Origin of the sequence: Pseudomonas sp. FP597, from assembly GCF_030687435.1 — a bacterium.
Taxonomy (GTDB): domain Bacteria; phylum Pseudomonadota; class Gammaproteobacteria; order Pseudomonadales; family Pseudomonadaceae; genus Aquipseudomonas; species Aquipseudomonas lactucae.
This window is the reverse complement of the sequence record NZ_CP117432.1, coordinates 6,018,659-6,130,148: the sequence shown is the minus strand read 5'-3', so window position 1 is coordinate 6,130,148 and position 111,490 is coordinate 6,018,659. Positions and strand designations below refer to the sequence as shown.

Annotated in this window: 110 protein-coding genes, 1 pseudogene and 1 riboswitch (2 of these 112 cut by a window edge); of the genes and pseudogenes, 57 read left to right on the top strand and 54 right to left on the bottom strand. The window is 61.3% G+C overall.

Annotated elements, in window-relative coordinates:
* The 4 genes from ftsY to rpoH all read left to right on the top strand — a co-directional run.
* Nucleotides 1-1,055: the 3' portion of a signal recognition particle-docking protein FtsY gene (ftsY, locus tag PSH66_RS28175; protein WP_305428041.1), read on the top strand. 337 nt of this gene lie to the left of the window's left edge; 1,055 of the gene's 1,392 nt are visible here — the last part of the coding sequence; its start codon lies beyond the left edge, outside the window; the stop codon is at nt 1,053-1,055.
* On the top strand, nt 1,052-1,723 hold the full coding sequence (ftsE, locus tag PSH66_RS28170) for a cell division ATP-binding protein FtsE (protein WP_003176700.1): 672 nt from the start codon (nt 1,052-1,054) through the stop codon (nt 1,721-1,723). Before ftsY ends, ftsE begins: the two co-directional genes overlap by 4 nt.
* The gene (ftsX, locus tag PSH66_RS28165) at nt 1,720-2,742 is read left to right on the top strand and encodes a permease-like cell division protein FtsX (RefSeq protein ID WP_003176699.1); all 1,023 of its coding nucleotides are present in this window, start codon (nt 1,720-1,722) and stop codon (nt 2,740-2,742) included. The genes ftsE and ftsX overlap by 4 nt, the downstream gene beginning before the upstream one ends.
* 130 nt (nt 2,743-2,872) lie before the next feature.
* The gene (rpoH, locus tag PSH66_RS28160) at nt 2,873-3,727 is read left to right on the top strand and encodes an RNA polymerase sigma factor RpoH (RefSeq protein WP_003176698.1); all 855 of its coding nucleotides are present in this window, start codon (nt 2,873-2,875) and stop codon (nt 3,725-3,727) included.
* A gap of 69 nt (nt 3,728-3,796) precedes the next feature.
* Here the strand turns inward: rpoH and mtgA are convergent, their stop codons facing one another.
* Entirely contained in the window at nt 3,797-4,519 is a 723-nt protein-coding gene (gene mtgA / locus PSH66_RS28155) for a monofunctional biosynthetic peptidoglycan transglycosylase (protein ID WP_003176697.1), read from the bottom strand.
* A 74-nt stretch (nt 4,520-4,593) separates the two neighbouring features.
* On the opposite strand from mtgA, the gene PSH66_RS28150 reads away from it, so the two are divergent.
* From PSH66_RS28150 to trmB, 4 genes are all read left to right on the top strand, one after another.
* Complete coding sequence (locus PSH66_RS28150) at nt 4,594-4,968, top strand: DUF423 domain-containing protein (RefSeq protein WP_003176696.1); 375 nt, start codon at nt 4,594-4,596, stop codon at nt 4,966-4,968.
* A 79-nt stretch (nt 4,969-5,047) separates the two neighbouring features.
* A complete protein-coding gene (thiS, locus tag PSH66_RS28145; protein WP_042945398.1) occupies nt 5,048-5,248 on the top strand; it encodes a sulfur carrier protein ThiS in 201 nt (66 codons plus the stop codon).
* A gap of 48 nt (nt 5,249-5,296) precedes the next feature.
* Nucleotides 5,297-6,091: a thiazole synthase gene (locus PSH66_RS28140; protein WP_003176694.1), complete on the top strand. Its 795-nt coding sequence runs from the start codon at nt 5,297-5,299 to the stop codon at nt 6,089-6,091.
* Between the two features lie 9 nt (nt 6,092-6,100).
* Nucleotides 6,101-6,826, top strand: coding sequence for a tRNA (guanosine(46)-N7)-methyltransferase TrmB (gene trmB / locus PSH66_RS28135; RefSeq protein WP_078826457.1), 726 nt, complete (start codon nt 6,101-6,103; stop codon nt 6,824-6,826).
* Between the two features lie 79 nt (nt 6,827-6,905).
* Here trmB and PSH66_RS28130 read toward each other — a convergent pair whose 3' ends face one another.
* From PSH66_RS28130 to PSH66_RS28090, 9 genes are all read right to left on the bottom strand, one after another.
* Nucleotides 6,906-7,229, bottom strand: coding sequence for a DUF3392 domain-containing protein (locus tag PSH66_RS28130; protein WP_003176691.1), 324 nt, complete (start codon nt 7,227-7,229; stop codon nt 6,906-6,908).
* Nucleotides 7,230-7,247: 18 nt separating this feature from the next.
* Nucleotides 7,248-8,450: a radical SAM family heme chaperone HemW gene (gene hemW, locus PSH66_RS28125; RefSeq protein ID WP_305428039.1), complete on the bottom strand. Its 1,203-nt coding sequence runs from the start codon at nt 8,448-8,450 to the stop codon at nt 7,248-7,250.
* On the bottom strand, nt 8,447-9,043 hold the full coding sequence (gene rdgB / locus PSH66_RS28120) for an RdgB/HAM1 family non-canonical purine NTP pyrophosphatase (RefSeq protein ID WP_181408567.1): 597 nt from the start codon (nt 9,041-9,043) through the stop codon (nt 8,447-8,449). The genes hemW and rdgB overlap by 4 nt, the downstream gene beginning before the upstream one ends.
* Nucleotides 9,040-9,474 (bottom strand): DUF4426 domain-containing protein, encoded by a 435-nt coding sequence (locus PSH66_RS28115; RefSeq protein WP_003176688.1) that lies wholly within the window; start codon nt 9,472-9,474, stop codon nt 9,040-9,042. The genes rdgB and PSH66_RS28115 overlap by 4 nt, the downstream gene beginning before the upstream one ends.
* Nucleotides 9,475-9,495: 21 nt before the next feature.
* Nucleotides 9,496-10,116, bottom strand: a complete 621-nt coding sequence (gene metW / locus PSH66_RS28110) for a methionine biosynthesis protein MetW (protein ID WP_003176687.1) — start codon at nt 10,114-10,116, stop codon at nt 9,496-9,498.
* 25 nt (nt 10,117-10,141) lie between these two features.
* Nucleotides 10,142-11,284, bottom strand: a complete 1,143-nt coding sequence (locus PSH66_RS28105) for a homoserine O-acetyltransferase (protein ID WP_003176686.1) — start codon at nt 11,282-11,284, stop codon at nt 10,142-10,144.
* 145 nt (nt 11,285-11,429) lie between these two features.
* The gene (locus tag PSH66_RS28100; protein WP_003176685.1) at nt 11,430-12,020 is read right to left on the bottom strand and encodes a YggT family protein; all 591 of its coding nucleotides are present in this window, start codon (nt 12,018-12,020) and stop codon (nt 11,430-11,432) included.
* Nucleotides 12,021-12,045: 25 nt separating this feature from the next.
* Nucleotides 12,046-12,864, bottom strand: a complete 819-nt coding sequence (proC, locus tag PSH66_RS28095; protein WP_305428038.1) for a pyrroline-5-carboxylate reductase — start codon at nt 12,862-12,864, stop codon at nt 12,046-12,048.
* Between the two features lie 33 nt (nt 12,865-12,897).
* A complete protein-coding gene (locus PSH66_RS28090; RefSeq protein WP_003176683.1) occupies nt 12,898-13,584 on the bottom strand; it encodes a YggS family pyridoxal phosphate-dependent enzyme in 687 nt (228 codons plus the stop codon).
* 57 nt (nt 13,585-13,641) lie between these two features.
* On the opposite strand from PSH66_RS28090, the gene PSH66_RS28085 reads away from it, so the two are divergent.
* Entirely contained in the window at nt 13,642-14,676 is a 1,035-nt protein-coding gene (locus PSH66_RS28085; protein WP_305428037.1) for a type IV pilus twitching motility protein PilT, read from the top strand.
* 79 nt (nt 14,677-14,755) lie between these two features.
* Here PSH66_RS28085 and PSH66_RS28080 read toward each other — a convergent pair whose 3' ends face one another.
* Nucleotides 14,756-15,394 (bottom strand): C40 family peptidase, encoded by a 639-nt coding sequence (locus PSH66_RS28080; protein ID WP_003176681.1) that lies wholly within the window; start codon nt 15,392-15,394, stop codon nt 14,756-14,758.
* A 250-nt stretch (nt 15,395-15,644) separates the two neighbouring features.
* On the opposite strand from PSH66_RS28080, the gene PSH66_RS28075 reads away from it, so the two are divergent.
* Nucleotides 15,645-16,073: a TM2 domain-containing protein gene (locus PSH66_RS28075; RefSeq protein ID WP_003176680.1), complete on the top strand. Its 429-nt coding sequence runs from the start codon at nt 15,645-15,647 to the stop codon at nt 16,071-16,073.
* A 155-nt stretch (nt 16,074-16,228) separates the two neighbouring features.
* On the opposite strand, the gene PSH66_RS28070 is transcribed toward PSH66_RS28075, so the two are convergent.
* The 7 genes from PSH66_RS28070 to gshB form a co-directional block, all read right to left on the bottom strand.
* Nucleotides 16,229-17,500, bottom strand: coding sequence for a dihydroorotase (locus tag PSH66_RS28070; protein WP_305428036.1), 1,272 nt, complete (start codon nt 17,498-17,500; stop codon nt 16,229-16,231).
* Entirely contained in the window at nt 17,497-18,501 is a 1,005-nt protein-coding gene (locus PSH66_RS28065) for an aspartate carbamoyltransferase catalytic subunit (protein ID WP_003176678.1), read from the bottom strand. The genes PSH66_RS28070 and PSH66_RS28065 overlap by 4 nt, the downstream gene beginning before the upstream one ends.
* Before the next feature lie 24 nt (nt 18,502-18,525).
* The gene (gene pyrR, locus PSH66_RS28060; RefSeq protein ID WP_003176677.1) at nt 18,526-19,032 is read right to left on the bottom strand and encodes a bifunctional pyr operon transcriptional regulator/uracil phosphoribosyltransferase PyrR; all 507 of its coding nucleotides are present in this window, start codon (nt 19,030-19,032) and stop codon (nt 18,526-18,528) included.
* Nucleotides 19,033-19,105: 73 nt separating this feature from the next.
* Nucleotides 19,106-19,543, bottom strand: coding sequence for a Holliday junction resolvase RuvX (gene ruvX, locus PSH66_RS28055; RefSeq protein ID WP_003176676.1), 438 nt, complete (start codon nt 19,541-19,543; stop codon nt 19,106-19,108).
* The gene (locus PSH66_RS28050) at nt 19,543-20,112 is read right to left on the bottom strand and encodes a YqgE/AlgH family protein (RefSeq protein WP_003176675.1); all 570 of its coding nucleotides are present in this window, start codon (nt 20,110-20,112) and stop codon (nt 19,543-19,545) included. The genes ruvX and PSH66_RS28050 overlap by 1 nt, the downstream gene beginning before the upstream one ends.
* A gap of 214 nt (nt 20,113-20,326) precedes the next feature.
* The gene (locus tag PSH66_RS28045) at nt 20,327-21,232 is read right to left on the bottom strand and encodes an energy transducer TonB (protein WP_003176674.1); all 906 of its coding nucleotides are present in this window, start codon (nt 21,230-21,232) and stop codon (nt 20,327-20,329) included.
* 77 nt (nt 21,233-21,309) lie between these two features.
* On the bottom strand, nt 21,310-22,263 hold the full coding sequence (gene gshB / locus PSH66_RS28040) for a glutathione synthase (RefSeq protein ID WP_003176673.1): 954 nt from the start codon (nt 22,261-22,263) through the stop codon (nt 21,310-21,312).
* Between the two features lie 238 nt (nt 22,264-22,501).
* Between gshB and pilG the strand changes: the two genes are divergently transcribed.
* The 10 genes from pilG to PSH66_RS27990 all read left to right on the top strand — a co-directional run bounded on the left by pilG (nt 22,502) and on the right by PSH66_RS27990 (nt 35,586).
* Nucleotides 22,502-22,909 carry a twitching motility response regulator PilG gene (gene pilG, locus PSH66_RS28035; RefSeq protein ID WP_003176671.1) on the top strand — a complete coding sequence of 136 codons (408 nt, stop codon included), beginning with the start codon at nt 22,502-22,504 and terminating at the stop codon, nt 22,907-22,909.
* Between the two features lie 46 nt (nt 22,910-22,955).
* Nucleotides 22,956-23,321, top strand: a complete 366-nt coding sequence (gene pilH, locus PSH66_RS28030; RefSeq protein ID WP_003176670.1) for a twitching motility response regulator PilH — start codon at nt 22,956-22,958, stop codon at nt 23,319-23,321.
* A 12-nt stretch (nt 23,322-23,333) separates the two neighbouring features.
* Nucleotides 23,334-23,858, top strand: a complete 525-nt coding sequence (locus PSH66_RS28025; protein WP_003176669.1) for a chemotaxis protein CheW — start codon at nt 23,334-23,336, stop codon at nt 23,856-23,858.
* A complete protein-coding gene (locus PSH66_RS28020; protein ID WP_305428035.1) occupies nt 23,855-25,906 on the top strand; it encodes a methyl-accepting chemotaxis protein in 2,052 nt (683 codons plus the stop codon). Before PSH66_RS28025 ends, PSH66_RS28020 begins: the two co-directional genes overlap by 4 nt.
* Nucleotides 25,907-25,957: 51 nt before the next feature.
* Nucleotides 25,958-31,774 carry an Hpt domain-containing protein gene (locus PSH66_RS28015; protein ID WP_305428034.1) on the top strand — a complete coding sequence of 1,939 codons (5,817 nt, stop codon included), beginning with the start codon at nt 25,958-25,960 and terminating at the stop codon, nt 31,772-31,774.
* Nucleotides 31,767-32,222 carry a chemotaxis protein CheW gene (locus PSH66_RS28010; protein WP_205490989.1) on the top strand — a complete coding sequence of 152 codons (456 nt, stop codon included), beginning with the start codon at nt 31,767-31,769 and terminating at the stop codon, nt 32,220-32,222. The genes PSH66_RS28015 and PSH66_RS28010 overlap by 8 nt, the downstream gene beginning before the upstream one ends.
* A 161-nt stretch (nt 32,223-32,383) precedes the next feature.
* Nucleotides 32,384-33,928, top strand: a complete 1,545-nt coding sequence (locus PSH66_RS28005) for a Fic family protein (RefSeq protein ID WP_305428033.1) — start codon at nt 32,384-32,386, stop codon at nt 33,926-33,928.
* Nucleotides 33,929-34,230: 302 nt separating this feature from the next.
* Complete coding sequence (locus PSH66_RS28000; protein WP_305428032.1) at nt 34,231-34,614, top strand: polymorphic toxin type 44 domain-containing protein; 384 nt, start codon at nt 34,231-34,233, stop codon at nt 34,612-34,614.
* The gene (locus PSH66_RS27995; RefSeq protein ID WP_305429661.1) at nt 34,592-35,011 is read left to right on the top strand and encodes a hypothetical protein; all 420 of its coding nucleotides are present in this window, start codon (nt 34,592-34,594) and stop codon (nt 35,009-35,011) included. Before PSH66_RS28000 ends, PSH66_RS27995 begins: the two co-directional genes overlap by 23 nt.
* Nucleotides 35,012-35,346: 335 nt before the next feature.
* Nucleotides 35,347-35,586 carry a DUF6124 family protein gene (locus tag PSH66_RS27990; RefSeq protein WP_003176664.1) on the top strand — a complete coding sequence of 80 codons (240 nt, stop codon included), beginning with the start codon at nt 35,347-35,349 and terminating at the stop codon, nt 35,584-35,586.
* A 95-nt stretch (nt 35,587-35,681) separates the two neighbouring features.
* Here the strand turns inward: PSH66_RS27990 and PSH66_RS27985 are convergent, their stop codons facing one another.
* Genes PSH66_RS27985 through PSH66_RS27975 form a run of 3 tightly spaced genes read right to left on the bottom strand, consistent with a single transcriptional unit; the run spans nt 35,682 to nt 37,140 of the window.
* Nucleotides 35,682-36,311 carry a LysE/ArgO family amino acid transporter gene (locus PSH66_RS27985; protein WP_305428031.1) on the bottom strand — a complete coding sequence of 210 codons (630 nt, stop codon included), beginning with the start codon at nt 36,309-36,311 and terminating at the stop codon, nt 35,682-35,684.
* A gap of 22 nt (nt 36,312-36,333) precedes the next feature.
* Nucleotides 36,334-36,900, bottom strand: a complete 567-nt coding sequence (locus PSH66_RS27980; protein ID WP_305428030.1) for a hypothetical protein — start codon at nt 36,898-36,900, stop codon at nt 36,334-36,336.
* Between the two features lie 15 nt (nt 36,901-36,915).
* The gene (locus PSH66_RS27975; RefSeq protein WP_305428029.1) at nt 36,916-37,140 is read right to left on the bottom strand and encodes a hypothetical protein; all 225 of its coding nucleotides are present in this window, start codon (nt 37,138-37,140) and stop codon (nt 36,916-36,918) included.
* Between the two features lie 232 nt (nt 37,141-37,372).
* Here PSH66_RS27975 and PSH66_RS27970 point away from each other — a divergent pair, with 232 nt between their 5' ends.
* The 10 genes from PSH66_RS27970 (at nt 37,373) to madM (ending at nt 45,524) form a co-directional block, all read left to right on the top strand.
* The gene (locus tag PSH66_RS27970) at nt 37,373-38,065 is read left to right on the top strand and encodes an NBR1-Ig-like domain-containing protein (RefSeq protein ID WP_305428028.1); all 693 of its coding nucleotides are present in this window, start codon (nt 37,373-37,375) and stop codon (nt 38,063-38,065) included.
* Nucleotides 38,066-38,385: 320 nt separating this feature from the next.
* Nucleotides 38,386-40,056, top strand: a complete 1,671-nt coding sequence (gene mdcA / locus PSH66_RS27965; protein ID WP_003176659.1) for a malonate decarboxylase subunit alpha — start codon at nt 38,386-38,388, stop codon at nt 40,054-40,056.
* Complete coding sequence (locus PSH66_RS27960; protein WP_003176658.1) at nt 40,057-40,890, top strand: triphosphoribosyl-dephospho-CoA synthase; 834 nt, start codon at nt 40,057-40,059, stop codon at nt 40,888-40,890.
* Nucleotides 40,890-41,189, top strand: coding sequence for a malonate decarboxylase subunit delta (locus PSH66_RS27955; RefSeq protein ID WP_003176657.1), 300 nt, complete (start codon nt 40,890-40,892; stop codon nt 41,187-41,189). Before PSH66_RS27960 ends, PSH66_RS27955 begins: the two co-directional genes overlap by 1 nt.
* A complete protein-coding gene (locus PSH66_RS27950) occupies nt 41,182-42,024 on the top strand; it encodes a biotin-independent malonate decarboxylase subunit beta (protein WP_141062903.1) in 843 nt (280 codons plus the stop codon). The genes PSH66_RS27955 and PSH66_RS27950 overlap by 8 nt, the downstream gene beginning before the upstream one ends.
* Entirely contained in the window at nt 42,021-42,791 is a 771-nt protein-coding gene (gene mdcE / locus PSH66_RS27945) for a biotin-independent malonate decarboxylase subunit gamma (RefSeq protein ID WP_305428027.1), read from the top strand. The genes PSH66_RS27950 and mdcE overlap by 4 nt, the downstream gene beginning before the upstream one ends.
* Nucleotides 42,785-43,381: a malonate decarboxylase holo-ACP synthase gene (locus PSH66_RS27940; RefSeq protein ID WP_305428026.1), complete on the top strand. Its 597-nt coding sequence runs from the start codon at nt 42,785-42,787 to the stop codon at nt 43,379-43,381. The genes mdcE and PSH66_RS27940 overlap by 7 nt, the downstream gene beginning before the upstream one ends.
* A complete protein-coding gene (gene mdcH, locus PSH66_RS27935) occupies nt 43,378-44,277 on the top strand; it encodes a malonate decarboxylase subunit epsilon (RefSeq protein ID WP_305428025.1) in 900 nt (299 codons plus the stop codon). Before PSH66_RS27940 ends, mdcH begins: the two co-directional genes overlap by 4 nt.
* 67 nt (nt 44,278-44,344) lie before the next feature.
* Nucleotides 44,345-44,758, top strand: a complete 414-nt coding sequence (gene madL, locus PSH66_RS27930; RefSeq protein ID WP_064454526.1) for a malonate transporter subunit MadL — start codon at nt 44,345-44,347, stop codon at nt 44,756-44,758.
* A 1-nt stretch (nt 44,759) separates the two neighbouring features.
* On the top strand, nt 44,760-45,524 hold the full coding sequence (madM, locus tag PSH66_RS27925) for a malonate transporter subunit MadM (protein WP_003176650.1): 765 nt from the start codon (nt 44,760-44,762) through the stop codon (nt 45,522-45,524).
* 19 nt (nt 45,525-45,543) lie between these two features.
* On the opposite strand, the gene PSH66_RS27920 is transcribed toward madM, so the two are convergent.
* Entirely contained in the window at nt 45,544-46,464 is a 921-nt protein-coding gene (locus PSH66_RS27920; RefSeq protein ID WP_003176649.1) for a LysR substrate-binding domain-containing protein, read from the bottom strand.
* Between the two features lie 144 nt (nt 46,465-46,608).
* Here PSH66_RS27920 and PSH66_RS27915 point away from each other — a divergent pair, with 144 nt between their 5' ends.
* Nucleotides 46,609-47,226 (top strand): hemolysin III family protein, encoded by a 618-nt coding sequence (locus tag PSH66_RS27915; RefSeq protein WP_017530995.1) that lies wholly within the window; start codon nt 46,609-46,611, stop codon nt 47,224-47,226.
* 20 nt (nt 47,227-47,246) lie between these two features.
* On the opposite strand, the gene PSH66_RS27910 is transcribed toward PSH66_RS27915, so the two are convergent.
* Complete coding sequence (locus tag PSH66_RS27910; protein WP_003176647.1) at nt 47,247-48,149, bottom strand: LysR family transcriptional regulator; 903 nt, start codon at nt 48,147-48,149, stop codon at nt 47,247-47,249.
* Between the two features lie 108 nt (nt 48,150-48,257).
* Here PSH66_RS27910 and PSH66_RS27905 point away from each other — a divergent pair, with 108 nt between their 5' ends.
* The 3 genes from PSH66_RS27905 to PSH66_RS27895 are packed head-to-tail and all read left to right on the top strand — an operon-like array spanning nt 48,258 to nt 50,788.
* Entirely contained in the window at nt 48,258-49,499 is a 1,242-nt protein-coding gene (locus PSH66_RS27905; protein ID WP_003176646.1) for a D-amino acid dehydrogenase, read from the top strand.
* A gap of 10 nt (nt 49,500-49,509) precedes the next feature.
* Complete coding sequence (locus PSH66_RS27900) at nt 49,510-49,860, top strand: RidA family protein (RefSeq protein WP_003176645.1); 351 nt, start codon at nt 49,510-49,512, stop codon at nt 49,858-49,860.
* Nucleotides 49,861-49,885: 25 nt separating this feature from the next.
* Nucleotides 49,886-50,788: a transporter substrate-binding domain-containing protein gene (locus tag PSH66_RS27895; protein WP_003176644.1), complete on the top strand. Its 903-nt coding sequence runs from the start codon at nt 49,886-49,888 to the stop codon at nt 50,786-50,788.
* Between the two features lie 38 nt (nt 50,789-50,826).
* Here the strand turns inward: PSH66_RS27895 and PSH66_RS27890 are convergent, their stop codons facing one another.
* Both PSH66_RS27890 and PSH66_RS27885 read right to left on the bottom strand, forming a co-directional pair.
* Entirely contained in the window at nt 50,827-51,546 is a 720-nt protein-coding gene (locus tag PSH66_RS27890) for a 16S rRNA (uracil(1498)-N(3))-methyltransferase (protein WP_305428024.1), read from the bottom strand.
* A 161-nt stretch (nt 51,547-51,707) separates the two neighbouring features.
* Nucleotides 51,708-53,114, bottom strand: coding sequence for an adenosylmethionine--8-amino-7-oxononanoate transaminase (locus PSH66_RS27885; protein WP_003176642.1), 1,407 nt, complete (start codon nt 53,112-53,114; stop codon nt 51,708-51,710).
* A 273-nt stretch (nt 53,115-53,387) separates the two neighbouring features.
* Between PSH66_RS27885 and PSH66_RS27880 the strand changes: the two genes are divergently transcribed.
* Together PSH66_RS27880 and PSH66_RS27875 are read left to right on the top strand one after the other, a co-directional pair.
* Nucleotides 53,388-53,939 (top strand): cytochrome b, encoded by a 552-nt coding sequence (locus tag PSH66_RS27880; protein WP_078735029.1) that lies wholly within the window; start codon nt 53,388-53,390, stop codon nt 53,937-53,939.
* Between the two features lie 32 nt (nt 53,940-53,971).
* Nucleotides 53,972-54,550, top strand: coding sequence for a YceI family protein (locus PSH66_RS27875; protein WP_003176640.1), 579 nt, complete (start codon nt 53,972-53,974; stop codon nt 54,548-54,550).
* A gap of 65 nt (nt 54,551-54,615) precedes the next feature.
* Here the strand turns inward: PSH66_RS27875 and PSH66_RS27870 are convergent, their stop codons facing one another.
* The 5 genes from PSH66_RS27870 to ahcY all read right to left on the bottom strand — a co-directional run bounded on the left by PSH66_RS27870 (nt 54,616) and on the right by ahcY (nt 61,190).
* Nucleotides 54,616-56,502, bottom strand: coding sequence for a DEAD/DEAH box helicase (locus PSH66_RS27870; protein WP_003176639.1), 1,887 nt, complete (start codon nt 56,500-56,502; stop codon nt 54,616-54,618).
* 222 nt (nt 56,503-56,724) lie between these two features.
* Nucleotides 56,725-57,516 carry an ABC transporter substrate-binding protein gene (locus PSH66_RS27865; RefSeq protein WP_003176638.1) on the bottom strand — a complete coding sequence of 264 codons (792 nt, stop codon included), beginning with the start codon at nt 57,514-57,516 and terminating at the stop codon, nt 56,725-56,727.
* 63 nt (nt 57,517-57,579) lie between these two features.
* Nucleotides 57,580-58,662 carry a hypothetical protein gene (locus PSH66_RS27860; RefSeq protein ID WP_003176637.1) on the bottom strand — a complete coding sequence of 361 codons (1,083 nt, stop codon included), beginning with the start codon at nt 58,660-58,662 and terminating at the stop codon, nt 57,580-57,582.
* An 81-nt stretch (nt 58,663-58,743) separates the two neighbouring features.
* On the bottom strand, nt 58,744-59,589 hold the full coding sequence (metF, locus tag PSH66_RS27855; RefSeq protein ID WP_141062908.1) for a methylenetetrahydrofolate reductase [NAD(P)H]: 846 nt from the start codon (nt 59,587-59,589) through the stop codon (nt 58,744-58,746).
* A 191-nt stretch (nt 59,590-59,780) separates the two neighbouring features.
* Entirely contained in the window at nt 59,781-61,190 is a 1,410-nt protein-coding gene (gene ahcY / locus PSH66_RS27850) for an adenosylhomocysteinase (RefSeq protein WP_003176634.1), read from the bottom strand.
* Nucleotides 61,191-61,211: 21 nt separating this feature from the next.
* Nucleotides 61,212-61,317, bottom strand: a riboswitch (S-adenosyl-L-homocysteine riboswitch).
* A gap of 198 nt (nt 61,318-61,515) precedes the next feature.
* Here ahcY and PSH66_RS27845 point away from each other — a divergent pair.
* From PSH66_RS27845 to PSH66_RS27830, 4 genes are all read left to right on the top strand, one after another.
* On the top strand, nt 61,516-61,920 hold the full coding sequence (locus PSH66_RS27845) for an acyl-CoA thioesterase (protein ID WP_003176633.1): 405 nt from the start codon (nt 61,516-61,518) through the stop codon (nt 61,918-61,920).
* 99 nt (nt 61,921-62,019) lie between these two features.
* Nucleotides 62,020-63,930 (top strand): patatin-like phospholipase family protein, encoded by a 1,911-nt coding sequence (locus PSH66_RS27840; RefSeq protein ID WP_305428023.1) that lies wholly within the window; start codon nt 62,020-62,022, stop codon nt 63,928-63,930.
* A gap of 71 nt (nt 63,931-64,001) precedes the next feature.
* Entirely contained in the window at nt 64,002-64,889 is an 888-nt protein-coding gene (locus PSH66_RS27835; RefSeq protein ID WP_078826423.1) for a formate/nitrite transporter family protein, read from the top strand.
* Nucleotides 64,890-65,022: 133 nt separating this feature from the next.
* Complete coding sequence (locus PSH66_RS27830; protein WP_003176630.1) at nt 65,023-65,409, top strand: MAPEG family protein; 387 nt, start codon at nt 65,023-65,025, stop codon at nt 65,407-65,409.
* 32 nt (nt 65,410-65,441) lie between these two features.
* On the opposite strand, the gene PSH66_RS27825 is transcribed toward PSH66_RS27830, so the two are convergent.
* The gene (locus PSH66_RS27825; protein WP_003176629.1) at nt 65,442-66,626 is read right to left on the bottom strand and encodes a murein transglycosylase A; all 1,185 of its coding nucleotides are present in this window, start codon (nt 66,624-66,626) and stop codon (nt 65,442-65,444) included.
* A gap of 128 nt (nt 66,627-66,754) precedes the next feature.
* Here PSH66_RS27825 and PSH66_RS27820 point away from each other — a divergent pair, with 128 nt between their 5' ends.
* Complete coding sequence (locus tag PSH66_RS27820; RefSeq protein WP_305428022.1) at nt 66,755-67,204, top strand: cytochrome c; 450 nt, start codon at nt 66,755-66,757, stop codon at nt 67,202-67,204.
* Nucleotides 67,205-67,209: 5 nt separating this feature from the next.
* On the opposite strand, the gene PSH66_RS27815 is transcribed toward PSH66_RS27820, so the two are convergent.
* The 5 genes from PSH66_RS27815 to PSH66_RS27795 form a co-directional block, all read right to left on the bottom strand.
* Nucleotides 67,210-67,602 (bottom strand): DUF1090 domain-containing protein, encoded by a 393-nt coding sequence (locus PSH66_RS27815; protein WP_003176627.1) that lies wholly within the window; start codon nt 67,600-67,602, stop codon nt 67,210-67,212.
* 39 nt (nt 67,603-67,641) lie between these two features.
* A complete protein-coding gene (gene ligB, locus PSH66_RS27810) occupies nt 67,642-69,306 on the bottom strand; it encodes an NAD-dependent DNA ligase LigB (protein ID WP_305428021.1) in 1,665 nt (554 codons plus the stop codon).
* Between the two features lie 96 nt (nt 69,307-69,402).
* Complete coding sequence (locus PSH66_RS27805; RefSeq protein ID WP_305428020.1) at nt 69,403-69,753, bottom strand: hypothetical protein; 351 nt, start codon at nt 69,751-69,753, stop codon at nt 69,403-69,405.
* 214 nt (nt 69,754-69,967) lie between these two features.
* Nucleotides 69,968-71,158: a methionine adenosyltransferase gene (gene metK, locus PSH66_RS27800; RefSeq protein WP_003176624.1), complete on the bottom strand. Its 1,191-nt coding sequence runs from the start codon at nt 71,156-71,158 to the stop codon at nt 69,968-69,970.
* An 18-nt stretch (nt 71,159-71,176) separates the two neighbouring features.
* Entirely contained in the window at nt 71,177-72,172 is a 996-nt protein-coding gene (locus PSH66_RS27795; protein ID WP_003176623.1) for a metalloregulator ArsR/SmtB family transcription factor, read from the bottom strand.
* 259 nt (nt 72,173-72,431) lie between these two features.
* Here PSH66_RS27795 and tkt point away from each other — a divergent pair, with 259 nt between their 5' ends.
* The 8 genes from tkt (at nt 72,432) to PSH66_RS27755 (ending at nt 80,297) form a co-directional block, all read left to right on the top strand.
* Nucleotides 72,432-74,429, top strand: a complete 1,998-nt coding sequence (gene tkt, locus PSH66_RS27790) for a transketolase (RefSeq protein WP_305428019.1) — start codon at nt 72,432-72,434, stop codon at nt 74,427-74,429.
* Nucleotides 74,430-74,567: 138 nt separating this feature from the next.
* A complete protein-coding gene (gene epd / locus PSH66_RS27785) occupies nt 74,568-75,623 on the top strand; it encodes an erythrose-4-phosphate dehydrogenase (protein WP_003176620.1) in 1,056 nt (351 codons plus the stop codon).
* 17 nt (nt 75,624-75,640) lie between these two features.
* Nucleotides 75,641-76,804, top strand: a complete 1,164-nt coding sequence (locus tag PSH66_RS27780) for a phosphoglycerate kinase (protein ID WP_003176619.1) — start codon at nt 75,641-75,643, stop codon at nt 76,802-76,804.
* Between the two features lie 28 nt (nt 76,805-76,832).
* Nucleotides 76,833-77,060 carry a lipoprotein gene (locus tag PSH66_RS27775; protein WP_042945384.1) on the top strand — a complete coding sequence of 76 codons (228 nt, stop codon included), beginning with the start codon at nt 76,833-76,835 and terminating at the stop codon, nt 77,058-77,060.
* 60 nt (nt 77,061-77,120) lie between these two features.
* Nucleotides 77,121-77,453 (top strand): MliC family protein, encoded by a 333-nt coding sequence (locus PSH66_RS27770; RefSeq protein WP_305428018.1) that lies wholly within the window; start codon nt 77,121-77,123, stop codon nt 77,451-77,453.
* A 124-nt stretch (nt 77,454-77,577) separates the two neighbouring features.
* The gene (gene fba, locus PSH66_RS27765) at nt 77,578-78,642 is read left to right on the top strand and encodes a class II fructose-bisphosphate aldolase (RefSeq protein ID WP_003177554.1); all 1,065 of its coding nucleotides are present in this window, start codon (nt 77,578-77,580) and stop codon (nt 78,640-78,642) included.
* A gap of 127 nt (nt 78,643-78,769) precedes the next feature.
* A complete protein-coding gene (locus PSH66_RS27760; protein WP_232291279.1) occupies nt 78,770-79,033 on the top strand; it encodes a helix-turn-helix transcriptional regulator in 264 nt (87 codons plus the stop codon).
* Nucleotides 79,026-80,297, top strand: a complete 1,272-nt coding sequence (locus PSH66_RS27755; protein WP_305428017.1) for a type II toxin-antitoxin system HipA family toxin — start codon at nt 79,026-79,028, stop codon at nt 80,295-80,297. Before PSH66_RS27760 ends, PSH66_RS27755 begins: the two co-directional genes overlap by 8 nt.
* 46 nt (nt 80,298-80,343) lie before the next feature.
* Here PSH66_RS27755 and PSH66_RS27750 read toward each other — a convergent pair whose 3' ends face one another.
* Together PSH66_RS27750 and PSH66_RS27745 are read right to left on the bottom strand one after the other, a co-directional pair.
* A complete protein-coding gene (locus tag PSH66_RS27750; RefSeq protein WP_141062913.1) occupies nt 80,344-80,637 on the bottom strand; it encodes a fructose-bisphosphate aldolase in 294 nt (97 codons plus the stop codon).
* A 472-nt stretch (nt 80,638-81,109) separates the two neighbouring features.
* Complete coding sequence (locus tag PSH66_RS27745) at nt 81,110-81,775, bottom strand: polysaccharide lyase family 7 protein (protein WP_003176611.1); 666 nt, start codon at nt 81,773-81,775, stop codon at nt 81,110-81,112.
* Nucleotides 81,776-82,087: 312 nt separating this feature from the next.
* On the opposite strand from PSH66_RS27745, the gene PSH66_RS27740 reads away from it, so the two are divergent.
* Genes PSH66_RS27740 through PSH66_RS27730 form a run of 3 tightly spaced genes read left to right on the top strand, consistent with a single transcriptional unit; the run spans nt 82,088 to nt 85,050 of the window.
* On the top strand, nt 82,088-84,193 hold the full coding sequence (locus PSH66_RS27740) for a bifunctional diguanylate cyclase/phosphodiesterase (protein ID WP_003176610.1): 2,106 nt from the start codon (nt 82,088-82,090) through the stop codon (nt 84,191-84,193).
* A 41-nt stretch (nt 84,194-84,234) separates the two neighbouring features.
* Nucleotides 84,235-84,735, top strand: a complete 501-nt coding sequence (locus PSH66_RS27735) for a M48 family metallopeptidase (RefSeq protein ID WP_003176609.1) — start codon at nt 84,235-84,237, stop codon at nt 84,733-84,735.
* 18 nt (nt 84,736-84,753) lie between these two features.
* A complete protein-coding gene (locus tag PSH66_RS27730) occupies nt 84,754-85,050 on the top strand; it encodes a helix-turn-helix domain-containing protein (RefSeq protein WP_078826405.1) in 297 nt (98 codons plus the stop codon).
* A 102-nt stretch (nt 85,051-85,152) separates the two neighbouring features.
* Here PSH66_RS27730 and PSH66_RS27725 read toward each other — a convergent pair whose 3' ends face one another.
* Entirely contained in the window at nt 85,153-85,605 is a 453-nt protein-coding gene (locus tag PSH66_RS27725) for a GNAT family N-acetyltransferase (protein ID WP_003176607.1), read from the bottom strand.
* A 201-nt stretch (nt 85,606-85,806) separates the two neighbouring features.
* Between PSH66_RS27725 and PSH66_RS27720 the strand changes: the two genes are divergently transcribed.
* Nucleotides 85,807-86,544: an ABC transporter substrate-binding protein gene (locus PSH66_RS27720; RefSeq protein ID WP_305428016.1), complete on the top strand. Its 738-nt coding sequence runs from the start codon at nt 85,807-85,809 to the stop codon at nt 86,542-86,544.
* On the opposite strand, the pseudogene yccS reads toward PSH66_RS27720, so the two are convergent.
* The 10 genes and pseudogenes from yccS to betI form a co-directional block, all read right to left on the bottom strand.
* A pseudogene (gene yccS, locus PSH66_RS27715) lies at nt 86,511-88,755 on the bottom strand (YccS family putative transporter). The gene PSH66_RS27720 and the pseudogene yccS sit on opposite strands and share 34 nt — an antisense overlap.
* Before the next feature lie 131 nt (nt 88,756-88,886).
* On the bottom strand, nt 88,887-90,065 hold the full coding sequence (locus tag PSH66_RS27710) for an NAD(P)/FAD-dependent oxidoreductase (protein WP_042945382.1): 1,179 nt from the start codon (nt 90,063-90,065) through the stop codon (nt 88,887-88,889).
* Nucleotides 90,066-90,161: 96 nt separating this feature from the next.
* On the bottom strand, nt 90,162-91,499 hold the full coding sequence (gene dbpA, locus PSH66_RS27705; RefSeq protein WP_305429660.1) for an ATP-dependent RNA helicase DbpA: 1,338 nt from the start codon (nt 91,497-91,499) through the stop codon (nt 90,162-90,164).
* 130 nt (nt 91,500-91,629) lie between these two features.
* Complete coding sequence (gene mdtD, locus PSH66_RS27700; RefSeq protein WP_305428015.1) at nt 91,630-93,057, bottom strand: multidrug transporter subunit MdtD; 1,428 nt, start codon at nt 93,055-93,057, stop codon at nt 91,630-91,632.
* Nucleotides 93,058-93,093: 36 nt separating this feature from the next.
* The gene (locus PSH66_RS27695; protein WP_305428014.1) at nt 93,094-93,984 is read right to left on the bottom strand and encodes an alpha/beta fold hydrolase; all 891 of its coding nucleotides are present in this window, start codon (nt 93,982-93,984) and stop codon (nt 93,094-93,096) included.
* Nucleotides 93,985-94,190: 206 nt separating this feature from the next.
* Nucleotides 94,191-95,507, bottom strand: a complete 1,317-nt coding sequence (locus PSH66_RS27690) for a TldD/PmbA family protein (RefSeq protein WP_305428013.1) — start codon at nt 95,505-95,507, stop codon at nt 94,191-94,193.
* Nucleotides 95,507-96,949 carry a TldD/PmbA family protein gene (locus tag PSH66_RS27685; RefSeq protein WP_305428012.1) on the bottom strand — a complete coding sequence of 481 codons (1,443 nt, stop codon included), beginning with the start codon at nt 96,947-96,949 and terminating at the stop codon, nt 95,507-95,509. Before PSH66_RS27685 ends, PSH66_RS27690 begins: the two co-directional genes overlap by 1 nt.
* 205 nt (nt 96,950-97,154) lie before the next feature.
* On the bottom strand, nt 97,155-98,849 hold the full coding sequence (gene betA / locus PSH66_RS27680) for a choline dehydrogenase (RefSeq protein ID WP_305428011.1): 1,695 nt from the start codon (nt 98,847-98,849) through the stop codon (nt 97,155-97,157).
* Between the two features lie 136 nt (nt 98,850-98,985).
* A complete protein-coding gene (gene betB / locus PSH66_RS27675) occupies nt 98,986-100,458 on the bottom strand; it encodes a betaine-aldehyde dehydrogenase (protein WP_003176594.1) in 1,473 nt (490 codons plus the stop codon).
* A gap of 60 nt (nt 100,459-100,518) precedes the next feature.
* A complete protein-coding gene (betI, locus tag PSH66_RS27670; protein ID WP_003176593.1) occupies nt 100,519-101,112 on the bottom strand; it encodes a transcriptional regulator BetI in 594 nt (197 codons plus the stop codon).
* A 377-nt stretch (nt 101,113-101,489) separates the two neighbouring features.
* Between betI and PSH66_RS27665 the strand changes: the two genes are divergently transcribed.
* Nucleotides 101,490-103,424: a BCCT family transporter gene (locus PSH66_RS27665; RefSeq protein WP_305429659.1), complete on the top strand. Its 1,935-nt coding sequence runs from the start codon at nt 101,490-101,492 to the stop codon at nt 103,422-103,424.
* 150 nt (nt 103,425-103,574) lie between these two features.
* Here the strand turns inward: PSH66_RS27665 and choV are convergent, their stop codons facing one another.
* The 3 genes from choV to PSH66_RS27650 form a co-directional block, all read right to left on the bottom strand.
* Nucleotides 103,575-104,753, bottom strand: a complete 1,179-nt coding sequence (gene choV / locus PSH66_RS27660) for a choline ABC transporter ATP-binding protein (protein WP_017531046.1) — start codon at nt 104,751-104,753, stop codon at nt 103,575-103,577.
* Nucleotides 104,750-105,595, bottom strand: a complete 846-nt coding sequence (gene choW / locus PSH66_RS27655) for a choline ABC transporter permease subunit (protein WP_010207125.1) — start codon at nt 105,593-105,595, stop codon at nt 104,750-104,752. Before choW ends, choV begins: the two co-directional genes overlap by 4 nt.
* Nucleotides 105,596-105,663: 68 nt before the next feature.
* Entirely contained in the window at nt 105,664-106,611 is a 948-nt protein-coding gene (locus PSH66_RS27650) for a choline ABC transporter substrate-binding protein (protein WP_003176589.1), read from the bottom strand.
* Between the two features lie 415 nt (nt 106,612-107,026).
* On the opposite strand from PSH66_RS27650, the gene PSH66_RS27645 reads away from it, so the two are divergent.
* A complete protein-coding gene (locus tag PSH66_RS27645; protein WP_305428010.1) occupies nt 107,027-108,403 on the top strand; it encodes an L-serine ammonia-lyase in 1,377 nt (458 codons plus the stop codon).
* A 536-nt stretch (nt 108,404-108,939) separates the two neighbouring features.
* Nucleotides 108,940-110,043 carry a GlxA family transcriptional regulator gene (locus PSH66_RS27640; RefSeq protein ID WP_003176586.1) on the top strand — a complete coding sequence of 368 codons (1,104 nt, stop codon included), beginning with the start codon at nt 108,940-108,942 and terminating at the stop codon, nt 110,041-110,043.
* Nucleotides 110,044-110,147: 104 nt separating this feature from the next.
* On the opposite strand, the gene PSH66_RS27635 is transcribed toward PSH66_RS27640, so the two are convergent.
* A complete protein-coding gene (locus PSH66_RS27635) occupies nt 110,148-110,411 on the bottom strand; it encodes a hypothetical protein (RefSeq protein WP_042945381.1) in 264 nt (87 codons plus the stop codon).
* Between the two features lie 669 nt (nt 110,412-111,080).
* Between PSH66_RS27635 and PSH66_RS27630 the strand changes: the two genes are divergently transcribed.
* Nucleotides 111,081-111,386: a hypothetical protein gene (locus PSH66_RS27630; protein WP_305428009.1), complete on the top strand. Its 306-nt coding sequence runs from the start codon at nt 111,081-111,083 to the stop codon at nt 111,384-111,386.
* A gap of 26 nt (nt 111,387-111,412) precedes the next feature.
* Here PSH66_RS27630 and PSH66_RS27625 read toward each other — a convergent pair whose 3' ends face one another.
* Nucleotides 111,413-111,490 carry the end of a gamma-butyrobetaine dioxygenase gene (locus tag PSH66_RS27625; RefSeq protein ID WP_305428008.1) on the bottom strand. The gene runs 1,074 nt beyond the window's last position, so 78 of the gene's 1,152 nt are visible here — the last part of the coding sequence; its start codon lies off the right edge, out of view; its stop codon occupies nt 111,413-111,415.

The window sequence follows — 111,490 nt, the reverse complement described above, 5'->3', positions numbered from 1 at the left end:
TTGAATCGGCGCCGGTAGAAGACGTTGTGGTTCAAGCGCCGCCGGTGGTCGACATGCCTGCACCCCTGGTCGCCGCACCCGCGGTTATCGAGCCGGCCCCTGTCACACCAGCCACCGAAACCAGCAAAACCGGCTTCTTCGCCCGCCTCAAGCAAGGCCTGAGCAAGACCAGCGCCAGCATCGGCGAAGGCATGGCCAGCCTGTTCCTCGGCAAAAAAGTCATTGATGACGAACTGCTGGAAGACATCGAAACGCGCCTGCTCACCGCTGACGTGGGCGTGGAAGCTACCGCCGTGATCATCCAGAGCCTGACCCAGAAGGTCGCGCGCAAGCAGTTGACCGATGCCGACGCGCTGTACAAATCCTTGCAGGCCGAGCTGGCGGCGATGCTCAAGCCTGTTGAAGCACCGCTGGTAATCACCCCGAACAAGCCGTTCGTGATCCTGGTGGTGGGCGTCAACGGCGCCGGCAAGACCACCACCATCGGCAAATTGGCCAAGAAGCTGCAGGGTGAGGGCAAGAAAGTCATGCTTGCCGCCGGCGACACCTTCCGCGCGGCTGCCGTGGAGCAACTGCAAGTCTGGGGCGAGCGCAACAAGATTCCGGTGATCGCCCAGCACACGGGTGCCGACTCCGCTTCGGTGATCTTCGATGCCGTGCAAGCCGCCAAGGCGCGCAACATCGACGTGCTGATCGCCGACACCGCCGGTCGCCTGCACACCAAAGACAATTTGATGGAAGAACTGAAGAAAGTGCGCCGCGTGATCGGCAAGCTCGACGCCGACGCCCCCCACGAGGTGCTGCTGGTGCTCGACGCCGGCACCGGCCAGAACGCCATCAGCCAGGCCAAGCAATTCAACCAGACGGTGCAACTGACCGGCCTGGCCTTGACTAAGCTCGACGGCACGGCCAAAGGCGGCGTGATCTTCGCCCTGGCCAAACAGTTCGGGTTGCCGATTCGTTATATCGGTGTCGGTGAAGGCATCGACGACCTGCGCACCTTTGAAGCCGAACCCTTTGTACAGGCACTGTTTGCCGAGCGGGAGCGTTCATGATTCGATTCGAACAGGTCGGTAAACGCTATGCCAACGGGCATGTGGGCTTGCATGAGCTGAGCTTTCGAGTGCGTCGCGGCGAGTTCTTGTTCGTGACCGGTCATTCCGGCGCCGGCAAAAGTACCCTGTTGCGCCTGCTGCTGGCCATGGAACGCCCAACCACTGGCAAACTGCTGCTGGCAGGCCAGGACCTGGCCACCATCAGCAATGCGCAGATTCCGTTCCTGCGCCGTCAGATCGGCGTGGTGTTCCAGAACCACCAGTTGCTGTTCGATCGCACCGTGTTCAATAACGTTGCGTTGCCGTTGCAGATCCTGGGGCTGTCCAAGGCCGAAATCATCAAGCGCGTGGATTCGGCGCTGGAGCGTGTCGCGCTGTCGGACAAGACCGACCTCTACCCTGGCGATCTGTCCACCGGCCAGCAACAGCGCGTCGGCATTGCCCGCGCCATCGTCCACCGCCCGGCCTTGCTGCTGGCGGACGAGCCCACCGGTAACCTCGACCCGCGTCTGGCGGCCGAGATCATGGGGGTGTTCGAAGACATCAACCGCCTGGGCACCAGCGTACTCATCGCCAGTCACGACCTGGCGTTGATCGCCCGCATGCGTCACCGCATGCTGACCCTGCAACGCGGTCGCCTGATCGGTGACGGGGAGGCCGGAGTATGAGTGCTACACGCAGCCCTAAAGTATCCGAACGCGTGGCGCCGAAACCGGCCGACCCGCAACCGAAAAAGAAAAAGCATGACGACGATGACGGTCCGGACTTCGGCACCCTGCTGCGCGCCTGGATCGAAAGCCATCGCGCCAGCCTGCTCGACAGCCTGCGCCGTCTGGGCAAGCAGCCGATCGGCAGCTTTTTCACCTGCCTGGTAATGGCCGTGGCCTTGAGCCTGCCGATGGGCTTGTCGCTGCTGCTCAATAATGTCGAGCGCCTGGGCGGTTCCTGGCAGCGCGCGGCGCAGATTTCGTTGTACCTCAACCTCGACGCCAGCCCCCAGCAAGGCGAGGCGCTGCGCGACGACATCAAGAACATGCCGGGCGTGGCGGATGCCGAGTACGTCAGCCGCGACCAGGCCCTTGAGGAGTTCCAGCAGCAGTCCGGCCTGGGCGAGGCGCTCAAGGAACTGCCGCAGAACCCGCTGCCGGGCGTGGTGCTGGTGACGCCGAACGAGGTCGACAAAACGGCGCTGGAAGCCCTGCGACAAAAACTCGCGGAGATGCCCAAGGTGCAACAGGCGCAACTTGACCTAGTCTGGGTAGAGCGTCTGGCCGCCATCCTCAAGCTGGGTGACCGCTTTGTGTTTGGCCTGACCGTATTGTTGGTGTCTGCATTACTTTTGGTGATAGGTAATACCATTCGTCTTCATATTGAAAACCGCCGCACCGAGATAGAAGTGATTAAACTGGTCGGCGGCACAGACAGCTATGTGCGTCGGCCTTTTCTGTACATGGGCGCGCTTTATGGCTTGGGTGCGGGGGTTTTGTCCTGGGCCGTGCTGGCTTTTGGCCTGAACTGGTTGAACGACGCGGTTGTCGGGCTCGCCGGCTTGTACGGCAGCGATTTTGCCCTGGCCGGTGTGCCGGTAGCCGATGGTCTGAGTCTCTTGCTTGGCGCGGTATTGTTGGGTTATATCGGTGCCTGGATTGCGGTCGCACGGCATTTACGCGAGCTGGCGCCGAAGTAGTTAATGCCAGATTAATGTGGTTTCGTTTGTATTGACCGTATCAGCGGTTTAGGGAACTTGTCCTACGGTTCCCAGGTCAATTTTCGCAGTGCTGAACTGCACGAGTTATGTGAGTCGGAGGTTTTTTCGTATGACCACTTCTTTGCAACCTGCTTATGCCTTGGTCCCGGGTGCGAACCTGGAGGCCTATGTGCACACGGTCAACAGCATTCCATTGCTGACACCCGAGCAGGAGCGTGAACTGGCCGAGAGTCTCTACTATGAGCAGGATTTGGGGGCGGCTCGGCAGATGGTGCTCGCCCACCTGCGTTTTGTCGTACATATCGCCCGTAGCTATAGCGGCTACGGCCTGGCCCAGGCTGACCTGATCCAGGAAGGCAACGTCGGCCTGATGAAGGCGGTCAAGCGCTTCAACCCGGAAATGGGTGTGCGCCTGGTGTCGTTCGCGGTTCACTGGATCAAGGCGGAAATCCACGAGTTCATCCTGCGCAACTGGCGCATTGTGAAAGTGGCGACCACCAAGGCCCAGCGCAAACTGTTCTTCAACCTGCGCAGCCAGAAGAAACGCCTGGCGTGGCTGAACAATGAGGAAGTCCACCGCGTGGCCGAAAGCCTTGGCGTGGAGCCTCGCGAAGTGCGCGAGATGGAAAGTCGCCTGACCGGCCATGACATGGCCTTCGACCCGGCCGCCGAAGCGGACGACGACAGCGCCTTCCAATCGCCGGCCAACTACCTGGAAGACCACCGGTACGACCCGGCGCGTCAACTGGAAGATGCCGACTGGAGCGACAACTCCAACCACAACCTGCACGAAGCCCTGGAAGTGCTGGACGACCGCAGCCGTGACATTCTTTACCAGCGCTGGCTGGCGGAAGAAAAAGCCACGCTGCACGACCTCGCCCAGAAGTACAACGTGTCGGCCGAGCGCATTCGTCAGCTTGAGAAAAGCGCGATGAACAAGTTGAAGCTGTCGATCGCCGCTTAACCCAGCGGGTAACACTGGGTCAGAAATGTGGGAGGGGCTTGCCCCTCCCATATTTGTTTGTGTGTTGTGTCAGTCCGACCAGGGGGCTTTGCGGGAGTTGTTCAGTTCCACGAGATAACCGTCCCCACCCAACTGGCTCATCTGTTGACGAATCCACGCCGCCCGCCGCGCCACATAGGCGGTTGGATGGCTGGCGCTCCAGACGCGCGGGTTCGGCAATACGGCAGCCAAGTAGCTTGCCTGCTGCCGCGAAAGCCCTTTGGCGCTCACCCCAAAATGATGCCGCGCCGCCGCTTCGGCACCAAACACGCCCTCATCCCATTCCACGCTGTTGAGGTACACCTCAAGAATCCGTTGCTTGGGCCACAACACCTCGATCAACCCGGTAAACCACGCCTCCAGGCCCTTGCGCAGATAACTGCGACCGGCCCACAGGAACAGGTTTTTCGACACCTGTTGGCTCAACGTACTGGCGCCGCGAATCGAACCGCCGCGCTCGTTGTGCTGGATCGCCGCCTGGATTGCGCCGAAGTCGAAGCCCCAATGCTGCGGGAAACGCTGGTCTTCACCGGCCATCACCGCGACTTTGAGATCATCGGAAATCTCGTCCCACGGCACCCAGGTGCGTTGCAGGTCGATGGGCTCGCCGTCGAACCAGGATTCGATCTTGCGCTCCACCATCAGCGCAGTGAACGGCGGCGGGACGATACGCAACAGCAGCACCAGCAAGACACTGCCGATGGCAAACCATTTCACGACGTTGAGAAAGCGTTTGAAGAGGAGACGCAGCATAGAGATGGCTTGGCCGAACCCGTTGAGCGGGCCATTATACAGACCCTGCCCGATGAGTCTGACTGGAGTTCCTCATGCTGCGTAGCTTTCTGATGCTGGCTGCCTTTTTCGGCTTCACCGGTGTGGCCCTCGGCGCCTTCGCCGCTCACGGCCTGAAAAACCGCCTGAGCGCCGAATACCTGGCGATCTTCCACACGGGCGTGACTTACCAACTTGTGCACACCCTGGCCCTGTTCGGCGTCGCGTTGTTGGCCGCGCACCTGCCGGGCCGCCTGGTGACTTGGGCCGGCATCTCGTTCGTGGTCGGTATCCTGTTGTTTTCCGGCAGCCTGTACGTGCTGACCCTGACCGGCATCAGCAAACTCGGCATCATCACGCCGCTCGGCGGCCTGGCCTTCTTGCTCGGTTGGTTCTTCCTCGGTCTGTTCGCCTGGCGCCTGCAGCTGTGACCGCTTGACGCTTGGAGCTGACCTTCTGGCCCCAATCGGGCTAGAATGCTGGCCCCTAAAAACGATGGCGGCCCGTGGCATGCGCATTCAGTTGAACGGCGAACCCTTTGAACTGCCCGACGGCGAAACCGTCGCGGCCCTGCTGACCCGCCTGGAGCTGACCGGGCGTCGCGTCGCAGTGGAGCTCAACCTGGATATCGTCCCGCGCAGCCAGCACGAAGGCACCGCGCTCAGCGACGGTGACCGGGTCGAAGTGGTCCACGCCATTGGCGGCGGCTAGTCGCCTGCCCGAATTCTGCAGAACCTCACCCCATTACGAGGATTTCCCATGAGCATCGTTCGTAGCGACAAGCCTTTCGTCCTGGCCGGTCGTACCTACCAGTCCCGTCTGCTGGTCGGTACCGGCAAGTACCGCGACATGGAAGAAACCCGCCTGGCCATCGAAGCCTCGGGTGCCGAAATCGTGACCTTCGCCGTGCGCCGCACCAACCTCGGCCAGATCGAGGGCGAGCCAAACCTGCTCGAAGTGCTGTCGCCGGACCGCTATACCTTCCTGCCGAACACCGCCGGTTGCTACGACGCCATCGAAGCCGTGCGCACCTGCCGCCTGGCCCGTGAGCTGCTCGATGGCCACAACCTGGTAAAGCTGGAAGTGCTGGCCGACCAGAAAACCCTGTTCCCCAACGTGATCGAAACCCTCAAGGCCGCCGAAACCCTGGTCAAGGAAGGCTTCGACGTGATGGTCTACACCAGTGATGACCCGATCATTGCCCGTCAACTGGCAGAAATCGGCTGCATCGCAGTGATGCCGCTGGCCGGTCTGATCGGTTCGGGCCTGGGGATCTGCAACCCCTACAACCTGCAGATCATCCTCGAAGAAGCCACGATCCCGGTGCTGGTGGATGCAGGCGTGGGCACTGCCTCCGACGCAACCATCGCCATGGAACTGGGCTGCGACGCGGTGCTGATGAACTCGGCCATCGCCCATGCCCAGCAACCGATCATGATGGCGCAAGCCATGAACCACGCCATCGTCGCGGGCCGCCTGGCCTACCTCGCCGGGCGCATGCCGAAAAAACTCTACGCCAGCGCCTCTTCGCCGCTGGATGGTCTGATCAAGTAAGAGCCATTGATGACTGAATCAAACGAAACGCCGAACACCCTGGAAGCAGGCGACGAGTCCAAGCATCGCCGCATCAAGAGTTTTGTGATGCGCGCCGGCCGCATGACCGAAGGCCAGCAAAAAGGCCTGGAGCAAGGCACGCCACTGTTCGTGTTGCCGTTGGCCGACGCGCCGGTGGATTACGACCAGGTGTTCGGCCGCTCGGCGCCACGCTCCCTGGAAATCGGCTTCGGCATGGGGCACTCCCTGCTGGAAATGGCCGCTGCCGCGCCGGACCAGGACTTTATCGGCGTGGAAGTGCACCGTCCCGGTGTCGGCGCGCTGCTCAACGGCGTGCTGACCCAGGGCCTTACCAACCTGCGGGTCTACGACTGCGACGCGATCGAAGTGCTCAACCGCTGCATCGCCGACAACAGCCTCGACCGCCTGATGCTGTTCTTCCCCGACCCTTGGCACAAAGCCCGTCACCACAAGCGCCGCATCGTCCAGGCGTCCTTCGCCGAGCTGGTGCGCAGCAAGCTGAAAGTCGGCGGCATCCTGCACATGGCCACCGACTGGGAACCGTATGCCGAATACATGCTGGAAGTGATGAACGTCGCTCCGGGCTACCGCAACCTGGCCGAAGACGGTAAATGTGTGCCGCGCCCGGCAGAGCGTCCGATCACCAAGTTTGAACGCCGTGGTGAGCGGTTGGGGCATGGGGTGTGGGATTTGAAGTTCGAGAAAGTCGACTGACAAACCAGCCACTTGGAATGCGGTAAAAAATGTGGGAGGGGCTTGCCCCTCCCACAGTTGTTTTGTGTTGGATTTGAGATCAGCGGCGGTCAGCTACTACCCCAATCAACACCAGCACCACCACCAACACCGGCGCCAGGCTGTAGTTATTGAACTGGCTCAACCCCCGCACAATCCACGGCGTGGCGTAAATCAACGCCGCGCCGCTGCCAATCATGCACAGCAGCGCCATCAAGGGAACGCGCAAGGCGCCGGCGATGCTGCCCAGGCGCGCTTCGACCCAGCCCTTGATGTCGGCGCCGAACAGCACCAGCAAGCAGCCGACGAGGGCCAGTGAAATTTCCGACAGGTTGCTGCGGCTCCAGCGGGATACGGTGGCGAGCAGGTCGAGTACCAAATCCATTCGATTTCCTTAAGAGCGTCAGCTCAAAAACGTCTGCAACAGGTCATTGAGAAAGAGTTGCCCGCGGTCGGTCGCCGCCAGGCGTGAGGGTTCGACCTGCATTAAGCCACTTTGTTCTGCCTCGCGGCGGCCTTCAGCGAGACTGGCCAGATCGAGGCCGGTGCGCTCGGCGTAGAGTCTGGCTTCGACACCCTCGGTAAGGCGCAGGGCGTTCATCAGGAACTCAAAGGGCAGCTCTTCGTTGGTCAGCTCCTTCGCGCCGGCCTGGAAGGGTTTGGCCGGGTTCAGGTAGTCCTTCGGCGCCCGGGTCTTCCAGGTACGCACGATGCGCCCGTCCGAGTGGCTGAGCTTGCCATGCGCGCCGGCGCCGATGCCGATAAAGTCGCCGAAGCTCCAGTAGTTCAGGTTATGCCGCGCCGGGCGGCCCGGTTGGGCATAGGCCGACACTTCATATTGCCGGTAACCGTGTTCGGCGAGCAGTGCCTGGCCGGCTTCCTGGATATCCCACAGGGTGTCGTCCTCCGGCAGCACGGGCGGCTGGTTCCAGAACACGGTGTTGGGTTCCAGGGTCAACTGGTACCACGACAAATGCGTGGGCTTGAGTGCGATGGCTTGGCGCAGATCGCTCAGGGCGTCGTCCAGGGACTGGTTTGGCAAACCGTGCATCAGGTCGAGGTTGAAGTTATCGAACCCGGCCTGGCGCGCCATGCCGGCGGCGCGCACCGCCTCGTCACCATTGTGGATGCGGCCCAGCGCCTCGAGTTTTTCCTGCTGGAAGCTCTGGACGCCGATGGACAGGCGGTTGATCCCCAGCTTGCGGTACGCCACGAACTTCTCTTGTTCGAAGGTGCCGGGGTTGGCCTCCAGAGTGATCTCGATGTCGCCGGCAAACGGGATCCGGGCTTCCACACCCTTGAGCAGACGGCCCAGTGCCGCTGCGCTGAACAGGCTGGGCGTACCGCCGCCAAAGAAGATCGAGCTCAGCTCCCGCCCGTAAACGGCGTGCAGATCCTGGTCGAGGTCATCCAGCAGGGCGTCTACGTACTCTTCCTCTGGTAGCACTTGGCTTGCGGTATGGGAGTTGAAGTCGCAATAAGGGCATTTGCGCACGCACCACGGGATGTGGATATACAGCGCCAGGGGCGGCAGCACCGGCAGGCTCGCCCGAGGTGTTTGCGCGCCGCCATGGATCAGCGGCAGCGCCGGAGTGTCGTGGGTCATTTCAGGCCCAGGCGTTGGCGCAGCAGATCCATTGCACGGGCGCGGTGGCTGATCTGGTTCTTGTCGGCGGGGCTTAGCTCGGCGCTGGAGACATTGCGCTCCGGCACCCAGAACAGCGGGTCATAGCCAAAACCGTGGTCACCGCTGGCTGCATGCAGGATGCGCCCGTGCCACAGGCCTTCGCAAAGGATCGGTAACGGGTCATCGGCATGCCGCACCAGGGCCAGCACGCAGACGAACTGCGCGCCACGCATCGCGTCCGGCACATCCCTGAGGGCCTCGAGCAGCTTGGCGTTATTGGCCGCATCGCCCTGGCCACCGGCGTAACGCGCGGAGTAGATGCCCGGCGCGCCGCCGAGGAAGTCCACGGCCAGGCCGGAGTCATCCGCCAGCGCCGGCAGGCCTGAAATGCGTGCGGCATTGCGGGCCTTGAGGATGGCGTTCTCGACAAATGACAGGCCGGTTTCTTCCGGCTCGACCTGGCTGAACTCGCCGATTGAGCACAGTTGCACGGACTCACCGAGCATGGCCTGCAGTTCTTTGAGTTTGCCGGCGTTATGGCTGGCCAGTACGAGTTGTGTAAGAGTCATCAGTTGGCCGGAAACAGTTCTTGGTTGAATTGGAAACTGTGGGCCTTGCCGCCCGTTTCAACGTTGATGGTAAACGTCTTGTATTCCCGCAGCGTCACGGAGTAGGGCGCAAGGTAGCTGATCCCGCTTTTCTCTTCGATTTGCTTGAACGTGAGAATCTCGCTCTTGCCGCCCAGGTCCTTGATGGTACCGGTCACCTGGGCCGCGACCGGGGTCACGCCCTTGATCACCGTCACATTGATCAAGCCCTTCTCCTTGCTGCGCACCACGCCGACTTTCTGGGCGGTTTCGGGTGGCAGGAAGCTTGAGGTAAAGGTGTTGTAGTGAACGGTGATGTCACCGAAGTCTTTCTTGCGATTAGCGTCGATAGTGTCCGCAGCCATGGCGTTGGCGCCCAGGCATGCGGTCAGTAGAAAAATAGCCAAACGACTCATGATCGTCCCTCTTGATAATGATTAGACGGCAATCTTGTGTTCGGTCAGGCCAGGGCTGCTGACCCGGTAAATTCCGATTTCACCCAACAAATTGGGCCATAGCTTACTCGCCCAGCCGTGGCGATGCTGTTGATCGACGGCCAGGCGGTTGATCACCTTGGCTTCGCGCTCGCCGCACAGTGCTTCGAAGTCTTCGAAGGTGCAGAAGTGGATGTTCGGCGTGTTGTACCAAGTGTATGGCAGGAAGTCCGACACCGGCATGCGGCCCTTGGTGGCCAGGTACCAGCGGCAGCGCCAGTGCCCGAAATTGGGAAAGGTGATGATGCATTGGCGACCTACGCGCAGCATTTCATCGAGGATCCGGTCCGGGTAGTGCACCGCTTGCAGGGCCTGGGTCATGACGACGATATCGAAGCTGTTGCTGGCAAAGTTGCCCAGGCCCTTGTCCAGGTCCTGCTCGATCACGTTGATGCCCTTGGCCACGCACTGGGCGATGTTATCCGGGTCGTTTTCCAGGCCATAGCCGGTCACTTGCTTGTGGTCGCGCAACCAGCTCAGCAGTTCGCCATCGCCGCAGCCGAGGTCGAGCACGCGGCTGCCGGCGGGGATCCAGTCTTGGATGATTTCCAGGTCGGCTCTCATGGCGTTCTCCCAAAGCGTAAGCAATTCATATAAGCGTGATTCGGTTCATGTAGTTGCGAAACGCCTGCAGGTAGCGCGGGATCGGGATCAGGAAGGCGTCGTGGCCTTGTGGTGCATCGATTTCCAGGTAGCAGACGTCTTTGCGCGCGGCCATCAGGGCATCCACCAGCTCACGGGAGCGCGCGGGCGAGAAGCGCCAGTCGGTAGTGAACGACATCACGCAGAACTTCGCCGTGGCGTGCTCGAAGGTTTTCGCCAGGTCGTCATCAAAGCTGGCCGCCGGGTCGAAATAGTCCAGGGCCTTGGTCATCAACAGGTAGGTATTGGCGTCGAAACGCCCCGAGAACTCCTCGCCCTGATAGCGCAGGTAGCTTTCCACCTGGAACTCGACGCTGTGGAAGTCGTAGTTGAGCTTTTCGCTCTTGAGGCCACGGCCGAATTTCTCGCCCATGGAATCGTCGGACAGGTAAGTGATATGCCCGACCATCCGCGCCAGCATCAAGCCGCGCTTGGGGATCACGCCCGCTTCCTGGAACGAGCCGCCGTGGAACTCGGGGTCGGTGAGGATCGCCTGGCGCGCCACTTCGTTGAAGGCGATGTTCTGCGCCGACAATTTGGGGGCCGAGGCGATTGCCAGGCAATGACGCACGCGATCCGGGTAAGTGATGGTCCACTGCAGCGCCTGCATGCCGCCCAGGCTGCCGCCGATCACCGCCGCCCACTGGTTGATGCCGAGCAGATCGGCCAGGCGCGCCTGGCTGTGCACCCAGTCTTCCACGGTGAGCACCGGGAAGTCGGCGCCGAACGGTTTGCCGGTTTCCGGGTTGAGGCTGCTGGGGCCGGTGGAGCCGTTGCAACCGCCGAGGTTGTTCAGGCTGACCACAAAGAACTGGGTGGTGTCGATGGGCTTGCCGGGGCCGATGCAGCTGTCCCACCAGCCGGGCTTGCGCTCGTCGACAGAATGGAAACCGGCGGCGTGATGATGACCGGACAGGGCATGGCAGATCAGCACCGCGTTGCTCGCCGTGGCGTTCAGTTGGCCGTAGGTTTCGTAGATGAGGTCATAGGCTGGCAGCGAACGCCCGCAGGCCAGGGCCAGCGGTTCGCTGAAGTGCGCCACTTGGGGGGCGACCAGTCCAACAGAATCGGGGGGAAAGACAGCTGGCATCGACCCTGCTCTCGTTTAAATGAGGCGTAAGTCTAAAGAGCGGGGACCCTAGCGGCAAGCGAAGGTCTGCGCCGGTACACAGATACAAAATGTGGGAGGGGCGGTGCGACGATCCGACTTGCCCCCTCCCACATTATGATCCGCGTCAGATCAGCCCAAACAGTTCCTTGGGCATACCCGCGTAATCAGCCACGTACGGGATCACCCAGCCCTGTATGAGTTGGATCGCGATAAACGCGAAGATCGGCGAGATATCCAGGCCGCCCAGGTTCGGGATCCAGCGGCGGAACGGTGCCAGCACCGGCTCGGTGATCTGGTAGACCAGTTCGGCACCAGGGCTGCGGCTGCCGGGAGCGACCCACGACAGAATCACGCTGATGATCATCGACCAGAAAATGATCTTCAAAAACAGCGAGAAGATGCCAATCAGCGCCCATGGCAACAGCAGCGGCGTGAGGGGCACATAGCCCATGAGCAGCAGGAGGACCACCATGAACAACAGAATCTGCAACAGCAGCGCCAGCACCAGCGACGACATGTCCAGGCCGAACATGCTCGGGATCACCCGGCGCAGTGGCTTGAGCAGCGGCTGGGTGGCCTTCACCACGAACTGGCACAGCGGGTTATAGAAGTTCGCCCGCACCAGTTGCAGGATAAAACGCATCAGCACGATCAGCAGGTACAGGCTGCCCAAGGTCTGGATGATGAAGATGAGGGCACTATTGAGTCCAAGCATCATGTATTCCTTCGTAGGGAGACGACTATTTGCCCAGCTGTTCGGCCATTTCGGCCGAACGATGTGCCGCGGCACCCAGTGCTTTTTCCACCAGGGCTTCAAAGCCCCCGGCCTGGAACGATTCGATGGCGGCTTGTGTGGTGCCCCCTGGGGAAGTGACGCGACGGCGCAACTCGGCAGCGTCCACGTCACTGGCGACGACCATCTTCGCGGCGCCCAGTGCGGTTTGCTCGGCCAGTTGCTCAGCCACTTCCTTGGAGAGGCCCAGTTTCACGCCGGCGGCGGTCATGGCTTCGATCAGCAGGAAGAAGTACGCCGGGCCGCTGCCGGACACGGCGGTGACCGCGTCCAGTTGCTGCTCCTGGTCCAGCCACAGGGCGATGCCCACGGCGGACAGCAGCACCTGCGCCTGCTCGCGTTGTGCGGCGCTCACTTGGGCGGTGGCGTACAGGCCACTCACACCCTGGCGCAGCAGCGACGGGGTGTTGGGCATGCAGCGCACGATCGGCTGGGCGCCAAGCCAGTGGTTCATACTGGCGCAGGTAATACCGGCTGCGATGGACACCACCAGTTGGTGCGGCTGCAGGCTCGGGCGCAGGCTTTCGCACACGGCCTTCATGGCTTGCGGCTTGACCGCCAGCACGATCACGTCGACGCCCTGGATGGCCTCGGCGTTGTCGGCAAAGGTATCTATACCGTGTTCGGCACTGATGCGGGCGCGGGTGTCGGCCCCCGGATCGCTGGCGCGGATCTGCGCGGCGTCCAGGCCTTTGGCCCGCAGGCCGCCGATCAGGCTGGCCGCCATGTTACCGGCGCCGATAAAGGCAATACGCGTGTCTGTCATGACAGGTCCTTAGCTAGATGGAAGTCAGCCATTTCAAGGCTGGCCGTAGTCGCGGGCGCCAAACAATGCGGTACCGATCCGCACCCAGGTGGCGCCTTGGGCGATGGCCGACTCAAGGTCGTGGCTCATGCCCATGGAAAGTGTGTCGAGCGGCAGGTTCAAACCGGCTTGCAGCTCGCGCACGGTGGCGAACGCCGCATCTTGCTCGGCCCGATCTTCTGTCGGCTCGGGAATCGCCATCAAACCGCGCAGCTTCAAGCGAGGCAGGGCGCTGATCGCATTGGCCAGGGCCGGCAGGTCGGCGGGCGTGCAGCCGGACTTGCTGGCTTCGCCGCTGACGTTGACCTGGATGCAGATATTCAGCGGCGGCAGGTCGGCCGGGCGTTGTTCGGACAAGCGTTGTGCGATTTTCAGACGGTCCACGGAATGCACCCAGGCGAAGTTCTCGGCGATCGCGCGAGTCTTGTTCGATTGAATGGGGCCGATGAAGTGCCAACTCAAGGGCAGGTCGGTCAATTCGGCCTGTTTGCCCAAGGCTTCCTGCAGATAGTTCTCACCGAAATCGCGCATCCCGGCGGCATAGGCTTCGCGAACGGCTTGCGCGGGTTTGGTCTTGCTCACGGCCAGCAGGTGGATGCTGTTTGCGTCACGTTGCACGGCGTCGGCTGCAGCGCGGATGCGCCGGCTAACCTGGCCGATATTGTCTGCTATCGTCGACATTCAAGATGCGCCCGTGGATATGGAGTCCGCGGCATTCTACTGGAAATGGAAAGCCCTATGGATATCACTGAATTGCTGACGGTTGGCGTGCGCCGGGGCGCCTCCGACCTGCATCTCTCGGCCGGCCTGGCACCCATGCTGAGGATCGATGGCGAGGTTTGGCCCCTGGATTGGCCAAGGCTGGCAGCCCGTCAAGTGGCGGACTTGTTAAGCCCGCTGCTCAACGAGCATCAACAAAAGGATTTCGAAACATCTCTTGAAACGGACTTTGCGTTCGAATTGCCCGGTGTGGCGCGGTTCCGGGTTAACGTGTTCCAGCAGGAGCGCGGCATGGGCGCAGTGTTTCGCACCATCCCGAGCGAGGTCCAAAGCCTGGAGAGTCTGGGCCTGGGGGAAGTATTCCAGCGCATCGCCCAGTTGCCCCGCGGCCTGGTGCTGGTGACCGGGCCCACCGGCTCCGGCAAGTCCACCACCCTGGCTGCGATGATCGACTACCTCAATCAGCATCGGCGCCAGCACATCCTCACGCTGGAAGATCCGATCGAATTTATCCACACGCCGAAAACCGCGCTGATCAACCAGCGTCAGGTGCACCGTGATACGCACAGTTTTTCGGTAGCGCTACGCTCGGCGCTGCGCGAAGACCCGGACGTGATCCTGGTAGGCGAGTTGCGCGACCTGGAAACCATCCGCCTGGCGTTGACGGCTGCTGAGACCGGGCACCTGGTCTTCGGCACGCTGCACACAACCTCGGCGGCGAAAACCGTGGATCGCCTGGTGGACGTGTTTCCGGCAGGCGAAAAGGCCATGGTGCGCTCGATGCTGTCGGAGTCGCTGCAAGCGGTGGTGTCCCAGGTGCTGGTGAAAAAACTCGGCGGCGGGCGCGTGGCGGCCCATGAAATCATGCTGGGCACACCGGCCATTCGGAATCTGATCCGCGAGGACAAGGTGGCGCAGATGGTCTCGGCCATTCAGACCGGTGGGGCGTTGGGGATGAAAACGTTGGATATGAGTTTGAAGGCGTTGGTCGGGGAGGGGGTGATCAGCCGGGAGGCGGCTCGGGAGAAGGCGAGGGTGCCTGCAGATATATAGGATCGGGGAGATATAAGGCGATCCAAATGTGGGAGAGGGCAAGCCCCTCCCACATTGGTTACTGCATTTCAGCTGAAGATCAGCGTTGCACGATCCGCAGGTTGCTGTTCTGCTCTTTGGGCAGAACCCGCTTGGCAATCACGTAGTTCTTGTCCCAGAACGGCTTTTTCAGCGTGTCAATGCTCACCGACTTGCCACGACGCGGTGCGTGGATGAAGCGGTCGTTGCCCAGGTAGATGGCAACGTGGTTCACCTGGCGGCTCTTGAGTTTGAAGAACAGCAGGTCGCCCGGCTTCAAGTCCTTGCGATCCACCTTCTGCCCGTGGCCGGCGGCCATGGCATTGGAGGTGCGCGGCAAATCCACGGCTTTTACGTCGTTAAACGCGTATTTCACCAGGCCGCTGCAGTCGAACCCTTTACTTGGGCTGCTGCCGCCCCAACGATAAGGTGTACCGAGCACGTTGACGGCGCGGCTGAGCACGGTGCTGCTTTGCTTGGTGTTGACAGCCATCAGGCCGGGAGCTGCTTTACCGTGGGCCTTGCTCAGTTGAGTTGGGCGGCTGACGGTCGGCTTTACCGACTTGGCGGTGCTGGGTGTGCTGTGAACTTTAGGGGTGAAACCGTTAACGTTCGGAAGTCGTTGCTCACGATTGGTGGCGTGGGCGGCCAATGGCATTAATAGGCAAATGGTTAGCCATGTCTTGAAAAATGGTCGCATTAGGCGTGGCTCTTATGGGTTTGCGCGCAACTTTATAACAGCTTTTTGTGCCGTTCTCAGGCCGTTTGTCGACTGAACCTTGCGGTCAAAATCAGGAAAAACGCGACGATTCGCCGCAATTGTCCTACACAAGTCAGGTGGCATAAGGCTTTCAGGGCAGGGAAGATACCATTTACCGTACGTCGGGCGCTTGTAAAAAAGTCACAAAGAAAGTGAAAAAATTTATCTATCGACCCAAATGAGGTACTCCATGAACACCTATCAACAGGTTGGCCCGCATCAAGACACTCACAGCAAGGTGATTGGCTACCTGCTATGGATTTTCGGATTTACCGGGGCGCATCGCTTTTATTACGGCAAGCCCGTCACCGGTACGATCTGGTTTTTCACCCTGGGGCTTTTGGGTATCGGCTGGCTGATCGACCTGTTCCTGATCCCGGCCATGGACCGTGAAGCCGACCTGCGCTTTACCGCCGGGCCCATCGAATACAACGTGGCCTGGATCCTATTGGCGTTTCTCGGGGTATTCGGCGTGCACCGCATGTACCAGGGCAAGTGGATCTCCGGCCTGATCTACCTGTTGACCGGCGGTTTGTTCCTGGTCGGGGTGCTGTATGACTTCTGGACTTTGAATACGCAGATTTCGATCCGCAATGCCGAGCGTAATGGCGGACGTTGATCTCTCAGCCATATGCAGAACCAAATGTGGGAGGGGCGGTGCGACGATTCGACTTGCTCCCGATAGCCCAGTGTCAGTCACTGCATCTGTGACTGATCCACCTATATCGGGAGCAAGCCCCCCCCCACTTGTTACTGTGTCCGCTTTAGAGCGGTTCAGGCCTGGTAGCTGATGCGCCCATCCACCAGGGTGTAGCGTACGCTCGCCGGCAGGCTATGCCCGATGAACGGGCAGTTCTCACCCTTGGACAGCCAGTGTTCCCCGGCAATCGTGGAGCTGGCCGGATCAAACAGCACCAGGTCCGCCGCCGCACCCACCGCCAACTTACCCGCCGGCAGGCGCAACGCCTCAGCCGGTCCGGCGCTCAGGCGTGCCAGCAGCGTCGGCAAGTCCAGCAAACCGTCTTCCACCAACGTCATGGCCAATGGCAGCAACAGCTCGACGCTGCTGATGCCCGGTTCTGTCGCGCCAAACGGCGCCAGCTTGGCGTCACGCTCGTGGGGCTGGTGGTGGCTGGAAATCGCCGAGACCACACCGGACTTCACTGCCGCGCGCAAATCCTCGCGGTCGGCCAGGGTGCGCAGCGGCGGCTGCACGTGGTACAGGCTGGAGAAGTCGATCAGCGCCTCGTCCGTCAGAATCAATTGATACAACGCCACATCCGCCGTTACCGGCAGGCCACGGGCCTGGGCCTGGGCGATCAGGGCCACACCACGGGCGCTGGTCAGCTGGCTGAAGTGCGCGCGCACGCCGCTTTGCTCCACCAGCAACAGGTCGCGGGCCAGGGCCACGGTTTCGGCGGTTTCCGGAATGCCCGGCAGGCCGAGGAAGCTGGCCACGGCGCCTTCATGGGCCAGGCCACCTTCGGCCAGGTCGCGGTCCTGGGAATGGAAGATCACCGTCAAATCGAAGGTGGCCGCGTATTCCAGGGCGCGGCACAGCGTGCGTGTACTGCGGAAACCTTGCAGGCCGTTGCCGAACGCCACGCAGCCGGCGTCGCGCAGTGCAATGAGTTCTGCAAGCTGTTCGCCTTCGAGGCCTTTGCTCAGGGCGCCGATGGGGAACACTTTGCAATTGCCGGCTTCACGGGCGCGGTCGAGGATCAGCTCGGTCACGGCCGAGGTGTCCAGCACCGGCTTGGTGTGCGGCGGGCAGCACAGGCTGGTCACGCCGCCGGCCGCAGCGGCACGGGTTTCGCTGGCGATGCTGCCTTTGCGGCTGTAACCCGGTTCGCGCAGGGCGACGTTGAGGTCTACCAGCCCAGGGGCGGCCACCAGGCCAGTGGCATCAAGGGTCTCGACCGCGGTGAAACCGCCGGGGGCGGCGCCGATAGCGATGATCTTGCCGGCTTCCAGATGAAGGTCAGTAACGGCGTCCAGGCCAGTGGCCGGATCGATAACGCGCGCGCCAAGAATGCTGAGCTTCACTGGGCGTTCTCCTGCTCGAATTGACGTTGCGCGGTTTGCCCGCTCATGGCCATGGACAACACCGCCATGCGCACGGCGATGCCGTAGGTGACCTGGTTGAGGATCACCGACTGGTTACCGTCGGCCACCGCCGACTCAATCTCCACCCCTCGGTTGATCGGGCCCGGGTGCATCACGATGGCATCCGGCTTGGCGCCGGCCAGGCGCGCGGTGGTGAGGCCGAACAGGCGGTAGAATTCACCTTCGCTCGGCAGCAGGCCACCGGCCATGCGCTCGCGTTGCAGGCGCAGCATGATCACCACGTCCACATCCTTGAGGCCCGTGGCCATGTCGGTGTAGACCTTCACGCCGTACTGCTCGATACCGATAGGCAGCAGGGTTTTCGGTGCGATCACGCGGATATCCGGGCATCCCAGGGCTTTGAGCGCGAGCATGTTCGAACGCGCCACCCGCGAGTGCAGGATGTCGCCGACGATGGCCACCGAGAGGTTTTCAAAGCTGCCCTTGTGCCGACGGATGGTGAGCATATCGAGCATGCCCTGGGTCGGGTGGGCGTGGCGGCCGTCGCCGCCGTTGATGATTGCCACCTGCGGGCACACGTGCTCGGCGATGAAATGCGCGGCGCCGGAGTCGCCGTGGCGCACCACGAACATGTCGGCGGCCATGGCTTCCAGGTTGCGCAGGGTGTCGAGCAGGGTCTCGCCCTTGCTCGCCGATGAGGTGGACACGTTCAGCGTGATTACGTCGGCCGACAGCCGCTGGGCCGCCAGTTCAAAGGTGGTGCGGGTGCGCGTGGAGTTCTCGAAGAACACGTTGCAGATGGTTTTGCCGCGCAGCAGCGGGACCTTCTTCACCGCCCGGCCACCGACTTCGAGGAACGAGTCGGCGGTGTCGAGGATTTCGGTGAGCAGTTCGCGGGGCAAACCGTCGAGGGACAAGAAATGTTGCAACTGGCCCTGAGCATTGAGCTGCAGCGGGCGCTTGGCATCTAGAGGCGTCATCGCGGGGACTCTTTACAAGGCGGTTTAAAGGGCAAGGTCTTGCAGTTCGAGTTCGAGCGGCGTGGGACCGGACAATTTTACCCGCTGGTGGGGTTGCAGCGACAGCGTGGCACCGACCACATCCGGGCTGATCGGCAGTTCGCCAGCATCCAGGTCGAGCAGACACACCAGCGTGATGCTGGCCGGGCGACCGTAGTCGAACAGTTCGTTCATGGCCGCGCGGATGGTGCGGCCGCTCATCAGCACGTCGTCGATCAGTACCAGGTGCTGGCCTTCGACCTCGAACGGCAGGGCCGAGGGTTGCACCTGCGGGTGCAGGCCGTTCTGACTGAAGTCGTCGCGGTAGAAGGATACGTCCAGGGTGCCCAGGGGCGAATCGCTGCCCAGTGCTTCCAGCAGCGCCTGGGCCACCCACACACCACCGGTGCGAATGCCGATAAAGCGCGGCTCGCTGATGCCACGGTGTTCCAGGTGCGCCTTGAGGCGTATCGCCATCTGGCTGATCAGTTCGGCGGGATTGGGCAGGCTCATGGTGGCTCCTTCAAGGCCTTGCTGTAGGCAAGTTCCGGGCTCAAACGTAAGAAGACGCGGCAAGCCGCGTCAGTCAGGATTCAAATAAAGCGGTGTTTTCATCCAGCCAGCCCTGCAACAGCAAGGCGGCGGCAATGGCATCCACGGGGTTGTCGCGGTAGCTGCCCTTCTGCCCGCCACGGTCACGTCGCTCACCCTTGGCTTCAAAGGTGGTCAGGCGTTCATCGTGGGTATAGAAGGGGATGTTGTAGCGGCCGTTGAGGCGGCGGGCGAACTTTTCGGCGCGCAGGCACATGTCGCTGGGGGTGCCATCCATGTTCAGAGGCAGGCCGACCACCACTGCGTCGGGCTTCCATTCCTTGATCAGGGCTTCGACCTGGTTCCAGTCCGGTATGCCGTTCTGGGCCTTGAGGGTGCACAGTTCGCGGGCCTGGCCGGTGATGACCTGGCCGACCGCAACGCCGATCTGTTTGGTGCCGTAGTCAAAACCCAGGATCAGACGCAAGGCCATCAAGCGTGCCCCGCCTGGCTGGTCAACAGGCTGAGGTTGACCCGCAGCTTGGCGGCGGCCGCTTCCAGGCGCAGTTCGCTGGCAGTGTTGAACAGGATGTCGGCGTCGAACGGACAGGTCAGCCAGGCATTGCTGGCCAGTTCTGCTTCCAGTTGCCCGGCTTCCCAGCCGGCGTAACCCAGGGTGATGACACTTTGCTCGGGGCCTACGCCATCGGCAATCGCAAACAACACGTCCTGGGAGGTGGACAGCGACACGCCGTCCAGGTCCACCGTGGCCTGGAACGTCGGCCCGGTCGGGTGCAGCACAAAACCGCGATCGGTCTGCACCGGCCCGCCGATGTAGATCGGCACATGCTGGCAACGGGCCGGCGGCTCGACCTCTGGGCGCAGTTGCTCGAGGATATCGGCCAGGTTCAGCTCCTGCGGGCGATTCACCACCAACCCCATGGCACCGTTGGCCGTGTGCTCGACGATGTAGGTCAAGGTCTGCGCAAAGTTCGGGTCGGCCATATGGGGCATGGCGATCAGGAATTGGTGCTTGAGGTAGGTCGGGCTGACATTTTTCATGTCCGCTAGTGTGGCGTTGGAGGGGCGAACTGACAAGCCGGGAGTGAGCCTTGTGCTGTCTTGTGGCGAGGGAGCTTGCTCCCGCTGGGTCGCGAAGCGGCCCTAAAACCGGTCATTGCGTTTCAATTGGAAATAATGGGTGCATGTATTGGGTCTGCTGCGCAGACCAACGGGAGCAAGCTCCCTCGCCACAACGAGCCCGACCAACAGAAGGTCAGTTGCTTGAGAGCCGATCGCCCTTGGCGAATTTCCAGGTGCGGATGATTTCCAGGCGGTCCACGTCGTTCAGGTCACCGCTGAACGGCGCGAAAGGCGCGGCCAGGCGCACGATGCGCTGGGCGGCCTGGTCCAGCAGCGGTTGCCCGGAGGACTCGAGCACCTGCACCTCATATAACGTGCCGTCGCGGTTGATCGACACCAGCAGGCGCAAATTGCCATAAATCTGCTGGCGACGGGCCTCTTCGGGGTAGTTGAGGTTGCCGATGCGCTCGACTTTCTTGCGCCACTCGTCCTTATACCAGGCCCCTTTGTCACGCATGGTCGACGCGGCATTCAAGCGGTAGATGCGCGGGCGCTTGGCGTACAGCTGTTGCTCATGGGCCAGCTCGGCTTCCAGGCTGGAAATTTCGTCGGACAGCGTCGAGCTGTCGAAGGTCGGCGCCGGCTTCACCGGTTCAGGCGTCGGCTCGGTCTTGGTCTTCTCGCGCTGGGTCGGGGCTTTTTGCGGCTTGGGCGCGACGGTGGCCACCGCAGGCTTGGGCGTGGCCTGCTTGACCTCGGGCTTGGGCGCCGGAGGCGGCGTGACTTTATTCACCTTGTTGTCCTGGAACGGCGCCACTTCAGTGGTCTTGGGCACGGCTTTCTTGTCCAGGGTGCCGCTGCCTTGCTGGTTGTCCTGAGCGAGAAAGTCCGCTTTTTCAGGCTTCTTTTCGCTCTTGAACGTGGCGAGGGTGATTTCCAGGGTCTTGGTGATCTGCTTGGGCTCGACCAGGGTGAACCCCACCCCGAGGAGCACGGCCAGGTGAAGCAATGCGGCCAGGAACAGGGTAAATCCGAGCCGATCAGCCGGGCGCACGCCGCGGTGGGAGAGTTCGGGGGGCAGATCGGACGGGAGTGTCATGACAAAAAAACCAACATCGCGCGTTTCACAGGTGGCGCATGATAACGCAATGTTGGTGCGTGTCCGGCTGTTCTATGTCACTTGGCTTGTAGCTTGCGCTCAATGGCGCCCATCAGCATTTCGCCGATGTTCGTGCCATATGCATTGTCGATCTCACGGATACAGGTGGGGCTGGTGACGTTGATTTCGGTGAGGTGTTCACCAATTACGTCCAGGCCTACAAACAACAGGCCTTTTTCGCGCAGGGTCGGGCCGACCTGGCTGGCGATCCAGCGGTCCTTGTCCGACAACGGCCGTGCCTCGCCACGACCACCGGCCGCCAGGTTGCCACGGGTCTCGCCCGCCGCCGGGATCCGCGCCAGGCAGTAATCCACCGGCTCGCCGTCGATCATCAGAATGCGTTTGTCGCCGTCCTTGATCGCCGGCAGGTAGGCCTGGCCCATGATCTGCTGGGTGCCCAGGGCGGTCAGGGTCTCCAGGATCACCGACAGGTTCGGGTCGCCGGCGCGGTGACGGAAGATCGAGGTGCCACCCATGCCGTCCAGCGGCTTGAGGATCACATCGCCGTGCTGGGCGGCAAATTCACGCAGCACATCGGCGCGGCGGCTGACCACGGTCGGCGGCGTGCACTGCGGGAAGAGCGTGGCGAACAGCTTTTCGTTGCAGTCGCGCAGGCTCTGCGGCTTGTTGACGATCAGCACACCGGCGCGCTCGGCCTGCTCCAGCAGGTAGGTGGAGTAGACAAACTCCATGTCGAACGGCGGGTCCTTGCGCATCAGGATCACATCCAGGTCGCTCAACGGGCTGTCGATTTCGTCCTGCAACTCGAACCATTTCTCAGGGTTGGCAAACACCTGCAGCGGGCGCATGCGTGCGCGGGCCTCGCCGTCGCCCTGGTAAAGGTCGCGCTGTTCCATATAGAACAGGGTCCAGCCGCGGGCCTGGGCGGCCAGGAGCATGGCCAGCGAGCTGTCCTTTTTATAGGAAATGCTGGCAATAGGGTCCATGACAATGCCGACGCGAACGCTCATGGGGGATTTCCTCTGGCAAATTGGGCGCATAAAAGTGGCGTCAGAGTGGCGCTGCGGCTGTTGTGGGTCAAGGAAAAACCACCGGGCGGGTGCCTCGATAGATTGCTCCCCGAGACTGTGCTAAAAAGACTCCCACGGCGCAGCAGCCCTTGAATTGCATGGCTTGCGGCGCTCATCCTGTGAAGCATCAGGCAGTACACACCGAAAACCGATTCGCTGTGGCGATGGTAGAGCAACTATGGAACAGCATTCCAACGCCTTGAGAGTGATGGTGATCGACGATTCGAAAACCATCCGCCGCACCGCCGAGACGCTGTTGAAGAACGTGGGCTGCGATGTCATCACGGCCATCGACGGTTTCGATGCCCTGGCCCGGATTGTTGATCATCACCCGCACATTATCTTTGTCGACATCATGATGCCGCGCCTGGATGGTTATCAGACCTGCGCCCTGGTGAAGAACAACCCGGCGTTCAAGTCGATCCCGGTGATCATGCTGTCCTCCAAGGACGGCCTGTTCGACAAGGCCAAGGGGCGCATCGTGGGTGTCGATCAGTTTTTGACCAAGCCTTTCAGCAAGGAAGAACTGCTGAGCGCGATCAAGGCCTATGTGCCGGGGTTCGCAGCAGTAGAACAAGCACACTGACGCCGCCTCACAAGGGCTGGCGCCGACCAATGTAGCGGGGAAAACCATGGCACGCGTTCTGATCGTCGACGATTCGCCGACTGAAATGTACAAACTCACCGGCATGCTGGAAAAGCATGGTCACCAGGTGCTCAAGGCCGAAAACGGCGCGGACGGCGTGGCCCTGGCCCGTCAGGAAAAGCCCGATGCGGTCCTGATGGACATCGTGATGCCGGGTCTCAATGGCTTCCAAGCCACCCGGCAGTTGTCCAAGGAGCCGGAAACCAACGCCATCCCGATCATCATCATCACGACCAAAGACCAGGAAACCGACAAAATCTGGGGAGCACGCCAAGGCGCCAAGGACTACCTGACCAAGCCTGTGGATGAAGAAACCCTGATCGCCACCCTGAACAAGGTGCTGGCCGGTTAAAGGTTCGCGATCATGACCGAGTCGCAAACCGCCTTCGAGCTGTTGCTGGACATCGACCGCCGCTGCCGCTTGCTGGCGGCCGACCTGCCGTCCCAGGAAACCCGCCTGCAGCGCTGGAGCGGTATCGGTTTTCGCCTGGGTGAACAGTGGTATGTGGCGCCGATGGGGGAAATCGCCGAAGTGCTGCATGAGCCTCGCTGTACGCTGATGCCCGGGGTCAAGGCCTGGGTCAGGGGCGTGGCCAACCTGCGCGGGCGCTTGCTGCCGGTGATGGACCTGGGTGGTTTCCTCGGGCTTGCGCTGTCCAAGGCGCGCAGGCAACGGCGCGTGCTGGTGGTGGAATACAACGATCTGTTTGTCGGGCTGCTGGTGGACGAGGTGGTGGGGATGCAGCATTTCGCACAAGACGCCTTGCTGGCCAACGCCGGCCCCGGCGCGCCGTTTATCCAGGGCCGGTTCGACGGCGACCCACCGTGGCAGGTCTTCAGCCCCTTCGCTCTGGCCAAGGCCCCAGGCTTCATGGATGTCGCCGCATGACCACCGTTACCACGCCCAAACCCCAGGCCGGCTCGCGCAGCCGCTCACAGATCATCGTGCTGTTTATCGCCCTGATCGTGTTCATCATGCTGTTGTTCGCCAACTTCGCGTACCTCAACACCCAGTCCACCTACGACAAGCAATACATCGGCCACGCCGGTGAACTGCGTGTGCTGTCGCAACGTATAGCCAAGAACGCCACCGAAGCCGCCGCCGGCAAGGCGGCGGCGTTCAAGCTGCTGGGGGAGGCGCGCAACGACTTCGCCCAGCGCTGGGGTTACCTGAAAAAAGGCGATCCGGCTACCGGCCTGCCGGCGGCGCCCGGTGCGGTACGCGCCGAAATGCGCGCGGTGCAGACCGACTGGGAAGCACTGCTGAAAAACACTGACGCGATCCTCGCCAGCGAACAGACCGTGCTGTCCCTGCACCAAGTGGCGGCGACCCTGGCCGAAACCGTGCCGCAATTGCAGATGGAATCGGAAAAGGTCGTCGACATCCTGCTGCAGCGCGGCGCACCGGCCAGCCAGGTGGCCCTGGCCCAGCGCCAGTCGCTGCTGGCCGAGCGTATTCTGGGGGCGGTCAACACGGTACTGGCGGGCGATGAAACCGCCGTGCAGGCCGCCGATGCCTTTGGCCGCGATGCGGCGCGTTTCGGTCAGGTGCTCAATGGCATGCTCAACGGCAACCCGGGCCTGCGCATCACCCAGGTCGAAGACCGCGACGCCCGCGCACGGCTGACGGAAATCGCCGAGCTGTTCGAGTTCGTCTCAGGCTCGGTGGATGAAATCCTCGAAACCTCGCCGCAGCTGTTCCAGGTACGCGCTTCGGCGAGCAATATTTTCAACCTGTCGCAAACCCTGCTCGATGAAGCCTCGCACCTGGCCACCGGTTTCGAAAACCTGGCCAGCGGGCGCAGTTTCGACACCATCGGCGGTTATGTGCTGGGCCTGCTGGCGTTGACCTCGATTATCCTGATCGGCCTGGTGATGGTGCGCGAGACCAACCGCCAACTGCACGAGACCGCCGAGAAGAACGAGCGCAACCAGAACGCGATCATGCGCCTGCTCGACGAAATCGAAGACCTAGCCGACGGCGACCTCACCGTGACCGCCTCGGTCACCGAAGACTTCACCGGCACCATCGCCGACTCGATCAACTATTCCGTGGACCAGCTGCGTGACCTGGTCGCGACGATCAACCTCACCGCCGGCCAGGTTGCCGGCGCGGTGCAGGATACCCAGGCCACCGCCATGCACCTGGCCCAGGCCTCGGAGCATCAGGCCCAGCAGATCGCCGAAGCGTCCACCGCGATCAACCAGATGGCCCAGTCCATCGATCAAGTGTCGGCCAACGCCGCCGAATCCTCAGCGGTGGCGGAGCGCTCGGTAGAGATCGCCAACAAGGGCAACGAGGTGGTGCACAACACCATCCACGGCATGGACAACATTCGCGAACAGATCCAGGACACCGCCAAGCGCATCAAGCGCCTGGGCGAATCGTCCCAGGAGATCGGCGACATCGTCAGCCTGATCGACGACATTGCCGAGCAGACCAACATCCTGGCCCTCAACGCGGCGATCCAGGCGAGCATGGCCGGCGATGCCGGGCGTGGTTTTGCGGTGGTGGCCGATGAGGTGCAGCGCCTGGCCGAACGCTCATCGGCGGCCACCCGGCAGATCGAGACCCTGGTGCGGGCGATCCAGGCCGACACCAACGAAGCGGTGATCTCCATGGAGCAGACCACCACTGAAGTGGTGCGCGGAGCCCGGCTGGCCCAGGATGCGGGCGTGGCGCTGGAAGAAATCGAAGGCGTGTCGAAAACCCTGGCGGCGCTGATCCAGAGCATCTCCAACGCGGCGCAGCAACAGACTTCGTCGGCGGGTCAAATCTCGCTGACCATGAACGTGATCCAGCAGATCACCACGCAGACGTCGTCGGGGTCGACCGCCACGGCGGAAAGCATCGGCAATCTGGCGAAGATGGCCAGCCAGTTACGCAGGTCGGTGTCGGGCTTCACCCTTCCACCGCCCAAACAGGCTGATGATTGAAATGCGATCCAACTGTTTCAAGAACACCCACGAATTCCAAGCGGAGCAGTTATGGTTGACCGGCACGACTACGTGGCCCTCGAATGGGTCAAGGGCGACATTGCCGAAACCCTGAAACAGGCCCGTTCAGCGCTGGATGCGTTTGTCGAAACCCATGACGATGACGTGATCGGCCTGTGCCTGGCCGGTATCCACCAGGTGCATGGCGCGCTGCAAATGGTCGAGTTCTACGGCGCGGCGCTGCTGGCCGAAGAGATCGAGGAACTGGCCTTGGCGCTCCAGGCCGGGCAGGTGAGTCAGCGCGACGAAAGCATCCGCCTGCTGCAACAAGCCCTCGGCCAATTGCCGCTGTACCTCGACCGCGTGCACAGCGCTCGCCGCGACTTGCCGCTGGTCGTCCTGCCGCTGCTCAACGACCTGCGCAGCGCCCGCGGTGAAAGCCTATTGTCGGAAACCAGCCTGTTCAGCCCACAACTGCTGTCGATTGCGCCGCTGCCCGACGAGGCCCTGGCCCGGCGTGCGGCGCCGGACCTTCACGAGCAACTGCGCCAATGGCATCAACTGCTGCAACAGGCCCTCGCCGGGCTGTTGCGTGAAGACCACGGCCCAAGCAACCTGGAAGACATGGCGCGGGTGTTCGCCCGCCTCGAAGCGCTGTGCCAGGGCGCGCCGTTGTTGCCTTTGTGGCAGGTCACCTCGGCGCTGGTCGAGGGCATGCTCACCGGCGTGGTCGCCAACAGCCCGGCACTGCGCAGCCTGCTCAAGGCCAGCGGCAAGCAACTCAAGCGCCTGCTGGCCCAGAGTATTGACGGCATCAACCAGCCGGCGCCGGATGAATTGCTCAAAAGCCTGTTGTTCTACGTGGCCAAAGTCACCCGGCCGACGCCGCGCATGCAAAGCCTCAAGGAACGCTACGGCCTGGACGAGGCGTTGCCCGACAGTGCCGTGGTCGACGCTGAGCGCGCACGCCTGGCCGGGCCGGACCGCAATGCCATGGGCTCGGTGCTCGGTGCTTTGTGCGAGGAACTGGTGCGGGTCAAGGAGCGTCTCGACCTGTTCGTGCGCAGTGACCGCCAACACATCGACGACCTCGATGCGCTGCTGGCGCCGTTGCGGCAGATCGCCGATACCCTGGCGGTGCTGGGATTCGGCCAGCCGCGCAAAGTGATCATCGACCAGTTGGCGGTCGTGCTCAGCCTGGCTCAAGGCCAACGCGAACCCAACGACGCGGTGCTGATGGATGTGGCCGGCGCGCTGCTCTATGTGGAAGCCACTCTGGCCGGAATGGCCGGCACCGTCGAGCCGGACAGTCGCGAAGAAAGCCGCCTGCCCACCACCGACCTGACCCAGATTCACCAATTGGTGATCCGCGAGTCCTGCCAATGCCTGCGCCAGGCCAAGGAACTGGTGATCGATTGCCTCGAAGCCGACTGGGACCTCCAGCGTCTGGAGTCCGTGCCGGAGCTGCTGAGCCAGGTGCGCGGTGCGCTGGCAATGATCCCCTTGCCCCGTGCGGCGAGCCTGATGCGCGGCTGCACCGATTATGTCGATGAGCAGTTGATGGTCAACGACGCCCCGCCGTCCGAGACGCAGTTGGGGCATTTTGCTGACGTGATCAGCGGCCTGGAGTACTACCTGGAACGCATGCTCCAGGACCCCGATGCTTCCGGCGAGCAGGTGCTGGAGCTGGCCACCCAAAGCCTGGCGGCGCTGGGCTACTTGCCGGCGGAGAAACCCTGGCGCCAGGCGCTGGTGGCGCCCGATGGCGCGTTGTCGGGCGAGACCGCGCCCAGCCAGTCCCAGTACGATGCGCTGGCCAACCCCACATCGCGCCTCAACCCGCCGGCCTTGCAGCGCCCCGGTAGTCTGCTGCCACCGCCGGCCGATGAAGCGCCTGTCGACGATGAGCTGCGTGAAGTCTTCCTCGAAGAAACCGACGAAGTTCTGGAAGTGCTGCACCGCCACCTGCCCAACAGCGCCGACAAAGCCGCCCAGGGCGAAATGCGCCGCGCCTTCCACACGTTGAAAGGCAGTGGCCGCATGGTGCGCGCCCTGGTGCTGGCGGAGCTGGCCTGGGCCGTGGAAAACCTGCTTAACCGCGTGCTGGAACGCAGCGTGGCCCTAGGCCCGCAGATACAACAGGTGTTGGACGAAGCGGTGGCCCTGCTGCCGGAACTGATCGCCGACTTTGCGACTGACGACCAACGCCAGCGCAGTGAAGTCGATGCCCTGGCCGCCCGCGCCCACGCGTTGGCCAACGGTGTCGCCGTGTCGGCTGCCGAGCCCCACGACCCGATGCTGCTGGAGATCTTCCGCAATGAAGCCCAGAGCCACCTGGACAGCCTCAACCGCTTCTTGCGCCAGGCTGCCGAGCATGTGCCGCTGCAAGTCAGCGATGAGTTGCAACGCGCCCTGCACACCCTCAAGGGCAGCGCCTACATGGCCGGCGTGTTGCCGATCGCCGAACTGGTACGCCCGCTGGACCACCTGACCCGCGAATACAAGGCCCATCGCTTGCCGTTGGATCTGGATGAAGTGGAGTTGCTGCTCGACGCCGAGGGCCTGTTTCAGCAAGGGTTGCGCCAGCTGGACCGCGACCCGCGGGTGCCGATCAAGGGCGCGCAAGACTTGATCGACCGTACTCAAGCCTTGCTCGACCATCAGTTGGCGGCGCTGCTCGACGCCCCCAACACCGGCCTGCGCATCAAGCGCGACCCCCAACTGATCGCCAACTTCCTGGCCCAGGGCATGGACATCCTGCTCGATGCCGAGAGTCTGCTGCGCCGCTGGCAACAACACCCTGGCGAGCGCCAGGAACTCACGGCATTGCTGGATGAACTGACCACGCTGGGAGAGGGCGCGCACGACGCCGACCTGCACGCCATCGATGCGTTGTGTGAAGCCTTGCTCGATCTTTACGGCGCGGTGGAAGAAAGCAGCCTGGCGGTCAGCGCGCGGTTTTTCCAGGAGGTCGAACAAGCCCATGAAGCGCTGATCAACATGCTCGATCAACTGGCCGCCGGCCAGGAAATCGGCCCGGCGCCGGCACGTGTGCAGGCCCTGCGCGAACTGCTGGATGGCGCTCTGGACCCGTCCGCCACCGGGCTGATCAAGGGCGACGGCCAGCGCGCCCCGGACATCGCCGAGTTGGGCGCCGTCACGGCGCGGTTGAATCACGAAACAGCGATGGATGAGGAGATCGTCGAGATCTTCCTCGAAGAAGCCGTAGACATCCTCGACAGCGCCGGGCAGGCCCTCAAACGTTGGTTACTGGCGCCGGAAAACGCGGCACCGTTGTCCTCGCTGCAGCGCGACCTGCACACCCTCAAGGGCGGGGCGCGCATGGCCGAAATCGTCCCGGTGGGCGAGTTGGCCCACGAGTTGGAATGCCTCTATGAAGGCTTGGTGGACCGTCGCTACAGCTACTCCACCGAGCTCTCACAGGTGCTGATGGCCAGCCATGAGCGCCTGGCCTTGCAACTGGACGAGCTGCAACGGCAGCAGCCCTTGAGCGACAGCGCCGCGCTGGTCGGCAAGTTGCGCGAACTGCGCCAGGCCGGCACGCCGGCACCGGCGGCCGCGGTGCCGGAAACGTCCAGCACCGATCCGGAGCTGCTGGAGATTTTCCTCGAAGAGGCCGCCGATATTCTCGACAGCTCAGGCGCCGCCTTGCTGCGCTGGCAGGCCGAGCCGAACAGTCGCCAGGAGGTCGAAACCCTGCTGCGCGACCTGCACACTCTCAAGGGTGGCGCACGGATGGTCGAGATCGGCCCGATTGGCGACCTGGCCCATGAACTGGAGTTTCTCTACGAAGGGCTGTCCGCCGGCTCGCTTGCGCTGTCCCCCGAGCTGTTTGCGCTATTGCAGGGCTGCCATGACCGCCTGGCGCAGATGATCGATGCCGTGGCGGATGGCTTGCCGGTGGGCTCGGTGGACAAGCTCATCGAACGTATCAAAAGCCTGGTGCACCCCAGCGACGAGCCTGTGCTGCCGGTGGCATTGCCGGCGGGCAAGGTCGAAGCGGCGGTTGATCCGGCTGCCGACATGGTGAAAATCTCCGCCGAGCTGCTGGACGACCTGGTCAACCTGGCCGGTGAGACCTCGATCTTCCGGGGGCGCATCGAACAGCAAGTCAATGACGCACGCATCGCCCTGCATGAGGTCGAGACCACCATCGAACGCATGCGCGACCAACTGCGCCGCCTCGACAGCGAAACCCAGGGCCGCATCCTCAGCCGTCAGCAGGCCGAGGCCGAGCGCCTGTACGAGGAATTCGACCCGCTGGAAATGGACCGCCATTCGCAGTTGCAACAGCTGTCCCGTGCGCTGTCCGAGTCGGCCTCCGACCTGCTCGACCTCAAGGACACCCTCGACCGGCGTAACGAAGACGCGCACGACCTGTTGCAGCAACAGGCGCGTATCAACACTGAGCTGCAGGAAGGCTTGATGCGTACGCGCATGGTGCCGTTCGAACGCATGCTGCCGCGCCTCAAGCGCATCGTGCGCCAGGTGGCGGGCGAGCTGGGCAAGGACGTGGAGTTCATCGTCGGCAACGCCGAGGGCGAGATGGACCGCAACGTGCTGGAGCGCATGGCGGCGCCGCTGGAGCATATGCTGCGCAACGCCGTCGACCACGGCCTGGAGTCCCGCGAGGTGCGCCTGGCGGCCGGTAAACCGGAGAAGGGCCGCATCACCTTGGACCTGACCCACGAAGGTGGCGACATTGTCTTCGATATGCGCGACGACGGTGCCGGCGTGCCTCTGGACGCGGTACGGCGCAAGGCGATCAAGCGCGGCTTGCTGGCCCCCCATCAAGAAATGAGCGACCGCGACGTGTTGCAGTTCATTTTGCAGCCGGGCTTTTCCACCGCAGAAAAAATCACCCAGATTTCCGGGCGTGGCGTGGGCATGGACGTGGTGCACGAAGAAGTGCGCCAGCTCGGTGGTTCGATGGTGATCGACTCGACACCGGGCGCCGGCGTGCACTTTCGCATTCGCCTGCCTTTTACCGTGTCGGTCAACCGCGCGCTGATGGTGCAATGCGCGGACGAGCAATACGCGATCCCGCTCAACACCATTGAAGGCCTGGTGCGGGTGCTGCCCCATGAATTGGCGGGGCACTACCAGCAGGACCCGCCGTGCTACGAATATGCCGGCCAGCGCTACGAACTGTTCTATCTGGGCGATCTGCTGCACACCGTCGGCCGCCCGAAATTACTGGGTCAATACCAGCCCGTGCCGGTACTGCTGGTGCAGTGCAATGAGCGCCACGTGGCGGTGCATGTGGATGCCATGGCCGGTACCCGCGAGATCGTCGTCAAGGGCCTGGGCCCACAGTTTTCCGGGGTGCAGGGCTTGTCCGGGGCGACCATCCTGGGCGACGGCCGCGTGGTGTTGATCATCGATTTGCTGGCGCATATCCGCGCGCGGCCACCGGCCTTGCCGGCGCAGGCGGTGGATGCGCCGCTGATCCTCAACGACCCGCTGAAAAAGCGCCCGCTGCTGGTGCTGGTGGTGGACGATTCGGTCACCGTGCGCAAAGTCACCAGCCGCCTGCTGGAGCGCAACGGCATGAACGTGCTCACCGCCAAGGACGGCATCGACGCCCTCGCCGTGCTTGAAGAACATACCCCGGACCTGATGCTGCTCGACATCGAAATGCCGCGCATGGACGGCTTCGAAGTGGCGATCCAGGTGCGCAATGACCCGCGCCTGATGCGCCTGCCGATCATCATGATCACCTCGCGCACCGGCCAGAAACACCGCGACCGTGCCATGGCCATCGGCGTCAACGACTACCTCGGCAAGCCGTACCAAGAGTCGGTGCTGCTGGAAAGCATCGCCTACTGGAGCAAGTCCCATGCTTGATCACCGCGCCAGCCAACTCACCGGGTTGCTGCTGCCCCTGGCGGACCGGCACCTGATACTGCCCAACGTTGCCATTGCCGAACTGATCGACTTCCAGCGCGGAGAACCCGCCAGCGATGCACCGCCGTGGTATTTGCGGCAAGTGGCGTGGCGGGACCGGCAGATTCCGTTGATCAGCTTTGAAGCGGCGTGCGGTGAGGTCTGCGTCACCGGCGAACGCTCGCGGATTGTGGTGTTGAATGCGCTGGGCGGGCGGCCGACATTGAAGTTTATTGCGCTGGTGATCCAGGGTATTCCGCGGTCGTACAAGCTCGATAGCGAGTTGAGCTATGTGGACGTGCCGCTGTGCCCATTGGAACTGGCGGCGGTGCAAGTGGGGGAACAGGTGGCGAAGGTGCCGGATTTGATGGGGATCGAAGCCTTACTGGTTGAGTCTGGCTTGGCCTGAACACAAAACACTGCAAATGGTTTTTATCGTTTTCGACGCTAATATTGGATTTATTATCAAATTGAAGTGGCTATTAGCCTTTTCGTGGATGCGAGATTATTATTTTCGCCTACTATCCCCTGATAGTTATCATTTTTTAGCTCTCGTTAGGGAACTCGACAATGCAAGTAGGCTTCAAGGCGCTTGCCGACCGCTACCGAATCGCGCTGGTACAACCTCTGCGCGTCGAATCGGTAATCGGTACGACACGGATGAGCCGCGAAAGAGATGGGCATGTCGAGCGCAAGTATCCTGCCAGCTACCAGCCGGCGGACGACTTCGCAGGGCATTTCGAATTTGGGCTCAAGTACGAAGACCTCCACCTCGAATTTTTCGCCCGACTGTTTTCGGTTATTGGCCCTAAGCCTGTTGAAGCCTGGTGCCGGCAGGCGCCTTTTGGTCAATATGCTCGCCGCACGGGATTCCTGTATGAGTGGCTGACCGGAAAGCACCTTGATGTGCCGGATGTCACTAATGGCGGTTATGTCGATGCTGTATCTGCACAGCATTACTTGACTCGTGTTGAACCGCTGCGGGTTCGGCGCTGGCGCATCAACGATAATCTTCCCGGTGTGCCAGCATTCTGCCCGTTGGTTCGTCGTACCGAATCTGTTCAAGAAGCACTGCAATTTGACTTGGGTTTGGCCCTGCGCGAGCTGAACCAAACCTTTGGCACCGACATCCTGATGCGCACGGCCAGTTGGCTGACCCTCAAGGAGTCGCGCTCGAGCTTTCTGATCGAGAGGGAGGCAGATAAGGCCGACAGGATCCAGCGATTTGCCCATGTGATCGCCCAGCACTGTGGCCTTATCGAGGATCCGTTGAGTAACGACAGCCTGCACACGTTGCAAGCCGGTATTCTGGGGCATGAGGCGCTCGGGCTGGGCCTGCGACGCTCGCCGGTCTTCGTGGGGCAGGCGACGATGCGCGAGGATATCGTGCACTACATCGCGCCGGCCTTTGAGGCGCTGCCGCACTTGCTCGGTGGCCTAAAAGCATTCGAGCTGGCCACACGCGGCGCCGAACCGTTGGCCCGGGCGGCGGCAATCGCTTTTGCCTTTGTGTATATCCATCCGATGCGCGATGGCAATGGTCGGATTCATCGTTTCTTGATCAACGATATCTTGATCCGTGATAAGGCGGTGCCGGAGGGCGTGATCCTGCCTGTATCGGCCACTATCATCAGTTCGATTGATTTTCGGGCGCGTTATGACCGCACGTTGGAAGTGTTTTCGCGGCCATTTATGCAACGCTATGCAGCGTCCTATCGTTTTGGAAAAGTCGCCGTCTACAAAGACGGCACCTCAAGCAACCTGGTCTTCGATGACTACGACGACGCGCACTTTGCATGGCGCTATCCTGATCTGACCGAGCACGTGTTGTACACGGCGCAGGTCGTGGCGCATACCGTCCGCACCGAGATGGCTGATGAAGCGCGTGTACTCATCACTTTCCAGCTTGCCCAGGAGCGGCTCAAGGACGTGCTTGAAATGCCTGATCAAGACGCGAACCGCATCATTCGCTCGCTCAAGGAAAATGGCTGGCAGGTATCCGGCAAACTGAAGAAAGCCTATCCGCAGTTGGACGATGCAGGCCGCACAGAGCGTGTTGTGGAAGCCGTGCGATCGGCATTTGAAGAGCGAGAAGTGGGGAGTGGCGAAGAGTGATTGGGGCGGTATTGGGCCGTGCATGAACTTCTCGTGGACTACTATCCAACAGGCGCTACTGAGCAAATGTGGGAAAGCCCCCTCCCACTCCTCAACCAATCCGTGCAAACCGCTCACCGGTTGCTTCCGATACCCGGCCAGCTATAAGTCGTAGGCACTTTGCTTCGACGACCATCACCGGGCGGTATGTCGGAATAGGATGGAGTTGCTGTAGGCGAGTTCTGTATTTGGATTAGGCGGGTTTTCAGGCCGGAGGGGAATGGCTAGTTTCTGCGCTTCTCACTGCCAGCAAGGATCCGCAAATGACCGTACCGTTAATGCCGCCTGGTGTTTCGATGCTTGAAAACATGGCGATATCCAACTGCAAGCGCATTCATCTCAAGCGCGGCTCGGCATTCGCCTATTCGTGCTTCTATTCCCAGGTTCGTGCAGCCGGCCCATGGAACTACAAGAAGCGAGGGCGTCAGTACGAAGCTTTTGGTAATTTCAATTATGGTGCTACAGGTACGGTACTGGGCATTCCCGAGCATGTTTTGTTGCGGGCAGCAGGCGTCGCTCAAACATTCGCAAAAACCACCACGCCTGAGTTTGGATCATGGTGGGGCGATGACCCTTTTGGCGATGATCCTCGCGATCAATATTGGATAAGGAGGGGGATTGAATATGCAATTTCTCAGGGCTACTAAGAGCCTCTTACCTGTCCTGCGCAACAGCCTTCTGGTGGCCTGTCTGATTTACATCGCAGGCAGTTGGATCATGTCATCCGGTACACCGGATCTGGACAAAGTGGTTTTGAAACACTCCCTAGGCAACGGTAGCTCAATTTATGGCGTGCGTGACGGGCAGGGCGGCGCGACAGTGGGGTTTTCCTACAGGTACTACGTCCATAAGGATCTGGGTAATGATCACGAAATACTCACTTCATTGGTTTCGGCACATCCATTTCTAAAAACCAAGGAGCCTGATGTCCAAGTGACCCAGGCGGATGGAACCATCCACCTCATTGTTCATGGGGAGGTTTATGAGTACCGCAGCTATCCGCTTGAAGGTTTGGGGGCTGTTAGCATCGACATGAGGCTGTAGGCCTGCGCCTGCTGGCTTCGGATTTTTCCTGCAAGACTTTGGGAAGTGCGTGAACTTGTCGTGATCGCTCAGTGCGCCTAGTCTTCGTCCCGTCATCGCAAAAAACGGTGACACGGACGTGCAAGTCCGGTTACATGTCGGCGCACCAACGCCCATAGCCATTCAGCGGGCGTTTTTTATGCTTGCTGTACTTGTTATGGCGGCTGTGCGCGGGAGATCCCTCGGGGTCTGCCGGGGTCCGATATGCCCGGTCTTGCACACCTGCGCACAGCTGCCACCTTATTCGCGTGCAAGCGGAAGAGGGCAGTCTTCATCACATATCGGAGCTGTAAATCATGGTCAAACCTACCCCCAATCCGCCCCTCTTCACCGTAACCCCCTACCAAGACACCGAAACCCTGCTGGTCAATGCCAGCGAAACGCTGTCCTCGCTCAACGCACTCACCTGCAACCTGGCCTTTGAGCTGGACGTTTCCCAGCGCGCAATCATGCTGGGAATTCAGCAGATGGCCGAGTTGGGGCAGTTGCTAGTGGATCAGGCACTGGAAAATATTTCTCCCTCATCTGCGGCTTAGAACTTGATCGTTCCCAAAAAGGGACGGTCCTCGCACCGCCCCTCCCACATGAAATTGCGTTCGTTTGTTGACCTCAATCAATCCGCGAAAACCGATCAATACAGCGCCAGAAAATCAGCAATCAGCATTCCTGCCAGGTACACCATCAAAATTGCCACACCCGCATCCAATAGACGCCAGACCTTTGCCGAACGAAACAGCCCCGTCAACCGTTGACATCCCAACGCCAAAACCACAAACCACACCAAAGACGCGGTCATCGCTCCGCTGGCAAACGACGCTTGTTGGCTGACGGGCTTTGCGGCACCAATAGAGCCAATCAGCACCACGGTATCAAGCCAGGCATACGGATTGGCAAACCCAAGTATTACTGCCGTGCGCAGCAATCCCCGTTGTGAGTTGAGGGCGCCCTGACTCTCTGGCGTCGATCGATTACGAGCACAAGCCAAAAACCTCTGCCAGCCAAACCACAACAGATAGGCCGCTCCCGATAACAGCAGAAGCGCCACCAGACCGGGCTGACTGTCGAGCAACGATCCCAACCCCAATACCCCAAGACCGATAAGAATGATATCGGCGAACACGCATACGGCCACCACCCCCCAGACAGGACCGCGACTGACACCCTGGCGAATGACCAGCGTGTCCTTTGGTCCAGGCGCGGCGAACAGTCCGATGCCCAATAGCAGACCTTCGAGATAAAGGGCGTTGAGATCAGGAATCATGAAATGCTCGGTCGCGTGGGTATCAGGTCGATTGAAGGGGTTGATTGCCGAAACCGGTATGGCGTGCATTAGCGGTGGCTTTCAAGTCGATTGGCTGATGGCGGAAAAAACCTGTCAGTTCCTGCTCCGCATCAGGGTTGACGAAGTAAATAAGAGAGCTGCGTGGCGTTGGTGTTCGAGGCGTCAGAACCGCGTGGTATGCGGCGGGAATCGCGTAGTCTGAGAGCTCGGTCAGTAACGATCCGGCCAGGATTGCAATCTCGTTCTCCAAGAGGCGTACTGGCTCCAGTGAGCTGCCTCGAACCAGAACGAGGCCGTCACGCGTAGGTTTGATAAACGACTGCAAATGGCCATCCTCGTGAGGGTCCTGAGCAAACTGGCGCTTATCAGACCCGGAGTTGGCTCCATAGACACACAGTTGCAGATAGGACGCCGCACGCAAAGAGGTCAAGGAAGTGGCCCCAAACTCCGCGCAAACTCCGTCCATCAGTTCCTGTGCAAGCTCGCTGATCTGTCGTTCAAAAGCATCAACGGCAGCAAAAAACTCACTTCGTATGAACTCAAAAGCCTTTCGTTTTGATGAGTGCACAGGCCAGTAACAAAATCACTCACACAGGTCTGGCTGATCCTCAAGGCTCGAGTACTCAGCACCAAAGGGGAAAAATCCATCGGTGTCTTTCGCGAAGGAAAACGAGGCCTTGGTGGCTGGCGATATTGCGGAGTATTCATCAACGATTTTTTTGCAATCCTGCAGCATGGCTTCTGATATTTGCAGGCTGCCGAAGCCTGTTCGAACAATGGATTCACAGCACGCTTTGATGTGGGTCATGGCTATATCCAAAGGTAGATGTAAAGGAATGCAACAAACACTGGGTTCGCAAGCATGCGAGAAACTACGACACTGGATATGACCGACTAAAAGGGACCCATCCATGTCCTTCACAACATCGCCAGCAGATGGCGATTGTGCTGGATTAAAGTCACGTGGCGGCGGACAGGGTGTCTTTTTTGGTGGACAAAGACATGACGTTCACCCAAAGAGTGGGAACTGAAAACTGCGCATGAACATAAAAACGCGAGATACCCTCAAGTCACTGATTGCGCGGCGCGGCCGAGAGTTGGGCAAGCCCCTGACGAGGTTGGCCAAGGAGGCGGGGATCTCCAGGACTTACCTGTACGGTCTGGCGGATGGGGCGTCCAAAGACCCGTCGGTACGCACGCTGATCAAGCTGGCCAAGGCGTTGCAGGTTTCGCCTCTGTTGTTGTTTCGCTACTTTGCCGACCTGACAGGCGCGCCCGCCAATGCTTGCTCAATGGCTATGACCAATCGAGCCATTGGTGTTCATGATCCGCAGGACGTCGCAGTGTTCAACGCCGATGTCACGATGCCTGATCAAACTGTCGTAATGCCAGGGGAGGTGTTTCAGAAAACCTGGGAGATTCAGAACCTGGGCACACGCCCCTGGCGCGGGCGACGACTGGTGCGTGTGGACGGGGAATATGTAATTGCCCGCCGGGCTGACGCACAAGGTCAGTTGGAGGTCGTGCTGGACACTCACCTGCGTAGCTTGCACAGCGAGCTCCCCATTGCCGATACGCTGCCGGGGCAGCCCGTGCATATCAGTGTGGAGTTTGCGGCCCCCAGGGAAACCTGCACGTTGGCTTCAATCTGGAGAATTGAGGATGCGCAGGGAAAACCTTGCTATGGGCCTGCGTTCATTTTGCATGTGTTGGTCAATGTTATGGCGCGTTGAACGCTGCGGGCAGTATTGGTGGATAGCGCGCTGGAGCAGGTCAGCCCTTCGCCGCAAAAGGTCCCAAACAGGGACTGATCATTCCCTTTTTGGGACCGCTATCCCACCAACACCACTGAGCAAACTTGGGAGGGGCTTGCTCCCGATAGCAGTGGATCAGCCCCAGATAGGGTGACTGACTGACTGCATCGGGAGCAAGCCCCCTCCCAAAATTCGATCTTCGTTACTCCAGGCGTAACGGTCTGCTACTGAGCTTGATTGATGGCTCCCTGAATCACTCCTAAGGTAAGCCCCACGACAGCAAATCCCGTGGAGCGACCATGACAACAACAATAACCCCCGACTCGCGCTGGACGCGGCGGCGCGACGAGAAGCAGCGGCGGCTCGGGCTGGTCCAACAGTACGCAGACGGGGCGGTGTTGCCCAGCGACAGGATCGTCGAAGCGCTTGAGGCGCTGATCCTCCCCGGCGACCGTGTGGTGCTGGAGGGCAACAACCAGAAGCAAGCTGATTTCCTCTCGCGCTCCCTGGCCAAGGCCGACCCGGCCAAGCTCCACGATTTGCACATGATCATGCCCAGCGTTGGCCGCTCCGAGCACTTGGACCTGTTCGAAAAAGGCATCGCCCGCAAGCTGGACTTTTCCTTCGCCGGCACCCAATCCCTGCGCATCAGCCAGTTGCTGGAAGACGGTCTGCTGGAAGTCGGCGCGATCCACACCTACATCGAACTCTATGCCCGCCTGGTCGTGGACTTGATCCCCAACGTCGTACTCTCGGCCGGTTTCATGGCCGACCGCGCCGGCAATATCTACACCGGCGCCAGCACCGAAGACACGCCGGCGTTGATCGAACCCGCCGCCTTCAGCGATGGCATCGTCATCGTGCAGGTCAACCAGTTGGTGGACGACGTCAGCGACTTGCCCCGCGTGGACATCCCGGCCAGTTGGGTAGATTTTGTGGTGGTGGCCGACAAGCCGTTCTACATCGAGCCGCTGTTCACCCGCGACCCACGCCATATCAAGCCGGTGCATGTGCTGATGGCGATGATGGCGATCCGTGGCATCTACGAAAAACACAACGTGCAGTCGCTCAACCACGGCATCGGTTTCAACACCGCCGCCATCGAGTTGATCCTGCCCACCTACGGCGAATCCCTGGGCTTGAAGGGCAAAATCTGCCGCAACTGGACCCTCAACCCGCACCCTACGCTGATCCCCGCGATTGAAAGCGGTTGGGTGCAAAGCGTGCATTGCTTCGGCACCGAGTTGGGCATGGAGAATTACATCGCCGCGCGCCCGGATGTGTTCTTTACCGGCCGCGACGGCTCGATGCGCTCCAACCGCATGTTCTGCCAACTGGCCGGTCAGTACGCGGTGGACTTGTTTATCGGCGCCACCCTGCAAGTCGACGGTGACGGCCATTCCAGCACCGTGACCCGTGGCCGCCTTGCCGGCTTTGGCGGGGCGCCGAACATGGGGCACGACCCGCGCGGCCGTCGTCACGGCACGCCGGCCTGGCTGGACATGCGCCACGACGATGCGCCCGATGCCTTGCTCGAACGTGGCAAAAAGCTCGTGGTGCAGATGGTCGAGACCTTCCAGGAAGGCGGCAAGCCCACCTTCGTCGATACCCTGGATGCGGTCGAAGTGGCACGCAAAAGCGGCATGCCGCTGGCGCCGATCATGATTTACGGCGACGACGTGACCCACCTGCTTACCGAAGAAGGTATCGCTTACCTGTACAAAGCGCGCTCCTTGGAAGAGCGCCAGGCGATGATCGCCGCCGTCGCCGGGGTCACCGCCATTGGCCTGCGCCACAACCCCAAGGACACCGCGCGAATGCGCCGCGAAGGCTTGATCGCCTTGCCCGAAGACCTCGGGATTCGCCGCACCGACGCCACCCGCGAGTTGCTGGCCGCCAAAAGCGTGGCCGACCTGGTGGAATGGTCCGGTGGCTTGTACAACCCGCCCGCCAAATTCAGGAGCTGGTAAATGCGCGCCCTCAAACTGCATGAACTGAGCCTCGCCGAACGCCTGGCGGATATGGCCGTCGACGCGCTGATCGATGAAGCCGACCTGTCACCCAAACCAGCCCTGGTGGACCGGCGCGGCAATGGCGCCCACCACGATTTGCACCTGGGGCTGATGCACGCCTCGGCGCTGTCGCTGTGGCCGATGTTCAAGGAGATGGCCGAGGCGGCTATAGATATCGGCGAGGTCGGCTTGCCGCTACGCGAAGCCCTCGGCCGCATCGGTCGTGAAGGCGAACAGGCGATGCTCGCCACCACACAAGGCGTGAACACCCATCGCGGCGCGATCTGGGCGCTTGGCTTGCTGACCGCATCGGCCGCCCTGGAACCGCGCGCCATAACGCTGAATGCGGCCAGATTAGCCCTGCTCAACGACCGTTATGCGCCTCAACCGATGAGCCACGGCGCTCAGGTCGCGCAACGCTACGGCGTGCGCGGTGCCCGTGAAGAAGCGCAACTGGGCTTCCCTTCCGTGACGCAGCGCGGCCTGCCGCAACTGCGCAGGAGCCGCCGCCAAAACGCCGGTGAACAGAACGCTCGCCTCGACGCCTTGCTGGCGATCATGACCGAACTGGCCGACACCTGCGTGCTCTACCGCGCCGGCACCGAAGGCTTGCACGCGATGCAGCATGGCGCTCAAGCGGTGCTCGACGCGGGTGGCAGCGCGACCCTGGCCGGCCGCCGCCAATTGCACGAACTCGACAATCAACTCTTGGCCCTGAATGCCTCCCCCGGTGGCGCCGCCGACCTGTTGGCCGCCTGCCTGTTTATCGACCGCCTCGACGGAGTGTTGTGATGGAAACCTTATCCTTTGAATTCCCCGCCGGGCAGCCGCCAACAGGTCGTGCGCTGGTGGGTTGCGTCGGCTCGGGCGACCTGGAAGTGCTGCTGGAACCGGGCACGCCCGGCACGCTGAGTATCCAGGTGCAGACCTCGGTCAATGGTGCGCAGCAACGCTGGCAGCACCTGTTCGAGCGGATCTTTCTGGAACACACGCCACCGGCCCTGAATATTGATATCCACGATTTCGGCGCCACCCCCGGCGTGGTGCGTCTGCGTCTGGAGCAGGGTTTCGAGGAGATCGGCCATGACTGACCTGCTCACCCAACACAGCTTTGTCGAGCTCGGTGCGCGCCAGCGAGCCAAGGCGCTGCTGGACGCCGGTTCCTACCGTGAACTGATCGACCCGTTCCAGCGCGTCATGTCGCCCTGGCTCAGCCGCCAAGGCGTTGTGCCCCAGGCCGATGATGGTGTCATCATCGCCAAGGGCCGCATCGATGGCTTGCCCGCGGTAGTGGCGGCCATCGAAGGCAACTTCCAGGGCGGCAGCCTCGGTGAAGTCGGCGGCGCAAAAATCGCCGGTGCGCTGGAACTGGCCGCCGAAGACAACCGCAAGGGCATCCCGACTCGCGCCGTGCTGCTGCTGGAAACCGGCGGTGTGCGCTTACAGGAAGCCAACCTGGGCCTGGCCGCGATTGCCGATATCCACGCGGCGATTGTCGATCTGCGCCAGTACCAGCCGGTGATTGGTGTGGTGGCGGGCAGTGTCGGGTGCTTTGGCGGTATGTCCATCGCCGCCGGATTGTGCAGCTATCTGGTGGTGACCCGCGAAGCCCGCCTGGGCCTCAATGGTCCGCAAGTGATCGAACAGGAGGCCGGGTTGGACGAATACGATTCGCGCGATCGGCCGTTCATCTGGAGTCTCACCGGCGGTGAACAGCGTTTTAACAGCGGCTTGGCCGATCGCTATGTGGCGGACGATGTGGCGCAGGTCCAACAGACCGTCACCGCGTTGCTGCACGCAGGCTTGCCCGCTCAACAGCGCAGTCGGCAAGCCGATTTTTACCTGGCGCGTTTGGCCGAGCTGGACACCACGGCGCAAATCGACCCGGCGACGGTTCGCGATCTGTATCAGGGAGAACGCTCATGAGAGGGTTGCAGTGGTTCAACGCGTTGAGTGCTGGCGCAACGCCTGTGGGTGGTTTGCCGGATTCGTTGAAAGCGGCCGACGGTGTGTTGGGTGAGCAGGCGGTGCGCTTCATTGCCGTGGTCACTGACGCGCAGAATCGTTTTCCCCGTGCGCGCAGCGGCGAAGTCGGTTTGCTCGAAGGTTGGGGCTTGGCCAAAGCGGTGGATGAAGCCATCGTTCGCGGCGACAAACGCCCCATTATCGCTATCGTCGATGTGCCGAGCCAAGCCTATGGCCGTCGCGAAGAAGCCCTCGGTATCCATCAAGCCCTGGCCGCCGCCGCCGATGCCTACGCCCGCGCCCGTTTGGCCGGGCACCCGGTGATTGCGTTGTTGGTGGGCAAGGCCATGTCCGGTGCGTTCCTCGCCCACGGCTACCAGGCCAACCGCCTGATCGCCCTGCGCGACCCTGGCGTGATGGTGCACGCCATGGGCAAGGCCTCGGCGGCGCGGGTGACCCTGCGCAGTGTTGAAGAGCTCGAAGCCCTGGCCGCCAGCGTGCCGCCGATGGCCTATGACATCGACAGCTTTGCCAGCCTCGGCTTGTTGTGGGAGACCTTGTCGGTCAGCCAGATCGAACAGCCCACGGCGGACGATCTGGCGCGGGTGCGTGCGTGTCTGGTCAGTGCCATCAAGGACGTAGATAGCGCAGACCTGAGCGGCCGCCTCGGCGCCAGTAACCGCGCCGCTTCCAGCCACGTACGCCAGCTGTTGCGGGAACAATGGTGAACGCCCATGACTTGCTCTGGGGCATGACCCCGGCGCACCTGCCCGCCGATGCACCGGCCTGGGCGGTGGATGCGATCAGCGCCGGCCATCCGGTAGTGGTGCGTCGCGCCCTCGTCGAGCCGGGCCAGGTGGCGGTCGGCGTGCGCGGGTGTTTGCGTGAGCAACGTCTTGCCGCGCAGATGCCGATTACAGCCGTGCGTCGGCGGGTGGTGCCCGAAGCGTTGCGCGGTGTGATCTCTCCCCGGGATTTACCCGCGTTGCAGGCACTGCAGCAACTGCGGCCGATGCTGGCGCAGGCCAACTGGGGCGTCAGTGGCAGTGCCGGCTTCGAGTTGGCCACCGGCATCGAAGCACTGCATGCCCTGAGCGACCTGGATTTGATTCTGCGCACGCCCGAGCCGCTGGCGCGCGACAGCGCACGGGAGCTGCTGGCGACGCTGGACAAGGCGGTATGCGCCGTCGACCTGCAACTGCAAACCCCGTTTGGCGCGGTGGCCTTGCGCGAATGGGCCGGCCCCTCACGGCGGGTGCTGCTCAAGGCCGCCGGCGCTGCGCATCTTGTCCTGGATCCCTGGCAGGCCGTGGCATGAGCAGCCTGCTGGTGTTCCCAGGGCAGGGCGCGCAACGGCCGGGCATGCTCCAGTCATTGCCGGCCCAGGTGTTGGATGAAGCCAGCCAGGCCTTGGGCGAGGACGTTCGCGCACTCGATGGCGCGATGGCGCTTGAGTCGACACGCGCCGTTCAACTGTGCCTGTTGATCGCTGGCGTGGCCCATGCGCGCCTGCTGCAATACACGCCGGACTACGTGGCGGGCTTGTCCATCGGCGCCTACCCGGCAGCGGTGATCGCGGGCGCTTTGGATTTTGCCGACGCGGTCCGGCTGGTCAGCCTGCGCGGTGAACTGATGCAACAGGCTTATCCACAGGGCTACGGCATGACGGCGATCATCGGCCCGCAGTTATCCACCGTCGAAGCCTTGCTGGCCGATATCCACAGCCCCGACACCCCGGTGTACCTGGCCAATATCAATGCCGACAACCAGACCGTGATCGCCGGCAGCGACGCCGCCATGACGCTTGTCGCCCGACGTATCCAAGGCAATGGCGTTGCCAGGCGTCTGGCCGTGAGCGTGCCGTCCCATTGCGCGCTGCTGGAGCAACCGGCGCGGACCTTGGCGCAAGCCTTCGTTCCGCTCACGGCGCCGCGCATCACCTACCTGAGCAGCACCCGTGCGCGGCCGATCCAAAACCCCGAGCAACTGCGCGACGACCTGACCTTCAACATGTGCCGCGTCGTCGATTGGCGCGGCACCGTGCAGAGCGCCTACGAGCGCGGGGTGCGCCTGCAAATCGAACTGCCCCCGGGCGCCGTGCTCACCGGTTTGTCACGGCGTGTCTTTGAACAAGGCACGGTGATCGCCTGCGAAGGCGCGCGCCTGGACACCTTGCAGGCCCTGCTGCAAGAGGAGGAACGCCGCCACCGATAAAGCACTACCCAAGGCTTTCGAAGTACAAAAACAACAATGTCGATCGAGCACTTTGAGGACAACAACAATGATTATTTACGGTGTGGCACTGCTGGCGATCTGCACGCTCGCGGGCGTGATCATGGGCGACATGCTCGGCGTATTGCTGGGCGTAAAATCCAACGTGGGCGGGGTGGGCATCGCGATGATCCTGCTGATCTGCGCCCGCCTGTGGATGCAAAAGCGCGGCGGCATGACCAAGGATTGCGAAATGGGCGTCGGCTTCTGGGGCGCCATGTATATCCCGGTGGTGGTGGCGATGGCGGCACAACAAAACGTGGTCACCGCCCTGCACGGTGGCCCGGTCGCGGTGCTCGCGGCCATCGGTTCGGTGGTGGTGTGTGGTTGCACCATTGCCTTGATCAGCCGTACGCATAAAGGCGAACCGTTGCCCGATGAAGAGCCGCTGATCACACCCACACCTGTCGTGGGAGGCCGCTGATATGTGGGATCTTATCGAAAAAGGCTTGGAACATAATGGCCTGATCACCGCCTTTGCTTTCGTGGGTGTGGTGATGTGGGTGTCCGTGGTGTTGTCCAAGCGCCTGACCTTCGGACGCATTCACGGCTCGGCGATTGCCATCGTGATTGGGCTGGTCCTGGCCTGGGTCGGCGGCACGATTACCGGTGGGCAAAAAGGCTTGGCCGACCTGGCGCTGTTCTCCGGCATCGGCCTGATGGGCGGCGCGATGCTGCGCGACTTCGCCATCGTTGCCACCGCGTTCGAAGTGCAAGCTACCGAAGCGCGCAAAGCCGGGATGATCGGTGTGATCGCCTTGCTGCTGGGCACGATTCTGCCGTTTATCGTCGGCGCGAGCATGGCCTGGGCCTTTGGTTATCGCGATGCGATCAGCATGACCACCATCGGTGCCGGCGCCGTGACCTATATCGTCGGCCCGGTCACCGGCGCGGCGATTGGCGCGACCTCGGATGTAATGGCGCTGTCGATTGCCACCGGCTTGATCAAGGCGATTCTGGTGATGGTCGGCACACCTGTGGCCGCGCGCTGGATGGGGCTGGATAACCCGCGTTCGGCGATGGTGTTCGGCGGGTTGGCCGGCACGGTGAGTGGAGTGACCGCGGGCCTGGCGGCGACGGATCGGCGCCTGGTGCCGTATGGTGCGTTGACCGCGACGTTTCATACCGGGCTTGGGTGTTTGCTGGGGCCTTCGTTGCTGTACTTCATTGTGCGCGGGTTGGTGGGCTGACCTCTGGGTTTGCGGAGTGTCAGGCTGGCACCTGCCGATTGGCGTACATCCGACACTCCGCCAACAACGCCAGCAGGTTAGGGTCACGCTCCTTGGCCTTCAAGAACACCACGCCAATATGCTGCTGCAAGCGATACCTGGCTTGCAGCGGTATCAGCTTCACGCGGTTCTCATACACCGCCGCAATCCGCCCCGGCAGCAGCGCATAACCCACTCCCGAACTGACCATGCTCAACAGCGTGAAGATGTCGTTGACCTGCATCGCCACCTTCGGCTCGAACCCCGCCTGCTTGAACACCCGGTTGCCGTCCTGGTGGGTGGCAAAGCCTTGGGTGAGGGTGATGAAGGTGGCGTCGCGTACGTCCGCCAGATCGATTTCCCGAGTGCGGTCAAAGGGTGAGTCGGCCGGGGTGGCGAGGAAGATGTCATCGGAGAACAGCGCGATCTGCTCGCAATCGGGGTCGTTGGCGTGTTCGTCGAGGGAGATCAGGATCGCGTCGACTTCCATGTTCTTGAGCTTGTAGAGCAGGTCGAAGTTGGAGCCCAGGATCAGGTCGATGTTGAGTTCGCTGCGGCGGATCTTCAGGCCCATGATCAGTTGCGGCACGGTCTTGACCGTCAGCGAATACAGCGAGCCGAGCTTGAAGCGCTCGGCGGAGAAGCCGGCGGCTTCGCGGGTGAGGCGCACGCTGTCGACCACATCGGCCACCAGTTTCTGTGCGCGTTCTTCAAGTACGTAGGCGCTTTCCAGCGGGGTGAGGTTGCGCCCTTCATGCTTGAACAGCGGGCAGCGCAGGGCATTTTCCAGCGAATGAATGGCGCGATGCACGCTGACATTGCTGGTCTGCAGCTCTGCGGCGGCGCGGGCCAGGTTGCCGGTGCGCATGAACGCCAGGAAGATTTCGAGCTTTTTGAGGGTGAATTCTTCGTCGATCAGCATGGCCGTGGGCTCTTGTTCGAATGCCTTCGATTGTGCCCGTAAAACCGTGCGGCGTCGCCGGAACGTCACACGGCGCTTGCACTCTGATGCGCAAGGCTGGAGGCTTGCCGCCAGCCGTCAACGGTTACAGGAGGTCAGTGACACATGTATCACGGGGAACGCTTCAACGCCTGGAGCCATTTGCTCGGTGCAGTCGCGGCGTGTATCGGCGCCGTGTGGATGCTGGTGGTGGCGAGCCTGGATGGCAGCCCCTGGAAGATCGTCAGCGTGGCGATCTATGGTTTTACGTTGATGGTGCTGTACAGCGCGTCGACCGTGTATCACAGCGTGCGCGGGCGGCGAAAAGAGATCATGCAGAAGGTCGATCACTTTTCGATCTACCTGTTGATCGCCGGCAGCTACACGCCGTTTTGCCTGGTGACGCTGCGCGGTCCGTGGGGCTGGACGCTGTTCGGCATCGTGTGGGGGCTGGCGGTGATCGGTATCCTGCAGGAGATCAAGCCGCGCTCCGAGGCGCGGATTCTGTCCATCGTGATCTACGCGGTGATGGGCTGGATCGTGCTGGTGGCGGTCAAGCCGCTGATCGCCGGGCTGGGTATGGCAGGGTTCACGTGGCTGGCGGCGGGGGGGGTGTTGTACACCGTCGGCATCATTTTTTTTGCCCTGGAGGATCGCCTGCGGCATTCCCATGGGATCTGGCATTTGTTCGTGATCGGCGGCAGCCTGCTGCATTTTGTGGCGATCATGCATTACGTGCTTTGAGTGTGGGAGGGGCGGTGTCCTTAGAGGCGCTCCAATAACTCACACGCTCGCTTGCCGAAGATTTCCAGCAACTTGGCCAGCATATGCGGCGGCGGCTCGTTGGCGCGGGTCAGGGCATACAGCGTAATCGGCAACGGCGGGGTGAGCGGGCGGATGCAGGTGGTGGCCATCGAGGCACCCGACGCGGTGAACGGATCGATCACCGTCAAGCCCGCACCGGACTCCACCATCGCACGGGCCAGTGAGTAGGTTTGCACGGAGATCGTCACGCGCGGCGGCGGATCGACGCTCTCCAGGTAGCTGTCGAGTTTTGCCGCCAGCGGATCGGCGCTGGACAGGCCAATCAGCGGTGCCCCGGCCAGGTCGGCCAATGGCAAGGGCTGATGCAGTTCGGCGTCCGGCCAATAGCCTTTCGAAGCCAACGCCACGAGTACGCCGTTGGCCAGTGTTTGGGTGGTGAGCCCCGGATGTCCGGAGAAGTTGAGCGTCAGCGCCAGGTCGATTTCGCGCATCAACAGTTTTTGCACCAGCTCGCGGCTGTGGTCGCTGGACAGCTCGCAGGCCATGTCCGGGTAATCGCGTTTCCATTCCAGAATCGCCGGCGGCAGCAGCGACAGAGCCAACGCCGGAGTCGCCCCAATGCGCACACTTTGCCCCGGTGCGCGGCGCAAGCTCTTGGCCAGGCGCCGCACGCCTTGCAGGCTCGCGGTGACTTTTTCCACTTCGCTTTCCAGTGCCAGTGCTTCCGGGGTGGGCTGCAATTTGCCACGCACGCGCAAAAACAACGGGAAGCCCAGCTGCAACTCGGCGTGCTGCAGCACCTTGGTCACCGCCGGTTGCGACACGTGCAGCAACTGCGCGGCCGCGCTGACGGAGCCGGTCTGGCGGATGGCCTGGAAGATTTCGATATGACGCAAGCGCATGGCGAGTCCATAACCTTTGTTTATAGGTGGCCCATCTTTATTGATTGTCGGCGTCCTGTCACCTGGGCCTACGCTTGGCCTCTCTTCAATCAACGGCTGGAGGCTGGGATGGCCAGGCAGGTTTGTATCATCGGTGGTGGGGTTATCGGCTTGGCCAGTGCGTATGCGTTGGTGCGGGCCGGCCATGAAGTGACGGTGATCGACGCACGCGACACGTTGGGCAGCGAAACCAGCTTCGCCAATGGCGGGCAACTGTCCTACCGCTATGTCGCGCCGTTGGCGGATGCCGGCGTGCCGCTGCAAGCGCTTGGCTGGCTGCTGCGCGGTGATTCGCCCTTGAAGCTGCGTCCACGGCTCGACCCGCAGCAATGGCGTTGGATGGCGGCCTTCATTGCCGCCTGCCGCGGTTCAGTGAACCAGCGCAATGCGGCCCACTTGCTGCGCCTGGCGTCCCTGAGCCAAAGCACTTTGCAGCAATGGCGCGAGGACGACTGCCTGGACGGCTTCGACTGGCGACGCAACGGCAAGCTGGTGACCTTTCGCAACGCCGGCAGCTTTGAACATGCACGCAGCAAAGTCACCGATATCCTGCAGCAGCAAGTGCTGTCGGCCGCCGATTGCGCACGCCTGGAGCCGGCGTTGGCGGGCGGTGGGTTTGTCGGCGGGATCTACACGCCAAACGAGGAAGTCGCCGATTGCCATGCCTTCTGCCAGCGTTTGGCGGCGCGGCTGGAGGCATCCGGGCGCTGTCGCTTTGTGCTGGAGCGCAAGGTCACCGGCATTCGCCATGCAGAGGGGGCGGTGCAGGCCATCGAGCTGGGCGACGAGGTGATGCCGGTCGAGCACCTGGTATTGGCGGCAGGACATCGCAGCGCCGAACTGCGCTTGCCGGGACTGGCGTTGCCGCTGTACCCGCTCAAGGGCTACAGCCTGAGCGTGCCGATCGGCGCGCAGCACCAGGCGCCGAGCGTGAGCATCACCGACTACGACCGCAAAATCGTTTACGCGCGCATCGGTGAACAGCTGCGGATCGCGGCCATGGTGGATATCGTCGGCTTCGACGCCGGCCTTGAGCCCAAGCGCCTGGCGCTGATCAAACGTCAGGCTCTAGAGACGTTTCCTACGGCTGGTGACTATGACCATGCGCTGGAATGGGCCGGTATGCGCCCGGCCACCCCGACCGGTGTGCCGCTGATCGGCGCCAGCCAATATCGCAACCTGTGGCTGAACCTCGGCCACGGCGCCTTGGGTTTTACCCTGGCCTGCGGCAGCGGCCAGTTGCTCGCCGAACTGATCGGCCAGCGCAATCCTTCCATTGATATGCAGGGCCTGACGCCCTGCGCGGCTTGAGGATGCACCCATGAGCATTACCCGAATCAGCAGCAATGAACGTCTCAGTGGTGCCGTCACCTTCAAGGACCTGGTGTTCCTGTCGGGCCAGGTGCCGGGCGAAGGCCAGGACGTGGCGACCCAGACCCGCGAAGTGCTGGCCAAGATCGATGCACTGCTGGCCGAGGCGGGCAGCGACAAGGATCACCTGCTCAATGCGACCCTTTACCTGAAGGACATCGGCAGCGGTTTCGCGCCGATGAACGAAGAGTGGTCCGCATGGCTGACACCGGGGATGGCGCCCACACGCACCACCCTGCAAGCCGAGCTGGCGCGGCCCAGCGTGCTGGTGGAAATCAGCGTGATTGCCGTACGTAAATAACTTCACAGAGCCACGGAGAATAACAATGAAAAAGATCCTGTTGACTGGCTGCACCCTGGGACTTTTGCTGGGCGCGCAGGTACATGCGAATGAAGCGGCTCTGGACGGTACGTTGAGCAAGATCGCCAATGCCAAGTCCATCACCCTGGGCTATCGCGATGCATCGGTGCCGTTTTCCTATGTGGGCGATAGCAGCGGCAAACCCATGGGGTATTCGGTGGACCTGGCGAGCAGGATCGTTGAGCGCATCCAGCAGAAAACCGGGGTGGCGAATCTCAATGTGCAATACAACCTGGTGACCTCCCAGACCCGTATCCCGCTGGTGCAGAACGGCACCGTCGACCTGGAATGCGGCTCTACCGGCGTGACCGCCGAGCGGCAGAAGCAGGTGGCGTTTTCCTACGGTTTTATCTACGTGAAGGGCCAATTGCTCACGGCCAGGGACAGCGGCATCAAAGGCTTTGCCGACCTTGAGGGCAAGAACGTGGTGACCACCGCCGGGACCACCAACGAACGTTTCCTCAAGAGCTACAACGCCGAGCACAAGGCCAATATGTTTGTGATCAGCGCCAAGGACCATGGTGAAGCGTTCAAGATGCTGGAGACAGGCCGCGCGGTAGCGTTCTATATGGACGATGCGTTGCTCTATGGCGAGCGCGCCAAGGCCAAGGACCCGCACCACTGGGTGGTGGTGGGCGAGGAGCAGTCGCGCGAGATCTACAGCTGCATGGTGCGCAAGGACGACCCGCAGTTTCTCGCGGTGGTCAACGAGGCCCTCGCTGACCTGTACCGCAGCGGTGAGATCAACGGGATTTACCAGCGCTGGTTTGAACAGCCGATTCCGCCGAAGGGGTTGAACCTGGAGTTCCCGATGACCAGCGAGTTGAAGGCAATTATTGCCAAGCCGGTCAGTGATCCGGTGGAGTAAGAAGTGGTAACCCGATCAATGCGGGTTTGCAAAGTGGGTTAGAAGTCGCCCCACAGTTGTTGGGCGACTGCCAGCGCAACTACTGGCGCGGTCTCGGTGCGCAACACGCGCGGGCCGAGGCGAGCGGCGTGGTAGCCGGCGCCTTGGGCGGTTTCGACTTCGTTGTCGGTCAACCCACCTTCAGGCCCGATCAGGAAGGCCAGGCTGGACGACTTGGCATGACTGACCATCGGCTCAGCCACCGGGTGCAGCACCAGCTTGAGGTCGGCCTCGGTCTGCTTCAGCCAGTCGGCCAGCAACAGCGGTGGGTGAATCACCGGCACCGTCGAACGCCCGCATTGCTCGCACGCGCTGATCGCCACCTGGCGCCAGTGCAGCAGGCGTTTGTCGGCGCGTTCATCCTTGAGGCGCACTTCGCAGCGCTCGCTGAAAATCGGCGTGATCGCATTGACGCCCAACTCCGTGGCTTTCTGGATCGCCCAATCCATGCGCTCACCCCGGGACAGGCCCTGGCCGAGGTGGATGTGCAGCGGCGATTCGGCCTGGCCGGCGAAGTGCTGCGTAAGTTGCACGGTGACGCGTTTTTTACCGACCTCCAGCAGAGTGCCCAGGAACTCCTGGCCGGAACCGTCGAATAATTGCACGGCGTCACCTTCGCCCATGCGCAGCACGCGGCTGATGTAATGCGCCTGGGCTTCGGGCAATTCGTGATCGCCGAGGCTCAGCGGAGTGTCGGTGAAAAAGCGGGACAGTCTCATTTCTGTTCTCTGGAAAGTTTTGTGTAGACGCGAGATTACTGTGGCGAGGGAGCTTGCTCCCGTTCGACTGCGTAGCAGTCGCCAGCTTTTGGGGGCGCTTCGCACCCCAGCGGGAGCAAGCTCCCTCGCCACAGAAGCCGGCTCCTAAAAGGGTGGGGTGTTTAGCCCGGATCGCGGAAGCCGGGGTGGAAGTCTTTTGGCACGGCAACGCTGACCTTGCTGTTGGTCGCGATATCGATGCCTTCACTCGCGACTTCGGCGAGGAAGTCGATCTGCTCCGGCGTTATCACATAGGGCGGCAGGAAATACACCACGCTGCCCAACGGCCGCAACAGCGCACCGCGTTCAAGGGCATGCTCGAACACTTTCAGGCCACGGCGTTCCTGCCACGGGTAGGCGGTCTTGGTGGCTTTGTCCTGGACCATTTCAATGGCTAAAACCATACCGGTCTGGCGTACTTCCGACACATGCGGGTGATCGACCAGGTGGGCGGTGGCCGTGGCCATGCGCTGGGCCAGTGCCTTGTTGTTTTCGATGACGTTGTCTTCTTCGAAAATATCCAGGGTCGCCAGGGCCGCTGCGCACGCCAGCGGATTGCCGGTGTAGCTGTGGGAGTGCAGGAAAGCGCGCAAGGTCGGGTAGTCGTCGTAGAACGCGTCGTAGACATCATCGGTGGTGACCACCGCCGCCAGTGGCAGGTAACCGCCCGTCAGGGCCTTGGACAGGCACAGGAAGTCCGGGCGGATGCCGGCCTGTTCACAGGCGAACATGCTGCCGGTGCGGCCGAAGCCTACGGCGATTTCGTCATGGATCAGGTGCACACCATAGCGGTCGCAGGCTTCGCGCAGCAGCTTGAGGTACACCGGGTGATACATGCGCATGCCGCCGGCGCCCTGGATCAGTGGTTCGACGATCACCGCGGCGACGCTGTCATGGTGTTGCGCCAGGGTTTGTTCCATCGCCAGGAACAGGGTGCGTGAGTGTTCCTCCCAGCTCACGCCTTCGGGGCGCAGGTAGCAATCGGGGCTCGGCACTTTGAGGGTGTCGAGCAGCAGTGCTTTGTAAGTCTCGGTAAACAACGGTACATCACCCACCGACATCGCCGCGATGGTTTCGCCGTGGTAGCTGTTGGTGAGTGTGACGAAGCGCTTTTTGTTCGGCAGGCCGCGGTTGAGCCAGTAGTGGAAGCTCATCTTCAGCGCAACTTCGATGCACGATGACCCGTTGTCGGCGTAGAAGCAGCGGGTCAGCCCCTCGGGCGTCATCGCCACCAGGCGCTCGGACAGTTCGATCACCGGCTGATGGCTGAACCCGGCCAGGATCACGTGTTCCAGTTGGTCGACCTGGTCCTTGATGCGCTGGTTGATACGCGGGTTGGCGTGGCCGAATACGTTGACCCACCAGGAGCTGACGGCATCGAGGTAGCGCTTGCCTTCGAAGTCTTCCAGCCACACGCCTTCGCCGCGTTTGATCGGGATCAGCGGCAGTTGCTGGTGGTCTTTCATCTGGGTGCAGGGATGCCACAGCACCGCAAGGTCGCGTTGCATCCACTGGTTGTTCAAGCCCATCGGTGATCTCCTCGAAGCGGTCCTGCGAGTGGTGCAGGTGAAACAATCGCGCAAGCCTATGCAATGGGCGCCTGTGTCACAACCCATTACGCGTGAATTGGCGGTAAACACAGGACGGTCTGTCACGTTTCTTCCGGATAGTGCTTAATCCTTGGTTAATTTACGCTTCATACCCTCAAGATCGTATTTCTCGATATTTCAAAGCGAAATTTTTCGCTTTAATTCGATAGGTAAATCGCTAGTCTTGGGCGCAGCTCTTACGGGATTAAGTACATGCAGTTACGCAATTCGCCGGCCCGCTATGGCTGGGTCAGTATGGTTTTGCACTGGGGCGTGGCCCTGGTGGTGTTCGGTCTGTTCGCCCTGGGCCTGTGGATGGTCGGTCTCGACTATTACAGCGCCTGGCGCAAAGACGCGCCGGATCTGCACAAGAGCATTGGTATCACGCTGTTTGCGATCATGCTGGTGCGGATCGTCTGGCGCCTGGTCAGCCCGCCGCCACCACCGCTGACCAGCTATAGCCGCATGACCCGTATCGGCGCCGCCTTTGGACACGCGTTCCTGTATATCGGCCTGTTTGCCGTGATGATTGCCGGTTACCTGATTTCCACCGCCGACGGTGTCGGTATTCCGGTGTTTGGCCTGTTTGAAATCCCTGCCGTGGTTGCCGGTCTACCGGACCAGGCAGACACCGCGGGTGTGGTGCACCTGTACCTCGCCTGGGTGTTGGTGGTTTTCGCCGGCTTGCACGGCGTGGCTGCGTTGAAACACCACTTTATCGATCGTGATGCGACCCTCACGCGAATGCTGGGGCGCAAAGCCTGATGTTCAACCTCGACTCACAAGGAATAGAAAGCATGTTGAAAAAGACACTTGCTGCTCTGGCAATCGGTACCGCTCTGCTGTCGGCAGGTCAGGTAATGGCCGCTGACTACAAGATCGACAAGGAAGGCCAGCACGCCTTCATCGACTGGAAAATCAGCCACCTGGGCTACAGCTACATCCACGGTACCTTCAAGGACTGGGACGGCACCTTCAGCTGGGATTCGGCCAAGCCTGAAGCCAGCAAAATCGCAGTTGACGTGAAAACCGCCAGCCTGTGGTCCAACCACGCAGAACGTGACAAGCACATCGCCAGCAAGGACTTCCTGGATGTTGGCAAGTTCGCTGACGCCAAGTTCGTGTCTACCGCGGTTAAGTCGACGGGCGAAAAAACTGCTGACGTGACCGGCGACCTGACCTTCCATGGCGTGACCAAGCCAGTGGTCTTCAAGGCCACCTTCAACGGTGAAGGCAAGGACCCATGGGGCGGCGAACGTGCCGGCTTCAACGCCACGACCACGCTTAACCTGAACGACTTCGGCATCAAAGGCCCAGGCCCGACTTCCCAGACTGTCGACCTGGACATCTCGCTGGAAGGTGTTAAGCAGAAGTAATTTCTGCCCAAATAAAAATGCCCCGCATCTTTCGATGCGGGGCATTTTTTATGGCGCTTTGAAACTCAGCGGTTGCGAGTCAGCAGCGCTGGTTTCTCACCACGAGGACGGCCGGGCAATTGATCCAGCTGCTCGGGTGTCGGGAAGCGATCAGCTTTCGACTCCTTGTGGATGATCTTCGGCGCGGGGCCACCGCGCGGGTTCTGCACCGCTGGCTCGGACAGACGAGGCTGGTCGTCACGGGCCGGGCGGCGGTTGTTGCTGCGCGAGTCTTCGCGACGGGCCTGGCCGTCACGCGGTGCGCCGTTACGCGGGCCGCTGCGTTTGGCAGGTGGCGTACCGGTGGTGCCGCCGCTGCTGTTGCGTGGGCCGTTCTGACGAGCGCCCTGAGGCTGGCCGCTGCGTGGAGCTGCCGCGCCAGCGCCTTGTGCCGGTGCACCTGGACGACGGCCACGGCCCTGGGCCGGTTTGGCCTGGGGCACGTAGTCGACGCGGTTACCGAAGTTATCCACGTCGTCGTCGAGGAACTCGTCCGGAGCGCGGTCCGCGGCGGCGCGTGGTGGCTGGCTCGGCTGACGCTGTTCGCGGGCCGGGGTGCCTTCGCGGGGCTTTTGTTCACGGGCCGGGCGTTCGCCACGGCCGTTGGTCGGCGCTTTTTCCTTGCCGCCCTTGTCCTTGCCCTTGTCGCGACGACCACCGCCACCACCGCCGCCGTTCGGGCCATCACCCTTCGGACCGCGTGGGTTGCGTGGATTACGCACGTCCGGACGCTCGCGCGCTTCAGGCTTTTCGGCCTCCACGGCGCTGGAATCGAAGCCCATCAGGTCGCCGTCGGCGATTTTCTGCTTGGTCATGCGCTCGATGCTTTTAAGCAGTTTTTCTTCGTCCGGTGCGACCAGGGAAATGGCCTCGCCCGAACGACCGGCCCGGCCGGTACGGCCGATACGGTGCACATAATCTTCGTCGACGTTTGGCAGCTCGAAGTTGACCACGTGTGGCAACTGATCGATATCCAGGCCGCGTGCGGCGATATCGGTGGCCACCAGGATACGCACGGAACCGGCCTTGAAGTCGGCCAGGGCTTTGGTGCGCGCGTTCTGGCTCTTGTTGCCGTGGATGGCGACAGCGGTGAGGCCGTGCTTGTCCAGATACTCGGCCAGGCGGTTGGCGCCGTGCTTGGTGCGGGTGAACACCAGCACCTGTTCCCACGCGCCATGGGTGATCAGGTGGGCCAGCAGCGAGCGCTTGTGGCTCGCGGCCAGGCGGAAGACGCGTTGCTCGATGCGCTCGACCGTGGTGTTCGGCGGCGTGACTTCGATGCGTTCCGGGTTGTGCAGCAGCTTGCCGGCCAGGGCGGTGATGTCCTGGGAGAACGTTGCCGAGAACAGCAGGTTCTGACGTTTGGCCGGCAGACGGGCGAGGACCTTTTTCACGTCATGGACAAAGCCCATGTCGAGCATGCGGTCGGCTTCGTCCAGCACGAGGATTTCCACGTGGGACAAATCGACGCTGCCTTGGCCGCACAGGTCGAGCAAACGACCGGGGCATGCCACCAGCACGTCGACACCACGGGACATGGCCTGAACCTGTGGGTTCATGCCAACGCCGCCGAAGATGCAGGCGCTGACGAACTTCAAGTCGCGGGCGTACAGCTTGAAGCTGTCATGCACCTGGGCGGCGAGTTCGCGGGTTGGGGTCAGGACCAGTACGCGTGGTTGGCGCGGGCCGTGACGCTGGGATTTGTCCGGGTGACCGTTGGGGAACAACCGCTCCAGAATCGGAAGGGCGAAACCGCCGGTTTTACCAGTACCTGTCTGAGCCGCGACCATCAAGTCGCGACCTTGCAACACGGCGGGAATGGCCCGCTGTTGCACCGGAGTAGGCTCGGTATAGCCCGCTGCCTCGATGGCGCGGACTAAAGCCTCGGAGAGACCGAGGGAAGCAAAGGACATGAGTAATCCTGTTTTAGTTAGGGCTTGGCCCAAAGGGATAATCTTGCCGGGCGTGAATGGCGCTTAGGGGAGCGCAATCCCGTCCGGTCCTGCTGCGTCTGGCGGGCACTCCACCGGCTCGCGCGGGGCTGAAAGCTGCGCTGTAGCGGGGTTGGGTGCCTTTTTCAAGACCCGAGCGGCCGAGCGTAAGCCTGGCGGAAAGGCCGGAGTATAACAGAGCAATCACGGTGCGCTGCTTTCCTGCTGCTCAACGGTGTGTCCTGAGGCCGTAATGGCCTGGATCCCACCGTATTTTGCACTGAGGACGGCATAGGCGGGTTCCTGTTTGAAACGCTTGAGTTCAGCGGCGAAGCGCTGCACCAGCAGGTCCATGCCGGCGCCACGGCGCACGGCGAGAAATTGCTGCTGGCGGCTGACCATGACCGGTGCCTGGCTGATCCTGCCTTCCAGGCCCAGAGCCTTGATCACATGCTGGCCCACTCGGCGGTCGGTGATGACCAGGTCAATGCGTCCCAGCATCAATTTGCCGAAGTTGGCTTCATGGCTGGGTGCCGGCTCGCGTTTGAACAACGTGGACGTGCTGAAATCGTCGCCGTACAAGTAGCCTGGCGAGGTGCCTACCGTGAGGCCTCGCAGGTCATCGAGATGCTTGGCCGGGTGCGGGCGCTCATTGGCGTAGAACAACGCGAACTCGACGTCTGACAGCGGTTCGCTGGGGTACAGCAGCAAGGCCTCACGGTCAAGGCTGTGGAAAATATCCAGCGCGCCATCGGCATTGCCCTGCTCAAGCATGGCCAGGCAGCGCTTCCAGGGTAGGAACTGCCACTGCACCTCGACCCCCAGTCGCTGGAACACGGTCACCGTGGTTTCGTAGTCCAGACCGCGCATGACGCCGTCTTCTTCATAGACGTAGGGCGCCCAGGGCTCGGTGACAATGCGCAGTTTCTCGCCGTAAGCGGCCAGGCTCAGGCAAGCAAAAAGGGCGGCGGTCAACAGCTTTGCAATGAGCGTCATGCCCTGAGGTTACGATGCTCGTGCACTAAAGAGAAGCTCTGGCCCATGCATTTGAGGGGGGTGCTATTTAGCCTTTGAGGTCATCAGATGTTCATAAATGGCCGCACGGCGCTCGCCGAGAATCAGGCGGACCACGGGATTGGCGAACCAGTGTTCCAGTTGGTGCGCGTCAACCGGACATTTCTGCCGCTCCTCCTGGTTTTGCCGGGCCTTTTCCCACCAGACCGGGCCACAGGCCTGATCGAACTCATTTTCGTGCTCGTAGCAGCCGTAGAGAATCTCGCGGATGAACTGCTGCTTGCGTTTTGGCAGCGCCAGGGTGATCAGCTTGTACAGCGTACGTTGCAGGCGCGGCGGGCGGGGCAGGTGGGCGGAAACCCTGCGGGTGTCGGCCAGCGCTTGGGCACAAAGGGGGTTGGCGGCGTGCTTGGCGATCCACGCTTTGACCTTGGCACGGAACAGCTGCTTGCGGCTCCAGTAGTGGTGGATCAGGTCCGGGCATTGGCGCACGTTGAGTGTGCGGTACGCGGCCACCGACAGGCAGAACTCTTCCAGGGTGTAGGCACCGTGGGCCATGGGGAACAGTTCGTCCATCAACTCGATCGAGTGATCGAGGATGTGCGCGTCCTGGCGGGACAGGCCCATGACGCCGGAGTTGAGCAGCCACATGTCGTCGTCGGCCACGCCTTTGTCGGCCAGGTAGGTGGCCAGGGCTTCATACAGCACGCTTTCGCGGTTATCGCCGTATTTTGCCTGGAAGGCGTTGCACAGCACGGTGCCGGGTGCGACACGTTCGAACAGCACCATGGGCGATTCGTGGAAGAAGGTGTCCGTGTCGATCAGCAGCGCGGTTTCGGCCGTTTCCAGCACTTGGCGCAACAGCACGTGCTTGGTGCGGAAATGGTAACCGTGGGGTTCGCTCCAGCGTTTGCGTGTGGTTTCGTCCAGTGCGTGGACCTGCACCGGCAGGCCCTCGTAGGGCTGCGGGTTATCGCTGAACACCTGGATGTCCAACGGCATGTGCTGGGCGCCCCCTAGATGTGACACGGCGCTGGCGATGCTGAATACCGCTTCCTGATGGTAAGTCTCGGCGCCGAAAACCAGATACACCAGTTGCGGGCGAGGAGTCGGGGACGCTGTATTCATCTACGGTTGGTTTCCTTGCCTGGAAATATGAATAAAAAAGCCCCCGTAATAACGAGGGCCGGGTATTGCGATTAAACAGCCCTAGCGTGGCAGTTTAAGGTTGTTCCAGATTGCCAGGCTGGGTTCGGCCTGGTTCAGGGTATAGAAATGCAGCCCGGGCGCACCACCTTGCAACAATTGTTCACACATTTCCGTGATGACCTGTTCGCCGAACGCCTGGATGCTCTTGACGTCGTCGCCGTAGGCTTCCAGTTGTTTGCGCACCCAGCGTGGGATTTCTGCGCCGCACGCATCGGAGAAGCGTGCCAGCTTGCTGTAGTTGGTGATCGGCATGATGCCCGGCACGATCGGGATATTCACGCCCAGGGCCTGTACACGCTCGACGAAGTAGAAGTAGCTGTCGGCGTTGAAGAAGTACTGGGTGATCGCACTGTCGGCACCGGCGTTGGCCTTGCGCACGAAGTTATTGAGATCGTCTTCGAAGTTGCGGGCCTGAGGGTGCATCTCCGGGTAAGCCGCCACTTCGATATGGAAGTGATCGCCGCTTTCTTCACGGATGAAACTCACCAGGTCATTGGCATGGCGCAGCTCACCGCTGGCCATGCCCATGCCGGACGGCAGGTCGCCACGCAGCGCAACGATGCGCTTGATGCCGGCAGCCTTGTATTGGGTCAGCAGGCTGCGCAGGTCGGCCTTGCTGTCGCCCACGCACGACAAGTGCGGAGCGGCGGGAACTTTGACTTCGCTTTCCAGCTGCAACACGGTGTTGATCGTGCGGTCGCGGGTCGAGCCGCCGGCACCGTAGGTGCAGGAGAAGAAGTCAGGGTTGTAACTGGCCAGCACTTTGGCAGTGGCCATCAGTTTTTCATGCCCAGCATCGGTCTTGGTCGGGAAGAACTCGAAGCTGTAGCGACGGTCTTGGGACATGGTAATACCCTTGGGAACTCAGAATGCCGGAGTGTGAACACCTCAATGTGGGAGCGGGCTTGCTCGCGAAAGCGGTGTGTCAGTCAACATTTCCGGTGACTGATTCACCGTTATCGGGGGCAAGTCGAATCGTCGCACCGCCCCTCCCACATTAAAAGCCCGCTCCACAGGGGGAACGGGCAGCAGGCATATCAGTAGCGGTACGCGTGCGGCTTGAACGGACCTTCAACCGTCACGCCGATGTAGTCGGCCTGGGTCTTGGTCAGTTGAGTCACCACGCCGCCGAAGCCGCGGACCATTTCCAGGGCCACTTCTTCGTCGAGTTTCTTCGGCAGTACTTCCACGGTCAAGCGCTCGGCTTTCTGGGCCGGCGACAGGTCGGCGTATTTCTGGCCGTACAGGAAGATCTGGGCCAGCACCTGGTTGGCGAACGAGCCGTCCATGATGCGGCTTGGGTGGCCGGTAGCGTTACCCAGGTTAACCAGGCGGCCTTCGGCCAGCAGGATCAGGTAGTCGTCGTTCTGCGGGTCGAAATCGCCAGCGCCGGTACGGTGAACCTTGTGTACCTGTGGCTTCACTTCTTCCCATGCCCAGTTCTTGCGCATGAAAGCGGTGTCGATCTCGTTGTCGAAGTGACCGATGTTGCAGACCACGGCGCGCTTTTTCAGGGCCTTGAGCATGTTCGCGTCGCACACATTCACGTTACCGGTGGTGGTCACGATCAGGTCGATCTTGCCCAGCAGGGCTTTGTCGATGCTTGCTTCAGTACCGTCGTTGATACCGTCGATGAACGGCGAAACCACTTCGAAACCGTCCATGCAGGCTTGCATGGCGCAGATCGGGTCAACTTCGGAAACTTTAACGATCATGCCTTCCTGACGCAGGGACTGGGACGAACCCTTGCCCACGTCACCGTAGCCGATCACCAGGGCTTGCTTGCCCGACAGCAGGTGGTCGGTGCCGCGCTTGATAGCGTCGTTCAGGCTGTGACGGCAGCCGTACTTGTTGTCGTTCTTGCTCTTGGTCACCGAGTCGTTGACGTTGATGGCCGGGATCTTCAGCTCGCCCTTGGCCAGCATGTCCAGCAGACGGTGTACGCCAGTGGTGGTCTCTTCGGTCACGCCGTGGACGCGGTCGAGGATCTGCGGGTACTTCTTGTGCAGCAGCTCGGTCAGGTCGCCGCCGTCGTCGAGGATCATATTGGCATCCCAAGGCGCGCCGTCCTTGAGGATGGTCTGCTCCAGGCACCACTCATACTCTTCTTCGGTCTCGCCTTTCCAGGCGAAGACCGGGATACCGGCAGCAGCGATTGCGGCGGCGGCCTGGTCTTGAGTCGAGAAGATGTTGCAGGACGACCAACGCACTTCGGCACCCAGGGCAACCAGGGTTTCGATCAGCACGGCAGTCTGGATGGTCATGTGGATGCAGCCGAGGATCTTCGCGCCCTTGAGCGGAAGCTCTGCGGCGTACTTGCGACGCAGACCCATCAGGGCCGGCATTTCGGATTCGGCGATAAAGGTTTCGCGACGGCCCCAGGCAGCGAGGGACATGTCGGCGACTTTGTAGTCGGTGAAATCTGCAGGCGTGTTGACAGCGCTCATGAAGAGCCTCCATTCGTAGTGTGCGAATGGGCGCCGTTGTGCGTTTAGTATCCAGCTCGATGACCAGGCCGGACAACGCCCCATCCGAGCCTGACAGGCCAAGCCTGCTGCAGCGCCCCTCGGACAGGTGGCGGGAGAACGGTATCAATTGAAGATGACCGTTTTGAAGCGGTGGCGATTATAGCCGTGTGCGCCAGACTTCCCAAGCCTTTCTGTCGGCGGCATGAAGAACGCTCATGGACTTGATAGGCAACGGCTCATAGAGCTTGGGCCCGGGCTCTGCCATGATGGCACCCATCATTCGGCAAGACGCTTTGGAGTGACCATGAACTTTCACACCCGCAAATGGGTAAAACCTGAAGACCTCAACCCCAACGGCACCCTGTTCGGCGGTAGCCTGCTGCGTTGGATCGACGAAGAAGCGGCTATCTACGCCATTGTGCAATTGGGCAACCAACGCGTGGTAACCAAGTACATCTCCGAAATCAACTTCGTCAGCGCCTCGCGCCAGGGCGACATCATCGAACTGGGCATCACCGCCACCGAGTTCGGTCGTACCTCCATCACCCTGACCTGTGAAGTGCGCAACAAGATCACCCGCAAGAGCATCCTCACTGTGGAAAAAATGGTCTTCGTCAACCTCGGCGAAGACGGTCTGCCGGCCCCCCATGGGCGCACCGAGATCAGGTACGTAAAGGACCAGTTCAAGGACGACGGCATCCCTGAGTAACACAGTGTCGTAGGATTTACGTCACCAAATCATTTTTTGATGGATCTTTCCCAGACTCTCTCATCACTCAGGTTTACATCCCGTAGAGAGAGCCTGCGTATGAAAGTATCCAATAACTCAGAAATTCAGATTCAACTACCGGCGCATGACCTTCCGCGTGCCTACACGCCCTTGGTAGACGGCGTAGGTCCGCGCAAGCTGAGCCTTTCACGAGAGGCTAACGGGCGGGTGCAGGTGGTGGTGTCGCCACCGGCGGTCAACCAGCTGGTGCTCAGTGGTGGCGGAGCCAAGGGTATTGCCTTTCCGGGCGTCGTAACGGCGCTGGAAGAAAGTCAGAAATTGCAAGGTGTGAAGGCTATTTCCGGCTCGTCCGCCGGCGCCATTTCCGCCGCCCTGCTTGCCAGTGGCATGGGGGCCGATGCGTTCGGAGCGCTGTCGAACAGTATCGACCTGCCGCGCTTGCTCAACAGCAAGGACTCGGTGACTGCCTGGCTGCAGGACGCCAGTTCCAGCGTCGGCAAGCTTGCCGGAGGGTTGCCTGGTCCGGTCGGGAACATTTCCCAACTGTTGATGACCCTGTTGCCGCGCTTGCAAACCGAGGCGCAGCCCCTTGAAGAGATGATTCGCAACGAATCACGTCAGTCGATCCTGACGCATATCGCCGATACGCCCAGGGCCACGCGGCCCGCCGAAGTGATGAAAATTGCCGACCGCCTGAGCGCGGGCGGGGCGCCCACGTTTGGCGATCTGGAGGTCTTGAGCCGACATATACCGGCAATCAAGCAACTCAACATCACCGGAACCGGCATGTTCGATGGCCGTCCGCAGTTGGTGGTGTTCAACGCCGGCCTGACCCCCGACATGGACATTGCTCGCGCCGCGCACATTTCAGGCTCGTTGCCGGGGCTGTTCAAGAGCCCAATGGAGCAAGGCCATGCTTTTCAGGCATCCGCCCAGACCAGTGCTTTCCAGGATGGCGGGCTGCTTCTTAACACACCCGCCCCAGGCGTAATCGAGCGCGCGTTTCCAGAGAGCCCCTTGCATCGGCATGAATCGCTTATCGTCAAGTTTGAAAGCGATGCGACCGCGCAAAAAAGTGGCGGTTTTCTGAGCAGTATTGCTGACAAGTTCACAGGCACCCCCCATACGGCAGCCGGCGCTTATCAAGAAAAACAGCTCCAGCCGTTTGCCGACCAGACCGTGGTGCTGCCGCTGAACAGCGACAAGGGTGATTTTCGGGGCTTGCTCGGCGGCACCGTCAACTTCACCATGAGTCCGGAGCAGAAACAGCACCTGCAAGCGCAGGCTCGGGTAGCGGTGGCGACGCAGCTGGAGCAGCGTGCCACGTTGCGCGAGTCTCATGAGTTTGCCTCGTTGGACGACGCGCTGCTGGCGATGGACGATGACATGCTTGGCGATGCGCGTGAATCATTGCGCAAAGACCCGGCCGCCGCCAATACGCTGATGTTTCGACAAGACGCGCAACAGGCCTTTCACGCCTTGGACAGTGCAATCAGCGAAGGCAATCACACCGGCAAAGCGCTTGAATTCACCCCTCGTTTGCTGTCTGCCGTGCGCAACCTTGATGCGCTGGCGAGCAAACCGGAGCACATCGATTGGCTGGGGCAGCGACTCAACGCCCCGGGCCAGCACAATTTCCAACAGTTGCTGCAGGTGGCGGCCAGGCAAGCATCGCGCACAGGCGCGCCGATGTCCAAGGTGCTTGGCAGTGCTGTGGCTGAGATGCAACGGCGGGACATCGCCGTAAAGGGCGACAATTTTACGCAACAGGTCATTTACCCCTCGTTGTTCCGTCCGGGGCAGCCGGCTGCCAACGTCGACCTGTTACAGCGCGCCGCGCAGGACTTGGCCAAAGCCACCACTCCCGTAGAGTTCAACCGTGTGCTCGACAGCATCGTTGAGCAGTATGGCGCGCGTAACAAACCCTGGTCAGAACCCTTCAGCGCCACCACCGTGGAAATGGCCAAGGCCTGGCGCAAGCCGCTTTAGTTGCCTGGCCACTGAACAGCCATCGCGCCGGCGTGTCGTAGCTACAGGCACCCCTTGGACTCTGGTACATCATGGCCACCCGCGAAGACGGCAAGACCCCCAACCTGTCGCAGCAAGAGCAGCAGGACGTAGACGAAAACCAGCCGCCCCGCGCGGCTGTACTGCATGAAATCATCCGCACCCAGGGCGACCAGGAGCTGGAGCGCAACGTCGCGGCGTTGTGGTGGTCGGCGCTGGCGGCCGGGTTGACCATGGGCCTGTCGTTGATGGCCATGGGCTTGCTCAACTCGCGCCTGCCGGACGGTGAGGGCTTCAAGGTCATCGCCAGCTTTGGTTATTGCGCGGGCTTTTTGGCGGTGATCCTGGCGCGTCAGCAACTGTTCACCGAAAACACCCTGACCGCCGTGCTGCCGGTGATGAGCAAACCCACACTGGCGAACGCCGGGCGTCTGCTGCGCCTGTGGTCGGTGGTGTTGGTGGGTAACCTGTGCGGCACGCTGTTGGTGGCCTACGTGATGCTGCACCTGCCGATCTTCGACACTCGGACTGATCATGCCTTCCTGGAGATCGGGCGCAAGATCATGGAGAACCACCCTGGCCAGATGTTCGCCAAGGGCATCGTCTCCGGTTGGATGATCGCCACCATGGTGTGGATGATTCCGTCGATGGAAAGCGCCAAGATGTGGATCATCATCCTCATCACCTACCTTATGGCGCTGGGAGATTTCACCCATATCGTGGTGGGTTCCGCGGAGGTGTCATACCTGGTGTTCGCCGGCGAGCTGCCGTGGAAGGATTTCTGGCTGGTGTTCGCCGGCCCCACCCTGGCGGGCAACATTATCGGTGGCAGCTTTATCTTTGCGCTGATCAGCCATGCGCAGATTCGCAGTGAAGGCAGCTTGCCGGGCCGCAAGGCTGCGGATCCGAGACATCCGCCGCAGATCAACAAAAAACAGTGAGGGGAGGTAGGCCGCTGCCGCGTGGGTGGCCCACAATAGAACCTTTCGCTGCGCGGTGGTTCATAGCGTGTAGGTGTGACGGGGGTAACGCTAGAACCCCAGTCGCTGCATAAAACGACAAAAGGACTCTGTGATGACGGCTGCTTTCTGGTGTGTGTTGATCGCTATTTTTCTGCCTTACCTGTGTACCGGTGTGGCCAAGTTCAGTGACGGCACATTCGGCGCGCGTGATAACCATGACCCGCGGGCGTTTCTGGACAGCCTCGAAGGGATCGCCAAACGCGCCCACAGTGCGCAACTCAACAGCTTTGAAGTAACCCCGGCGTTCGCGGCGGCGGTGATTATCGCGCACCTGGCCGGCAACGCCGAACTGGTGACCATCAATGTGCTGGCCGTGCTGTTTATCACCAGCCGCCTGCTGTACATCATTTGCTACCTGGCTGACTGGGCGATATTGCGTTCGCTGGTGTGGGCGGTGGGCATGGCGTTGATTGCGAGTTTCTTCTTTGTCTCGATCTAAGCCCTGCTTCACCTTGTGATTTTCGGTGTCGGTCAGGTCCCCGCAGGTGCATCCGGCACTTGCGGCAATGCAATGCCTTTAGGCCACAACATCCAGATCTGTCCCTGTTGTTTCATGCTCCCGGCCAGTTCCCCCGCTGCATCACCGGTACCCCAGAACAAATCCGCGCGCACTTCGCCGGTGATTGCACCGCCGGTATCCTGCGCCGCGACCGGGCGTGCCAGCGGCGTGCCGTCCGGTTTGGTGGTCGACAGCCACAACAAGCTGCCCAGAGGAATCACCTTGCGGTCCACCGCCACGCTGTAGCCGGCGGTCAACGGCACGTTCAGCGAACCGCGTGGGCCTTCGTTGCTGTCGGGACGGGCGCTGAAAAATACATAGCTGGGGTTGCTTGCCAGCAGTTGCGGGATCCGTTCGGGGTGCGCCTTGGCCCAGGCGCTGATGGCGCCCATGGTCACCTCTTCTTTCTTCAATTCGCCTTGCTCTACCAGCCAGCGGCCGATAGGGCGGTAGGGGTAGCCGTTCTGGTCGCCATAACCGACACGCAGTTGGCGCCCGTCCTTGAGCTGGATGCGACCCGAGCCCTGGATCTGCAGAAACTGTAGGTCCATCGGGTCTGTCAGCCAGGCAATCGGCTTGGCGCTGGAGCCTTGGCCGTTGATGGCGCCGGCGTCGTCATAGGGCTTGAGCACGCGGCCTTCAAGGCGACCGCGCAGGCGCTTGCCCTTGAGTTCCGGGTAGATGCTTTCCAGGTTGACGATAATCAAGTCATCCGGCACGCCGTACACCGGTACGTGGGCGGTGGCGGTCTTGGTCAGGCTGCCGGGGTAGACCGGTTCGTAGTAACCGGTGATCAAGCCGTTGGGGGTATTGTCGGCCGAACGCAGGCCAAACACGTCGAGGCGCTCCTTGAGAAAACCACGCACCGCCACCGCATCGCCCGGCACCGTGGCCGCCGCCGCGCAGGTTGCACCCCACACCGGGTCCGCCTTGAGACGTTGGCAGGCACTGCGCCAGGATTCGAAACCGGCCAGCAGGTCGCTGTCGGACACCGCCGGCAAGGCCTCCCAGGGTGCGCTTACATAGGTTGCGACGGCGTGGGGCTTGGAAGTTTCATTTTTGGCGGTTTCTTTGCCCGCATCGCAACCGGCCAGCAGCGCGATCATTGGTAGAGCCCACGCCAGGCGGCGGCCCCAGGGTTTCAAGGTGACATGCATACAAATACTTCCTGAAGCGATTGCCCGTGCTGAAGCGCGGTTGGGCAACCCTTATTAATAATAGGGCTATTGGTCTTTGCGAGCGGGGCGAGGATACTGGCCGCCGTTTCCCGTGACCCTGAGCCACCATGACTTTTAAAAAAATGACCGTTGTATTGCTGGCCTGCCTCGCATTGTCCGCGTGCGGCGGCGTCGATCCGAGTTCGCCCCTGGGCCAGCGCAAGGCGATCTTCAAGCAGATGCTCAAGACCAGCGAAGACCTGGGCGGCATGTTGCGCGGGCGCATCCCGTTCGACGGCGCGCAATTCGCCGAAGGTGCGACCCGGCTCGATACGTTGTCCCATCAACCGTGGCAGCATTTCCCGAGCGTGCGCGAGGACGATCACACCAGCGCCAAGGATGACGTTTGGCAAAAACAGGCGCAGTTCCAGCAACTGGCGCGCAATCTGGAGGCGGCCACCGGTGAATTGGTGAGCGCCAGTCAGGTGCAACCCTACAAGGCCGCTAACCTGATGCCTGCGGTGCAGAAAGTCGAAGATGCCTGCAGCGCCTGCCATAAACAGTTCAGAGACCACTGACCGGATTATTGGTCGAGTTCTTCCACTGCGTCCTGCAACTCTTTGCGCGATTCGGCGAGCTTGTCCTTACGTTTGTTGATCTTCTCGGAGTCGCCCTTTTTCATCGCCTTGTCGAGGTCGGCCTGACGGCGGCTGACTTCATGCTTGGCGTCGAGCACCTTGTTTTCCCGTTCCTTCTTCAAGGCGGCGTCGGTGCAGTTGGTGCTGACTTCGCTCAGGGCTTTTTCCAGGCCGGCCTGTTGGTCGCTGTTGCCGTGGGCCTTGGCCTGTTCGATCTGCGTGCTGATGGCCTGGCGCTTGGCGGCGCAGCCGGTAAGGGGGGCTTGCTCGTCCGCCAACAGCGGCATGGCCATGAGGCCAGCAACGGTCAGCAGGGCAAAGGGGGTTAGACGTTTCATGTAGGGCTCCATAATCGCAATCTGATGACCGGGTTGGATTCAGAACCCATCTATCCCGGCCATGCGTAATGTTTCAGCCAGCGCCTGTATCTGCGGGTCGCGAAAAAAGGCGCTCAATTGCGCCGCGCGGCCCGGGCCGATGCCATCGATGGCCTGCCAGGCCTGGGTGTCTCTGGCGATCAAGGTCTGCCAGTCGCCTTCCAGGTTGTTACGTGCCGCAGGCGGTACGCCCAAGGCTTTGAGCCATTGTGCAAAGGGCCGTTGCCGAGCGCTGCGGATGCTGTCGAGTACCCGTGCGCGGCTGAGATCACCGAGGCCATCAATGTTAGCAAGCTCTGCCGCATCCAGGGTCAACCAATCGAGAAAGCCTGCGATTAGACCGGCCTGAATCAATACGTTCCACGTCTCGCGGCCCATATGAGGCAAAGCCAGGCCCTGGTTGCCACTTAGCCAACTGAGTCGCGCAAGCAATTGCTCTTCGCAGCCGGGATCCAGTTGCCAGCAGCTCAAAGCGTGAAAATTGCGCGGGTCGGGCACTGGCAGGTCAACGCGCGTGGCATTACGCAGGATCACCTCGTCCAGTCGGGGGATCACTTGGCCCGCAAGGCTGATGGAAACCTGATCGCCGGGGCGGATATCCAGTGCCTGCCATCGCTTCAACGAGCCGGCGCTCACGCGGCTGATCTGCCGATCGTCCAGATGCACCGGCTGCAGCTCCAGAATGGGGGTGATGCGCCCGGTACGGCCCACCTTGAAATGGACCTTGCGCACCAGTGCCAGGGCTTTGGTTGCCGGGTATTTCCAGGCCACGGCCCAGTAGGGCGCATTGGCTTGCCAGCGTTGCGCGGGTGCGTGCTGCGCCTGGTGCAGTACCACCCCATCACTGGCAAAAGGGAGTGGGTGGTTGTACCAATAGGCGCGCCAGTGCATGGCGTCGGTGAGGTCCTGGACAGGTTGGCTGTAGCGTTGGCTGTCGACGAAGCCCAGGCGCGCCAGGGTGGCCAGGCGTTCGGTGAACCCCGTCGGCCCTTCGGGCCAGGCCCACACGAACAGGCCGATGCCGGCCGCGTCGGTGTCGCTCAGTTGCCGGCGATTCATCAGCCCGGCCACCTTGCTGCGCGCATTGAGCCCGCCGCTGGCCGATTGCACATGCGCGTGCAGGCGCCAATAGAGCTCGCCCTGCAGCACCAGGTCGAGGGGCTCTGGCAGTTGCTGGACGATGCCGGGGATCTTGCGCGCAGAGGCTGACCAGTCCTGGCCAAGCGTGCCGTCGCCGCGGCTGATCACCCGGCTCAACCGGCCCTGGCGATACATCAGGGTCACCGCCACGCCATCGACCTTGGGTTGGATCCATACCTCCTTGTGTGTGTCCAGCCAAGTGCCGACAGCCTGTTCATCCCGTAGTTTTTCCAGGCCGGTATGGGCCACCGGGTGAGGCAATGTGCCCCGTGAAGTGGCCAGCGGGTTGCCTGGCACCGTGGCCGGCTGGGCAGCGCACGGGCGCCAATCGGCCAGACGCTGGCGGGCCTGGTCGTAGAGTTCGTCGCTGACGGGTGACTGGCCGAGGCGGTGGTAGCTGTCATCCCACAGGCGGACCTGTTCAGCCAGCTCGTGGATCTGTGTCCGGGCGTCTTCGGGGCAGTTTTGCGCCAGGCTCCAGAGGGGTACTGCATAGAGTAAAAACGCGATCAGTAAACGCATCATGAGCATCCTTGCTCGGAAGGGGCGCCCAGCCTAAATGATCCGCGCGCCCACAAAAAAGCCCCGACCGTGCGGGGCTTTTTACTGGGTGTTTCCGGTTTACTTGAACAGACCGCCCAGGGCTTTCACTGCTTCGGACTTGTCGGCCTTGGCTGCCTGGGTTTGCTGCTTGGCGTCGGCTTTGGCCTGGGCTTCAGCGAGTTTGTTACAGCCTTTGTTGACCTGCTCCTGGGCTGCGGTGAAGGCGCTCACTTTCAGGGTGTCGTTGCTGGCTTGGGCTGCATCGATCTTGGTTTGCAGGTCCGCCGATTGTTTCTGGCAGTCGCCGGAATTGCCGCCGCCCAACTGGGAAGTCAGGGCGCCGCCCAGTGCACTCAAGTCGGCAGCGTTGGCCGGCAGGGCGAACAGGCTGAGTAGAAGGGCGGCAGGGGCGAGCGTGGAGATGCGCATGAAAAACCTCAATGTTCGACTGCCTGCGCACTGATTGATCCCGGGCCGGCGCAGGGCAATATCCAAATAAGGTAGAGGGCCCGAGAGGGCGCGGATTCTAGGGGGCCATCATTTGGCCCGCAAGGTGTGGATCCAAAAAATGTGACGAGATCGTACCGGCAATAAAAACGCCCAGCCGGACGAACCCGGCTGGGCGTTTGGGTACCACGAACGATTACAGGCCGGCAGCCGTGCGCAGGTCGTTGGCGCGGTCGGTTTTTTCCCAGGTGAAGGTGGTGAAGGTGTCGTCACCCACGGTCTTCTGCGCAGGGGTACGGCCGAAGTGGCCGTAAGCTGCGGTTTCCTGGTACATCGGGTGCAGCAGGTCGAGCATGGTGGTGATCGCGTAGGGGCGCAGGTCGAAGATCTCGCGCACCAGCTTGACGATTTTTTCATCGCTGATCTTGCCGGTGCCGAAGGTATTCAGCGAGATCGACGTAGGCTGTGCCACACCGATTGCGTAGGACACCTGGATCTCGCAGCGTTCGGCCAGCCCGGCCGCCACAATGTTCTTGGCCACGTAACGCCCGGCGTACGCCGCGGAACGGTCAACCTTGGACGGGTCTTTACCGGAGAACGCGCCGCCACCGTGACGAGCCATGCCGCCGTAGCTGTCGACGATGATCTTGCGGCCGGTCAGGCCGCAGTCGCCCACCGGGCCACCAATGATGAACTGGCCGGTCGGGTTGATGTGGAACTGGGTGTCCTTGGTCAGCAATTCGGCAGGCAATACATGCTTGACGATCAGCTCCATCACGCCTTCACGCAGATCGGTGTAGGAAACGTCCGGGTTGTGCTGGGTCGACAGTACGACTGCATCGATCCCGACGACTTTGCCGCCTTCATAGCGGCAGGTCACCTGGGACTTGGCGTCCGGGCGCAGCCAAGGCAGCAGGCCGGATTTACGCGCTTCGGCCTGACGTTGCACAAGCTGGTGCGAGAAGGTGATCGGTGCCGGCATCAGCACCTCGGTTTCGTTGCTGGCGTAGCCGAACATCAGGCCCTGGTCGCCGGCGCCCTGGTCTTCCGGCTTGGCGCGGTCGACGCCCTGGTTGATGTCCGGGGACTGCTTGCCGATGATGTTCATCACGCCGCAGGTCGCACCGTCGAAGCCGACGTCGGAGCTGTTGTAGCCGATGTCGGTGATCACGTCACGGACGATCTGCTCCAGGTCAACCCAGGCGGAAGTGGTCACTTCGCCGGCGATGATCGCTACACCGGTTTTCACCAGAGTCTCGCACGCCACGCGCGCAAATTTGTCTTGCGCAATGATGGCGTCCAGCACCGCGTCAGAAATCTGGTCGGCGATTTTGTCCGGATGCCCTTCAGACACGGACTCGGAGGTGAAAAGGGAGTATTCGCTCATCTCGATGTTTTCCTGATATTACCGATGGTGAGTGTCGCCAGCCGGCCGCTGAAAGTGGCGGACCTGGATCTGGAAACCATTACGTAAGCCTACATAGAGGCTTTCCCCGGGAACGAGCCCCGCAGCGGTGGCCCAACGGGCCAGATCGTCCTGTTCAAAACCCAACCAGAGATCACCGCAGGCCTCCCTGGCCCAATTCTGGTTGTGGCTGCATAAATCCGTAACCAGCAGGCTACCGCCGGGGTGCAGCAACCCGGCCATTTGCTTGAGGGCGTCGGCGGGGGCGGCGAAATGGTGCAAGACCATGTTCAGCACCACGCAGTCGGCCTTGATCGTTGTGCTGTTCAGCGCGTCGGCCAGCTGCAGGTTGACGTTGCCCAGTGCCTCGCGTTCGCACAGCTGGCGCGCCAGTTCGAGCATCGCCGGGCTGTTGTCCAGCGCAGTGACCTGCTGGAAACGGCGCGCCAGTTCCGGCAGGAAACCGCCATCCCCTGGGCCGACTTCCAAGGCCGTTGCCCCTTCACTGAAGCTCAGCTTGTCCAGCAGTGCCAGTACGCTGTCGCGGTATTGGGCAAGACCGGCAATCAGGTCTTGCTGGGCGCGAAATTTCTCGGCGACCCGGGCGAAAAAGTCCTGGCTGGCGGCAGCTCGCTGACCATGAACCTGGCCGATGCGCGCTTGTACGTCGCCCGGAAGGTTCAAACCGTCCACTTCTTCAAGCAAGGCCGTGTGCAGCTTGCCGCCGAGCAGGTCGGTATGGGGCAGGGCGCGGCGGTAGAAAATCGCATTGCCCTCGCGGCGGGTGGCCACCAGGTCGGCCTGGGACAGCACTTTCAAATGGTGGCTCATGCCCGACTGCCCGATGGCGAAGATCTGCGCCAGTTCCAGTACGCCGAACGAATCGTTGGCCAGTGCGCGCAAGACGTTCAAGCGCAACGGGTCGCCAGCGGCCTTGCACAAGGCTGCCAGTTCATCGCCGTCGTCGGGACGCAGTGAGGGCACGGGTAGGTTCATAAGGCCAGCAGTCTAGTGACGGGTGGGTGTCCCTGCAAGGTCAATATCAAAAAGTTTTGATATTGATCGATAAGTGGTGGTTATAAGCAGTCGCCATCACCGTTAGACGAATACGTGAAAGGTTTCTGCAAGCGATTGCCGGCCAAAGCACAGGAAAAACACCCACAAGTGACTATCTGTCATTGCCCGCAGGCGGTGGCTGAGGGAAAATGCCGGTCCTTTTTTCCGTTTCTTTATTCAATCCTCCAGGAGATCAGCGATGCCCAGCCGTCGTGAGCGTGCCAACGCCATTCGTGCCCTCAGCATGGATGCCGTGCAAAAAGCCAACAGCGGCCATCCCGGTGCCCCGATGGGCATGGCGGATATCGCCGAGGTACTTTGGCGTGATTACCTGAAACACAACCCAAGCAACCCGTCGTTCGCCGACCGTGACCGCTTCGTGCTGTCCAACGGCCACGGCTCGATGCTGATCTATTCGCTGCTGCACCTGACCGGCTACGACGTCACCATCGATGACCTCAAGAGCTTCCGCCAGCTGCACAGCCGCACCCCTGGCCATCCGGAATTCGGCTACACCCCAGGCGTCGAGACCACCACCGGTCCCCTGGGCCAAGGCTTGGCCAATGCCGTCGGCTTCGCGCTGGCTGAAAAAGTCCTGGGCGCGCAGTTCAACCGTCCTGGCCACGATATCGTCGACCACCACACCTACGTGTTCCTGGGTGATGGCTGCATGATGGAAGGCATTTCCCACGAAGTCGCTTCCCTGGCCGGTACCCTGGGCCTGGGCAAGCTGATCGCCTTCTACGATGACAACGGCATTTCCATCGACGGCGAAGTCGAAGGCTGGTTCACCGATGACACGCCAAAGCGTTTCGAAGCCTACAACTGGCAGGTGATCCGCAACGTCGACGGCCACGATCCTGAAGAAATCAAGACCGCCATCGACACCGCTCGCAAGAGCGCGCAGCCGACCCTCATCTGCTGCAAGACCACTATCGGTTTCGGTTCGCCGAACAAGCAAGGCAAGGAAGACTGCCACGGCGCCCCACTGGGTGACGCGGAAATCGCCCTGACCCGTGAAGCGCTGAAGTGGAACCACGGCCCGTTCGAAATCCCGGCCGACATCTACGCCGAGTGGGATGCCAAAGAAAAAGGCCTGGCGACCGAAGCCGAGTGGGACCAGCGTTTCGCGGCCTACTCCGCCGAATTCCCTGCGCTTGCCAACGAACTGGTCCGCCGTCTGGCCGGCGACCTGCCTGCCGACTTCTCGGAAAAAGCCTCGGCCTACATCGCCGAAGTCGCGGCCAAGGGCGAAACCATCGCCAGCCGTAAAGCCAGCCAGAACACCCTGAATGCCTTCGGCCCGTTGCTGCCTGAGTTCCTTGGCGGTTCGGCCGACCTGGCCGGTTCCAACCTGACCCTGTGGAAAGGTTGCAAAGGTGTCTCGGCCGAAGACGCCAGCGGTAACTACATGTACTACGGCGTGCGCGAGTTCGGCATGAGCGCCATCATGAACGGCGTGTCCCTGCACGGTGGCCTGGTGCCTTACGGCGCGACCTTCCTGATGTTCATGGAATACGCGCGCAACGCCGTGCGCATGGCCGCGCTGATGAAGAAGCGTGTGATCCATGTGTACACCCACGACTCCATCGGCCTGGGCGAAGACGGCCCGACGCACCAGCCGGTCGAGCAACTGACCAGCCTGCGTACCACGCCGAACCTGGATTGCTGGCGCCCAGCCGACGCGGTGGAATCCGCCGTGGCCTGGAAGCACGCCATCGAGCGCAAGGACGGCCCTTCGGCGCTGATCTTCTCGCGTCAGAACCTGCAGCACCAGGTGCGCTCCGACGCGCAGATCGCCGACATCAGCCGCGGCGGTTACGTGCTCAAGGACTGCATCGGCGAACCGGAGCTGATCCTGATCTCCACCGGTTCCGAAGTGGGCCTGACCGTTCAGGCATATGACAAGCTGACCGCGCAAGGCCGCAACGTGCGCGTTGTGTCCATGCCGTGCACCAGCGTGTTCGAAGCCCAGGACGCCGGCTACAAGCAATCGGTGCTGCCGTTGCAGGTCAGCGCGCGTATCGCCATCGAAGCGGCGCATGCAGACTACTGGTACAAGTACGTAGGCCTGGAAGGCCGCGTCATCGGCATGACCACCTACGGTGAGTCGGCACCGGCGCCGGCGTTGTTCGAAGAGTTCGGTTTCACCCTGGAAAACATCCTCGGTCAGGCTGAAGAACTGCTGGAAGACTAAGTCGGTCTGCGTTGTTTGCACTGACGCCATCGCGGGCAAGCCCGCTCCCACATTTGGATTGCGGTCTACTGTGGGAGCGGGCTTGCCCGCGATGGCGTCAGAACATTCAACACCGAACTAACCTTGATCGAGAACCCCATGCCCCAACCGCGTCCCTACAAAGTTGCACTCAACGGCTACGGCCGCATTGGTCGTTGCGTCTTGCGTGCTCTGTTCGAGCGAGGGGCGACGGCCGGGTTTGAAATTGTTGCAATCAACGATTTGGCCGACATGGCCAGCATCGAATACCTGACACGCTTTGACTCCACCCACGGCCGTTTTCCCGGCGAAGTGCGGGTCGATGGCGATTGTCTGCATATCAACGGCGACTGCGTGAAAGTATTGCGCAGTGCCACCCCCGAGGGCATCGATTGGGCGGCGCTGGGCGTCGACCTGGTGTTGGAATGCTCCGGTGCCTATAACACCCGTGCCGATGGCCAGCGTTTTATCGACGCCGGTGCGCCGCGTGTGCTGTTTTCCCAGCCGATGGCCAGCGAGGCGGATGTCGACGCCACCATCGTCTATGGCATCAACCAGGATTGCCTGACCGGCACCGAGCTACTGGTGTCCAATGCCTCCTGCACCACCAACTGCAGCGTGCCGTTGTTGCGTCTGCTGGACCAGTCGATTGGTATCGATTACGTGTCGATCACCACAATTCACTCGGCGATGAACGACCAGCCGGTGATCGACGCCTATCATCATGAAGACCTGCGCCGCACACGCTCGGCGTTCCAGTCGGTGATTCCGGTGTCCACCGGCCTGGCCCGTGGCATCGAGCGCTTGCTGCCGGAACTTGCCGGGCGAATCCAGGCCAAAGCCGTAAGGGTACCGACGGTGAATGTGTCCTGCCTGGATATCACCTTGCAAACCGTCAGCGACACCGATGCCGTGGAGGTCAACCGGATTCTGCGCGATGCCGCCACCAGCGGCCCGCTCAAAGGCCTGCTGGCCTACACCGAGCTGCCCCACGCCAGTTGTGATTTCAACCATGACCCGCATTCGGCGATCGTCGATGCCAGCCAGACCCGCGTTTCCGGCCCGAGGCTGGTGAACATCCTGGCCTGGTTCGACAACGAGTGGGGTTTTGCCAATCGAATGCTCGACGTTGCGGAACATTATCTGCATATCGCCTCTAAACAACCTCAACAGTAATTCAGGAACTGCGACCCATGACCGTGTTGAAGATGACCGACCTCGATCTGCAAGGTAAGCGCGTACTGATTCGCGAAGACCTCAACGTCCCAGTCAAGGACGGTGTAGTCACCAGCGATGCGCGAATCCTGGCCTCGCTGCCGACCATCAAGCTGGCCCTGGAAAAAGGCGCGGCCGTGATGGTCTGCTCCCACCTGGGTCGTCCGACCGAAGGTGAGTTCTCCGCCGAAAACAGCCTCAAGCCTGTAGCCGATTACCTGAGCAAGGCCCTGGGCCGCGAGGTGCCATTGGTGGCCGATTACCTGGGCGGCGTAGACCTGAAGGCCGGCGATATCGTGCTGTTCGAAAACGTGCGCTTCAACAAGGGCGAGAAAAAGAACAGCGACGAACTGGCCCAGCAATACGCCGCCCTGTGCGACGTGTTCGTGATGGACGCTTTCGGCACCGCGCACCGCGCTGAAGGCTCGACCCACGGCGTGGCCAAGTTCGCCAAGGTCGCGGCTGCCGGCCCACTGCTGGCCGCTGAACTGGACGCACTGGGCAAGGCCCTGGGCGCGCCGGCACAACCGATGGCCGCCATCGTGGCCGGCTCCAAGGTGTCGACCAAGCTGGACGTGCTTAACAGCCTCAGCCAGATCTGCAACCAACTGATCGTCGGCGGCGGCATTGCCAACACCTTCCTGGCCGCAGCCGGTCACCCGGTGGGCAAGTCCCTGTACGAACCGGACCTGCTCGACACCGCCCGCGCCATCGCCGCCAAGGTCAGCGTGCCATTGCCGGTCGATGTGGTCGTCGCCAAGGAATTCGCCGAAAGCGCCGCCGCCACCGTCAAGCTGATCGCTGACGTGGCCGACGATGACATGATCCTGGACATCGGCCCGCAAACCGCAGCCAACTTCGCCGAACTGCTGAAAGCCTCCCAGACCATCCTGTGGAACGGTCCGGTCGGTGTATTCGAGTTCGACCAGTTCGGTAACGGCACCAAAGTGCTGGCCAAGGCGATTGCCGAAAGCTCGGCATTCTCCATCGCCGGTGGCGGTGACACCCTGGCGGCCATCGACAAATATGGCGTGGCTGAGCAAATCTCCTACATTTCTACCGGTGGCGGCGCATTCCTCGAATTCGTCGAAGGCAAGGTCCTGCCGGCCGTTGAAGTGCTGGAAACCCGAGCCAAAGGTTAAAAGCGTGATCAGGAAAAGGAGCATTCCCATGATCAAGACGTTGGCACTGGTGATCGCGGCGGGCCTGTTGGCCGGCTGCGGCAGCACGCCAAGCGCGGCGCCTGCGCCTGTGACGCCTGCACAGCAGCAGCAAAACAACTGCTACCAGGCTGACTGGCAAGCCGAAACCATGCCGGTGATCAACAAGCGCATCGGCAACGAACGGCTGGAGAAATACGACTCCGCGCCCAACGGTCAGGAACAGGGTTGCCCTTGACGGGTCTGATCAACTAACCGACAGCAGTGACGGCCCAGGGCCTTCGCTCGAGGATTGGCAATGAAAGGCGTTTTCGCCCTGGCGGCACTGGCTTTACTGGCCGGTTGCAGCAGCATGAACATGTTCAACAAGACAGAGCCTGCCGATAAGTGGACCACCTGGATCTGTGACAGCAAGGCCGAGGTCAACTGGCGCTTTGCCAATGCGGCCCGCTCCGAGGTGGATGTACGCCTCGGCGGTTCCGACCAGGTTTATCGCCTTAAACAGGACATTGCCGCCTCGGGTGTGTTGTACGCCAACGACCAGTTGGCGTTTCACACAAAAGGTGAGGAAGGCCTGGTTTACTGGGTGGCTACCGACGATTTGATCGGGCGGGGCTGCAAAGCCCAATAAGCCTGACAGCAATAACGATTCAGCAGGCCAGGCATGCAAAACCTGACCGGCAATAACTTGAATAGCAGCCGCCGCTACGGCAGGCTTGCACGATTAACGACCCTCTACCGGGAGAGACAACACAATGGCACTTATCAGCATGCGTCAAATGCTGGACCACGCAGCCGAGTTCGGCTACGGCGTCCCAGCCTTTAACGTCAACAACCTTGAGCAGATGCGCGCCATCATGGAAGCCGCTGACAAGACCGACTCCCCCGTGATCGTCCAGGCTTCGGCCGGTGCGCGCAAATACGCCGGTGCTCCGTTCCTGCGTCACCTGATCCTCGCCGCGATCGAAGAATTCCCGCACATCCCGGTGTGCATGCACCAGGACCACGGCACCAGCCCTGACGTGTGCCAGCGCTCCATCCAACTGGGCTTCAGCTCGGTCATGATGGACGGCTCCCTCGGCGAAGACGGCAAGACCCCGACCGACTACGAGTACAACGTACGCGTGACCCAACAAACCGTGGCCATGGCCCACGCCTGCGGCGTGTCGGTTGAAGGCGAGCTGGGCTGCCTGGGTTCCCTGGAAACCGGCATGGCCGGCGAAGAAGACGGCATCGGCGCCGAAGGCGTGCTGGATCACAGCCAAATGCTGACCGACCCGGAAGAAGCCGCTGACTTCGTCAAGAAAACCCAGGTCGATGCCCTGGCCATCGCCATTGGCACCAGCCACGGCGCCTACAAGTTCACCAAGCCGCCAACCGGCGACGTACTGGCTATCGACCGCATCAAGGAAATCCACAAACGCATCCCCAACACCCACCTGGTGATGCACGGTTCTTCCTCGGTCCCGCAAGAGTGGCTGGCGATCATCAACCAGTATGGCGGCGACATCAAAGAAACCTACGGCGTACCGGTTGAAGAAATCGTCGAAGGTATCAAGTACGGCGTACGCAAGGTCAACATCGACACCGACCTGCGCCTGGCCTCCACCGGTGCGATGCGTCGCCTGATGGCCACCAACCCGAGCGAATTCGACCCGCGTAAATTCTTCGGCGCCACCGTGACCGCGATGCGTGATGTGTGCATCGCCCGTTATGAAGCGTTTGGTACGGCGGGTAATGCGTCGAAGATCAAGCCGATCTCGCTGGAAGCGATGTACCAGCGGTATTTGAAAGGTGAGTTGAACGCTAAGGTGAACTGAGTCTTAGGTGTTTAAAAAAGCCCGCAGCGATGCGGGCTTTTTTGTGGGTGCGCTTCCAGCAGACGTAAGGCGGTTGAAATGTCCCTCATAACGGACATAATTGGATAATTCCTATTAAAAGTCCTATATGGGTGACATTTTGCTCATCACCAGCCCTCCCGAATTTGGCGAACGGCTTAAACAGCTGCGCCGAGCGAAGCACTACAGCCAGCAGCAGCTCGCGGAAAAAGCGCGGTGCAGCCGCAAGACCATCATCGACCTGGAAGCGGGAGAAAACGTTGCCATGTACACGGCCTTCCGAGTGATTACAGCGTTGGGAATGGCGTTGGAAGTGGTTGATCGGCGGATCGATCTCAAATCCCTTGCCGAACTGGTGGAGTACGATGAGTAAGGTCAAGCGGCTTAGCATTGCCACGCCCCAAGGCGTGGGAGGCGAACTGTCCAAGGGGTCGCAGTTCTCGTTTTCCTACGCTTCGGCTGAGGCGTCGCGTGAAGTCTCGTTGGTCATGCCTTACGACCCAACGCCTACGGTCAGTAATGTTCTGCATCCGATTTTTGATATGAATGTGCCTGAAGGCTTCTTGGCCGATCAGATCAAGCGTCGGATGGCCAAGCATATGCAGGTGGACGAAATGCGCCTGCTGTCGATCATCGGTGGCAACCAGATTGGTCGGCTGAGTTATGAGAATCCCATAGAGGCTTTCACGCCTGTAAAGGCTCAGGTCGGGTTACAGGAGATTCTGTCTGCGCAAACCTCTCAGGGTGTATTCGATTTTCTGGTCGACACCTACTTTGAGTCCGGAATCTCGGGCGTGCAGCCGAAAGTACTGGTGCCTGACCTGGATAAGTTGACGGGCAGCCGCAAAACCATGCTCAGCTCCGATCTGATTGTAAAATCCGGCGCCGATGAATACGCCCACTTGGCTCAGAACGAATTCCTGTGTTTGGAGGCCGCTCGTCTTGCCGGCTTGGAGACGCCGCGTTTCTGGTTGTCCGACGGTGGCGACCTGTTTGTCATGGAGCGCTTTGATCTGACACCGGCCGGCAGGTTGGGGTTTGAGGACATGGCGGTGCTGCTGGGGCTGAACAAAGACCCTCACGACAACTACAAGTATTCCCAAAGTTACGAAACCCTCGCGGCAGTGATTCGCGAGGTGTGCCACCAGGGTGATGTGCTGCGCGAGCTCGAGCGTTTTTTCTCTTCGGTGTGCTTGTCGGTCATGGTGCGCAATGGTGATGCTCACCTTAAGAATTTCGGTGTGCTCTATACCCATCCGGGGGCTCTTGAAACCGTGCAATTGGCACCGGTATTCGATGTCACGACCACCACCGCATATGAGCATTACAACCCCAAATCCGGGCAAGCGCTGGTCGACCGTACCTTGGCAATCAAGATGAACAAGGTGAAGGCGTATCCTGATCGTCAGCAACTGATTGAGTTTGGTCGCAAGCACTGTGGCATCGCAGCCCCAGGGATGATTATTGAACGTATCGCCGAAGCCATGTCGCAGGCGCTGAGTGCGCATCAAGCGCGGGTTGATGTTGAGCTTTTTTCAACCATGCAGAAGGAATGGGATGCGGGACGCGCTATGGCGCTTCACGACTCGATGACGCCGGGGATGAGACGCAAGCCCGTAGTAAAACCGCTGGCCTGAGGCCATTGAAAACCCGCATAAGATGCGGGTTGTTGCAGGGATTTGATCAAGCGGCGGTAGGCGTATCGAACCCACGCTGTTCAATCACCCGAAACACATCACTCACATCCTGCACCAGAATGCGGGCGGTATTGGCCACATTGTTCAAATCGTGCTCGGCAAAGTCCGGCAGGCTGGTGCAGGCCATCAGGGTGAGGTGTTCGAGGGCGGCATTGAGGCGTTCGCGCAGGCAGGCGTGGAGGTCGAGCAGTGGGGCGGCGCTGTCGATCAGTAACACGGGGTTGTCGGTGGCGGTTTCGGTGCAAGGGTAAAAGCGGCGGGGTGGGAGTTGGTTCTTCATGGCAAATCCTTAACTCGATAGAAGAAAGGCCACCGTTTGCTGCGAAACAAATGAGGTGGCAGCTGTACGCGGGTTCGCAGACCGAGGAGTTAAGACCCGGCAGACCCGAAGGTCTCCCACGCACAGCCGCCATAACAAAGACCGCCGTCGGCAAGAATACCGGGGCTGTTTTGACGGGTGCGGTTTTAACTCTGTAGGGCTGCGAAACCCTATCGCCATTCAATACCGGCGACGGGGCGAACTATAAGCGTCGATCTGGCGTGCCGCAACGGCCATGTAGGACGAACACCAGCCCCGCAGGCGACGCAAATCAACTGTGGGAGCCGGGCTTGCCCGCGATGGCGGTGTGACAGTCACTCAATAAGTTGACTGACACACCGCCATCGCGGGCAAGCCCGGCTCCCACAGGGTTCGGTGGTGTGTTTAATACAGTGGATTCACCGAGGAATAATCCTTGGCATCACCGGACTATTCACTCGTGATCAATATCCAACTTGGAAAACGTCACCTTGGCGCCTTCCTTGGTATCGCCACTGTTGTCCTGCACATAGGTGCCGGCCTTGAAATACAGCGGTTTGTCGCCCCACGCCGCGCCGATGCGCTCGTTCCACTCACTGTCGGCGGCATACACGCTGAGCAGCCCGGCCTTGTTGAGGTTGATCACGTAGGTGAAGCTTTTCTCCAGCGGCACATTGGAGGCGACGATGATCACGCGGCTGGTGTCTTCATCCGGGCGCATGCGCACTTTGGCGACGATGTTGCCGCTCTGGGTTTTTTCCTTGAATTGATATTCGAGTTTGATCAGCGGCTTCTGACTGTCGTAGGCATGGATCTGGCCGATCACGATCTTGCCGGTGGACGGCACCTGATTGACCGCGAGTGTTGCGCGCAGAAAGTTGTTTGCTTCGGGGTAGGTCCAGTTGCGCAGGCGGCCGTCGGCGTAGGTTTCGCGCAGTTCGCTGCGGGGGTAGATGGCGTTTTCGGTGCGGGTGCCGGTGACCGGCGTCCAGAATTGCACGTTGCTGCCTTCGGCCTGGAAATACTGGTCGTTGAAGCCGCTCATCAGCTTCGGAGTGTCGATGGTCGCAGGGGGCGAGCCGACCGGAATGCTCAGGTTCCAGGTAGAGAGGTCGATCATGGCATAGGCCTTATACAGAGGGGGTGATGGCTTTGGCCCGCAGGCCTCACGGGTTCTTTATAGGCGGTGGTCGGCCAGTTGTTAAACGATTGCTGGCAATTTATTGGCGCCAAGAGAATGTCAAAACGCCATATATCGCGTGGTACGGGGGCTGTAGCGCTTGACCGTTAGTCGGCTGACTGAACTTTGGCGTGATGATGGCATCCACGTCACTTCTGATTTTGAGGTTCCAGCGCTAGAGTGATGCCTCAGAGTTTGTCCGGGTTTACGCTTAGAAGTGACCGGAGCGAGTCCTTAAGGAAGAGACGTAGCATGGAATGCGCTCCACACCACGGCGACGGCGATTCGGTTCTTCTGGTGGTCGATGACTACCCGGAAAACCTGATCAGCATGCGTGCGCTTTTGCAACGTGACGACTGGCAGGTCGTAACCGCAGCCTCCGGTGTTGAAGCCCTGGAATTGTTGCTCAAGCATGAAGTCGATCTGGTGCTGCTGGATGTGAAAATGCCCGGCATGGACGGCTTTGAAGTGGCCCGCCTGATGCGCGGCAGTCAGCGCACGCGCATGACCCCGATCATCTTTCTGAGCGCCAATGCCCAATCGCCCGCGTCGGTGCTGGAGGGGTACGCCAGCGGCGCCATCGACTACCTATTCAAACCCTTCGACCCGCATATCCTCAAGCCCAAGGTTCAGGCACTGCTGGAACACCAGCGTAACCGCCGGGCGTTGCAGCGCCTGAGTCATGACCTGGAGTCGGCCCGCGCCTTCAATGCCTCGGTGTTGGACAACGCCGCCGAAGGCATCCTGGTGGTGGGTGAGGAGGGGGTCATCGAGTACGCCAACCCGGCGATTTCGCGCCTGCTCAACGCCACGCTTCATGAGCTCAAAGGCCAGGAATTCCTCAGCTTCCTGCAAAAGCCTCACGTGCCTGCCTGGCTCGAATCGCAGATGTACGCCGGTTATCGCAAGGGTGAAACCTGGCGTCTGCACGATGCCATCCTGCGCACCAGCCGCGGGCAACAGGTGCCTGTGGCGCTGTCTTGCGCGCCGCTGCCGACTGAGCAGAAAGCCATGGTGGTGACGGTGCTGGACATGTCCGAAGTGCGCCACCTGCATCAGCAACTGGAGTTTCAGGCAGTCACTGACCCATTGACGGGGCTGTTGAACCGGCGTGGCTTTTATCAGGCGGTGGAAAATACCTTGTCGCGCAGCGAGCGGGTGGACCAGTCGCTGGTGTTGCTGTACCTGGACCTCGACGGTTTCAAGCGGGTCAACGATTCCCTGGGGCACGATGCCGGCGACCGCGTGCTGCGCTGGGTGTCGGAGCAACTGCAAGGTTGCCTGCGCTCCTACGACATCATCGGCCGCATGGGCGGGGATGAATTTACCGCGTTACTGGAGCTGGAATTCCCGGAGCACGCGGCGAAAATTTCGGAAAAACTGATCGAACGAGTGTCTGTTTGTCATCAGGTCGACGGTTTGGATGTGATGCTGGGGGTCAGCATCGGCATTGCCACGTTTCCGGACTGCGGGTCTGACCTCAACGGCCTGTTGCGCGCGGCCGATATCGCCATGTACGAAGCCAAGCGTGCTGGGCGTCAGCAATATCGCTATTACGACCAGGAAATGAACGGCCGCGCCCGTTCGCGCCTGATGCTCGAAGACAGCGTGCGCACGGCCATTGAAAACAAGGACTTTACCCTGGTCTACCAGCCCCAGGTGTCGCTGGAAGACGGGCACCTGCGCGGCGTCGAGGCGTTGTTGCGCTGGCAGCATCCCAGCGTCGGCGATGTACCGCCGGGGTTGTTTTTACCATTGCTGGAAGAGGTGCGGTTGATCAGCCAACTCAGTAGCTGGATTTACCAGCAGGTCGCCGCCCAGCGCCAGGCATGGCACACCACCTTCGACGACGAACTGGTGTTGAGCGTGAGCTTGAGCGCCAGTCAGTTCAATTTGCCCAACCTGGCAAACCAGCTACAGCAAATGATCGAGCGGTATGGACTGCGCGACCGGCAACTGGAGGTGGAAATCGGCGAAGACTGCCTGATGAACAACCTGGAAGAGGCCGCCAAGCAGCTCAAGTTGCTGCGCCGTGTGGGCGTGCGCATCGCGTTGGACGACTTTGGCTCGGGGCAGTGCTCCCTGGCGCATCTGCGTGATCTGGCGTTCGATACCCTCAAGCTCGACCCGCAGCTGGTGGCGCGCCTGCCGGGTTCGGTGCGGGATGCGGCGATGGCGCGCAGCATCATTGAGTTATGTGCCCATTTTGACGTGCTGGTGATTGCCGAGGGCGTGGAAACCCAGGAGCAAGCGAGCTGGCTCAAAGCCCACGGTTGCCCGTTTATCCAGGGGCCATGGGCGTCGCAGCCGTTGATGGCCGAGGTCGTGGCTGACTGGTCGCGCGCTCGCGTGCGTTGAATTCGCTACACTGACGGCCTTCGAACCCTGTTGCAGACTCCATGACCGCGCTGAAATACCTTCAGGCCTACCCGCCAGCCCTCCAGGAGCAGGTGCGCCAGCTGATCGCCAAGGACCAGTTGGGTGCCTACCTGGAGCAACGTTACCCCGAACGCCACGCCGTGCAGAGCGACAAGGCCCTGTACGCCTATGCCCTGGCCTTGAAGCAGGAACACCTGCGCAACGCGCCGGCCATCGACAAAGTGCTGTTCGATAATCGCCTGGACCTGACTCACCGCGCCCTCGGCCTGCACACCACGATTTCGCGGGTGCAGGGTGGCAATCTGAAGTCCAAGAAAGAGATCCGCATCGCTGCCTTGTTCAAAGAGGCGGCGCCGGAATTTCTGCGCATGATCGTGGTGCACGAACTGGCGCACTTCAAGGAATCGGACCATAACAAGGCGTTCTACAAACTCTGCGACTACATGATGCCGGGCTACCATCAGGTGGAATTCGACCTGCGGGTGTACCTCACGTATCGCGACCTGCAGGGCAAGCCCTGACGACACAAGGCGACCACCATGGATGTGAGCAAGACCAAAAGCAGTTTCTACCGCCGCCTGTATGTGGCGTACCTGATCGACAGCGGGCTGGCCAGCAGCGTCCCGGCGTTGACTGACGTCACCGGCATGCCGCGGCGCACGGCGCAGGACACGATCGCGGCGTTGGCCGATCTGGATATCGTCTGTGAATTCGAGCAGCAGGACGGTGCCCGCAACCATGCGGGGCAATATCGGATTCGTGATTGGGGGGCGATTGATCGGCGTTGGATCGAAGACAATCTGGCTTCGGTAAAGCGGGTGTTGGGGTATCCCTGAAGTTATGCACTGTTTTGGCTGACGCCATCGGGAACCCCCTCCCACATTCGACCGTATTCACAAATCAAAATGTGGGAGGGGGGCTTGCTCCCGATGAGCCCCTCAGGCGCGCCGCATACCTATATGAGGAATATCATCCTCAAGGTATTCCTCACCCGCCACCACAAACCCGTACTTCCCGTAATACCCCTGCAAATGCGCCTGGGCTGACAGGAAAATCGGCGTCTCGGGCCAAATCTCGTCGATCTGCCGTAGAGTTTCTTCCATCATCTGGTGCCCCAAGCCGGTACCGCGTGCCGATGGCGCGACGATCACCCGGCCGACCACCACGTCACCGCCCTGGGAGTCCGGGTCCAGCAGGCGCAGGTAGGCCACCAACTGATCATCCTGCCAGGCCATCAGGTGGTGGGTATCGCCCGCCAGGTCCTGCCCGTCGATGTCCTGATAAACGCACTTCTGCTCGACAACGAAAACCTCGCAGCGCAGACGCAGGATCGCGTAGAGCTGCTCCTTGCCCAAGTCAGTGTGATGTTTGCATACCCAATCAACCGTCATGATGAACTCTCGTGGAAACGTCTGTTCAGGATAGTAAGCGCGACGTGCGTGTGTGTCTAAATCGTCTATTTTTGTGAGTGACGTCAATTTGCCATCATCGTGTGCATGCGCCGTCTGTTTCTTTGTGTAATGTGAGCTACTGTTAGGACCTCAGGTCTCGCCTGAGCCAGAGCCACCGCCTGCCTGCCAAGGATTTTGAGCATGCCGCGATTCTTTCGTGCCGTTGCTTTGATTGGAGTGTTATTGCTGGCGACGCCTGCATTTGCGCAGAGTTTGCGTCTGGTCGCGGATGCCTGGCCGCCTTTTACCGATTCCACCCTGATCAACGGCGGGTTGGCTACCGACATCGTCCGTACGGCTCTGGCTCGTGCCGGCTATGCCAGTGATTTCGAGCAGGTGCCTTGGGCGCGCGCGCTGATGGGGGTGGGCGACGGGCGCTATGACGTGCTGATCAACGCCTGGTACGACGAGGCCCGCACGCATTTGGGGCAGTTCTCCAACGAGTACCTGGTCAACCGCGTGCGCTTTATCAAGCGCCGTGACGACCCCATCGAGTACCAGAACCTTGAACAGCTGCACGACTACCCGATAGCCGTGGTGCGCGGCTATGCATATTCGCCTCCATTCGAGGCAGATGCGCAGTTGCAAAAGGTCCCTGTGCATAACTTCGCCATGGCCGTGCGCATGCTGGCGGCGCAGCGGGTGCGGCTGACGGTGGAGGATGAGTACGTGGCGCGTTACTACCTGTCACGCGAATCGGCACGGGTGCGCAATGCGGTGGAGTTTTTGCCCACGCCGTTGAGTGAAAACAGCCTGCATATCCTGGTCAGCCTCAAGCACCCTGAGCATGCGCAGATCGTCGCGGGCTTTGATCGGGAGATTGCCAGGATGAAGGCCGATGGCAGTTATGCGCGGTTGATGAAGCTGCATGGGATGTAGTGTTCTCGCGGGCCCCCCGATAGCGGCCTACGCCGCGCTGGTGTCCTTGATCAGGTGCGCCGCCAATGTTCGCAGCGGCCCTAACTGCCGACAAATCAACGCCAACTGCGTCTGCACCAGTCGCTGGCCCTCATCAATCTCATCCGGCATCTGCTCCAGGTCCGCCGCGAGCGCTTCCTCAGCGTCGCTCTGGATCGCTATCGGTTGCTTGTTGGCCAGGCCTGTGGCGATTTCATCGATGCTCGTCGCCAGCGTCTTCCCGGCGCCGTCGATCAAGTGCTCGCGGACCTCGGCCGGCAATTGCGTATCGCGGTGGGCGCCGAGCCCCGACAAATAGCTGAGCAAAGTGTGGGACAGCACCAGGAAGCGGAAACCCACATCCGCTTCCTTACGAAAATGCCCCGGTTCCATCAGCATATTGGCCAGGGTGGTGGACAGCGCTGCGTCGGCGTTGTGCGCGTTGCGGCGGGCCAGACGGTAGGCCAGGTCGTCGCTTTTACCGACGGCGTATTGCTGCATGATCTGGCGCAGGTAGATGCTGTTGCAGGTCAGGGTATTGGCCAGCACTTTGTTCAGGCGTCGGCCTTGCCAGTCGGGCAGGAACAGGAACACCGCCAGGCCGGCGATCAGGCTGCCGAGCAAGGTGTCGAGCAAGCGCGGCAAAAACAACCCGTAGCCATCGCCCACCTGGTTGAAGCAGAACAGCACCATCAAGGTAATGGCCGCGGTGGCCAGGGTGTAGCGGGTGGTGCGGTTGATAAAGAACACCAGGCCCGCGGCGATGGCGAACATCGATTGCACCAAGGGGCTGGGGAACAGGTCGAACAGCGCCCAGGCCACGGTAAGGCCGATGGCGGTGCCGATGATCCGCTGCCCGAGTTTGCGCCGCGTGGCGCCGTAGTTGGGCTGGCACACAAACAGGGTGGTGAGGATGATCCAGTAACCCTGAGACGCGTGGATGACATGCAAGGTGCCGTAGCCGATGCTCAGCGCCAGGGACAGGCGCAGGGCGTGGCGGAACAGCAGCGAGGTCGGCGTCAGTTGTGTGCGCAGGCGTGTCCACATTTCCCTGAGGTTGCGCGGTGCGCGGTCCAGCAGGTTGCTGTCGGTGGCGTCGGCCAGGGCGTCGGGGTTGCTGGCGTCGCCGAGCAGGCGGTCAAGCGTCGACAAGTTGGCCGCCAGCGCCCGCAGCGAGCGCAGCAGTCCGCGCCAGGCCGGGTTGCTCTGGATGCGCAGGTGTTCCAGGGAGGCGTTCAGGTCGCTGAGGGCCTCGGCGAAGCCGTCGTCATAGATAAACGGCTGGCGCAGCTGGATCGACTCGGCCAGCGCTTGGCAGGCCTTGCCTTGCTGGCGCAGCAGACGCTGGCAGCGGAACAGCACATCGCTGTGGAAGAACGCCTCGGCCAGGGCGTTGTAGGGATAATGGGATGAACTGGCGCGTTCGTGGATGTCCTGGGCCAGGAAATACAGCTTGAGGTAGCGGCTGACTTTCGAGCCTGGTCGGCCATTGCCCACGCGGTGCAGGATGATCTCCTTCGCGGCATTCAGCGCCGCCACCACCCGGCCGTTTTGCTGGGCCAGTTCCAGGCGGCGCGCTTCCACATCCAGCTGGCGGATCGGTTCGAACAACGACGACTTGAGCTTGAGGTAACGCCCCAACTCGCGAAACAAACGCGCCAGGCTCTGCTGCACCGGCTGGTTGGAAAACAGCGCCTGCCACAGCACCGACAGCGCCCCGTACCAGGCCGCACCGGCCACCAGCAGCAGTGGCTCGTGCCAGAAATCATTCACCGCGCCACCGCGCTGGTCCACACCGATCATGGTGTACACCGACAGAATCAGCGTGGCCGATGCAATCGCCCCATAACGTTCACCCAGCGCGCCGAGCATGGTCAGGCCGAACGTCGCCAGGGCCAGGGAGATGGCGAAAATCCAGGGGTAGGGGAACAGCAACTCCACCGACAGCGCGGCGATGCTGAAACACACCAGCGTCACCGCCAGAGCGTTGAGGCGGCCTTGCCAGCTGTCGTCGGTCTCGGCCAGGGCGCTGGCGATAATCCCCAGGAACAGCGGGATCAGCAGGGTCATTTCATCCTGGTACCAGCACAGCGCCATGCTGCCGGTCAGGGCGATGAATACCCGAATGCTGTAGCTGAATTTATCCAGCGCCCACAGGCGCCGCAGGGAATGCTTGAACGAGGTCGATGACATGAAGTCGGGAGTCTTCCGGGACGTTGTCGCTAAATTGAGCTATCAAGGACGCCACGGCAAGGGTGGTGAGCACATCCCAGCGCAAATATTTCCAGGGTACGCCGCAAATCAAAATGTGGGAGGGGCTTGCTTCAGGCGTATTGTGCCGCGGCATAACCCGACGCCCACGCCCACTGGAAATTGAACCCGCCCAGGTGCCCGGTCACATCCAGTACTTCGCCGATAAAGTACAGCCCGGGGCTTTTCAGCGATTCCATGGTCTTGGACGACACTTCCCGCGTATCCACCCCACCCAGCGTCACCTCAGCGGTGCGATAGCCTTCGGTGCCCGCCGGCACCAGTTGCCAGTTCCCGAGTTTTTGCGCGATATCGGCAATTTCGGCGTGGGTGTATTGCTTCATCGGCTTGGACGCGAACCAGGTGTCCGCCAGCAGGTTGGCCATTTTCTTGGTGAAGATCTCACCCAGCAAGGTTTTCAGCTCGCTGTTGGGGCGCTCGACCTGTTGCTGTTGCAGCCAGGTGTGGGCGTCGTGGTCGGGCAGCAGGTTGATCTCTACGGTGTCGCCGGGTTCCCAGTAAGAGGAAATCTGCAAAATCGCCGGCCCGCTGAGGCCACGGTGGGTAAACAGGATGTTCTCGCGAAAGCTCTGGTCGTTGCAGCTGACCAGGCAGTCCACGGAGGTGCCCGACAACTCGCCGCACAGCGTCTTGAGCTGATCGGTGATGGTGAACGGCACCAACCCTGCGCGGGTCGGCAGCAACGCGTGACCGAACTGCTTGGCCACCTGGTAACCAAAGCCGGTCGCGCCCAGGGTCGGGATCGACAGGCCGCCGGTGGCGATCACCAGTGACTCACAACGCAACTCACCCAAGGTGGTCTGCAACTGATAGCCGCTGTCGAGCCTGGCGATTTCCTCGATGGAGGTGTCCAGGTGCAGGCTCACGCCGGTCTGGATGCACTCGTCGAGCAACATGCCGAGGATATCGCTGGACTTGTTATCGCAGAACAGCTGGCCGAGCTTCTTCTCGTGGTACGGCACGCCGTGCTTGGCCACCAACCCGATGAAATCCCACTGGGTGTAGCGGGCCAGGGCGGACTTGCAGAAGTGCGCGTTGTGCGAGAGGAAGTTGGCCGGCTCGGTGTACATATTGGTGAAGTTGCAGCGGCCACCGCCGGACATCAGGATCTTTTTGCCGGCCTTGTTCGCATGGTCGATCAACATCACTTTGCGCCCACGCCCGGCAGCGGTCAGCGCGCACATCAAGCCTGCTGCGCCGGCGCCAATGATCACAACTTCGGTCGAGCGCACAGCAATGTCCTCATACAAATTCTGATTTGAAATACAGTCAAATGTGGGAGGGTGCTTGCCCCTCCCACATTGGATCTCCATTAGGTTGGAGATTTTTTACAGGATGCGAACGCGCAACGAACGGCCCTTGATCTTGCCGTCATTCAACCGCTGCAACGCCTGCTTGGCGATGCCACGCTCCACGGCCACGAAGGCCTGGAAATCAAAGATGGCGATCTTGCCGACCTGGGCGCCCGGGATGCCGGCCTCGCCAGTCAAGGCGCCAAGAATGTCACCTGGGCGAACCTTGTCTTTACGCCCGGCGGCGATGCACAGGGTGCTCATCTGCGGCAACAGCGGACCACCGCTTTGCGGCTTGAGGTTGTCCAGTTGGTCCCAGTTCAGCGGCGACTTCTGCAGTTGCTCGATGGCCTGGGCGCGGTGCGCTTCGGACGGCGCCACCAGGCTGATGGCGATGCCGGTCTCGCCGGCGCGGCCGGTACGGCCCACGCGGTGGATGTGGATTTCCGAGTCGCGGGCCAGTTCGACGTTGATCACCATGTCCAGCGCATCAATGTCCAGGCCACGGGCGGCAACGTCGGTGGCCACCAGCACCGAGGTGCTGCGGTTGGCGAACATCGCCAGCACCTGGTCACGGTCGCGCTGTTCCAGGTCGCCATGCAGGCCGACGGCGCAGATGCCCTTGGCCGTCAGGTGGTCCACGGTTTCCTGCACTTGCTGCTTGGTAAAGCAGAACGCCACGCACGAAGCTGGGCGGAAGTGCGCCAGTACCTTGGTCACGGCGTCCATGCGTTCTTCCGGCGAGATTTCGTAGAAACGCTGCTCGATCTGGTCGTCGGAGTGGAACGCTTCGGCCTTCACCTGCTGTGGCGCACGCATGAACTTCGACGCCAGTTGCTTGATGCTCACCGGGTAGGTGGCCGAGAACAGCAGGGTCTGGCGACGCGGCGGGGTCTTGCTGATGATGTCTTCGATGGCGTCGTAGAAGCCCATGTCGAGCATGCGGTCGGCTTCATCGAGGATCAGCGTGTTCAAGCCGTCGAGAACCAGCGAACCCTTGCGCAGGTGTTGCTGAATACGGCCCGGAGTGCCGACGATCACGTGGGCGCCGTGTTCCAGCGAGGCGATCTGCGGGCCGAGGGACACGCCGCCGCACAGGGTCAGCACCTTGATATTGTCTTCGGCGCGGGCCAGGCGACGGATTTCCTTGGCGACCTGGTCGGCCAGTTCGCGGGTCGGGCACATCACCAGCGCCTGGCAGCCAAAGTAGCGCGGGTTGATCGGGTTCAACAGGCCGATACCGAACGCAGCGGTCTTGCCGCTGCCGGTCTTGGCCTGGGCAATCAGGTCCAGCCCTTTGAGGATCACCGGCAAGCTTTGCGCCTGGATCTGCGTCATCTCGACATAACCCAGCGAGTCGAGGTTAGCCAGCATGGCGGCGGACAGGGGCAAAGTATTAAAAGCGGTGGCGATGGTAGTCACGGGACTGGCTCTGCAAAACAAAATGTCGCGCAGTGTAGCAGTCCCGTGGGATTTTCCCTGCAAGTTCTCGACGAGACGCCCGCTAGTGCTCGATATCGTGTTCGCGGCTGACCACGCGTTTGCCGTCTTTTGGCGACAATTGCAGGAAGATCGCCGCTGCCAGCATCGCCATGATGCCGACGGTGAGGAACGTCAACTGGAACGCGCCGAGCACGCTTTCCACGCCGTCATTGCCGGACTCCGCGGTAAACCCGCCGAGCAACGCACCGGCGCAGGCCACGCCGAGGCTCAGGGACAGTTGCGCCACCACCGACAGCAAACTGTTGCCGCTGCTGGCCTGAGCGTCGTCGAGGTCGATCAGGGTGACGGTGTTCATCGCGGTAAATTGCAGCGAGTTGATTGCCCCCAGTACCGCCAGCATGCCCAGCAGCAATGGGTAGGGCGTGTGCTCCGTGACCAGGCCCATGCTGGCCAGCATGATCCCCAGCGCCAGGGTGTTGCCGGTCAGCACCACGCGGTAACCCAGGCGCTCAATCAGCGGCCGGGCGATGGACTTGGCAAACATCGCCGCCGCTGCCAGGGGCAACATGCTCATGCCGGCTTGCGACGGCGAATAACCCAGCGCCACCTGCAACAACAGCGGCACCAGGAACGGCAGCGCACCGCTGCCCAGCCGCGCGAAGAGGTTGCCCAGGATGCCCACCGCAAAGGTGCGCGTCTTGAACAGCACCGGTGAGAACAGCGCATGGTCGATATGCCCGGCGCGCAGCCAATACGCCGCCAGGCACGCCAGCCCGCCGAACAGCAGCAACATCACCCGCAAGTGCGGCAGGTGCAATTCACCCAGACCTTCCATGGCGATGGTGATCAGCACCATCGCCGCGCCAAACAGCAGGAAGCCTGCGCCATCGAAGCGTGTGCGCTCGCTGCCGCGCAGATCGGGAATGAATTTCCACACGGCGTAGCAGCCGATCATGCCCACCGGCAGGTTGATCAGGAAGATCCAGTGCCAGGTCAGGTATTGCACCATCCAGCCGCCCATGGTCGGGCCGAGCAACGGGCCGAGCAGGCCGGGGATGGTGATGAACCCCATGATCCGCACCAGTTCGGAGCGGGGGTAGGCACGCAACACCACCAGCCGCCCCACCGGCAACATCAACGCTCCGCCCAAGCCCTGCACCACCCGCGCCCCCACCAGCATGGTCAGGCTACTGGACAAGGCGCACAGCAAGGAGTCGATGCTGAACAGCATGATCGCGCCAAAGAAGATTTTCTTGGTGCCGAAGCGGTCGGCGATCCAGCCCGACGCCGGAATCAGCAAGGCGACGGTGAGCATGTAGGCGATCACCACCCCTTGCATGCGCAGCGGGTTTTCCGCCAGGTCCCGGGCCATGGCCGGCAGTGCCGTGTTCAGAATCGTCCCATCCAGCGACTGCATGAAGAAGGCAATTGCCACCACCCAGGGGAGCCAGCGGGCGGTCTTGGCATCGAGAGGGGCGCGATTCGGCATGGGATCCCTTTTTGTTAGCAGGCTATGTGTCAGCGATTATGCGCCATTCGTCGCGCCTTTTCCCACTGGCGGTTCGTCTAACTCCGACAGCGCTGCGTGCTCGCCCACGAGGAAATTCAACAGCGCCCGGTGCACCGCCAACGCGGCCTCGCGGGACTCCAAATCCAGCAAATGGCCGGTGTGTTCGGCCACGGTGAAGCTGCTGCGTCCCACGTATTGCTTGAACAATTGGGCGTCGGCGGCCGGGGTGTATTCGTCCAGGGCGCCGTTGAGGAAACGCACTGGCGTTTCAATCTGCCGCAGTGCCGGCAGGTAGTTGCCATCGCCCAGGGCCAGCACCTGATGGATATGAAAGCGCGCCTGGCGGTACTCGGTGGTGGCCATGCTCGACAGGTGGCGGTGGTTGTTGCGCTTGAGGCGCGGCGACAGGTATTTGCCGACGGTCTCGTTGAGCAAGTGGCCGACGGCGGATTTGTCATCGGCCTCGATCAGCACGCGCACGCGCTCTACATAGTCGAGCATCGCCGGGTTGAGGTTGGGCGCCAGGGCCATGACCACCGAGCTTTCGATGGAGGGCGGGTTATGCGCCAGGGTCAGCAACGTCGAGATGCCGCCCCAGGAGGCCGATACCAGGTGGTTGACCTCAAAGCGCTCGACCAGGGCGCGCAGCATCTGTACTTCATCGTCCTTGGTCACCAGGTCCAGGTCGGTGTTGTGTTCGCGCGAATATCCGGAGAACGGCAAGTCGAACAGCAGCACATTGAAATGCGCGGCCAGGCATTTGCTCGTACGGGCGAAGGACCGCGTGGTCGACAGCGCGCCGTTGACCATCAGTACGGTCTTCTTGTGTGGGTCGTTGCCGAGTTGCTCTACATGGACGTTGTAGTGTTTGAACAGCTTTTGTATGACGAAACTTCCATGGTTCATCGCAGCACTCCCTGTGGTGTGGCGGTATGCCATTAACTCTTATAACGGGGTTTTTTGCGGGCGACAACAGGCTGCCCGTGCAAGCTGGGAGGAAGAGAATTTACTGTAGGAAGGGCCGAAGCCGAGAGGTTTGAATTCAGCACAAGACAATGTGGGAGGGGCGGTGCGACGATTCGACTTGCTCCCTCCCACAGGGATTTTGGTGCTTAGAGGGTCAGGGTCAGGCGCTTGATCAAGGCGCCGGGAAGCAGGTTGGATGACGTATTGCGCTGCCCGTAGGTGCTGGCCGACAGCAGCAGCTCGCGTTCAGCCGTCAGCGCTTCCAACTGCGAACCGAGCAGGTTGTAGACGCTGTCATCAAAACGCATGGTGCTGACCGGCGCCTTGATCTCGCCGTCTTCCACCCAGAACGTGGCAAAACGCGTCATGCCGGTCAGGCGCGCCGCCGGCAGGTCGGAATAGTTGAGATACCACAGGTTGCTGATGTACAGCCCGGTGCCCAGCTGCTTGAGGATATCGGCCTGGGCCAGGCTGCCCGCCGCCATCTGCAAGGCGCTGGGGGCTTCATCGCGGCTGGCGCCGTTGGCGCTCAGGCCGTATTCGGCGGCGCTGCGCGAATTGACCAGTTGGCCGTCGGCCTTGCCAGCGTTGATCAGGGTCACGTCGCTGCGCGGGTAGCCCTCGGTGGAGAACGCCTGGCTCAGGGAGCCGCTGACCTGTTCGTTCACCGTCACCAACGGGTTCAGCTGCTGCTCGCCGGCGTACAGCCGTTGCAGCGAACTGCCTTTGCTGGCGATTGCCTGGGCCGAGAACCCGCCCCAAGTGATGATGCTGATGATTTCTTCCAGCGCGGCCGGCGCCAGGTAGGCGCGGTACTGTCCGGGCGGCAACGGGTGTAACGGGCGGTCGAGGAACGCCAATTGCTCGCGCGCCTGCTGCAAGCGCGCGGTGAACTCGGCGCTGTCCCAGGTGTGCCCGGCGTAGCTGGCTTTGACGGCTTCGCCATTGGCATGGAACAGGCTGAAATCGAAGTTGAAGCTATTGGCCCGGTGCCAGCCGAATGCGCCGTCCGAACTGGCGAAGCCACGGCTGATCGGACCGGCGGCGTAGATGCCTACCAAGTCGACGCCGTCGGCGGCCTGGCTGATGTCTTCCAGCACCCGCGCCAGTTCGGGCAGCGGCCGCGCCTGCTCATTGTTGCTTTGCCAGGCGTTGTGGTTGAGCAACAGGTACGGGTCCTGCGGCAACAACGGCAAGGTTTCGCGCAGTTGCCGCAGGCCATCGGCGAGGCGCTGACGGTCCAGTTCGGGCTCGCCGGCCAGGGTAATGCCGAGGTCGGCATGCCGGCCGCCGTTGATCAGTTTAAGGTTGAGGCTGGCCTGCTGCACTTGCCCGGCCTGGCGTACCTTGGCGTGGTTGAAGCGCACGAACTCGGAGGCTTCCGCCGCATAGCCGAGGTGAAATTGTTCCTTGTCGGTGATGGCCTGTTTGAGCCATTGCACCAGTGCCTTGAAATCATTCATCAGGCATCTCCCCCGAATACGTCGACATTGCTGAACACACAGGCCGGCGACGCATGGCCGACGCGGATCACCTGGTTGGGTTCGCCCTTGCCGCAGTTCGGCGTGCCCAACACCTTGAAGGTGCTGGCGTCGCCCACGGCGCTGAGCTTGCGCCAGAACTGCGCGGAAATGGCCCGGTAGTTGGGGTTCTTCACCACGCCCTTGAGTTCGCCGTTTTCGATCAACTGCCCCCATTCGCAGCCGAACTGAAACTTGTTGCGCGCGTCATCAATGGACCACGAACGGTTGGTCGACATCAGGATGCCGCTTTCGATGCCACCCACCAGTTGTGCCAGGCTCTTGTCGCCGGCCTCGATATTCAGGTTGGCCATGCGGTCGATCGGCGGGCGGTTCCAACTGCTCGCGCGGCTGTTGGCCACGCCGCTCATGCCGGAACGAAATTGCGACAACGCCCCACCCAGCGGCTTGAGCAACAGCCCCTCGCGGATCAGGAATTGCTTGCTGGCGCGGGTGCCATCGTCGTCATGGCTATAGCTGGCGAGCTGTTCGGGGATGTCCGGGTCGAAGGTCACGTTGAGCAATGGGGAGCCGTATTGCAAATGGCCGAAGTCGCTGGGCTTCACAAAACTGGTGCCGGCGTAGTTGCGCTCGTCACCGAGGATGCGGTCCAGTTCCAGCGGGTGACCGATGGATTCGTGGATCTGCAGGATCATCTGATCGGGCATCAGCAGCAGGTCGCGTGGGCCCTGGGGCGTGTTCGGCGCCAGCAGCAGTTGCAGGGCTTCATCGGCCACCCGTGGCACCGCGCCGATCAGGCCGAAGCGGCTGATCACGTCAAAGCCGCCTTGCTGGCCGAAGTTGGTGCCGCCCAGGGTACGGGTCTGGCTGTCGCTGCCATCAAAGGCCGTGACGTTGACGCCGGGGAATATAAAACGCTGGGCCTGACGCAATTGCGCGCCGGCCGTGTTGAGGTAGATCTGCTCGACGTGGGTCAGGCCCAGGCTCACGTCCCAGCTCACCAGGCGCTCGTCCTTGGGCACGGCGGCAGACTCGTCGCCCAGCAGTTGGTAGCAGTCGCTCAAGGCGGGGAAGGGCTGGTCGAGGTCGGGCGACAGGTAGTCGGCGACGTCGCTGGACACCGGTTGTTCGCGCAGGTCGAGCAGCGCATGGGGTTTGATGCGCCGGGCTTGCTGTTCGGCGCGCTCAAGGGCGGCTTGCAGGCCGGCAAGCGAGATATCGTTGGTCGCGGCGTAGGCTTCCACCCCATTGAGGCGCACGGTGAGCATGGCGCCTTCGTCGTGGCTCAGGTGCGGGGGTTCGGCGACGTTCTTGCGTACCGACAGGTAGTGGCCGGATTCGCGGACGTAACGCAGGGAGAAAAATTCGGCGGCGGTGCGCAGGGCACTGAAGTGTTTTTTGAGTGTGGCGTGGTGGTCGAACATGGGGCCTTCCTTGTGGGCGGCTCAGCGCGGGCAGGCAAACAGAGTAGGCCTGGGCTGGGGGCTGATCAAGGAAAGTGTAGAGGCAAGGTTTGCAGTGTCTGGTCGGGCCCTATCGGGGGCAAGCCCCCTCCCACACTTGATCGGGTTCACACGGTCAAAATGTGGCAGGGGGCTTGCTCCCGATTGGGGCGCCGCGGTGTTTCAGTTACTGCGTAATCTCACGCAACGGCTTGCCCCGCACCGGCGCATCGCCCGCCACGTAGTAGTCGGCGGTGCTGCGCGGCAGTGGCTGGCGACCACGGATCTTGTCGGCGATTTTCTCGGCGATCATGATCGTCGGCGCGTTCAGGTTGCCGGTGGTGATGATCGGCATGATCGACGCATCGACCACACGCAGGCCCTGCATGCCATGCACGCGACCTTCGCCATCCACCACGGCCATCTCGTCGGTGCCCATCTTGCACGAGCACGAAGGGTGGAACGCAGTCTCGGCGTGCTCGCGGATGAACGTGTCCAGTTGCTCGTCGGTTTGCACCTCGATACCTGGGCTGATTTCGCGGCCACGGTACGGGTCCAGCGCCGGTTGCTGCATGATTTCACGGGTCAGGCGGATGCCGTCGCGAAATTCCTGCCAGTCCTGTTCGGTGGCCATGTAGTTGAAGAGGATGCTCGGGTAGTCCCGTGGGTTCTTCGACTTCAGCTGGATACGGCCACGGCTCGGCGAACGCATGGAGCCCATGTGCGCCTGGAAACCGTGTTCTTTCACACCGTTGCTGCCGTTGTAGTTAATCGCCACCGGCAGGAAGTGGTACTGGATGTTCGGCCATTCGAACTCTTCACGGGTACGGATAAACCCACCTGCTTCGAACTGGTTGCTGGCGCCGATACCGGTGCCGTTGAACAGCCATTCGGCCCCGATGGCCGGTTGGTTGTACCAGAGCAGCGACGGGTACAGCGACACCGGCTGGGTGCAGGCGTATTGCAGGTACAGCTCGAGGTGGTCCTGCAGGTTTTCGCCGACGCCGGGCAGGTCGTGGACCACCGGGATGTCGAGACTTTCCAGCAGCTTGGCCGGACCGACGCCGGAACGTTGCAGCAGTTGCGGCGAAGCGATAGCACCGCTGCACACCAGTACTTCCTTGCGTGCACGCGCTTCAACGCGCTCTTCGGCGGCGCCGATCAGGTAACGCACGCCCACCGCACGTTTGCCTTCGAACAACACTTTGTCGGTGAGTGCATGGGTGACGATGGTCAGCGTGGAACGCTTCTTGGCCGTGTCCAGGTAACCGCGCGCGGTGCTGGCGCGACGGCCGTTGGGCGTGACGGTACGGTCCATCGGGCCGAAACCTTCCTGCTGGTAGCCGTTCAAGTCTTCGGTACGCGGGTAACCGGCCTGTACGCCAGCTTCGACCATGGCGTGGAACAACGGGTTGTTGCCCGCCTTCGGCGTGGTCACGCTGACCGGGCCATCGCCGCCGTGCCAGTCGTTGGGGCCGATGTCGCGGGTTTCGGCCTTGCGGAAATACGGCAGGCAGTCGAGGTAGGTCCAGTTTTCCAGGCCTGGCAGCTTCGCCCAGTTGTCGTAGTCCATGGCGTTGCCACGGATGTAGCACATGCCGTTGATCAGGGAAGAGCCACCCAGGCCCTTGCCGCGACCGCATTCCATCCGGCGGCCGTCCATGTGCGGCTCCGGATCGGTTTCGTAGGCCCAGTTGTAGCGACGGCCTTGCAGCGGGAACGCCAGCGCGGCGGGCATTTGGGTACGGAAATCGAGACGGTAGTCCGGACCGCCGGCTTCCAGCAGCAGGACGGTGACGCCTTCGTCTTCGGTCAGACGGGTCGCCAGGGTGTTACCGGCGGAGCCGGCACCCACAATGATGTAGTCGTATTCTTGGGACATAAATGCGCCCTCTTTGGAGTGTGGTCAGCAAGGGGCCTCATCGGGGGCGAGCCCCCTCCCACATTTGGAATGCGTTTCCCTGTGGGAGGGGGCTTGCCCCCGATGGCGGCCTCAAAGGCAATACAGGACTCGGGTCTTAGAACACCGAGGCGTAATCGCCCAGCTCAACCTGTACCGATTTGATGCGAGTGAAGTTGTTCAGCGAGCTGATCCCGTTCTCACGGCCCACGCCCGACTGCTTGTAGCCACCGACCGGCATCTTCGCGTCGGACTCGCCCCAGGCGTTGATCCAGCAGATACCTGCTTCCAGCTGATGAATCACGCGGTGGGCGCGGTTCAGGTCTTTGGTGACCAGACCGGCGGCCAGGCCGAAGTCGGTGTCGTTGGCGCGGCGGATCACTTCCTCTTCGGTTTCATAGGTGAGGATGCTCATCACCGGGCCGAAGATTTCTTCACGCACGATCACCATGTCGTCGGTGCAGTCGGTGAACACGGTCGGTGCCACGAACGCGCCTTTGGCGAAGTCGCCCTCGGTCAGGCGGTCGCCGCCGCACAGCAGGCGGGCGCCTTGCTCTTTGCCTTTGGCGATGTAGCCCAGCACGCTTTCCATGTGGGCGAAGCTGACCAGCGGGCCGAAGTTGGTGTTTTCGTCTTCCGGGTTACCGACACGAATGCGCGCGACACGCTCGACGATCTTGGCTTCGAACGCCGCTTGCAGGTGCTTGGGCACGAACACGCGGGTGCCGTTGGTGCAGACCTGGCCGGAGCTGTAGAAGTTGGCCATCATCGCGGTATCGGCGGCGCGGTCGAGGTCGGCGTCGTCAAAGATGATCAGCGGCGACTTGCCGCCCAGTTCCATGGTCACGTCCTTGAGCGACGAACTCGACGCGCTGGCCATGACTTTCTTGCCGGTGTCGGTGCCGCCGGTGAACGAGACTTTCTCGATGCGCGGGTGCTCGGTCAGCCAGGTGCCGACTTCACGGCCACTGCCGGTCAATACGTTGAACACGCCTGCCGGAACGCCGGCTTCGGTGTAGATCTCGGCCAGTTTCAAGGTGGTCAGCGAGGTGACTTCGCTGGGCTTGAAGATCATTGCGTTGCCGGCGGCCAGGGCCGGTGCGGATTTCCACAGGGCGATCTGGATCGGGTAGTTCCACGCGCCGATGCCGGCGACCACGCCCAGTGGCTCGCGACGGGTGTAGACGAATGAGGTCTCGCGCAGCGGGATCTGTTCGCCTTCGATGGCCGGCACCAGGCCTGCGTAGTATTCCAGCACGTCGGCGCCCGTGACGATGTCGACGTACTTGGTTTCGGAAAAGGCCTTGCCGGTGTCCAGGGTTTCCAGGGCGGCCAGTTCATCGTTGCGCTCGCGCAGGATGTCGACGGCACGACGCAGGATGCGCGAACGTTCCATGGCGGTCATGGCGGCCCAGATTTTCTGGCCTTTTTCGGCGCTGACCACGGCACGTTCAACGTCGTCTTTCGTTGCGCGTTGCACTTGGGCGAGAACTTCACCGTTAGCCGGGTTGATGGCTTCGAAGGTGGCGTCGCTGCCAGCATCGCTGTAGCCGCCGTCAATGTAGAGTTTTTGCAGTTCGAAACGGGCCATAAAGTCCTCGCAAGTGCATAAGTGGTTGGCGCGGTGCGGGAGTTGAGCGGTTATATGCCTCTAACTCACCTGCTTGGCCAATTGGAAATCCATGTATTCGTGAGCAATGCGTTGCGCCTGCTCCGTGTCGAAAGCGTCTCCCGACAGGGCACCGCGCAACCACAAACCGTCGATCAGGGCCGCCAGCCCTCGGGCTGCGCTGCGTGCCTCGGGCAACGGCAGCGTGCGGCGGAACTGGCAGCACAGGTTGGAATACAGACGCTGATCGTTGATCCGCTGCAACCTGTGCAAAGACGGGTGGTGCATGCTGGAGGCCCAGAAGGCCAGCCAGGTTTTCATTGCCGGGCCATTGACCTGGCTGGCGTCGAAGTTGCCGGCGACGATCACCTGAAGGTGGGCGCGTGGGCTGTCGTCCTTCAACGCTTGTCGACGGGCGTGGATGTTCTCCATCAGCACGCTCATCAAATATTGCATCGTCGCTGCGATCAGGCCGTTCTTGTCCCGAAAGTAGTGACTGATGATGCCGTTCGAGACGCCTGCCAAACGGGCGATCAACGCAATGCTGGCATCGCCCATTCCGACCTGATCGATGGCCGTCATCGTGGCTTCGATCAATTGCTGACGGCGTATGGGTTGCATACCGACCTTGGGCATGTAGCACCTCTCCTTAGGCCTGCCGACGGGCGATCACGTCCATCGGCTTGAAGGCCAGTCTATTTTGTTTTGATTGAACGTTCAATCAACAAAGAATAAGCTCTGCGACAAATCGTCGCTGCTGGCAGGTATTCCTACTTGAAAGACAGCGACACCTGACACCTGGAAAACCCCGCAAACGCCCCATCTACCGCTTCGGCGAGGGGGAGGGATTTTCGGGCTGTCTTTATAACACCCGTCCGTCGACTGCCGAAAAATCGATGGCGCGGGATAACCGTTGCCTTGTGTTTCTCTCTCGCACTGCCCGGAGCATCTGCGCCATGAGTTCTGCCTCTCTAATAAAGACCCCGCCGGAAAAGGTGCGGGTCAACGGTTGGGTGTTCTACACCTCCACCGCTCTGATTCTGTTGCTGACCGCCATCCTGATCATCGCCCCGCAGGAGGCCGGGCGCATGCTCGGCGTCGCCCAGGCCTGGCTGTCGAAAAGCTTCGGTTGGTACTACATGGTGGTGATCGCCGCCTACCTGGTGTTCGTGGTCGGCCTGGCGTTTTCGTCCTACGGCAAGTTGAAACTGGGCAGCAAGGACGACACCCCGGACTTCAGCTACGGCGCCTGGGCCGGCATGCTGTTCTCGTCGGGCATCGGCATTTCGCTGCTGTACTTCGGTGCGTCGGAGCCGTTGGACCACTATTTCAACCCGCCCGAAGGCGCAGCCGCCAGCAATGGCGCGGCACGCCAGGCGTTGCAGCTGACCTTCCTGCACTGGGGCCTGCATGGCTGGGCGATCTACGCCCTGGTCGGCCTGGCCGTGGCGTACTTCGCGTATCGGCATAACCAGCCGCTGGCCTTGCGTTCGGCGTTGTACCCGTTGGTGGGTGAGCGTTGGGTGAAGGGCGCGGCCGGCCACGCGGTGGACGGTTTCGGTATGTTCGTGACGCTGCTGGGGTTGGTGACCAACCTGGGGATCGGCGCGATGCAGGTGTCGTCGGGGCTGGAAAACCTGTTCGGCATGCAGCACAACAACACCAACCTGTTGATCGTGATCATCGTAATGAGCACCGTGGCGACCATCGCCGCCGTCTCCGGGGTGGAGAACGGCATTCGTCGCCTGTCCAACCTCAACATCGTGCTGTTCAGCGGTTTGCTGATCTTCGTGCTGCTGTTCGGCCCCACCCTGCACCTGCTCAACGGTCTGGTGCAGAACACCGGCGACTACCTCAACGGCATCGTGCTGAAAACCTTCGACCTCTATGTGTACGAAGGCGACGGCGACAAAACCGAACGCTGGATGGGCCTGTGGACCTTGTTCTACTGGGCCTGGTGGATTTCCTGGGCGCCATTTGTGGGCATGTTCATCGCGCGTATTTCCCGTGGGCGTACCGTGCGGGAACTGGTGGCCGGCGTGCTGTTGATCCCGCTGGGGTTCACCCTGGCGTGGCTGTCGATCTTCGGTAACTCGGCGCTGGACCTGGTGTTGAACCAGGGCGCGGTGGAGCTGGGCAAGACGGCGCTGGAACAGCCGTCCATGGCGATCTACCAACTGCTGGAACATTACCCGGCGTCGAAAGTTGTCATCGGTGTGTCGATCTTCGTGGGCTTCGTGCTGTTCCTGACCCCGGCGGATTCCGGCGCGGTGATGATGGCCAACCTTTCTTGCAAAGGCGGCAACGTGGACGAAGATGCGCCGCACTGGCTGCGGATCTTCTGGTCGGCGGTGATTACCCTGGTGACCATCGGCCTGCTGTTTGCCGGTAACTTCGAAGCCATGCAAACCATGGTGGTGCTGGCGGGGCTGCCGTTCTCGGTGGTGCTGATCTTCTTTATGTTCGGTTTGCACAAGGCCATGCGCCAGGACGTGGCCATCGAACAGGAGCAGGCGCAGTTGGCTGAACGCGGGCGTCGTGGTTTCAGCGAGCGCTTGACCGCCCTGGACCTGCAACCGAGCCAGGCCACCGTGCAGCGCTTTATGGACAAGCACGTCACACCGGCGCTGGAAGAAGCGGCGACGGCGTTGCGTGAGCAAGGGGCGCAAGTGCAGACGCTGCTGGGTAAATCCAAGCGTTGCATTGGCGTACGCATCGAAATGGAAGAGGGCAACCCCTTCGTCTACGAAGTGAGCCTGGATGCTTACTCGGCGGCGCCGAGCGACGTGCCGGAAGAAGAACGCACCCGCTACTACCGGGCCGAGGTGTACCTGCACAACGGGCCTCAGGAGTACGACCTGATGGGCTTCGCCCAGGAGCAGATTACCCGGGACGTGCTCGATCAGTTTGAAAGCCATCGGCAGCTCCTTGGCCGTGTCTATAGCTGATAGTTGAGCTTGGCAATGCTTTAAATGTGGGAGGGGGCTTGCTCCCGATGGCAGTGTGTCAGTCAGTACCTCTGTTACTGATACACCGCTATCGGGAGCAAGCCCCCTCCCACATTGACCCTGTTTCTTCAGTTGGTTTTGCAGTGTGGGTCAGCCCAGGTTTTTGCCTAGCAGGGCATGGTAGAGCTCACTGTCGCCCAGAATTCCCACCACCTTGTTGTTGTCATGCAAGACCAGCTTGTTCCCTGTCTGGTAACGGATCTGCAACGCATCGCGCATGCCGATATTCGAATCCACCAGGGTCGGCACGCGGCCCAAACCTTCCACGGCTTGCCCCGGCGCCCAGTTCTGCAGGTTCATCACCACGCCATTCTGGCGCGCGCCCTGGATGGTGTTGCCTTCGGCCAGGTCCAGCCACGAGTCACCGCCCGGGTCCAGGCACACTGAGCCGTTGACCCGCGTGCAGTTGTCCAGCGTGCGCATCAGGCTGCGACCGCACAGCACGTTCAGCGGGTTGGTATGGGCGACAAAGGTGCGCACATAGTCGTCCGCCGGGTTCAGCACGATCTCTTCCGGCACGCTGTACTGGATGATCTTGCCGTCTTTCATGATCGCAATACGGCTGCCCAGCTTGAGTGCCTCGTCGAGGTCGTGGCTCACGAACACGATGGTCTTGCTCAGCTTGCGTTGCAATTCCAGCAATTCGTCCTGCAAACCCTGGCGGATCAGCGGGTCGAGGGCGGAGAAGGGTTCGTCCATCAGCAGGATATCGGCGTCCATCGCCAACGCACGCGCCAGGCCGACGCGCTGCTGCATGCCGCCGGACAGCTCGTCGGGCTTTTTGTTACGCCATTGGGTCAGGCCCACCAGCTCCAGTTTCTCGTCCACCAGCTTGCGCCGTTCTTTCTCCGGACGGCCCTGCATTTCCAGGCCGAAGCTGATGTTTTCGCGCACCGTCAGCCAGGGCATCAGGGCGAATTTCTGGAACACCATGGCGATGCGCTTGGTGCGCATCATTTTCAGCTCGGCCGGTGTGCACGAGGCGATGTCGATCTGGCGACCTTCATGCTCCACGAACAACTGGCCACGGCTCACGGTGTTGAGGCCGTTGATGCAGCGCAGCAAGCTCGATTTGCCGGAGCCCGACAGGCCCATCAGCACGCAGATCTCGCCTTTCTCGATGTCCAGGCTGGCTTTTTCAACGCCGACGATCTGGCCGGTCTTTTTCAGGATCTCGTTACGGCTCATGCCCTGGTCCAGCAGCTTGAGCGCTTCGCGTGGGTCTTTGGAGAAGATCACGTCGACTTTGTCGAATCGGATAATGCTCATGCATCACCCCCTACTTTAGCGTCGGGTTGTTTGCAGATACGGTCGAGCATGATGGCCAGCAACACAATCGCCAGGCCGGCTTCAAAGCCCAGGGCAATGTCAGCGGTGTTCAGTGCGTTGACTACCGGCTTGCCGAGGCCATCGGCACCCACCAGGGCGGCGATCACCACCATCGACAACGACAGCATGATGCATTGGGTAATGCCGGCGGCAATGCTCGGCATGGCGTGGGGCAGTTCAATGCGCGAGAGCAACTGACGGCGCGAACAGCCAAAGGCCTTGCCGGCGTCCATCAACTCTTGCGGTACATCGCGGATACCCAGGTAAGTCAGGCGGATAGGCGCTGCAATCGCGAACACCACCGTGGAAATCAAACCGGGCACCACACCCAGCCCGAAGAGGGTCAGGGTAGGGATGAGGTAGACGAAGGTCGGTACGGTCTGCATCAGATCGAGCACCGGCCGCATCATGGTGTAGAACATCGGTTTGTGCGCGGCAACAATGCCCAACGGCACGCCGATGACCACGCAGACCAGCGTGGCGAACAGCACCTGCGCGAGGGTCTCCATGGTTTCCTGCCAGTACCCCAGGTTGAGGATCAGCAGGAAGGAGGCGATGACAAAAACAGTCAGTCCCCATTTGCGTTGAATAAAGTGAGCCAGCAGCGCAATCAGACCGATCAATGCCAGCGGATTGAACCAGGTCAGCGCAAACGTCACGCCGTGGATCATCGTTTCCAGTGTCGATGCGATTGCGTCGAAATAGTTGGCGCCATGTTGGGTCAACCATTCGACGAAGGCAGCGATGTACTGGCCTAGTGGGATTTTCTGTTCAGTCAGCATGGTAGTGAATGTCCACATGCGAAGAGGGAAACATCCCGGAGCAGCGCACCGCCCCGGGGTCAGCGGTGTTATTTGTCGAGGTACGCTTTGACGGCGGCAAGGCCAGGTTGGCCGTCCACGGTAGTGACACCGGCGAGCCAGGTGTCGAGCACTTGCGGGTTCTTTTTCAGCCAGGCCTTGGCGGCGGCGTCGGGCTTCATCTTGTCGTCCAGGACGTTACCCATCAGGGTGCTTTCCATGTTCAAGGTGAAGACCAGGTTTTTCAGCAATTGGCCAACGTTGCTGCATTCCTGGGTATAGCCCTTGCGGGTGTTGGTGTAGATGGTGGCCTGGCCGTAGTTGGGGCCGAACGAGTCGTCACCGCCGGTCAGGTACTTCATCTTGAAGCGGGTGTTCATCGGGTGCGGTTCCCAACCGAGGAACACGATAGCCTGGTCGCGCTTGGTGGCGCGTTCGACCTGGGAGAGCATGCCGGCTTCGCTGGACTCGACCACTTTGAAACCGGCGGTTTTGAGGCCGAAGGCGTCTTTGTCGATCAGCGTCTGGATGGTGCGGTTGCCGTCGTTACCCGGCTCGATGCCGTAGATCTTGCCGCCCAGCTCTTCCTTGAATTTGGCGATGTCGGCGAAGTCTTTCAGGCCCTTGTCGTACAGCGCCTGCGGGACCGCCAGGGTGTATTTGGCGTTCTCCAGGTTGGCGCGTACGGTTTCCACGGTGCCGGCATCACGGTACTGCTTGATGTCGTTTTCCATGGTCGGCATCCAGTTGCCGAGGAAGATGTCCATGTTTTTGCCGTCAGCCAGTGACTTGTAGGTCACCGGTACCGAAATCATCGTGGTGCGAGGCTTGTAGCCCAGGCCCTTGAGTATTTCGCTGGTGGTCGCGGTGGTGACGGTGATGTCGGTCCAGCCGACATCGGAGAAGTTGACGGTCTTGCACTGTTCCGGTTCTGCAGCGTGCGCCATGACTGGCAGACTCAGCATGGCGGCCAACAACAACGAGGGTGAACCTTTCATCTGGGTAGACTCCTGTGTTTTTTCTGGCGGCCTTCGCCGCGCTTTATAAGTGTTGCGGTTGGAGCGTGCGACAACAGCTCTGCCACGGTGCCTTGCAAACGAGTCGAGACTGATCATGTACCAGTGAAAATCTGACGCCTACAGGGTGCGTCGTATCCAGTACAGGGAGGGTCGTATCCAGTGTTGGTGACGTCGTTTACAGGTTTTTCCTACGGCAAAACCGCAGGTTTTGCTCATCTGCACCGCAAAAAACGGCCAAAAACAGTGTTCGCACGCAAGCGACGCTGGTGAGCATGGGTGCGTCGGTGTGAGACGCCGTGACGGCAGATAAAACCTTGATGATGCCGCCATCTGGGCGATCTGAGCGTAGCACCTCGTTCAAGCCTGGCCGCGCTTATCGAGGAGTTCTACCGCAATGGCTATCAGTGTTTTCGACCTGTTCAAGATCGGCATCGGGCCTTCGAGTTCTCACACCGTGGGCCCCATGCGCGCCGCGGCGTTGTTCGTCCAGTCACTGCGTGGACGCGAGTTGTTGGAACAGGTTCGGCGCGTCGAAGTTCAGCTGTACGGCTCATTGTCGGCCACTGGCATCGGCCACGGCAGCGACACCGCCACCATCATGGGCCTGATGGGCGAGTGGCCAGACGCCATCGACCCGTCGCAAATCGGCGCGCGCATTCATACCCTGCGCGAAACCGACACCCTGCTGCTGGACGGGCGTTTGCCGGTGCCATTTGTGTGGGCGCGGGACATGCGCCTGCTCGACGAAAACCTGCCGTTCCATCCCAACGCCATGACCCTGGTGGTGTATGGCGATGACGCTGAGCTGCACCGCGACACCTACTACTCGGTGGGCGGCGGTTTTGTGGTGGATGAGGCCCAGGCCCAAAGCGGCGTGGCGGACATGGACCGCACCGAGCTGCCCTATGATTTTTCCAGCGCCGTGGAGCTGTTGCAGCTGTGCAAGACCCACAACCTGCGCGTCGCCGAGCTGATGCTGGCGAATGAAAAGGTCTGGCGCTCCGAAGAAGAAATCCGCAGCGGCTTGATGAAGCTCTGGCGTGCCATGCAGGACTGCGTTGAGCAGGGCCTCAAGCACGAAGGCATCCTGCCCGGCGGCCTCAACGTGCGCCGTCGCGCGGCCAAGTTGCACCGCAGTTTGCAGGAGCTGGGCAAACCCAATGTGATCGGTTCGACCTTGAGCGCCATGGAGTGGGTCAACCTGTTCGCCCTGGCGGTCAACGAAGAAAACGCCGCCGGTGGGCGCATGGTTACCGCACCGACCAATGGCGCGGCAGGGATCATCCCGGCGGTGCTGCACTATTTTATGAAGTTCAGCGAAGAAGTCACCGAAGCCAACGTGGTCGACTACCTGCTCGGCGCCGCGGCGGTGGGCATCCTGTGCAAGAAGAACGCCTCGATCTCCGGCGCCGAAGTCGGTTGCCAGGGCGAAGTGGGTTCGGCCTGCGCCATGGCTGCGGCCGGGCTGGCGGAAATCCTTGGCGCGACGCCGGAGCAACTGTGCAACGCCGCTGAAATCGGCTTGGAGCACAACCTCGGCCTGACCTGCGACCCGGTGGGCGGGCTGGTGCAAGTGCCGTGTATCGAGCGCAATGCGATTGCGGCGGTCAAGGCGATCAATGCCGCGCAAATGGCCCTGCGTGGCGACGGCCAGCACTTCATCTCTCTGGACCGTGTGATCCGCACCATGCGCGATACCGGGGCGGATATGCATGACAAGTACAAAGAGACGTCGCGGGGTGGGTTGGCGGTCAGCGCGGTTGAGTGCTGACAACCACCGCTGTAGTGAGCGGGCTTTCCCGCGCTGGGTGGCGAAGCCGCCCCATTAAAAGCACCGCATCGTTTCAGTTGAAACCGAGCCGCCTGTTTTTGGGGCGGCTTCGCCACCCAGCGCGGGGCAAGCCCGCTCACTACAAGTGAACACCCAAGCCAAAAGCGCCACCTTTTAGCGCGTCGCAAACAGATAAGTAGCTCCCGAACGATTTTCCCTCGACCCTCTGTCGCCCGTGCTTGGGGTGACAGACTTGTCCCACACCCCTCAAAGCGCCTTCCCACAAGTGCTACCGATCTGCTCACGCCCTGTGGCGAACCGGCTCCTACGTCGTTTTCAGGCCATATCCCGCACATCCCGCGCGGGCTTATATAGACGCGTCAGCAGGTCGTTTTCAGGATTTATTGAATACGCATTCAATTTTAGGCACGGCATTTGCTCTATCCATTCAAAGCCTCTCTTCTTTACGGACGAAGAGCGCAATAACAAGAGCCTCGCCTGAGGCCATCACCCGCTTTGTGTGAGGAGATACCGCGATGACGTCGTTCAACTCAGGGGCCCAACCCCAGAACCGTGCGCCTCAATCCATCGGCTTTTTGCTGCTGGACAATTTCACGCTGATTTCCCTGGCGTCGGCAGTCGAGCCGCTGCGCATGGCCAACCAGCTGTCCGGCCGCGAGCTGTACCGCTGGACAACCTTGAGTGTCGACGGCAACCAGGTGTGGGCCAGCGACGGTTTGCAGATCACTCCCGACGCCTCCATGCACAAAGCCCCGGCCCTGGACACTGTGATTGTGTGCGGTGGCGTGGGTATCCAGCGCACCGTCACCCGTGAGCATGTGTCGTGGCTGCAAAGCCAGGCGCGCCAGTCCCGTCGTCTCGGCGCGGTGTGCACCGGCAGTTGGGCCCTGGCCTGCGCCGGTCTGCTCGACGGGTTCGATTGCAGCGTGCACTGGGAATGCCTGGCCTCGATGCAGGAAGCCTTCCCGCGCGTGTCGATGAGCACGCGCCTGTTCACCCTCGACCGCAACCGCTTCACCAGCTCTGGCGGCACCGCGCCGCTGGACATGATGCTGCACCTGATCAGCCGCGACCACGGGCGTGAACTGTCGGCCGCGATCTCCGAGATGTTTGTGTACGAACGCATCCGCAACGAACAGGACCACCAGCGCGTGCCGCTCAAGCACATGCTCGGCACCAACCAGCCGAAGCTGCAGGAAATCGTTGCGTTGATGGAAGCCAACCTGGAAGAGCCGATCGACCTCGATGAACTGGCGGTCTACGTCGCCGTGTCGCGCCGCCAGCTGGAGCGCCTGTTCCAGAAATACCTGCACTGCTCGCCGTCGCGCTACTACCTCAAGCTGCGCCTGATTCGTGCGCGGCAATTGCTCAAGCAAACACCGATGTCGATCATTGAAGTGGCGTCGGTGTGCGGGTTTGTGTCCACGCCGCACTTCTCCAAGTGCTACCGCGAATACTTCGGCATTCCGCCACGCGATGAGCGCGTAGGCTCCAACACCACCCAGCAAGTGGCGATGATGCCGATTCCGCAGGCGCTGGTGTTGTCACCGTTGGCGGGGCCGATGTCGGCGTTGAGCCAGGCGCGCAATGAGTCGACGTTTGCCAGCGTAAGGCTTTAAACCGAATTGACCGCATCGCAGGCAAGCCTCCTCCCACACTTGACCGAGTTGTCATGGACGGACGCGGTCAAGTGTGGGAGGGGGCTGCCCCCGATAGCGATCTGTCAGGCTCTGGAGTTCTGCTTGAACTGCATCAACGCCGGCAACAGCTGCTTATCAATCGCCTGACGCACCGCCGGCAAAATCGTCGCGCTGCTGGTGTACATCTGCTCAACCATGCCCTTGAGCGCCTTGGCCCGTGCTTCGCTCAAACCGCGTACCGCGCACTCGCAGGCCTGCTCGGCGGTGGCACCACTGGACACTTCGAAACCCAGGGAGCGCAGTTGGCCCAGCAGGTCATCCTGATCAATCAAATCCGCATGCATCATGACGTCTATCCTGGTGAGGGGAGCGGGGTTCGACTTCGATTCTGGTAGCCACCCAGGCGGTCGGCAAGGGCAGAATGCACGAATGCCTCGGATGGCTATGAGCATGTCGTTTTCGGGCCATGTACCGAACGCACTTACCGGCACACTGAACCCAGGCACACAGCTTGACGGTTTGGTCACCCTCGGGATGTACGGCTCACACAAGTCACTTGCGCCCCGATCCAGTCACGGCTGGATCGGGGCTTTTTTGTTTTGGGTGTGCCGTTTCTATTCATCAAGAGTTGGTTCGTGTTTTACCAGGTCTTGATGAGTTTTGGCCTCGATGGGTCGTTTCTCAGGGTAAACCTGAAAAAACAGCGAAAGGGCAAAAATAATGACGCCAGTGTCGAACCCTATTCCGGAGCCGGATAAGTTTGATGAGAGATGTCGGAAACCGGGTGATGTTTGGCTAAAGGCAAACCCTGTTGCCGAGAGACCAAGAGACTTGTGGTCACCCTTCAGGCACGCGCTGGCTGATGGGTTTGATGACCGGTGTGGTTATGCCGCCATGTATATTCCGAGTGGCACTGTCGATCATGTGTCAGTTACAACGAGGATCGATTCCTTGCTTACGAGTGGTCGAACTATCGATATATTGACGGATGGATTAACAGCTCTAAAAGCAAGCAAGTGGCTGCTGGATTGTTAGACCCATTCGAAGTGCAGGAAGGATGGTTTGAAATCAGCTTGCCATCCCTTCAATTGGTGTTAACGGATGCGGTTCCACCAGAGTTCCGAGAGCGCGCGCAAAATACGCTCAAGAAGCTTCCCGTCAGGGATGATGAACGGATAATAAGGCCTCGACGCAAATGGCTGAGTCTTTACGAGAAGAGTGGAGATATAGACATGCTGCGTGAAATGGCACCTCTCATTGCAGCAGCTGTCGAGAAGAAACAGGCTCTTGAAGCTGCACAATTACCGGCTGAGGAGCGCTAGGTAAGCTAGCGCAACCATCACCAACGTTACCGCTGCAATACCAGGATGCGCGAGAGCAATTCATCCCGGTCGATGTAGCAACCCTGGAAATGTCGCGCCCCGGA

Bases quoted from the DNA above. Each gene is read 5' to 3' on its own strand.
- PSH66_RS27770 (WP_305428018.1), top strand. From the start codon at position 77,121: ATGAAAGGCGTTTTCGCCCTGGCGGCACTGGCTTTACTGGCCGGTTGC.
- metF (WP_141062908.1), bottom strand. From the start codon at position 59,589: ATGTCCCAAGACCGTCGCTACAGCTTCGAGTTCTTCCCGACCAAGACC.
- PSH66_RS28075 (WP_003176680.1), top strand. From the start codon at position 15,645: ATGAACACCTATCAACAGGTTGGCCCGCATCAAGACACTCACAGCAAG.
- trmB (WP_078826457.1), top strand. From the start codon at position 6,101: ATGACTGAATCAAACGAAACGCCGAACACCCTGGAAGCAGGCGACGAG.
- PSH66_RS28020 (WP_305428035.1), top strand. From the start codon at position 23,855: ATGACCACCGTTACCACGCCCAAACCCCAGGCCGGCTCGCGCAGCCGC.
- PSH66_RS27970 (WP_305428028.1), top strand. From the start codon at position 37,373: ATGAACATAAAAACGCGAGATACCCTCAAGTCACTGATTGCGCGGCGC.
- PSH66_RS27750 (WP_141062913.1), bottom strand. From the start codon at position 80,637: ATGAAGAACCAACTCCCACCCCGCCGCTTTTACCCTTGCACCGAAACC.
- pyrR (WP_003176677.1), bottom strand. From the start codon at position 19,032: ATGAGCCTGCCCAATCCCGCCGAACTGATCAGCCAGATGGCGATACGC.
- PSH66_RS27845 (WP_003176633.1), top strand. From the start codon at position 61,516: ATGAACTTTCACACCCGCAAATGGGTAAAACCTGAAGACCTCAACCCC.
- tkt (WP_305428019.1), top strand. From the start codon at position 72,432: ATGCCCAGCCGTCGTGAGCGTGCCAACGCCATTCGTGCCCTCAGCATG.
- ftsX (WP_003176699.1), top strand. From the start codon at position 1,720: ATGAGTGCTACACGCAGCCCTAAAGTATCCGAACGCGTGGCGCCGAAA.
- proC (WP_305428038.1), bottom strand. From the start codon at position 12,864: ATGACAGACACGCGTATTGCCTTTATCGGCGCCGGTAACATGGCGGCC.
- PSH66_RS28130 (WP_003176691.1), bottom strand. From the start codon at position 7,229: ATGGATTTGGTACTCGACCTGCTCGCCACCGTATCCCGCTGGAGCCGC.
- PSH66_RS27645 (WP_305428010.1), top strand. From the start codon at position 107,027: ATGGCTATCAGTGTTTTCGACCTGTTCAAGATCGGCATCGGGCCTTCG.
- PSH66_RS27940 (WP_305428026.1), top strand. From the start codon at position 42,785: ATGGTGAACGCCCATGACTTGCTCTGGGGCATGACCCCGGCGCACCTG.
- PSH66_RS28045 (WP_003176674.1), bottom strand. From the start codon at position 21,232: ATGACACTCCCGTCCGATCTGCCCCCCGAACTCTCCCACCGCGGCGTG.
- pilH (WP_003176670.1), top strand. From the start codon at position 22,956: ATGGCACGCGTTCTGATCGTCGACGATTCGCCGACTGAAATGTACAAA.
- gshB (WP_003176673.1), bottom strand. From the start codon at position 22,263: ATGAGCGTTCGCGTCGGCATTGTCATGGACCCTATTGCCAGCATTTCC.
- PSH66_RS27950 (WP_141062903.1), top strand. From the start codon at position 41,182: ATGACTGACCTGCTCACCCAACACAGCTTTGTCGAGCTCGGTGCGCGC.
- hemW (WP_305428039.1), bottom strand. From the start codon at position 8,450: ATGACCCACGACACTCCGGCGCTGCCGCTGATCCATGGCGGCGCGCAA.
- dbpA (WP_305429660.1), bottom strand. From the start codon at position 91,499: ATGCTGGCTAACCTCGACTCGCTGGGTTATGTCGAGATGACGCAGATC.
- PSH66_RS28140 (WP_003176694.1), top strand. From the start codon at position 5,297: ATGAGCATCGTTCGTAGCGACAAGCCTTTCGTCCTGGCCGGTCGTACC.
- PSH66_RS27985 (WP_305428031.1), bottom strand. From the start codon at position 36,311: ATGATTCCTGATCTCAACGCCCTTTATCTCGAAGGTCTGCTATTGGGC.
- PSH66_RS27745 (WP_003176611.1), bottom strand. From the start codon at position 81,775: ATGATCGACCTCTCTACCTGGAACCTGAGCATTCCGGTCGGCTCGCCC.
- PSH66_RS27915 (WP_017530995.1), top strand. From the start codon at position 46,609: ATGTATCACGGGGAACGCTTCAACGCCTGGAGCCATTTGCTCGGTGCA.
- betA (WP_305428011.1), bottom strand. From the start codon at position 98,849: ATGTCCCAAGAATACGACTACATCATTGTGGGTGCCGGCTCCGCCGGT.
- PSH66_RS27910 (WP_003176647.1), bottom strand. From the start codon at position 48,149: ATGCGCTTGCGTCATATCGAAATCTTCCAGGCCATCCGCCAGACCGGC.
- mdcH (WP_305428025.1), top strand. From the start codon at position 43,378: ATGAGCAGCCTGCTGGTGTTCCCAGGGCAGGGCGCGCAACGGCCGGGC.
- PSH66_RS28080 (WP_003176681.1), bottom strand. From the start codon at position 15,394: ATGCGACCATTTTTCAAGACATGGCTAACCATTTGCCTATTAATGCCA.
- PSH66_RS27860 (WP_003176637.1), bottom strand. From the start codon at position 58,662: ATGAATACAGCGTCCCCGACTCCTCGCCCGCAACTGGTGTATCTGGTT.
- betI (WP_003176593.1), bottom strand. From the start codon at position 101,112: ATGCCCAAGGTCGGTATGCAACCCATACGCCGTCAGCAATTGATCGAA.
- PSH66_RS28090 (WP_003176683.1), bottom strand. From the start codon at position 13,584: ATGTCGACGATAGCAGACAATATCGGCCAGGTTAGCCGGCGCATCCGC.
- rpoH (WP_003176698.1), top strand. From the start codon at position 2,873: ATGACCACTTCTTTGCAACCTGCTTATGCCTTGGTCCCGGGTGCGAAC.
- PSH66_RS28085 (WP_305428037.1), top strand. From the start codon at position 13,642: ATGGATATCACTGAATTGCTGACGGTTGGCGTGCGCCGGGGCGCCTCC.
- PSH66_RS28150 (WP_003176696.1), top strand. From the start codon at position 4,594: ATGCTGCGTAGCTTTCTGATGCTGGCTGCCTTTTTCGGCTTCACCGGT.
- ruvX (WP_003176676.1), bottom strand. From the start codon at position 19,543: ATGGCCTTGCGTCTGATCCTGGGTTTTGACTACGGCACCAAACAGATC.
- PSH66_RS27760 (WP_232291279.1), top strand. From the start codon at position 78,770: ATGGGTGACATTTTGCTCATCACCAGCCCTCCCGAATTTGGCGAACGG.
- PSH66_RS27730 (WP_078826405.1), top strand. From the start codon at position 84,754: ATGGATGTGAGCAAGACCAAAAGCAGTTTCTACCGCCGCCTGTATGTG.
- mtgA (WP_003176697.1), bottom strand. From the start codon at position 4,519: ATGCTGCGTCTCCTCTTCAAACGCTTTCTCAACGTCGTGAAATGGTTT.
- ligB (WP_305428021.1), bottom strand. From the start codon at position 69,306: ATGATGCGTTTACTGATCGCGTTTTTACTCTATGCAGTACCCCTCTGG.
- PSH66_RS27795 (WP_003176623.1), bottom strand. From the start codon at position 72,172: ATGAACCTACCCGTGCCCTCACTGCGTCCCGACGACGGCGATGAACTG.
- PSH66_RS27960 (WP_003176658.1), top strand. From the start codon at position 40,057: ATGCGCGCCCTCAAACTGCATGAACTGAGCCTCGCCGAACGCCTGGCG.
- PSH66_RS27635 (WP_042945381.1), bottom strand. From the start codon at position 110,411: ATGATGCATGCGGATTTGATTGATCAGGATGACCTGCTGGGCCAACTG.
- PSH66_RS28105 (WP_003176686.1), bottom strand. From the start codon at position 11,284: ATGCCAGCTGTCTTTCCCCCCGATTCTGTTGGACTGGTCGCCCCCCAA.
- epd (WP_003176620.1), top strand. From the start codon at position 74,568: ATGCCCCAACCGCGTCCCTACAAAGTTGCACTCAACGGCTACGGCCGC.
- PSH66_RS27720 (WP_305428016.1), top strand. From the start codon at position 85,807: ATGCCGCGATTCTTTCGTGCCGTTGCTTTGATTGGAGTGTTATTGCTG.
- fba (WP_003177554.1), top strand. From the start codon at position 77,578: ATGGCACTTATCAGCATGCGTCAAATGCTGGACCACGCAGCCGAGTTC.
- PSH66_RS28000 (WP_305428032.1), top strand. From the start codon at position 34,231: ATGACCGTACCGTTAATGCCGCCTGGTGTTTCGATGCTTGAAAACATG.
- choW (WP_010207125.1), bottom strand. From the start codon at position 105,595: ATGCTGACTGAACAGAAAATCCCACTAGGCCAGTACATCGCTGCCTTC.
- PSH66_RS27820 (WP_305428022.1), top strand. From the start codon at position 66,755: ATGACTTTTAAAAAAATGACCGTTGTATTGCTGGCCTGCCTCGCATTG.
- PSH66_RS27865 (WP_003176638.1), bottom strand. From the start codon at position 57,516: ATGACGCTCATTGCAAAGCTGTTGACCGCCGCCCTTTTTGCTTGCCTG.
- PSH66_RS27695 (WP_305428014.1), bottom strand. From the start codon at position 93,984: ATGAACCATGGAAGTTTCGTCATACAAAAGCTGTTCAAACACTACAAC.
- PSH66_RS28065 (WP_003176678.1), bottom strand. From the start codon at position 18,501: ATGACGCCTCTAGATGCCAAGCGCCCGCTGCAGCTCAATGCTCAGGGC.
- PSH66_RS27775 (WP_042945384.1), top strand. From the start codon at position 76,833: ATGATCAAGACGTTGGCACTGGTGATCGCGGCGGGCCTGTTGGCCGGC.
- PSH66_RS27885 (WP_003176642.1), bottom strand. From the start codon at position 53,114: ATGGGCTTGAACAACCAGTGGATGCAACGCGACCTTGCGGTGCTGTGG.
- PSH66_RS27690 (WP_305428013.1), bottom strand. From the start codon at position 95,507: ATGAATGATTTCAAGGCACTGGTGCAATGGCTCAAACAGGCCATCACC.
- PSH66_RS28025 (WP_003176669.1), top strand. From the start codon at position 23,334: ATGACCGAGTCGCAAACCGCCTTCGAGCTGTTGCTGGACATCGACCGC.
- PSH66_RS28005 (WP_305428033.1), top strand. From the start codon at position 32,384: ATGCAAGTAGGCTTCAAGGCGCTTGCCGACCGCTACCGAATCGCGCTG.
- PSH66_RS27990 (WP_003176664.1), top strand. From the start codon at position 35,347: ATGGTCAAACCTACCCCCAATCCGCCCCTCTTCACCGTAACCCCCTAC.
- PSH66_RS27650 (WP_003176589.1), bottom strand. From the start codon at position 106,611: ATGAAAGGTTCACCCTCGTTGTTGTTGGCCGCCATGCTGAGTCTGCCA.
- choV (WP_017531046.1), bottom strand. From the start codon at position 104,753: ATGAGCATTATCCGATTCGACAAAGTCGACGTGATCTTCTCCAAAGAC.
- PSH66_RS27755 (WP_305428017.1), top strand. From the start codon at position 79,026: ATGAGTAAGGTCAAGCGGCTTAGCATTGCCACGCCCCAAGGCGTGGGA.
- PSH66_RS27875 (WP_003176640.1), top strand. From the start codon at position 53,972: ATGTTGAAAAAGACACTTGCTGCTCTGGCAATCGGTACCGCTCTGCTG.
- PSH66_RS27835 (WP_078826423.1), top strand. From the start codon at position 64,002: ATGGCCACCCGCGAAGACGGCAAGACCCCCAACCTGTCGCAGCAAGAG.
- PSH66_RS27825 (WP_003176629.1), bottom strand. From the start codon at position 66,626: ATGCATGTCACCTTGAAACCCTGGGGCCGCCGCCTGGCGTGGGCTCTA.
- PSH66_RS28100 (WP_003176685.1), bottom strand. From the start codon at position 12,020: ATGCTTGGACTCAATAGTGCCCTCATCTTCATCATCCAGACCTTGGGC.
- PSH66_RS28050 (WP_003176675.1), bottom strand. From the start codon at position 20,112: ATGAAAAATGTCAGCCCGACCTACCTCAAGCACCAATTCCTGATCGCC.
- PSH66_RS27685 (WP_305428012.1), bottom strand. From the start codon at position 96,949: ATGTTCGACCACCACGCCACACTCAAAAAACACTTCAGTGCCCTGCGC.
- ahcY (WP_003176634.1), bottom strand. From the start codon at position 61,190: ATGAGCGCTGTCAACACGCCTGCAGATTTCACCGACTACAAAGTCGCC.
- mdcA (WP_003176659.1), top strand. From the start codon at position 38,386: ATGACAACAACAATAACCCCCGACTCGCGCTGGACGCGGCGGCGCGAC.
- thiS (WP_042945398.1), top strand. From the start codon at position 5,048: ATGCGCATTCAGTTGAACGGCGAACCCTTTGAACTGCCCGACGGCGAA.
- pilG (WP_003176671.1), top strand. From the start codon at position 22,502: ATGGAACAGCATTCCAACGCCTTGAGAGTGATGGTGATCGACGATTCG.
- madM (WP_003176650.1), top strand. From the start codon at position 44,760: ATGTGGGATCTTATCGAAAAAGGCTTGGAACATAATGGCCTGATCACC.
- PSH66_RS28010 (WP_205490989.1), top strand. From the start codon at position 31,767: ATGCTTGATCACCGCGCCAGCCAACTCACCGGGTTGCTGCTGCCCCTG.
- PSH66_RS27740 (WP_003176610.1), top strand. From the start codon at position 82,088: ATGGAATGCGCTCCACACCACGGCGACGGCGATTCGGTTCTTCTGGTG.
- PSH66_RS27725 (WP_003176607.1), bottom strand. From the start codon at position 85,605: ATGACGGTTGATTGGGTATGCAAACATCACACTGACTTGGGCAAGGAG.
- PSH66_RS27955 (WP_003176657.1), top strand. From the start codon at position 40,890: ATGGAAACCTTATCCTTTGAATTCCCCGCCGGGCAGCCGCCAACAGGT.
- PSH66_RS27840 (WP_305428023.1), top strand. From the start codon at position 62,020: ATGAAAGTATCCAATAACTCAGAAATTCAGATTCAACTACCGGCGCAT.
- PSH66_RS27880 (WP_078735029.1), top strand. From the start codon at position 53,388: ATGCAGTTACGCAATTCGCCGGCCCGCTATGGCTGGGTCAGTATGGTT.
- PSH66_RS27830 (WP_003176630.1), top strand. From the start codon at position 65,023: ATGACGGCTGCTTTCTGGTGTGTGTTGATCGCTATTTTTCTGCCTTAC.
- betB (WP_003176594.1), bottom strand. From the start codon at position 100,458: ATGGCCCGTTTCGAACTGCAAAAACTCTACATTGACGGCGGCTACAGC.
- PSH66_RS27995 (WP_305429661.1), top strand. From the start codon at position 34,592: ATGCAATTTCTCAGGGCTACTAAGAGCCTCTTACCTGTCCTGCGCAAC.
- PSH66_RS28115 (WP_003176688.1), bottom strand. From the start codon at position 9,474: ATGAGTCGTTTGGCTATTTTTCTACTGACCGCATGCCTGGGCGCCAAC.
- PSH66_RS27975 (WP_305428029.1), bottom strand. From the start codon at position 37,140: ATGACCCACATCAAAGCGTGCTGTGAATCCATTGTTCGAACAGGCTTC.
- mdtD (WP_305428015.1), bottom strand. From the start codon at position 93,057: ATGCCGAATCGCGCCCCTCTCGATGCCAAGACCGCCCGCTGGCTCCCC.
- madL (WP_064454526.1), top strand. From the start codon at position 44,345: ATGATTATTTACGGTGTGGCACTGCTGGCGATCTGCACGCTCGCGGGC.
- PSH66_RS27805 (WP_305428020.1), bottom strand. From the start codon at position 69,753: ATGCGCATCTCCACGCTCGCCCCTGCCGCCCTTCTACTCAGCCTGTTC.
- PSH66_RS27815 (WP_003176627.1), bottom strand. From the start codon at position 67,602: ATGAAACGTCTAACCCCCTTTGCCCTGCTGACCGTTGCTGGCCTCATG.
- PSH66_RS28015 (WP_305428034.1), top strand. From the start codon at position 25,958: ATGGTTGACCGGCACGACTACGTGGCCCTCGAATGGGTCAAGGGCGAC.
- PSH66_RS27900 (WP_003176645.1), top strand. From the start codon at position 49,510: ATGAGCATTACCCGAATCAGCAGCAATGAACGTCTCAGTGGTGCCGTC.
- metW (WP_003176687.1), bottom strand. From the start codon at position 10,116: ATGAGAGCCGACCTGGAAATCATCCAAGACTGGATCCCCGCCGGCAGC.
- PSH66_RS27905 (WP_003176646.1), top strand. From the start codon at position 48,258: ATGGCCAGGCAGGTTTGTATCATCGGTGGTGGGGTTATCGGCTTGGCC.
- PSH66_RS27920 (WP_003176649.1), bottom strand. From the start codon at position 46,464: ATGCTGATCGACGAAGAATTCACCCTCAAAAAGCTCGAAATCTTCCTG.
- ftsE (WP_003176700.1), top strand. From the start codon at position 1,052: ATGATTCGATTCGAACAGGTCGGTAAACGCTATGCCAACGGGCATGTG.
- PSH66_RS27895 (WP_003176644.1), top strand. From the start codon at position 49,886: ATGAAAAAGATCCTGTTGACTGGCTGCACCCTGGGACTTTTGCTGGGC.
- mdcE (WP_305428027.1), top strand. From the start codon at position 42,021: ATGAGAGGGTTGCAGTGGTTCAACGCGTTGAGTGCTGGCGCAACGCCT.
- PSH66_RS27870 (WP_003176639.1), bottom strand. From the start codon at position 56,502: ATGTCCTTTGCTTCCCTCGGTCTCTCCGAGGCTTTAGTCCGCGCCATC.
- PSH66_RS27780 (WP_003176619.1), top strand. From the start codon at position 75,641: ATGACCGTGTTGAAGATGACCGACCTCGATCTGCAAGGTAAGCGCGTA.
- metK (WP_003176624.1), bottom strand. From the start codon at position 71,158: ATGAGCGAATACTCCCTTTTCACCTCCGAGTCCGTGTCTGAAGGGCAT.
- PSH66_RS27890 (WP_305428024.1), bottom strand. From the start codon at position 51,546: ATGAGACTGTCCCGCTTTTTCACCGACACTCCGCTGAGCCTCGGCGAT.
- PSH66_RS27640 (WP_003176586.1), top strand. From the start codon at position 108,940: ATGACGTCGTTCAACTCAGGGGCCCAACCCCAGAACCGTGCGCCTCAA.
- PSH66_RS27735 (WP_003176609.1), top strand. From the start codon at position 84,235: ATGACCGCGCTGAAATACCTTCAGGCCTACCCGCCAGCCCTCCAGGAG.